Genomic DNA, 101637 nt, shown 5'->3' with positions numbered 1-101637 from the left:
AGGTGGCGACATCGACATCGTGGCCCGGACGGTCAGCATTCTCGCTGCACAGCAGAGCAGCCGCACCGTGACCGAGGACAAGTTCCGCCAGCAGGGGGTAACGGTGGCGGTGACCAGTCCGGTGTTGTCGGCGGTGCAGACGGTGCAGCAGATGGCCGAAGCAGCCAGCAAGACAAGGGACCGGCGCACGCAAGCCCTGGCCGCAGCGACGGCAGGATTGGCGGCATCCAATGCCGCGGATGCCGTCATCGCGGGCCAGGGCAAGACCATCAATGACAAGCCCAACCAGATTGCAACCGGCCCGACGGACCCTGCTACCGGGAAGACCCCAACCCGCGATGCCAATGCCGCCGACAAGGCCGGCGGCATCAACCTGGCTTTCAGCCTGGGCGCAAGCAGCAGCCAAGGCAGATCGGAGCAGACCAACAAGACGGTGCGCGGTTCAAGCGTGTCGGCAGGCGGAAGCGTCGCTATCACTGCCAACGGCGAAGGCGGCGACGGCGACGGCAACATCCTCGTCCAGGGCAGTGACATCAAGGCGGGAGTGGACGCTACGCTCAAGGCCGCCAATGAGGTCCGACTGATCGCAGCGCAGGAGACCTCGGAGCAACGCAGTCGCAACAGCGGCGCCTCGGGATCGGTCGGTTTCTCCATTGGCACGGACGGCTTGCTCTTCACGGCAAGCGCCTCCGGCAATCGTGGCAAGGGCGGTGGCGAAGAGGTCAAGCAGGTCAATTCTCACGTCGATGCAGGTAACAAGCTCAGTGTCGTCTCGGGCAGCGATACGACCATCAGTGGTGCAGTCCTGCGCGGCCGACAGGTGGAGCTCGACGTGGGCACCAGCGGCCAGGGCAACCTGAATATCGCCAGCCAGCAGGACACCAGCACTTACCAGAGCCGCCAGCAAAGCTTGGGCGGCAGTGTCTCGGTGGGTATGGGGAAGATGGGCGGCAGCGCCAGCTACAGCCAGTCGAAGGTCAACAGCGACTATGCCAGCGTCATCGAGCAGTCAGGCATCAAAGCAGGTGATGGTGGCTTCCAGGTCAATGTGCGCGGCAATACGGACCTGAAGGGTGGCGTGATTGCCAGCAGCGAACAGGCCGTTGCGGAGAACAAGAACCGCGTGACCACCAGGACCCTGACCCAGAGTGATATCGAGAATCGCGCGAGTTATGAAGCGCAGAGCGTCGGCATCAGTGGCGGCTACAGCACGGGCAAGGATGGCGGCTTGTCAGCGCTGCCACCGCTGGTCGTTGGTGCCAGTGAAAGTACATCAAGCACGACCCGCAGCGGAATCAGCGGCGGCGTCATCAAGATCACCGATGAGAAGCAGCAGCAGGTGCTGACAGGCAAGACGGCAGAGCAGACGGTGGCCTCGGTGAATCGGGAGGTGAGCATCAGCAAGGAGGGAAGCAATGCGCTCAAGCCGATCTTTGACAAGGAGGAGATCGAGAATCGGACGGCCATTGCGGCGGCCTTTACGCGGGAGTTGGGGAGCTTCCTGAACAACCGGGCGAAGGAGGCGGATGAGGCCAAGCGCAAGTTGGACGATGCGATCACGGAGGAGCGGAGCAAGCCGCTTGAACAACGTGACGAAGCCAGGCTGCGGGGCCTGACGGAGCAGTATCTCGATGCCGAAAAGTGGTCTTCGGGCGGTACGTATCGTCGGTATGCGACGGCCATTGCAGGTGCGGTGACAGGCAATCTGAGTGCTTCTTCATCGCAGTTCATCCAGGCGGCGGCAGTCAACTATCTGCAAGGGCTGGGCGCAGAACAGGTCAAGAGGATCGCTGACGACCTGCAGAGTGAGGCCGCTCGCTCCGCCTTGCAGGGCATCCTGGGATGCGCCGGTGCCATGGCCAAGGAGGCAGCGTGTGGCGCAGGTGCGCTGGGCGCATCGGCCGGCACCGTCATCAATGCGCTGCTGCAGTCTGCGGACCGGCCGGGCAGTCAGGAGAAGGAGTCGCGCACGAATCTGGTGACCAGCATCGTGGCCGGGATTGCGACCGCTGCCGGAAGCACAGCGAATCCGACGGCCACGCTCGCCGCCCAGCTGGAGGCAGAAAACAATGCCCTGGGGGTGAGCTACTCCAAACAATTCCTGAACAAGATGAGGGCTTGCGACGCATCGCAGGGGGCGTGCTTTGCCGAGCTGAAGGAAGACGCTGCGAAGCAAAGAAAATTGTTTACGGAGCAGTTGGAGAAGGGGTGCAGCGGAGCCGCGGCGACTCCCTATGCCTGTGAGGCGGTGATGAGCTCGGGGCAGGCTGCGCTCAGTGATCTTGCTCATGCGCTGTACTTCGCGAAGACGGGGGATCAAAAAGCGTACGTCAAGGCGCTGATTGTCGAACAGACCTTGGATATGGACCGGCAATATCCCAATCTGGCGGCGTTGGGGGAGAGGGCTGGTTTTCTGGATCAGCTGGCTTTGCAATTGCAGCAGATGTGGACGGATGTCGGGCCTGCGGGGGCAAGTTCAGGACTGATCAGTTCGGGGAATGTGGCGATAAGTCACGCGAGGGAAAAATATGTTCCTAATGCGGGAGCAGTGGCGAATATGAAAGAGTTTTTTAAAGGCTCTGATTTTGGCGAACAGGTACGGGCTAATACCGAAAAGTCGACAACTATTATTGATGGGCAAAGTGTGTATGTTGCGAAGAGGGACATAGGAAATACCATTCGGAAAGGTGATCGGCTATATCTGGATGGGCGACATAAAGATCATCTTGAAGTATTTGATAAACGCGGAGATTTCTCTGTCGTACTAAATCTAGATGGAACATTTAACGAAACTAAAACAAAAGCAGCATCAACCCAAGGAAGAAAATTGAAATGAAATTCTTAATCAATTTGGACATTGTCCAGACTATATTTTTGTCACTAGTTCAATCCGTAGGTTTGACTAAAGACGAGATCATGTCAGAGAGAGAGGAGGACGGACAATATTGCTGGTTCATTGACCAGGATGTATCTATGAATTCAACTTTCAATCAGGACTTGCGAGCGCTAGTCTCTCTGGTTGAATTTTTCAACAGATCAAGGCCGTCCGGTGATGATGTGACTGCCTGTTGTGCACTGATGCGGGCCGCGTCGAGCGCGCAATTGTTGTCAAATCTCTTCAAAGATATATGGGGCGATGTTGATAAGGTTTTATGCAGAGATAAAAGATTTTCATGGCCATCGATCCCCACGGGATACCAGATACCTCAGCATTTTTTGACTGCCGGGGCTGACGCAATGAAGCGTGTGAATGGTCCTGATGACATTGCTGGTCGCGACGGACTGATGCTCTGGAAAAGTGCAACAAGAGAAATAGAGGTGATGGAAAAGGATCGCATCGATGCAATCAGGAAGACGCTTATCAAAATAGCTGAAAGCATAGGGGTCACGCGAGAAGAAATGGATAAAGCGAAGGATGAAAATGATCATTTCGAATGGCGTATTGACTACGACTCCTCCCTGGGTGATCGGCTGGAGAGATATCTTGACCAGCTCTTGCTCAGCGTAGAGGTCCACCGTATTGCTACTCACAGGAGTGACCAGCTGGCCGCTTACCAAGCCCTCAAAGATGTCGGAACTCATGCCCGGTCGATATCGGAGTTATTCGGAGATATCAAGGCTGATGCGCATAAGGTCAGCATTTTCGATGAAAGATTTGCTTGGCCAGATATCCCTGATGACTACAGATTTCCAGAACATCTGGTGATGAGAGGCGGCTGTTGATCAACGAGGCCTCATCGACGTCAGTCCCTTAGTCCTTTAGTAAATATTTGACTGAAGGTAGAGAGCGCATTGCAGGTAGAGATGTAGCTTCATTTTCGTCTTTCAGAATCCTTATTGATACGGTCGCGACGTGAAAGTGAAATGATGGAATGGGAAAACTTGGTTGACCTAAAAAGCGAAGCAATTTCAAACGGCGCGATATTCAGGGCTGAAGCGAAATGGCCGTATGAGGAAAAGGTCGATTTCATGTTGGTCGACTTGCCTGTGGCCGAAAGGAATTACGCCATTCTCGTGGCGACAGGACTGAAAGCAGGGCTTGTTTTGGTTCGACTTCCGGAGGATGCAAGCTATGAACATGGTAGAGGGATTTCCAGACAATGGTTAGTACAAAATTGGCCCAAGTGGATATATCCAGAGTGTCCGGTTGAGAAGGTACTGTACCTGCCACGTTACAAGGCTCCAGATCTTGCGTGAATTTTTAGCCATTTGAAAATTAAGTGAGAGCTCTGCTTAAAGATCGCTGGTGTGTTGCATTGGAGCGGGCGGCTATCAGGAACTTGGATTTTGCCGAGCTGAAAAACTGGGAGATAAATGATGTTGGCTGGCAATTCTATAAGTTTTGCGTTCTGGTAGTACGTACAGGAAGGCAATGACAGTTTTTGTTTTGGTCCTTTCAATATCTTTGTAAATTCACAGTGACTACTCTGCAATAGCGAAGATAACTTTAGGTTAAATATCATTGCCTCCGATTTGCGACGCTCATTCGAGAGACTGGATCGTCTGGATGAATTGGAGCCGGGTTTCGATGCGGATGAGATTTTTGAAAAGGCGATGCACACGCATGGATATCAGACGAAATCAGATCCGGTATTTCCGCCCAGCTGGTGGGCGCACAGTGATGACAGGACATCCAAGTTACTTGATTTATTTATCGAGATCGAAACCGAGCGCCGAACTGATCCACCATTTGGCGTAGAGTTTTCGATGTATGTCGAAATAATCGATAAGGGATGGCAGTTTTTCTTGTTTAAATGCGGTGACGAGTGACGGGTGAGAAAAGATAGGATTGCCTCACGATCCAATAAGGTGACGGAAAAAATGATCATTGGCGACACAGCGACTTTTGCGTTTTGGTATGACATCCATTCAGAATCGAATGGGTTCTGCTTTGGTCCATTCAACATCTTTGTCAATGGAAAGACCGTCCTCAGGAGCACTGAAGATAGTTTTACCTTGAACATGATTGCCGCAGATTTGGATCGATCTTTGGACGGGCAGCAAACGGTTGCGGAGGTCGCGAGTGACTATGATGCAAGAGAACTATTCGTTGCCGCCATGGAGAGCCGGGGCTATTTTCCGGCCACCGATCCAGAATTTCCGAGCGTTTGGTGGAGAGATGATGGTGGAAAAATGGGGCAACTGACGGACCTCTATATCGACATCGTTGACGAAAGAAGAAGAAGTCCTCCTTTCGGATTGGAGCTTTCGATGTACTCAGATATTGGCGACGCTGGATGGCACTTCTTCCTTTTTCAGAGCCAAGGTGCGGAAATACTGATTTACTCAAAGGACCGCGGCAGAAGTGTTTTCAGCTCGGTGCTGAACCATGGCAAAGTGGAAGGTGTTATTCGAGATTATTGTAAGGCGATGAAGCAATTTTTCTCTTGAAAATGCACAAAGTCTAGTGATTGGTCGAAACGTTCAAGACTCATTCGGTCGAGCGCATGAATACCTAAAATTTAGATTTCTGAATAACGAGGAATTCGGATGTTGGCAGGAAATTCTCGACATTTTGCTTTTTGGTACGACGTTATAAGATGGACCCCGGAGAATATCTATGGGCCGTTTAATATTTTCGTGGCCGGGACGTCATTGTTGGACGACGTTGACGCGGAATCCGAGCTTATGTCTATTGCCTCGGGCTTAAAAAAGACGCTTGGTGAAATTCACGCGCTGATGGAAATTCCTAAATCCGCAGACGCAAAGAATCTGTTTCTTCGCTCGCTGCATGAGCATGGATATCTTAGTTTTGAAGACCCGGTGATTCCTGCCCAATGGCAGGAAGATGGCGGCGGAAAAATCGGGGAATTTTTACGGACCTTGAACGACTTGATAGAGGAACGTCGAGCTAATCCACCATTCGGTCATGAAATTCTCATGGGACAGAAGCTCCGCGAGAACGGCTGGAGATTTTTTCTTTATTCGCGTGGGAAAAAGGAAATCATGCTCTTGTCTGGTGATCACGGACGAAAGGTGGTAAAGCTTGCCCTACCAAAAGGAAGCCTCAAGTCTGCAATCGAAGCGTTTTTAGATTCTGAAGAAATTTCATTACGTCTCGGCGAATAGCGTTCTTACATCACGAGTAACGAGTTGATTCTGGACAGCTAGACCTTGGAGCGAGATGGCAACCGAGTTCAATTGATCTGGGTATCAAGCCCATTCGTTTCGCGAAAGGTAAGCCAATGAATTGGTTGAAACTGGTAGACGTTGCGTGGGAAGCGATCGGAAGTGGCACTGTCTTCAGGATGAATTCCGTCTCACCCTACGAGTCCTTGGTGGACTTCATGGTAGTCGACATTCCTGGCGATGAGCGGCCCTTTGCCTTGGTGGTGTCAACGGGACGAAAAGCTGGACGAATACTGGTCAAGCTGCCCCCCGATGCATTATGGAGCGAAGGGCACGGCCTCTCTGCCTTGGATCGTAGAAAATTGGGCGAAATGGATCTATCCCGAATGCCCCGTCGAGGAAGTACTCATCTTGCCGAACTACGAAATAGACGATGTCGAGGAATTTCCTCTCATCGTCTAAGTGAGTGATCGCGCTACCCTGCGTAAGCAGGCATCCCTTCCTCCCACACCATCTCGCCCCCGCACCAACCCTCACCCCACCCGCTTAGCCGCCAACGCATTCCCCACCCTGCTCACCGACTTGCGTCCCAGCTGCTGCGAGATGAACTGCCCCGCCTCGGCCACCGCATCCAGGTCAATCCCGGTCTCGATCCCGAGCCCGTTCATCATGTACAGCACATCCTCGGTCGCCACATTGCCGGTCGCGCCCTTGGCATACGGACATCCCCCCAGCCCCGCCACCGACGCGTGATAGATGCTGATCCCCGTCTGCAGACTGGCATAGATATTGGCCAGCGCCTGCCCATAAGTATCGTGGAAGTGACCCGACAAACCTTCGATATGGAATTCACGAATCGCCGTCTCCATCACCGGCCGCACCTTGCCCGGCGTGGCCACGCCGATGGTGTCGGCAATATCGATCTCGTCACAGCCCAGTTCGCGGAAACGCCGCACCACGTCGGCCACCGCCTCCAGTGGGACTTCCCCCTGGTACGGACAACCGAACGCACAACTCACCGCCGCACGCAGGCGCTTGCGGTGGTCCTTGGCGGCTTTGGCCACTTCGGCAAAACGTTCGATGGACTCGGCAATGGAGCAATTGATGTTTTTCTGCGAGAACGCCTCCGAGGCTGCCCCGAAAATCACCACCTCATCCACCCCCGCTTCCAGCGCCGCCTCGAAGCCCTTCATGTTGGGCACCAGCGCGGAATACACCACGCCCGACCTGCGCGTGATGCCGTGCATGACCTCGCTGGAGGTCGCCATCTGCGGCACCCACTTGGGCGAGACGAAAGAAGCCGCCTCCACATTCGGAAAACCCGCCGCCGAAAGCCGGTTCACCAGCTCGATCTTGACCTCGGCGGAAATGGTTTCCTTCTCGTTCTGCAAACCGTCGCGCGGTCCGACTTCAACGATCTTCACTTTCTTGGGCAGGCTCATCATGCGGGTCTCCGTTGGGGTTGTTGTGATGCGTGGCTGGCTGTCAACGCATTCAGTTTGCTACTGGCGCGGCATCGAGCCGCACATCGGCCACCGTGCCGCCGGTCATCTTCTCCAGCTGCGCGGCCGTGAGGTTGAAGACGGCATGCGGATGGCCGGCCGCCGCCCAGACACTGTCAAAGTTGAACAGGTCACGGTCGATCAGCATCACCGGCTTGACCACGTGGCCAATGGGGCAGACGCCACCGATGGCATAACCGGTGGTGTCGCGCACGAACTTGGCATCGGCCTTGCCCAGCGGGCCGGTCAGCGCGGTGACCTTGGCTTCGTCCACCCGGTTGGCACCGCTGGCAATGACCAGCACCGGCGCACCGTCAGCCACGCGCCGGAAGATGATGGACTTGGCAATCTCGGCCACGCTGCAACCCACGGCCGCAGCGGCTTCGGCCGAGGTGCGGCCGGTCGAGGGCAGCATCGTGACCGGTTTGTCATGGCCCATCGCGGCCAGCAGGTCGGCAACGCGTTGGGCGGAAGAGGGCAGGGCGGCGGTATCGTTCATGGTGGTTTAAAGTGGGCACAAGGCCCGCAGCAGGACAAGCCGGAAATGATAACAGCACCCCCACCCCCTCTGCCGCGCAGGCCCGTATTCAGCGATCCAGCAGGAAGACCCCATCGCTGGCCGCCGCTCCCGCCTTCTGCAGTTGCGCCACGCACCAGTCGGCCAGGGCGGCATCCTCCATCTGCAGGAAGCGCGCATTGGTGATGCGCAACAAGGGGATCTCTCGCATCATCGTCGGCAAGTCCGCCAGTGCAATCCGGCCACGTTCCAGCAACAGAAACTTCACCAGGACCTTGACGCCATTGTGCGCATTGCGCAGCGGCTCGGCCTGCAGATAATTCAGGCGCGAGAAGGCCTTCTCCAGCGCATCGTCCACCTCGGTGAAGGGCGCGCCATGGCCGGGAATCACGGTGCGCACATCGAGGCTGCGGATCAGCTCCAGCGTGGCGCGCGCCTCCTCGAAACCGGATTCGCCATCGAGCTCCGGAAAGATGATCCCGAAGCCGTTGCGCCACAAGGCATCGGCCGAGATCAGCACACCCTCCTGCGCGCAATACAGCAGCAGCGCATGCGGATCATGGCCCGGTGCAGCCAGGGCAGTCCAGTCGAGATCACCCAGGCGCAGCACATCGCCGCTGCGGATTAGCTGGTCATGCGCAAAGCGCGGGCAGCGTTGGCCGGTGGCGCGATAGCTCAGGGCGTCTTCGTCCCAGCGGCGCACCTTGTCATCTTCGGCGGCGGGGATGGCGATGCGGCAGTCATACGTCGCGTGCAGCGCGGCATTGCCGCCGCAGTGGTCCGAATGCAGATGGGTATTGAGCAGCACATCGAGTCGCTTACGCCCGCGCTGGTGCAGCACGTGGCGCACCAGCGTCTGCGTCTGTTCGGCATGCGTGACGTAGCCGCTGTCGATCATGACGACTTCATCGCGGCCAAACAGCAGCACGTTGTTGGACGACAGCCAGCCCCGCTCCAGCACGTGCAGCGAGGGTGGCAGGCGCAGTGCGGACGTGTTCACGGTGCGTTGCTCACGCGGCCTTGAAGTCCAGCAGCTGCGCACCTTCGGCCACCTGATCGCCGACGGCATAGCGCAGCGCTTCCACGGTGCCGGCCGAGGGCGCGGCGATGGTGTGCTCCATCTTCATGGCTTCCATGATGAGCAGCGGCGTGCCTTGCGCCACGCTCGCGCCCTGCTCCACCAGCAGCGCGACGATCTTGCCGGGCATGGGCGCGGTCAGGCGGCCGCCCTCGGCCTCGGCGTGGCCGGCGTGGGCCATCGGGTCGAGGTAGCGCAGGCTGTGCTGGCTGCGGCCATCGAAGAGGTGCAGCCATTGGCCCTCGCGCGCGACATGGGCGCGCAGGGTGCGGCCATCCAGGTTGATGAGCAGGCTCTCCGTGTCACTCTCATGCAGCGCGAGGGTATGCGTGCTGCCATCGACCTGCAACTGCCAGTGCTGGCCGTCTCCTGCATAGTCAATCGTCACGCTGCTGTGGCCCGATTCATCCTCGAAGGACAGCGTGCGGCGCAGCGGCATATTGAGACGCCAGCCGCTGGTCTGCGCCCACGGATCGTTGTTGGCCTGACCGCGCTTTTCCTGTTGCAGCAGCGCGGCGCTGGCCAGCGCCAGCGTCTCGGTCGTGGGCCGGGCCGGGGTCGGGAAGAGGGTCTCGCGGTGACGTTCGATCAGGCCGGTATCGAGATCGGCTGTCGCAAATGCCTGGCCTGCGATCAAGCGCTGCAGAAAGCCGATGTTGGTCGCCAGCCCGACCACCTGGTATTGCGCCAGCGCCCGCGCCATGTTGCGCAGGGCCGCGTCGCGATCCTCGCCCCAGACGATGAGCTTGGCGATCATCGGATCATAGAAGGGCGAGATGGCATCGCCTTCGCGTACACCCGCATCGATGCGCACGGCTGCGGGTTGCGTGGCGCCGGGCGCGGCCAGCGTGAATTCCACGGCGGGCGCGCTGCGCATGCGGGTGAGGGTTCCGATGGAGGGCAGGAAGCCCTTCTCGGGATTCTCGGCATAGATGCGCGCCTCGATGGCGTGACCATGGAGGCGCAACTGCTCCTGCTTCAGTGGCAGGGTTTCGCCGGCGGCGACACGCAATTGCCACTCCACCAGATCGAGTCCGGTAATCATTTCCGTGACGGGGTGCTCGACCTGCAGGCGGGTGTTCATCTCCATGAAGTAGAAACTGCCATCCTGGTTGGCGATGAATTCCACCGTGCCTGCACCGACGTAGCCGACCGCGCGGGCGGCAGCGACGGCAGCCTCGCCCATGGCCGCGCGACGATCAGGGTGCATGCCGGGCGCGGGCGCTTCTTCCAGCACCTTCTGATGGCGGCGCTGCACCGAGCAGTCGCGCTCGAAGAGATAGACGCAATGGCCATGGCCATCGGCAAAGACCTGGATCTCGATATGGCGCGGACGGGTCAGGTATTTCTCCACCAGCACGCGGTCATCGCCGAAACTGGAAATTGCTTCGCGCTTGCAGGAGGCCAGTGCCGCTTCAAAATCTTCACTGCGTTCGACCACGCGCATGCCCTTGCCACCGCCACCGGCACTGGCCTTGAGCAGCACCGGGTAACCGATGCGGTCAGCTTCGGCGCGCAGGAAATCGCTCTCCTGGCGTTCACCGTGGTAGCCCGGCACCAGGGGGACGGCAGCCTTCTCCATCAGCGCCTTGGCGGCGGATTTGGAGCCCATGGCATCGATGGCCGAGGCCGGCGGGCCGATGAAGACCAGGCCGGCATCGGCACAAGCCTGGGCGAAACCGGCGTTCTCCGACAGGAAGCCGTAGCCGGGGTGGATCGCCTGCGCGCCCGTGGCGAGGGCGGCGGCGATGATCTTGTCGGCACAGAGATAGCTTTCCTTGGCCGGTGCCGGGCCGATATGCACGCTCTCATCGCAGGCGGCCACATGCTTGGCGTGCGCGTCGGCATCGGAATACACGGCCACGGTGGCAATGCCCATGCGGCGGGCGGTGGCGGCCACGCGGCAAGCGATTTCGCCACGATTGGCGATCAGGATCTTGGTGAACATGGTCTCTCCTCGGTGGCGCGCGTCAGATGCGGAAGACACCGAACCGGGTCTCTTCGATGGGGGCGTTCAGGGCGGCGGACAATCCCAACGCCAATACCTGGCGGGTATCGGCGGGATCGATCACGCCGTCGTCCCACAGCCGGGCCGAGGCGTAATACGGATGGCCCTGGGTTTCATACTGGGCGCGGATGGGCTCCTTGAAGGCGGCCTCCTCTTCTGCACTCCAGCTGCCGCCGCGCGCCTCGATGCCGTCGCGCTTGACGGTGGCCAGCACGCTGGCGGCCTGCTCGCCGCCCATCACCGAGATGCGCGCATTGGGCCACATCCACAGGAAGCGCGGCGAGAAGGCGCGGCCGCACATGCCATAGTTGCCCGCACCGAAGCTGCCGCCGATGATGACGGTGAGCTTGGGCACCTTGGCGGTGGAGACGGCCGTGACCATTTTTGCACCATGGCGTGCGATGCCCTCGTTCTCTGCCTTCTTGCCGACCATGAAGCCGGTGATGTTCTGCAGGAAGATCAGCGGGATCTTGCGCTGGCAGCACAGTTCGATGAAGTGGGTGCCCTTTTCTGCCGCTTCCGAAAACAGGATGCCATTGTTGGCGATGATGCCCACCGGCATGCCGTGCAGGTGCGCGAAGCCACACACCAGCGTGGTGCCGTAGCGCGCCTTGAATTCATCGAACTCGCTGCCATCGACGATGCGGGCGATGACCTCGCGCACGTCGAAGGGCTTGCGCGTATCGGTGGGGATCACGCCATACAGTTCCTGCGCCGGATACTTCGGTTCCACGCTCTCGCGTACGGCCAGCTGCTGGGGTTTGCGGCGGTTCAGGTGGCTGACGATGTTGCGCGCGATGGCCAGGGCATGGGTGTCATCCTGTGCCAGATGATCGGCCACGCCCGAGAGGCGCGTGTGGACGTCGCCGCCGCCCAGCTCTTCAGCCGTCACCACCTCACCGGTGGCCGCTTTGACCAGCGGCGGCCCGGCCAGGAAGATGGTGGCCTGCTCCTTGACGATGATGGATTCATCGCTCATGGCCGGTACATACGCGCCGCCTGCGGTGCAGGAGCCCATCACCACGGCGATCTGCGGGATGCCCCTGGCCGAGAGGTTGGCCTGGTTGTAGAAGATGCGGCCGAAGTGGTCGCGGTCGGGGAAGACCTCATCCTGATTGGGCAGGTTGGCCCCGCCGCTGTCGACCAGATAGATGCAGGGCAGGTGATTGAATTCGGCGATCTCTTGCGCGCGCAGGTGCTTCTTGGCCGTCATCGGGTAATAGGTGCCGCCCTTGACGGTGGCATCATTGCAGACGATCACGCATTCCTGCCCGGCCACGCGGCCGATGCCGGTGATGATGCCGGCCGAGGGCGCGGCGTCCTTGAGGTTGCCGTCGCGGTCCTTCTCGCGGTACATGCCGTAGGCGGCCAGTTGCGAGAACTCCAGGAAGGGCGTGCCGGGGTCCAGCAACATCTGCACGCGCTCGCGCGGCAGCAGCTTGCCGCGTGCCACGTGCTTGTCACGCGCGGCCTGGCCGCCGCCTTCGGCAATGGCGGCCACCTTCTGCCGCAGATCGTCGACGATGCGCTGCATGGCATCGCGGTTGTGCTGGAATTCCTCGCTGCGCGGGTTGAGCTTGCTTTCAATCTGCGGCATGGTTTTTCGTCTCTCTGTTCAGTTTCTTGTTGTGCTCTCGGGCGCTCAGGCGCACGGCAGGCGGGGCATGGTGCAGAAAACGTCACCCGTCCGGAAAGCGCCCATCCACGTAGTACCAGCGCGCCTGCCCGCTCTCATCGGGCTGGCGCACGAAGTTGCTGATCTCGTGCAGGCGGTGCGCCTTGCCGCCGACCTTGAAGCGCGCCACGAATTCGACGGTGGCCTCATCGCTGCCGCTGGCGTGCTGGTGTTTCTTGATGTCCAGGCCGATCCACTTGACGTCGGTTTCGCTGGTCAGTTCTTCTTCCGGCAGCGTGTCCGGGAACCAGGTCGCGCGCAGGTAGGCTTCATCGCGCAGGGCGAAGGCGCTGTAGCGCGAGCGCATCAGCAGCTCGGCCGTGGCCGGTACCTGGCCGCCGGTGATGAAGCGGCCACAGCATGTCTCGAAGCCGGGCTGGCCGCAGGGGCAGGGGCCGGACTTGTCCTTCTTGGTGCTCATCAGATCTTTCCGTTCTTGAGGAAGGCTTCCAGCTGGGTGAAGCGGTCGAAGCCCCAGAATTGTTCGCCATCGACGATCATGAAGGGCGAGCCGAAGACGCCGGCGCGGCCAGCGGCGTCGGTGCTCGCGCGTAGTTGCTCCTTCAGTTCCGGCGAGCCCAGCGCCGCTTCCAGCGCGGCGCGGTCGATGCCATTGTCGGCGGCGATGCGCAGCACGTTTTCGGGCACGCTGATGTCGATGTCTTCGGTGAAGTAGGCGCTGTACAAGGTCTTGATCAGGTCCACCGCCTTGGCCGGCTGGGTCTGCTGCACCCACAGCGTGGCGCGCGCAGCGACCTGCGTGCCGATGGGGAACTGGCTCGGGGCCTTGTAGAAGATGTTGTGGAAGCGCGCAGTACGCTCCATGTCGTGGCGCGAGTAGTCGCCCTTGACCGGGATGTTGACCAGCGAATTGGTCCCCAGCGCCTTGAAGATGGGGCCCAGCAGGATAGGATGCCAGTTGACGCCGCGACCGTATTTCGCGGCCAGCTTGTCGATCTCGACGGCAGCGAAGTAGCCATAGGGCGAGCTGAAGTCGAAGTAGAAATCGATGGGTGTACTCATGATGTCCGTCGTGTCTGAAGTTTGAAAAGAGGCGAGGGCGCTTACAGCGTATCGGCAAACAGTTCGCGGCCAATCAGCATGCGGCGGATCTCGCTGGTGCCGGCACCGATCTCGTAGAGCTTGGCATCGCGCCACAGGCGGCCCACGGGATACTCGTTGATGTAGCCATTGCCGCCCAGCGACTGGATCGCTTCTCCGGCCATCCAGGTGGCCTTCTCGGCCGAATACAGGATGGCACCGGCAGCATCCTTGCGCAGGGCGCGCACCTTGTCGGCGCTGTCGGCGCGATCACAGGCCTGGCCCACCGCATAGACGTAGGCCTTGCAGGCCATCATGGTGGAATACATGTCGGCCAGCTTGCCCTGCATCAGCTGGAATTCGCCGATGGCCTGGCCGAACTGCTTGCGGTCATGCACGTAGGGGACCACCACATCCATGCAGGCCTGCATGATGCCCAGCGGCCCGCCCGAGAGCACGCTGCGCTCGAAGTCCAGGCCCGACATCAGGACGTTGACGCCACGGCCAATGCCGCCCAGGATGTTTTCCTCGGGCACCTCGCAATCCTGGAACACCAGTTCGCCAGTGTGGGAGCCGCGCATGCCGAGCTTGTCCAGTTTCTGCGCGACGGAAAATCCTTTGTATCCTTTTTCCACCAGGAAGGCGGTCATGCCGCGCGCGCCGGCCTCCACATCGGTCTTGGCATAGACCACCAGCACGTCCGCATCGGGGCCATTGGTGATCCACATCTTGCTGCCGTTGAGCACGTAGCGGTCGCCCTTCTTGTCGGCACGCAGTTTCATGCTCACCACGTCGGAGCCGGCATTGGGTTCGGACATGGCCAGTGCACCGATGAAGTCGCCCGAGATCAGCTTGGGCAGGTACTTGCGCTTTTGCTCTTCGTTGCCGTTGCGCTTGATCTGGTTCACGCACAGGTTGGAATGCGCCCCGTAGGACAGCCCCACCGAGGCTGAGGCGCGCGAGATTTCTTCCATGGCGATGATGTGGGCCAGATAGCCCAGCCCTGCGCCGCCATATTCCTCGCCCACGGTGATGCCCAGCACGCCCAGCTCGCCCAGCTTCTTCCACAGGTCCATGGGGAACTGGTCGCTGCGGTCGATCTCGGCTGCGCGCGGGGCAATCTCGGTGTGCGCGAAGGCGGCGACCGCTTCACGCAGGGCGGCGATGTCCTCGCCGTGGTCGAAGGTGAGGCCGGGCAGGTGGATCATGGGTGTCTCCTCGTTGGGTAGTGGGAAATTATTGTTCTGATCATGGGATGCTGTTGCTTGACGTTAACGTCAATGGTGATGGCGTGAGGGCCTCTGTTTTCCGTATAGGTCAGGCGGCCACCGCCTTGCGTCTGGTTTTCGGTTTGGCCTCGACCAGCAGTTGCCGGCATTCTTCTTCGTGCGCGGCGATTTCGGAAAGGGTCAGTTCCAGGTCCTCGCGTTGCTGTTCCAGTTTCTCGCGATGCTGCTGCAACAGGCCCAGGAAGCGTTGCAATTGTGGCTGCGTATCCTTGGGCGACTCGTACATGTCGATCAGGTCCTTGATCTCGGCGAGCGTAAAGCCCAGACGCTTGCCGCGCAGCGTGAGCTTCAGGCGCGTACGTTCGCGCGCCGGATAGACCCGATGCCGCCCGCCCACGCCCTCGCGCTTGGGATTGAGGATGCCGTGGTCTTCGTAGAACCGGATCGCACGGGGCGTGATCGCAAATTCTTCGGCCAGTTCGGTGATGGTGTAGGTAGGCATGGGACGAATCGATGGGTTGGTCTGGCACTTTACGTTAACGTAAAGTATATTGTGCCCTGTCGTCCAGCAAAAAATGCAGGGCTGGCACGACAGCGCATGACTTCCCTTCTCGATGATCGCCAGGCTTACTGATGAATGCTCTTGAATCCCAGCTCGACTACGCCTTCGGCGACACCTTGCCCGACACCGGCCACACCATGGAGGTGGCGCCGGGTGTGCGCTGGCTGCGCATGGGGCTGCCCTTTGCCCTGAATCACATCAATCTCTGGTTGCTGGAGGACGAGGTAGAAACGCCGCAGGGCCGCCAGCGTGGCTGGACCGTGATCGATTGCGGCATCGCCACCGACGACACCCGCGCGGCCTGGGAGCGCATCTTCGCCGAGGAGCTCGACGGACTGCCCATCCTGCGCGTGCTGGTCACGCATTGCCATCCGGATCATGTGGGCCTGGCCGACTGGCTGTGCCGACGCTGGCAGGCGCCGCTGTGGATGAGCACCGGCGATTACGCCTTTGCGCGCGTGATGTCGGCGGCCTTGCCGGGGGCCGAGGGCACGGCGGCCACACCGCATTTCCGGCGCCACGGGCTGGCCGACCCCGAGACGATAGCCACACTGCAGGGGCGCAATTCCTATTACCAGGATCTGGTGCCGGCGGTGCCGCATGCGTATCACCGCATGCAGGACGGTCACGCAGTGCGCATCGGTGGAAGGGATTGGGACATCATCACCGGTTTCGGGCATTCACCGGAGCACGTGTCGCTGTACTGCGCAGCGCTCAATGTGCTGATTTCGGGGGATATGGTGTTGCCGCGCATCTCCACCAATGTCTCGGTGTTTGCCATCGAGCCGGAGAGCAATCCCGTGCAGCAGTATCTGGATTCCCTGAAGAAGTATGGCCACCTGCCGGCTGAGGTGCTGGTGCTGCCTTCGCATGGCAAGCCCTTCCGTGGCCTGCATACGCGTATCGCGCAGTTGAACGATCATCACCGCGAGCGTCTGGCCGAAGTGTTGCACGCCTGCGCCACGCCGCAGACGGGCGTGGATATCCTGCCGGTGATGTTCAAGCGGCCGCTGGATACGCACCAGCTCTCCTTTGCGCTGGGCGAGGCGGTGGCCCACTTGCACAAGCTCTGGGTTGACGGTGCGGTCAGGCGGATGCTGGGAGAGGATGGGGTGTATCGCTTCGTGGCGGTGTAAGTCTTTCTGCATCAATCGATGGCATTGATGCAGATGACGCATCAATGAAAAACGCCGGCGGGGATGACCCGGCCGGCGTTATTTTTCATCTCGGATGGGGCAGGCGCTTCAGCCCGCCTTCTTCTTCATCTCGCGCTCTTCCTTCTGCAGCTTGGTCTTGATGCGGTTGCGCTTCAATGGCGAGAGATATTCGACGAAGACCTTGCCCTTCAGGTGATCCATCTCGTGCTGGATGCACACGGCCAGCAGATCATCGGCATCGACCTCGAAGGCCTTGCCGTCGGCATCAAAGGCGCGCACCTTCACGCGGGCCGGACGCTCCACGCCATCGTAGATGCCGGGCACCGACAGGCAGCCCTCGTCGTAGACGCGCTTCTCTTCACTGGCCCAGAGGATCTCGGGATTGATGAAGACCTGCAGGTTCTTGCCCTCGTCGGAGACGTCGATGACCACCACCTGCTCATGCACGTCCACCTGGGACGCGGCCAGGCCCACGCCGGGCGCGGCATACATGGTCTCGGCCATGTCAGCCACCAGTTTCTTGATGCGCTCGTCGAAGACGGTTACGGGGGCGGCGATCTTGTGCAGGCGCGGATCGGGGTAACGGAGGATGTTCAGCAGGGCCATACGTGGGTTCTCGGTAAGCTTGGGATTCGGTCTCGGGGGACCTGGTTCAGGCCGGATCTCGTCATTTTGCGAGCGTCCAGGGAATTCATTTCGGGATTTATCGTGTAAATGTGGCCGGAGCGCGACGCTTCAAGCGCGGCGGCAGCACAATTGCCCTCTTTGGCTGGCGTGTGCTGCATGGCCCGGCGGCCAAGGGTTTCCCGATCAATTGGAAAAGTGTATCACAGCCAGCCCCCGGCTCGCCCGGAGAGCCGCGCTGCGCGGCCTTGAGCGGGCATCTGATGCACAAAACTTCATTTCCTGTCATGCAAGAGCATTTCCATCAAGAGTCTGCCGATCTGGCGTCCTGGCTGCGCCTGGCGATGACCGACGGTGTCGGTCCGGTGCTGGCGCGCCGGCTGTTGTCGGTGTTCGGTTTGCCGGGCAATCTCTGGCAGGCTGATGCGCAGGCCATTCGCGAGGTGGTGCCGGCGCCGGTGGCGGCCAGCTTGTTGCGGGCACCCACGGCGCAGCAATGTGAACGCATCGCGGCCACGCTGGCGTGGGTGCAGGTGCCGGGGCAGTCCATCGTCACGCTGGCCGATGCAGCCTATCCGCCGGGCCTGTTGCAGATTGCCGATCCGCCCTTGCTGCTGTATCTGCGCGGCAATCCGGCACTGCTGGCGCGTACGGCCCTGGCCGTGGTCGGCAGCCGCAATGCCACGACCCAGGGCGTGCTGCATGCGGCGCGTTTTTCCGAGGAACTGAGCCGGGCCGGCATCACCATCGTCTCCGGGCTGGCCTTGGGCATCGATGCGGCGGCCCATGCGGGTGGGCTCAGCGGGACCGGTTCGACGGTGGCGGTGATCGGCACCGGCATCGATCTGGATTATCCCCAGCGTAACCGGGCGCTGGCACAACGCATTGCCGAGGGCGGCTGCATCGTCAGTGAATATGCGCTGGGTACGCCGCCGCTGGCGGCCAACTTTCCGCGCCGCAACCGGATCATCTCGGGCTTGTCGCGCGCCGTGCTGGTGGTGGAGGCGGCAGCCCAGTCGGGCTCGCTCATCACCGCGCGCATGGCGGCCGAGCAGGGGCGAGATGTGTTTGCCATTCCCGGCTCCATTCATGCCCCGCTGTCCAAGGGCTGTCATCAGCTCATCCGCCAGGGCGCCAAGCTGGTGGAGACCACGCAAGACATCCTCGATGAATTGCCCGCATGGTCCGTGTTGTCTTCGCAGCAAGCTGTCGTGCAGGAACCTTCACCTGCCGCCGTGGAAGATGTCGATCCGGCAAGCCGACGCGTACTGCAGAGTCTGGGTCATGATCCTGTGGATGCCGATACCCTCGCCCAGCGCTGCGGCCTTGATGCAGCGGCCCTGGCAGGGAGTTTGCTAACGCTGGAACTGCAGGGTTGGGTGGAGTTGCTGCCGGGTGCACGTTATCGTCGACTCGTGTGAAGAAATTATCCCCGCAGCGCCGCAAATCCTGCCATACTGGACTTGGCTGACTTGTACATTCATAACCTTCGCGATAGAGTACGAACATGTTTGATGTCCTCGTTTACCTGTACGAAACCTACTATCGCCCTGATGCCTGCCCCGAACCCGAGGCGCTCGTCAAGAAGCTGTCCGCGATTGGTTTCGAAGAAGATGAAATCTCCCAGGCACTCGGATGGCTGACGGATCTTGAAGTCGCCAATCATGAGTTCGCCGACAACTATCCCCGACAGACCGCCTTCTCCTTCGGTACGCGCATCTATGCGACCCAGGAAAGCGATGTTCTGGGCGTGGAAGCCATCGGTTTCATCCAGTTCCTCGAATCGGCCAAGATGCTGGACCCGATCCAGCGCGAGATCGTCATCGAGCGCGCCCTGGCCGCCGGTGAAGCGCCGGTCGGCCTGGAAAAGCTCAAGGTCATCGTCCTGATGGTGCTGTGGAGCCAGGGCAAGGAACCGGACGGTCTGATGTTCGAGGAGCTGTTCCTCGACGAGGACGACACCGAACCTCGCCTGCTGCACTGAAAGCACCGGCCTGGCACGAGCGACAGGGCTGGGAGGGAGCCTTGCTGACATCGTGCTGACGCCGCATCCTGGCGTTGTTGCTTCATTTCAAGCCATTTCGACATGAATGAGCAGGAATGAACATGAAAGCCCGGAAAAGCGCATGATTCATTGAAACGGCAAGCCCTTGTGCTTGCCGTTTCATTTGCATCACGCTTATCATTCCCCCGCATTGGCCCGATATTGGCTACTATATAAAAATTCCGTTGTCCACAGGCAATGAAACGCCGGCCACTTGCCCAGCTCGCCGCCGCGCATCGTTTCCCGCCTGGGATGGCATGGCGTTGTTTCGGGACATTCCGGCCCCATGTGAGGCTGATCGCATTTCCGCAACACGCCAGCAACTGACCTCTCACCACCGAGATCCATACTTATGAGCAAGACCCTCATCATTGCCGAGAAGCCCTCTGTCGCGAACGACATCGCGAAGACGCTCGGCGGCTTCACCAAGCACGATGAGTATTTCGAATCCGACGAGTACATCCTGTCCTCGGCTGTCGGTCACCTGCTGGAAATCGCAGTCCCCGAGGAATACGACGTCAAGCGCGGCAAGTGGAGTTTCACCCACCTGCCGATGATTCCGCCGCACTTTGCGCTCAATCCGATCGCCAAGACCGAGTCGCGCCTGAAGGTGCTCTCCAAGCTCATCAAGCGCAAGGATGTGACCACCCTCATCAACGCCTGTGACGCGGGCCGCGAAGGTGAACTGATCTTCCGCCTGATCGCGCAATACACCAAGGCCAAGCAGCCGGTGAAGCGCCTGTGGCTGCAATCGATGACCCCCGGCGCCATCCGCGAGGGCTTTGCCCATCTGCGCGATGATGAAGAAATGCTCCCGCTGGCCAATGCCGCGCGTTGCCGCAGCGAAGCCGACTGGCTGATCGGCATCAACGGCACCCGCGCCATGACCGCCTTCAATTCCAAGGAAGGCGGCTTCTACCTGACCACCGTGGGCCGCGTGCAGACGCCTACGCTGTCCATCGTGGTGGAGCGTGAAGAGAAGATCAAGAAGTTCGTCCCGCGCGACTACTGGGAAGTGCATGCCGAGTTCGTCTGCGCTGCCGGCATCTACAAGGGCCGCTGGCTGGACAAGGGCCACAAGAAGGACGAAGCCGATCCCGAGAAGCGCCCCGAGCGCCTGTGGAGCAAAGCCGCAGCCGACTCCATCGTGGCCGCCTGCCGCGACAAGCCGGGCAATGTCACCGAGGAATCCAAGCCGACCACGCAGATGTCGCCGGGCCTGTTCGACCTGACCAGCTTGCAGCGCGAAGCCAACTCGCGCTTTGGCTTCTCGGCCAAGAACACCCTGGGCCTGGCCCAGGCGCTGTATGAAAAGCACAAGGTGCTGACCTATCCGCGTACCGATTCGCGCCACCTGCCCGAGGACTACATCAACACGGTCAAGGACACCATGGAGGCGCTGGCGGAGAACAACAACTACCACCAGTTCTCCAAGCAGATCTTGAAGCAAGGCTGGGTCAAGCCGAACAAGCGCATCTTCGACAACACCAAGATCAGCGACCACTTCGCCATCATCCCGACCACCCAGGTGCCCAAGAACCTGTCGGAGCCGGAACAGAAGCTCTACGACCTGGTGACGCGCCGCTTCATGGCGGTATTCTTCCCGCCGGCCGAGTTCCAGGTGACCACCCGCTTCACGGAAGTGTCGGGCCACCAGTTCAAGAGCGAAGGTAAAGTCATGATCAACCCCGGCTGGCTGGCCATCTACGGCAAGCAGGTCGAGGAAGACGACAAGGACAAGGAAGGCGGCGGCAACCTGGTCGCCGTGGCTCCGGGCGAGAAGGTCAAGACCGACAAGGTCACCGCCAACGGCCTGGTCACCAAACCGCCCGCCCGCTACACCGAAGCGACGCTGCTGTCGGCCATGGAAGGCGCGGGCAAGCTGGTGGATTCGGATGAGCTGCGCGAAGCCATGGCCGGCAAGGGCCTGGGCACGCCGGCCACGCGTGCGGCCATCATCGAAGGTCTGCTCAACGAAAAGTACCTGCTGCGCGAAGGCCGCGAAATGATGCCCACCGCCAAGGCCTTCCAGCTGATGACGCTGCTGCACGGCCTGGGCGTGGACGAACTGACCGAACCCGAACTGACCGGCGAGTGGGAACACAAGCTGGCCCAGATGGAACGCGGCAAGATCAGCCGTGACGAGTTCATGCGCGAAATCGCGCAGATGACCCAGATCATCGTCAAGCGCGCCAAGGAATACGACAACGACACCATCCCCGGCGACTACGCGACGCTGCACACGCCTTGCCCCAACTGCGGTGGCGTGGTGAAGGAAAATTACCGTCGCTTCGCTTGCACCAAGTGTGAATTCTCGATGAGCAAGGTGCCCGGTGGCCGTCAGTTCGAGATCGCCGAGGTGGAAGAGCTGCTGCAGAACCGCACTATCGGCCCGCTGCAGGGCTTCCGTTCCAAGATGGGCCGTCCGTTTGCGGCCATCCTGAAGATTTCGCGCGACGAAGAGATCAAGAACTTCAAGCTGGAATTCGACTTCGGCCAGGACCAGGCGGACGGCGAAGGCGGCGAGCCGGTCGACTTCAGCGAGCAGACCCCGCTGGGCGCCTGCCCCAAGTGCGGCAGCGGCGTCTACGAAATGGGCCTGGCCTATGTGTGCGAGAAGACCGTGGCCAAGCCCAAGGCCTGCGACTTCCGCAGCAGCCGCATCATCTTGCAGCAGGAGATCCTGCCGGAGCAGATGAGCAAGCTTCTGAACGACGGCAAGACCGACCTGCTGCCGGGCTTCATCTCGCAGCGCACGCGCCGGCCTTTCAAGGCTTTCCTGGTGCGTGGCAAGGATGGCAAGATCAGCTTCGAGTTCGAGGAACGCAAGGCCAAGGCGCCCGCCAAGGGCAAGGCGGCGGACGCTGATGATGGTGCCGACGAGGCAGCCGCCAAGAAGACGGCGACCAAAACGGCAGCCAAGACCACTGCCACCAAGACCAAGGCGGCAGCGGCCAAGAAGCCGGCCCTGCGCAAGGCGACGCCGAAGAAGGCAGCAGCTCCTGACGCCTGATTTCCGGCCGGCCGGAAACGACAAAGCCCTCGCACTTCACGGTGCGAGGGCTTTTTGTTGGCGAGCTCAGTGTGGCTTAGTCGCCGTACACCACCGTCAGCGGCGCATGATCCGAAAAGCGCTGTTCCTTGTAGATCGCCGCACTGACCGCCCTGGCCGCAATGCCCGGCGTGGACACATGGTAATCGATACGCCACCCCACGTTGTTGGCCCAGGCCTGGCCGCGATTGCTCCACCAGGTATAGGCTTCGCCGGTGGTCTCCGGATGCAGGCGGCGGTAGACGTCCACCAGGCCCAGTTGGTCAAAGATGCGCGTCATCCAGGCGCGTTCTTCCGGCAAAAAGCCGGAATTCTTCTGGTTGCTCTTCCAGTTCTTCAGGTCGATTTCCTTGTGGGCGATGTTCCAGTCACCGCAGATGACCACTTCGCGGCCGCTCTTTTCCAACTCCATCAGGTGCGGCAGGAAGGCTTCCATGAAGCGGAACTTGGCTTCCTGGCGCTCCTCGCTGGAGGAACCCGAGGGCGCATAGAGCGAGATCACGGTCAGGTCGCCGTAGTCGCATTCGACATAGCGGCCTTCGTCATCGAATTCGGTATTGCCGAAGCCGACGCGCACCGAGTCCGGCTGGCGGCGGCTGTAGACGCCCACGCCCGAGTAGCCCTTCTTCTGGGCATAGTGGAAATGGCCGACATAGCCGGCCGGGGCCAGGAAGTCCTCGGTCATGTCGGCGGTCTGGGCCTTGAGTTCCTGCACGCAGACGAAGTCCGGCGCTTCCTTCTGCATCCACTCGAAGAAGCCCTTCTTGGCGGCCGAGCGGATTCCGTTGAGGTTGGCGGAGACGATTTTTGGCATGGATGTCCTGTTTGCTTGTTGTGCAAGCGTGTTCATTAAGGCCGGTAGCATAACCGATAGGATGAATCATTTAAAATGGCGGCCTGATGAAGGCTTTGCCACCGTGCTGCCTTGCCCTGCGGCAAGCGGGCGCGGTCCGCACCTTCCGTTTTGACTCTTCCCGGGAAATACATTGTGAGCAACTTGCGACAGGAATTCATCGAATTCGCGGTATCGGCCGGCGTGCTGCGCTTTGGCGAATTCGTCACCAAGGCAGGCCGTACCTCGCCTTACTTCTTCAACGCCGGCCTCTTCAGCGAGGGCGCGACCCTGGCCCAGGTGGCCCGCTTCTACGCCCAGACCCTGCAGGATTCGGGTGTGGAATATGACATGCTGTTCGGCCCCGCCTACAAGGGCATCACCCTGGCCTCGGCCACTGCCGTGGCGCTGGCCCGCATGGGCCGCAACGTGCCCTTCGCCTTCAACCGCAAGGAAGCCAAGGACCACGGCGAAGGCGGCACCATCGTCGGCGCCAAGCTGCAGGGCAAGGTCGTCATCATCGATGACGTCATCTCGGCCGGCACCTCGGTGCGCGAGTCGGTGGACATGATCCGCGCCGCCGGTGCCACCCCCTGCGCCGTGCTGATCGCACTGGACCGCATGGAGCGCTCGGGCAAGGACGGTGCGCTCTCCGAACTGTCGGCCGTGCAGGAAGTGGCGCGCGAGTACGACATGCCGGTCATTTCCATCGGCAACCTCAATGACCTCTTCGAGTACATCTCCAACGGCGGCGATGCCCGCCTGAGCCAGTACAAGGATGCGGTGGCAGCGTATCGGACCCGTTACGGCGTCTAAGTACCCTGGAAATGCCTCCAACAGGCATTAAATGAAGAAAAAGGCTGGATCCGCGAGGTTCCAGCCTTTTTTGCGTGGGCGTTGGAAGAATTACGCCAGATTCTGGGGCAGGGTAGTCACGCGCTGGCGCTGCAGGCGGTCATCGAGCTCGCCGACCTGGGCCGCGACGGCGTTTTCGGTCTGTTCCACGCGCTGGTGGATGTCACGCTGCAAGGCATCCAGGCGCTGCGCCAGCAGGGTTTGCTGCTCGTTCTGGCGCTGCTGCAACTGCTCCAGCTCGGTCTTCAGATAGCCGCGCAGGTCGTTGAAGCGCGAATGCTCGGCCTGGTCGGCCAGGGCGCGCTGCGCTTCCAGCTGCTTGGTCAGGCGCCGGCTTTCCAGCATCACGGTCGTCTGCAGCGCCAGGATGTAGAGCAGGAAGAAGGCCGTCAGCACCACCACCACGCCCAGCATCACCGCACCCAGCGGCGCCTGGAACTCGGTATAGATCAGCGACAGCGTGGTCGTGGCCGTAAAGGCCGTCCAATTGACCGCGGCGAAGATGGCGACCAGCGCCAGCAGCACAATCAGGAAAATGGTCCGGAATTTCATGTCAGCCTCCTTTGTTGTGAAGGTGTCGGCAGAGGCACGCAAGTGCTTGTCATGACAGCAATATGAATATCTTGGACTAGGTCAGGCGCAGGGATGTTCCTTGCAGTTGCCCGATTGCAATCGGAAATGAAAAAGCCGGCATCACAGCCGGCTTTTTTGGGGGGGGGAGAGAGGGTGGCGCAGGGCTCAGGCGGCCGCCAGGGCCTTTTCCAGCAGCTGATGCAGTTCGGCGAACTGCGGCTCACCCACGTAGCGTTTGATGATATTGCCATCCTTGCCGATGACGAAGGTGGTCGGGGTCAGCTTGACGTCGCCGAAGGCCTTGGCCAGCGTGTCTTGCGGGTCCAGCGCGACCTTGAAGGGCAGCTTGCGGGTTTCGGTGTAGTTCAGCACGTAGTTGGGCGGGTCATAGCTCATGGCCACGGCAACGAAGTCCAGGCCACGGTCCTTGAACTTGTTGTAGGTCTCGATCATCTGCGGCATCTCGCCCACGCAGGTGGTGCAGCTGGTGGCCCAGAAATTGACCATGACCACCTTGCCGCGCAGATCCTTCAAGGCGACCTGCTGGCCATCGAGCTTGGTGAAGGTGACGTCGGGTGCGGCATTGCCGGCATTGACCTTGAAATAGGCGAAGGCGGCCACGGCAGCCACCACGAGGACGGCGGCCAGCTTGATCATGAAACCGTTCTTGGAAGCGTTTGCCTGTGCTTGCATGGAAAACTCCGGATTCGGAATGCGGGAAGGGGCTGCACAGGGCAACCCCATTGAAGTGAAGCATTATAGACCGCCGCGCGGGATCCTGCGGGCCGGGCCTGTACGTGAAAACCGCCGGACGGGCCGGCGGTTTGACCTGCATCAGGGGGGGCCTGCGCTCAGCTGGTGGACTTGTTCTCGTCGGCCGGCTTGCGCTGGTAATCCTTCAGTTCGTCCTCGGTGATGTATTCGAACAGGGTCACGACCTTGTTCACGCCCGAGACGCCGCTGGCGATCTGCGCCGCGCGCTGGCCTTCACGCTGGGTCACGCGGCCCATCATGTAGACGATGCCGCGCTCGGTGGTGATCTTGAAGGCGCTGGAATACAGCGTCTTGTCATCCACCAGACTGGCCAGGACCTTGCTGGTGATGAGCGCGTCACTGGAGCGCGAACCGAAGCTCGACGACGGGCCCACTTCCAGTTCGTTGTACACCGTCTCGACGTTCTGGATGGCCTTGGTTTCACGTTCGGCGGCGGCCTTGGAGGCTTCGTCGGGCACTTCGCCCGACAGCAGCACCTTGCGGTTGAAGGCGGTCACGTTGACATGGGAGCCGGCCGCCACCACGTCGGGAATGCGGGCTTCGCCCTTGACGACGATCGCTTTGTCTTCCGTCTGCGCACCCAGGGTGCGACGGTCGGTGGCGGCAAAGGTAGTGGCCAGCGCACCGCCGGCAAAGACTGCAAAACAGCCCTGCAGGCTCAGGGCCATCATGCCGCCCAGGGCCACGGCCGCCAGCGGGCGGCGCAGGCGGATCAACAAGGATCGTGCATCATTCATTCGCATCATCTCCAAAAAGCGCGACGTCGATACCGTCGCAAATGCAGTGCAGCGACACCAGATGCACTTCCTGGATGCGCGCGGTACGGTCATGCGGCACACAGAGATGCACATCGGCGTCGGTCAGGATCTTGCCGATCTTGCCGCCACCCTTGCCGGTCAGGGCCACCACGCGCATGTCGCGTTCGTGGGCCACTTCGATGGCCGCCAGGATGTTGCCCGAATTGCCCGAGGTCGAGAAGGCCAGCAGGATGTCGCCGGCCTGGCCGAAGGCCTGGACCTGCTTCGAAAAGATTTCCTGGTAGCTGTAATCGTTACCGACCGCCGTGAGGATGGAAGTATCGGTAGTCAGGGCCAGCGCCGGCAGCGGCAGGCGTTCGCGTTCGAAGCGACCGACCAGTTCGGCCGCGAAGTGCTGGCTGTCAGCGGCCGATCCGCCATTGCCACAGGCAAGAATCTTGTTGCCATTCGACAGTGCAGTGAACATAAGTTCAATCGCCTGTTCGATCGGTTGGGCCAACACGTTGGCAGCCTTCATCTTCAGGTCGGCGCTTTCCTGGAAATGGGCGAGGATGCGAGGATTTGTCATGGTGCCTGCGATTATAGAGGACTTGAACACGGCCAAGCCCGGGCAATTGGTAAAGAGAGGTTTCCGGAATCCGGTCGCACATGATACGCCATGCCCGGCGTGATGGCCCCATGCTGCCCGTTCAGGCAGGATCCGGGAGGATCAGGCGCTGATGGCGTTGCGCAGCCACTGCAGCTGGCCACCCTCGAGGGCGACCACGTCGAAGCGGCAGGGTGGCAGTCCGGACTGGCCTTGCAACCAGACCTGGGCTGCCAGCAGCAGGCGCCGCTGCTTGGCCGCCGTGACGCTGGCCACAGCGCCGCCAAAGGCGCTGCTTGCGCGGGCACGGACCTCCACGAAGACGATGGTGGCGTTCTCCCGCAGAATCAGGTCGATCTCGCCGCCCTTGCAGCGGAAATTGCGTTGGATCAGTTGCAGCCCCTGCGCCTGGAGGTAGGCCAGCGCCCGGTCCTCGGCATCGTCTCCGGTGCGCTGGCGCGCCGTGCGCCGCAGCAGGCTGCCTGGCGCCATGATGGCCTCAGTACTGGTCGGCCAGCGGCACCGGCCAGCCGTCCTGGTAGACGGCCTGGGTTTCCTGGCGCTGGAAGAAGGTGGTGCCGCCGCTGACCATGTTCACGTTCAGCCGTCCGGTGACACCGTCGATGTCGAAGCCGGATTGCTTCTGGGCGATGCCGTAGGCCACCCGGTAGGCATCGATGCCCAGGGCGTACAGGCGTGCCAGGTCAGCATTGGGACGCTCGTTGTCATTGACGGTCGGGCGCGGGTAGCGAGCCACGGCCACGTTGTCCGGCTGCAGCTGCCAGGGGATGTCGATCAGACGCACACCATCCAGTTCGGGCAGCTTGTCGTTGGGATTGTCGCGCTTCAAGGTGTAGGGATTGATCTGTGAGGTGCCGTACAGCGGCATGTCGTTGCCCACGGCATTGCGCAACTGCACGGTCTGCGCCGCATCCAGGGCCACGAAGATCAGGGCCGGCTTTTCCTGCTCTACGCGCCTGGCCAGTTGTGCCAGGCCGGGGGCAGAGAGGGCGTTGGCGGGCGTGCTCAGTTCCAGCGTGTCCACCTGCATGCCGAGCTGGCGCGCGCGTAGCTGGAAGGAGCGGGCCGCACGCTTCTGCCAGGCCGTGCCGGTGGAAATGGCGAAGATCTTGCCGGGAGCCTTTTCCTTCTCGACCCAGTTGGCGACCTGGCGCGCTTCCTCGTCGATGGACAGGCCCACGGCCAGCATCTGCGGCGGCAGCGGCAGATCGGCTTCGCCATTCATGTCGGGCTGCGCCAGGGCCACGGTGGGCTTGCTCACTCGTCCGCTCTGGGCCACGGCGGTGACGGCGCTGCGCGAGAGCGGGCCGACCAGGATGTCGTACTTGGCCGAGGCTTCGTCATAGGCGCGCTGCATGTCGGCGGCAGAGTCACCGGTTTCGACGATGGCCAGCTGGATGTTTTCCTTCTGGCGCGAATAGGCCGTCAGGAAACCCGTGCGCACCGCATCGGCAGCGGCACCGAAGGCACCGCTGCGGGAAGGCAGCAGCAAGGCCATGTGGATGATGGGGGGCGCGGGCGGGACGGCAGGGCCGCCTGCGGCGGCGGCTTGCATCTCGGGCGAAGTGCCCGGTGGCAGGGCCAGCGGGGCCGGGTCGGCGGCGGCCGCGGGGGCGCCTGGCGTGGCAGCCTGGGCCAGCAGAGGTACACTGTGGGTTGCGGCGGCGCTGGCCGTCACCATCCATGGTGCCAGCATGCCTGCCAGCAGGGCCGCGTGCGCGGTCATTTTCTTCCAACTTGTGAACATCCCGCCCCCTTCAATGAATCAGAATTCCAGCGTCGCCGCTTCCATCCTGCAGGATGCCGCCCAGCAAAGCTATCCGGTGTCGGCATTATATGTGCTGGCCACGCCCATCGGAAATGTCTGCGACATCACCCTGCGCGGCCTGCATGTACTGGCCATCGCCGATGCAGTGGCCTGCGAGGATACCCGCAATACCAGCCAGCTGCTGCAGCGCTATGGTCTCTCAAAGCAGCTGCTGGCCACCCACGAGCACAACGAACGCGAAGCCGCCGCCAGGATCGTCGAACGCCTGCAGGCCGGCCAGCGGGTCGCCCTGGTCTCGGACGCCGGCACTCCGGCCATCTCCGACCCCGGCGCCCGTGTGGTGGACGCCGTGCGCGCGGCAGGGTTCCAGGTCATCCCCCTGCCGGGCGCATCGGCGGCGGTGACAGCCTTGTCGGCCTCGGGGCTGACCGATGCGCGTTTCCACTTCGTAGGCTTCCTGCCGGCCAAGACCCGCCAGCGTGAAACCGCCCTGCAGGAACTGGTCGCCCTGCAGGCGGCGCTGGTGTTCTATGAAGCCCCGCACCGCATCGTCGAGACCGTGCAGTCGATGCTGCAGGTGTTCGGCCCCACGCGCCAGGTGGTGCTGGCACGCGAGCTGACCAAGCTCTTCGAGCACCTCCACCGCTGCCCGCTGGGCGAGGCGGTGGCCTGGCTGGAGCAGGATGGCAACCGCCAGCGCGGCGAATTCGTGGTCTTGCTGGAAGGCGCACAAGTGGTCGAGGGCGAGGATGCCGAGGGCGAGCGCGTGCTGCGCATCCTGCTGGAAGAGTTGCCCGTCAAGCAGGCGGCCGCATTGGCCGCGCAGATCACCGGTCAGAAAAAGAATGCCCTGTATGAACGCGCCTTGCAGATCCGGCAAGCTGCGCAAGACGATGGGGCCGACCACGCCTGAGGCCAGTCCGGCCCGCCAGGCCCCCGGTACAGCCGGTTCCGGCCGTGATATGCAGATGTGCGCGGGCCCCCCCGCCACGCCGCCCTGTGCGGCAAGTCCGCCGCAGGGCATGTGAAGACATTTCCCAAAAACCGGGGCCGGCTCAGCGCTCCACGATGAAGGGGGTGCCGGCACTGCGCTGGCGCACCAGCATGGCCGCATTCTGTGCCGCCGGGCGGGTCGGATAGGGGCCGGCGTAGAGCCGATAGAGACCATTGACCTGCACCGCCTGCATGCTGTCGACGATGCCGGTGAGGCTGGGCAGCAGCTTGTCGCGTGCCACCAGGGCGTTGGCTTCTTGCGAGTAGGCACCGAACTGCAGGTAATAGCCGGCCGTCAGCGGGACCGCCTGGGGCATGGCGGGGGAAGGTGCCGAACCGCTGGCCACGGCATTGATGATGCCACCGCCACCGGCCAGACCGGCCCCGCCGGCGGCACTGGTGGTGCTGGCATTGATGGGCTGCACGGCCGCCACGGTAGGCTGTGGCGGCAGGCCTTGCGCGCTGACCGTATTGATTTCTACCGCACCGGTGGAGACGCCCTGACCAGCGGCCCCGCTATCGGCCACCCGGTTGATCGGGTCGGCCGCCGCCAGCCTGGTGCCGCCGCCATTGCGGCGGGCATCGGCCATGCGCTGGGCTTCTTCGGGCAGGATGCGTTCGACCTCCAGTTCGCTGCTGCCGCTGCCGAGGTAGCCGAGCTTGAGCGCGGCCGTGTAGGAGAGATCGATGATGCGGTTGGAGTGGAACGGACCACGGTCATTGATGCGCACGATGACCTGCTTGCCAGTCTTCAGGTTGGTCACCCGGGCATAGGAGGGAATGGGCAGCGTGGGGTGCGCGGCCGTCATCTTGTACATGTCGTAGAGCTCACCCGAGGACGTCTTCTGGCCGTGGAATTTCTTGCCGTACCAGCTGCCGATGCCGCGCTGGATGAAGGGCTGGTTCTCGTCCGTGATGGGTACATAGGTCTTGCCGAACACCTTGTAGGGCCGGCTGGCCGCCTTGGAGACCGGTTCCACCTGCGGTTCGGCATCGGCCACGTCCAGCAGTCCGTCGGGGATGTGGTCGCCCGGACCGTCATCCTTGTAGTAGCCGCCGCGACCGGAGCCCGCCGCCGGTAGCGCCGGCACATTGGCCGGCCGCGATCCGGCCGATTTGCTCGTGGTGGCCGGCGCCTGTGCAGTCTGGCGCGAGGCCTGCTGGGTGGTGCCGCAGGCGGCCAGCAGCAGGGGCAGCAGCAGCGCGCCCCAACGCAGGAGGCGGTCCCCGGGGGCGCGCCGGTGGTGATGTTCTGGAGTGTGTGTTCCCATGGCCTGTCCTTGGTCAGCAGTCGATGCGCCGGAACGGAAAAAAGCCCGTCCCGGCCGGAATGTTCGCAACGATACCAGAGTGCAATGCAGCGAAGCTGACAACAGGTCCGTGCAGCGAGTTCACGAATCGTCGTGAACTTGTCGGAGGGGCAACAATGCAGCTGCGCTGCCTGGTCAGCTCTGGACCAGCTTGCGATGGCGCTGGATGCTCATCAGGATGCCCGCGCCCAGCCCCAGCGTGACCAGGGCGGTACCGCCATAGCTCATGAAGGGCAGGGGCACGCCCACCACTGGCAGGATACCGCTGACCATGCCCATGTTCACGAAGGCATAGGTGAAGAAGATCATGGTGATGGCCCCGGCCAGCAGGCGCGTGAACAGCGTGGGCGCATTGGCCGTGATCATCAGGCCGCGCCCGATCAGCAGCAGGTACAGCACCAGCAGCACGATGTTGCCGATCAACCCGAATTCTTCCGAGTAGACCGAGAAGATGAAGTCGGTGGTGCGTTCGGGGATGAATTCCAGGTGGGTCTGCGTGCCCATCAGCCAGCCCTTGCCGGTGATCCCGCCGGAGCCGATGGCAATGGTCGACTGGATGATGTGGAAGCCCTTGCCCAGCGGATCGGAGGTCGGGTCGATGAGCATCATGACGCGCTGGCGCTGGTAGTCGTGCATGAAGGACCACACCACGGGCAGACTGGCCGCCCCCGCCACGAAGAGCGCCAACAGGATCTTCCACGGCAGTCCGGCAAAGAAGATGACGTAGAAACCGGCGGCCAGCACCAGCAGGCCCGTGCCCAGGTCGGGCTGGCGGATGATCAGGAAGCCCGGGATCAACAGCAGGATCGCCGCCACCAGGAAGGCATCCCAGCGCAGCATGCCCTCGCGCTTCTGGAAGTACCAGGCCAGCATCAGCGGCATGGCGATCTTCATGATCTCCGAAGGCTGCACCACCATGCCGATGTTGAGCCAGCGGCGCGAACCTTTCTTGATGATGCCGAACAGGGCCACCGCAATCAACAGCGTCACCCCCACCGTATAGACCGGCACGGCCAGGCGCAGCAGCAGCTGCGGGGAGACGTTGGCGGCGATCCACATGATGACGAAAGCCACCAGGATGTTGCGCAGCTGGTCTTCCACCCGGCCCGGAAAGTTCATCCCGGCCGAGTACAGCGTGACGATGCCCACCGAGACGATCAGGAACACGATCAGCGACAGCGCGCCGTCGAACACCGTCAGGTGCGGCTTGATGGTTTGCCACAGGGGCGGACGTTGCAGGCTCATGCCGGCTCCTCGTGCGTACAGCTTGTTGCGATGTCTGGCCCGGCACAGGGCGATGGCGCCGCGCCAGCGTTCATGTCAGCGGCCAGGGGCCAAACGTCATGGGCTTTCATTCCTGCACATCCGGTTGGACCGTCGGCGTGGTGCCGCCGTCCTCGGTGGTGGGGCCTTCGACCGGGGTGTCGGCGCCTGCCGCATCGGGGGCGACAGCCTTGATCGGCTCGTTGGGACGCTTGCCCAGCATGAAGTAGTCCATGGCCTTGCGCACCAGCGGCGCGGCCACGCCGGCACCCCAGCCCCCGTTCTCGACCACGGCCGCGATGGCGATGCGCGGTGCATCGGCCGGCGCGAAGCCGATGTAGAGGCCGTTATCGTGGTAGATACGGGCCAGCTTTTTGGAATCATACTTCTGGTTCTTGGCAATGTTGACCACCTGTGCGGTACCGGTCTTGCCGCCGGACTCATAGGGTGCGCCCCGGAAGGCCGCCGCGGCCGTGCCTTCCTTGACCACGCCCACCATGGCGCGCTTGATGAAGTCGATGTTTTCCTGCTTGAGCGGAATGCGATAGCTTTCCTTGGGCACGGTCTCGGTGCGCTCATGGGTGACGCCATCCTCGATGATCTTGACCAGGTGCGGCTTCATCACCACGCCATTGTTGGCCAGGATGGCCGTGGCCTGCGCCAGTTGCAGCGGGGTGAAGCTGTTGTAGCCCTGGCCGATGCCCAGCGAGACGGTATCGCCGGCGATCCAGCGCTTCTGTTCGGGTTTGCGGAAGGCGGTGCGCTTCCACTCGGTAGAGGGAAGGATGCCGTGCTTCTCGTGCTCCAGGTCGATGCCGGTGATCTGGCCGAAGCCGAAGGGCTTCATGAAGTCATGAATGGCATTGACCCCCATGTCGTTGGCCAGCATGTAGTAGTAGGTATCGCACGACACCACGATGGAGCGGTACATGTCGACGATGCCGTGGCCGCCTTCCTTGTCATCGCGGAAGCGGTGGTTGCCCAGCACGAAGTAGCCGGGATCGCGGATGGCATCCTGCGGGCGGCGCTTGCCCAGTTCCAGGGCGGCCAGCGCCATGAAGGGCTTGTAGGTCGATCCGGGCGAATACACGCCTGACAGAGGCCGGTTCAGCAGCGGCCGGTCGGGCGACTTGTTGAGCTCATCCCAGCTCTGCTGGTCGATGCCTTCGACGAACAGGTTGGGATCGTAGGAGGGTTGCGAGACATAGGCCAGGATGTCGCCCGTGGCCGGGTTGATCGCCACCAGCGCGCCCTTCTGGTCGCCGAAGGCTTCTTCCACCACCTTCTGCAGCTCGATGTCGATGGACAGGATCAGGTTCTTGCCGGGCGTGGCCGGGGTGCGCGAGAGCGAGCGCACCGCGCGCCCACTGGCCGAGATTTCCACTTCCTCGTAGCCGGTGGTGCCGTGCAGCTGGGTCTCGTAGCTCTTTTCCAGACCTTCCTTGCCGATGTAGTCGGTGCCGTTGTAGTTGGCTTCATCGTCGGAATCGGAGATGCGCTCGGCATCGCGCTGGCTGATCCGGCCGATGTAGCCGATCACGTGCGCGGCCGTCTTGCCGTAGGGGTACTGGCGGAACAGACGGGCCTGCACTTCCACGCCGGGGAAGCGATAGCGCTGGGCGGTGAACTTGGCCACTTCCTCGTCGGTCAGGCGGGTGCGGATGGGCACGCTTTCGAAGTTCTTGGATTCATCCTGCAGGCGGCGGAAGCGGTGGCGGTCGCGCGGCTGGATTTCCACGATCTTGCTCAACTCGTCGATGAGGTCATCGATGTTGGTCTTGATCTTGGAAGGCGTGATTTCCAGCGTATAGGCCGAATAGTTGCGTGCCAGCACCACACCGTTGCGGTCCAGGATCAGACCGCGGTTGGGCACGATGGGCACCACCGAGATGCGGTTTTCCTCGGCTTGGGCGGCGTAGGCGTCGTGACGCACCACCTGCAGCCACAGGAACCGCGCCAGCAGCAGGCTGAAGCACACCAGTACCAGGATGCTGGCAGCCAACAGGCGCATCCGGAACAGCCTCAGTTCTTGCGCGGTATTCTTGAATTCAGTCATGCTGCTTGCACCTGGCCCTTCAGATGGGGCGGTTCTCGTCGCGGTCCACGGCGCGGCGCTGGGGCGCCAGCAGCAGGATGCTCACCAGCGGCCACAGCAGTGCCGAGACCACGCTTTCGCTGAAGTAGAACCAGTCCGGCGACTTGCCCGTCACCAGCAGCTGGATCACCAGCTGCACCGCCTGGGCCAGCAGCATCAGCGGCAGCACATGCAGCGCCTGGGTACGCAACGGAAACCACAGCACGCGGCGGTGGATCATGATGGCGAAATACGACAGCAGGGTATAGGCCAGCGCGTTCTCGCCCAGGAGCGTGGCTTCGTTGACGTCCATCAGCAGGCCCATCATGAAGGCGATGCTGATGCCGACCTTGCGCGGCTGGTGGATGTTCCAGAACACCAGCGCCAGTGCCACGAAGTCCGGCACGCCGACCATCTGGCCCCAGGGCATCAGGTTCAGCACGAAGGCCACGATGAGGCTGAAGGCGATGAACAGCGGACTGGCCGGCAGGAGGATGGTTTGATTGTTCATCGTGCGGATTCCTTGGCCGCCGGTTTGGCGGCACCAGTGGCAGCGGTGGCAGCCTTGGCACCGGTGGCCGGGGTAGTGGTCGCCGCCGCAGCGCCGGCCGGCTTGGCCGGCGTGGTCACGCTGGCTGAGCCCTTGCGCTCCTCGGCCGGCTTGTCCTTGGGTGCGGGGGTGGTTTCCTCGCCGCCGTTGTCACGGGTGCTGTCACGCAGGCGGCGCTTGAAGAGCTTGGCCGATTTTTCATCGATCACGTCCGGTTCGGGACGCGGCGGCAGGTTCTGGTCCACCAGCAGGATCAGCAGCTGGCGATGACGGTCGATGCCGGCCAGCGGGCGGCAGACGATGCGGGCGAAGGCGTCCGCCGAGCGGGTTTCCACCAGCGCCACGCTGGCCACCGACAGACCGGGAGGATAGACGCCGTCGATGCCCGAGGTCACCAGCACGTCACCCTTCTGGATATCGGCGTTGGAGGGCATGAAGCGCAGGTCCAGTGCGCCGGTCTGGCCACGGCCATAGGCCACGCTGCGCAGGCCGTTGCGCAGCACCTGCACGGGAATGGCCTGGTCCTTGTCGGTCAGCAGCGTGACTTCGGAAGAAAACGGGAACACCCGCGTCACCTGGCCCACGATGCCGACATCGTCGATCACCGGCTGCCCCGGCATGACGCCCTGTTGCGAGCCGCGATTGAGGATGATCTTGCGGGTGAAGGGATCGCGCGCATCGTAGAGGATCTCGCCGACGATGGACTTGACCGGCACCTTCTGCTGCATGTCCAGCAGCTTGCGCAGTTGCGCGTTTTCGGCTGCCAGCAGGCTTTCCTGCTGCATCAGCTGGGCATTGACGATCTGTTGCTGACGCAGCTCGCGGTTTTCCTTCTGCAGCGAGGCCAGCGAAGAAAAGTACTCGGACGAATTGGTAAAGGCGTCGCGCGGAATCATCGCTACCGTCTGGAACGGATAGAGGGCCGTGCCCAGCGCCTGGCGCAGCGTGCCCAGCACGTGCATGCGGGCGTCGACCACCAGCATCACGACCGAGATCAATGCGAAGACGGTCACGCGCACCCGGGCCGAGGCGCCCTGCTTGAAGAGTGGTGGGATTTCCATGGCGTCAGGCCGACTGCAGGGTCACGTCAGGTGACCGGCTGCAGGCGGATAACTCACTTCCTGCGTCGAAAACGGTAACAAAAAGGGGAGCCGAAGCGTTCCTGCGACGGTCCACCAGCCGGCCCTGCCCCCCTGTGCGCAAGCGGTGTGCGCATCCTGTGGCTGGTCGGCGTGAACGGCGTCATATCGAACGGATCGGTTCCCCACTCATCCGGCGGTACATTGCCGCCGGTTCATGCTGTACTGCCTGCGCCTGCAGTCCGGCAGGCGCATCGTGCTGCTCGGACTTGCTGCCCGGCTTATTCGGCCGAGAAGATCGAGCCCAGCTTGTCCATGCGGTCCAGTGCCATGCCCGAGCCGCGCACCACGCAGGTCAGCGGGTCTTCGGCCACGATCACCGGCAGGCCCGTTTCTTCCATCAGCAGGCGGTCCAGGTCGCGCAGCAGGGCGCCGCCACCGGTCAACATCATGCCCTTTTCGGCGATGTCGGCACCCAGTTCCGGCGGGGTCTGTTCCAGCGCGTTCTTGACGGCCGAGACGATGTTGTTCAGCGGATCGGTCAGGGCTTCCAGGATTTCATTGCTGGAGATGGTGAAGGAACGCGGGATGCCTTCGGACAGGTTGCGGCCCTTGACTTCCATTTCCTTGACTTCCGAGCCCGGGAAGGCCGAGCCGATTTCCTTCTTGATGGCTTCGGCGGTCTGCTCACCGATCAGCATGCCGTAGTTGCGGCGGATGTAGTTGACGATGGCTTCATCGAACTTGTCGCCGCCCACGCGCACCGAACCCTTGTAGACCATGCCGCCCAGCGAGATGATGCCCACTTCGGTGGTGCCGCCGCCGATGTCGACCACCATCGAGCCGGTGGCGTCCGAGACCGGCAGGCCCGAGCCGATGGCAGCGGCCATCGGTTCCTCGATCAGGTAGACCTGGGAGGCACCGGCGCCCAGGGCCGATTCGCGGATGGCGCGACGTTCCACCTGGGTCGAGCCGCAGGGCACGCAGATGATGATGCGCGGGGAGGGGCGGAACAGCTTGGAGTCATGCACCATGCGGATGAACTGCTTCAACATCTGCTCGGTGACGGTGAAATCGGCGATCACGCCGTCCTTCATCGGGCGGATCGCCTCGATGTTGCCGGGCACCTTGCCCAGCATCTGCTTTGCTTCCTTGCCGACCGCCTGGATGGTCTTCTTGCCGTTGGGGCCGCCTTGCTGGCGGATCGCCACCACCGACGGCTCGTCCAGCACGATGCCGTGGCCGCGCGCGTAGATCAGCGTGTTCGCGGTGCCGAGGTCGATCGCCAGATCGTTCGAGAAGTAACTGCGGAGAAATCCAAACATGAGTTGTCCTGATGCGCCCGCGAGGGGGCGCTAGCTTTTTGATAGGGGGAGGTGTCCGTTCATGCTGCGGCGACGCGAAAATCAGGCGCCTGCAAGGCATTAATCCGACATTCTACCTTATAATTCCCGAGAAACCAGCAAGCCGGCTTGCCAAAAGTATCAGCACCCCGTGCCCTTCCGGCCGCCATCTGGCGCGGGTTTGCCGTTTCTTGTGCGAACCACGCCCTGACTTGGTCAAGCCGCCGCGCAAGCGAACTGGCCGCGGGCAGCCAAGGCTGCAGAATTCGTCTACCGGCCGCAGCGGCTACGGGTCTTCCAATTTCAACATCACGCGGCGCGCCCTGCGCGTCCTTTCGACCATGTCTCTAGCCCTTTCCGACGTCAAACGCATCGCCAACCTGTCCCGACTGGAGCTGACCGACGCCCAGGCCGGTGCCACGCTGGACAAGCTCAATGGCATCTTCGCCCTGGTGGAACAGATGAAGGCCATCGACACCTCCGGCGTGGAACCGCTGTCGCACCCGATCGCCGCCATTGAGCCGGCGCTGGCGCTGCGCCTGCGCGAAGATGTCGTGACCGAATCCAATCGCCGCGACGACTACCAGCAACCGGCCCCGGCCACCCAGGATGGTCTGTACCTGGTGCCCAAGGTCATCGAATGAACCCGGCGCCTGGCCCCAGCCACCGTCCGCTTCCGGCCCAGCCGGCCCGCAAGACCGCAGCGTAACCAATTCCATGCACAAGCTCACCCTCAAAGAACTGTCCGCGCAACTGCAAGCGCGCAAGATTTCCGCCACCGAACTGGCCACCCTGTTCCTGGACCGCATCGCGGCCAGCGACCTCAACGCCTTCCTGCACGTGGACCGCGATCTGACCCTGGCCCAGGCCAAGGCCGCCGATGTGCGCCTGGCAGGCAATGATGCCGGAGCTCTGACCGGTGTGCCCATTGCCCATAAGGACATTTTCGTCACCCGCGACTGGCGCACCACGGCCGGCTCACGCATGCTGCAGAACTATGTGAGCCCCTTCGATGCAGCCGTGGTGGAACAGTTCAACGCAGCCGGTACGGTGACCCTGGGCAAGCTCAACTGTGACGAGTTCGCCATGGGCTCCAGCAACGAGAATTCCTTCTATGGCGCGGTCAGGAACCCCTGGGACAAGACCGCCATCCCGGGCGGCTCCTCCGGCGGCTCGGCGGCCGCCGTGGCCGCCCGCCTGGCGCCGGCGGCCACCGCCACCGACACCGGCGGCTCGATCCGCCAGCCGGCTTCGCTGTGCGGCGTGACCGGCATCAAGCCGACCTATGGCAGCGTGTCGCGCTACGGCATGATCGCCTTTGCCTCCTCGCTGGACCAGGGCGGCCCGATTGCCAAGACGGCCGAAGATTGTGGCCTCTTGCTCAATGCCATGACCGGTTTCGATGAACGCGACTCCACCAGCCTGCAGCGTCCCAAGGAAGATTTCACCCGCTCGCTGAACCAGAGCCTGCAAGGCCTGCGCATCGGCGTGCCCAAGGAATTCTTCGGCGCCGGCCTGGCCGCCGACGTGGAAGCCGCCGTGCGCGGCGCCCTGGCCGAGTTCGAGAAGCTGGGCGCGACCCTGGTCGAGATCTCGCTGCCCAAGACCGAGCTGTCCATTCCCGTGTATTACGTGATCGCCCCGGCTGAAGCCTCGTCGAACCTGTCGCGCTTCGATGGCGTGCGCTACGGCCACCGCGCCGCCGACTACAAGGACCTGGCCGACATGTACAAGAAGTCGCGCGCAGAGGGCTTTGGCGAAGAGGTCAAGCGCCGCATCCTGGTCGGTTCCTACGTGCTCTCGCACGGCTACTATGACGCCTACTACCTGCAGGCCCAGAAGATCCGCCGCCTGATCGCCGAGGACTTCCAGCGCGCCCTGGCCGGGGCCGACCGCCTGTGCGACGTCATCATGGGACCGGTCTCGCCGACCGTGGCCTGGGACCTGGGCGACAAGACCGATGACCCGGTGGCCAACTACCTGGCCGACATCTTCACGCTCTCCACCAGCCTGGCCGGTTTGCCCGGCATGTCCATTCCTTGCGGATTCGGACAGGGCGAGAAGAACGGCAAGCGTCCGGTCGGCCTGCAGATCATCGGCAATTATTTCGACGAAGCGCGCCTCTTGAACGTGGCGCACCAGTTCCAGCAGGCCACCGACTGGCACCTGCGCGAACCGGCCTGATCGCTGGCCCTCGTCACCAACAACAGCATTCGCAAGGACAACATCATGCAGTGGGAAGTCGTCATCGGCCTCGAAACGCACACGCAGCTTTCGACCCAATCCAAGATCTTCAGCGGCAGTTCGACCCGCTTCGGCGCCGAGCCCAACACCCAGGCCAGCCCGGTGGACCTGGCCTTGCCGGGCGTACTGCCGGTCCTGAACAAGGGCGCGGTGGAACGTGCGATCCAGTTCGGCCTGGCCATTGGTGCCACCATCGCACCGCGCTCGGTGTTCGCGCGCAAGAATTACTTTTATCCTGACCTGCCCAAGGGCTACCAGATCAGCCAGTTCGAGATCCCGGTGGTGCAAGGCGGCACCATGTCCTTCGCCGTGGAGAAGGATGGCAAGACCGAGATCAAGACCATCAACCTGACCCGCGCGCACCTCGAAGAAGACGCCGGCAAGTCCCTGCACGAAGACTACCAGGGCATGACCGGCATCGACCTGAACCGCGCCGGCACGCCCTTGCTGGAAATCGTCACCGAACCCGAGATGCGCAGCGCCGCCGAAGCCGTGGGGTATGCCAAGGCCCTGCATTCGCTGGTGGTATGGCTGGGCATCTGCGACGGCAACATGCAGGAAGGTTCCTTCCGCTGTGACGCCAACGTCTCCGTGCGTCCGGTCGGCCAGGAGAAGTTCGGCACCCGCTGCGAGATCAAGAACCTGAACTCCTTCCGCTTCCTGGAAGAGGCCATCAACTACGAAGTGCGTCGCCAGATCGAGCTGATCGAAGACGGCGGCACCGTGGTGCAGGAAACCCGCCTCTATGATCCGGACAAGAAGGAAACCCGCTCCATGCGCAGCAAGGAAGACGCGCAGGATTACCGTTACTTCCCCGACCCCGACCTGCCGCCGCTGACCATCTCGCAGGAGTGGATCGATCGCGTCAAGACCACCATGCCCGAGCTGCCCGCTGCCATGCGTACACGTTTCGTGACCGACTATGCGCTGCCTGAATACGATGCCATGGTGCTGACCCAATCCAAGGGCATGGCCTCCTACTTCGAAGCCGTGGTGGCTGCGGCCGGCAAGGAACAAGCCAAGCCTGCCGCCAACTGGCTGATGGGTGACGTGGCCTCCACCTTGAATCGCGAAGACACCGACATCGCCGATGCGCCCGTGAAGGCTGCGCAACTGGCGCTGCTGTTGAAGCGCATTGCTGACGGCACCATCTCCAACAAGATCGCCAAGGAAGTCTTTGCGGGCATGTGGGAAGCCAAGTCCGACAAGGAGACCCTGGCCGATGACATCATCGAGGCCAAGGGCCTGAAGCAGATCTCGGACAGCGGTGCGCTGGAAGCCATCGTGGATCAGGTGCTGGCGGCCAATGAAAAGTCGGTGGCCGAATTCCGCGCCGGCAAGGAGCAGGCCATCAACGCCCTGATCGGCCAGGCCATGAAGGCCACGCGCGGCAAGGCCAATCCGGCGCAATTGACTGAACTGCTGCGCAAGAAGCTGGCGGGCTGACGACACCCTCTGCATCGTACAGTAGTACAGCAGTAGGGCAATGAACCCCGCGTCTGACCAAGGACGCGGGGTTTTTCTTCAGGCAAACAGAACCAATGGCCGCCCCCGCGCCCAGCGATTGCTCGACAGCGAGAACGTCAACGAACTGACCTGGTGATACCACCCCGCGGGGATATACAGCATCTCTCCCGGCTGCACTTCGCAGCACACCAGTGCCGCCTGGCGCGCCAGCGGGAAGCGTTCCAGGTCCGGGTGATCCGGATCGAAGGGCGAGCCGAACAGGATGGCATTGGCCTGCTTCGGATAGAGATACTGGTCATGATGCGGCGGCGCCAGCCAGACCCGCTTCTTGCCCCACAGCTGGGCAAAGACATTGTCGTCATAGTCGCAATGCAGCGGCGTGATACAGCCTGCCGGACCGATCCAGAACCGCGGCGGTCCCATCTTCTCGAAGAAGTTGGGCCAGTGGCACAGGCGATTCAAATTCCGCAGTTCCAGATTGCCCAGATACGGCGGCAGCCCGCTCTCGTCGGCCATTGCCCGTTCCAGATAAGCGACCAGTGTCATGTCCTGCATGGCCCGGTCCGGCGCAAAGGCGGTGTTGATGTAATCCCCCACGCGCGCCCGCACCGGCAACTGGCCGAAGTGTTCGCGCAAGGTCTCCACGGACATCGCCGACAGCGGCCAGCGGTTGGCCATGCCGGTCATGATGAAGGGCAAGCCCGCCCGTGCGCGTGCGCGGAAGGCGGCCGTCTTCTGCGGACCCAGACGCGGGATCTCATGTACCGCCGGTAGCACGGCACTGGCCTGGCGAATGGCCTGGCGCATCTCCTGCACCGACGCCACCCCCCGCACTTGGGCATCGCGCCGGTCACGCGCAGCCTCGCGCGCGGCGGCTTCTTCAGGGCTCATCGGCAAGAGGTCGGGGCGCGGCGGCAGCGCGCGGGCAGCTGTGCGGGCGCTTGGGGCGGGAAGTGAAGAAACGGGATCAGGCTGGCTCATGCGGGCTATTGTAGCGCCGGGCCTGGCGCGCATTGCGCCGGGGGAGATGAATTCTTCTTACCGATTCCGTGCGCGCGGGGGATGCGTCGCGGCATCCGGCACGATGCCGCGTTCGTCCCGCTGCTGCCGCGTGAGGCGCTATCGCACCACCGTCACAGGCAACGTGCCACGCTGACTTTCGTCCGGTGGCGTTGCTGCCGCACCGGCATCAAGACGAAACACGCTGACCGCCTCAGTCAGCGAGACTGCCTGATCCTGCATCGAGCGCGCCGCCGCTGCGGCTTCTTCCACCAGCGCGGCATTCTGTTGCGTGGCTTCATCGATATGGGTAATGGCCAGGTTGACCTGCTCGATGCCATCGCTCTGCTCCTGGCTGGCCAGCGAGATCTCGCGCACGATCTCGGTCACGCGCGAAACGCTCTGCACCACTTCCTGCATGGTGTCACCGGCCTGGGCCACCAGCCGGCTGCCATCGCCGACCTTCTCCACCGACTCATCGATGAGCTGCTTGATCTCCTTGGCCGCCGAGGCCGAGCGCTGCGCCAGCGAGCGCACTTCGGAAGCCACCACGGCGAAGCCGCGTCCCTGTTCGCCCGCCCGTGCCGCTTCCACGGCGGCATTCAAGGCCAGGATGTTGGTCTGGAAGGCGATGCCGTCGATCACGCCAATGATGTCGGCCATCTTCTGCGACGAGGCGTGGATTTCCCCCATGGTCGAGACCACCTGCTCCACCACGGCACCCCCCTGGCTGGCCACCTGCGAGGCCGATGCGGCCAGTGCATTGGCCTGGCGCGCGTTGTCGGCATTTTGCTTGACGGTGGAGGTGAGCTGTTCCATGGCCGAGGCAGTCTCTTCGAGCGACCCGGCCTGCTGCTCGGTGCGCGCCGACAGGTCGAGGTTGCCGGTGGCGATCTCGCGCGATGCGGTGTTGATGGTATCGGTGCCGGAGCGCACACGGCCCACGATGTCCTGCAGGTTGCCATTCATGGATTTCAGCGCGGCCAGCAATTGCCCGGTCTCGTCGCGGCGGTCGGCGTCGATGCGGGAAGTCAGGTCGCCCGCCGCCACCGTCTCGGCAATGGCCACCGCCTGGTTCAGCGGACGCGTGATGCTGCGCGTGAGCAGCCAGGCCAGCATGGCGCCCAGCATGATCTCGAGGGCACCCAGCATCAGCAGCATGCTGCGGCCGGAACGATAGTCACCGTTGATCGCGCTGGCAGTCTGGTCGATCACTTTCTTCTGGTAGTCGGCGTAGCGCAGCACGCTGTTGGCGTAGTCATCCATCATCTTCACCAGTACCGTATCGGTCATCTCGCGGGCGCGGGCATCATCGCCGGCGGCCTTGATGTCGAAGATCTTCTGGCGTGTGTCGCGATAGGCGACACGCAATTTGCCGACCTCCACGAACAGATGTTTCTCCTCGGGATCGGCGATGGCCGCTTCCACCCGCTTCTGCAACTGGCTGATCTGGGCTGACTGGGCGTCGATCTGTTTCTGGAAATATTGCCGGAAGGCATGGTCGTCACTCTTCATGACGGCAAAGGTCCGCACTCCGTTTTCCTTGATGGCCGCATGCCACTGGACGGCATCGCGTTCCTTCTTCAAGGCGATCTGGGTCATCTCGTCGGTGGCTTCGCCGATGTTGCCCAGGCGCCAGATCCCCAGGCCCACCATCACCGCCATCAACATCAGCAAGGCAATGAAACCGATGGCCAGGCGTACGCCGATCTTGAGGTTTTTCATCCCGTGTCCCCTTGGGTGAGGCGACCGGCGGCTGGTTTTTTGTCGTGATCTTGGGCCGGGCGCTGGTTGCAATGATGAACCGACTATCCTTCTTGCTTTTGCAGGCTACCACAGGCCCCGGCCTGTACGGCACAACTCGGGAAAGTCCCGACGTCACGGTGTTGTATTACGGCCAAGCACCGTGCCGCAAGTCAGGGCCTGCGCGGCTTACCAGTCCATGCCCGCATCCAGCGGATAGATCGGTCGACGGACTTTCTTGATCGGGAACAGCCGGAAATTGGCACTGGTCGGGCCGCCGCTGTCCGAATCGCATTCCACCAGTGCACGACTGATGGGGACGAAGACCGGTCGGCAATACATGCGCGACTTCAGGATCAGGAAATCCTGCTGCGCCGGATCCAGCCCCAGGCTGGTGAACACGCCCAGGTCATAGGGTTCGACCCGCTCCTCGGTGAGGACGATGCGCGCCGCGCCGATATCGAACAGCACGCTGCGTCCCATCTGCAAGGTCGACCCCGTATAGATCGGCCCGGTCACGGCAAAGCGGCCATCGCTGATGGCCAATACCTTGCCGGTATAAACCGGGGGCGTCTTGCTGATGCCCTGCGCGGCGAGCTCCACCTTGTTGCCGACGGCCAGCGTGAGCGTTGCGCCCACACCAGCCTGCACCAGTTGCGCTACCGCCTCGGGATCACTCACCGGTCCCACGGCAATCCCGCGCAGACCCGCCTGCAAGGCCGCTTCCAGCACATCCATGGTATTGCAGGTGCCCCCCGACATGACGTTGTCGCTGTGATCCAGCAGCAGCACCGGTCCTTGCCCCGGAGCTTGGCTCAACTGGCGCGCCTGCGCCAGCGATTCGGCCAGCGGCAGGCTGTCGTAGACGAAATCAGCGCGCTCTTCCCAGATCTGGCGCGCGATGCGCTCGGCCACCGCATCGGCGAGCGTCACATCATTTTCCGTCACCACCACCACCGACATGCCCGCATCGCGGAAATCCGACAAGGGGAATCCCGCCAGCACCGAGACCGCCAGTACCCCCGCTTCCTGCTCGGCGGCCTTGGCCGCTTCGACTGCGCGCTGCATGGCCGATGCCGACGTATTGCTGGTCAGCGTGGCCGACAGCACAGGCACCTGGCGCCAGGCCATCTGCGGTTGCGACTTGCCCTGCAGCCGCGCCAGCAGCAGGCGCCCTGCATGTTCGCCGGTCTCGAACATGTCGATGTGCGGATAGGTCTTGAAGCTGACGATGACGTCGGCATGCGTGACCATCTTCTGCGTGACATTGCCATGCAGGTCCAATGCCACCGCCATGGGCGTGTCGGGAGCGATGCGGCGGATGCGCTCAAGCAGCGTGCCTTCGCCATCCTCGGCGTTCTCGGCCACCATGGCGCCGTGCAGGTCCAGCAGGATGGCGTCACATCCTCCCTCGATGGCGCGCACGATGGCGTCGCACATCACGGTATAGGCGTCGGCCGCTACCGCCGCGCTGGGATTGGCCCAGGCCGCCAGGGGCGTGACGATCTCGGCACCGATCCGTTCGGCCAGTTCGAGGAAAGCACCCATGGCGGTACGCGCTCCCTTCTGGTCGCGACAGGCCGCGTCGTCCCATTGCGGGGCAAAGGCTTCAAGGGGTGTGGGAATCGGCGAGAAGGTATTGGTCTCGTGATTCATGCGTGCAATGACGATTTTCGGCTTCATATTCAGTTTTTTGCATCAATCCAACATCAGACAACGATCATTGCGTGACCACGCCCGCACTGGCCAGCATGGCCTGCAACAGCACGTTGCAACCGGCTTCCAGGTGCTCGGGGCGGGCATCTTCGATCTCGTTGTGGGAGACCCCGTCCTTGCAGGGCACGAAGATCATGCCTGCCGGCGCCAGGCGCGCGGCATAGATGGCGTCATGTCCCGCGCCGGAGACCACATCCATGGTTTTGTAGCCCAATGCCGCCGAGGCGGCGCGCACATTGTCCACGCAATCCGGATGGAAGGGGCAGGGCGGGAAATAGGACACCCGCTCCAGTTCGATGGAGAGCCCGGTCTTCTTGCGCATGGCCTCCAGATAGGCCAGCAGGTCCTCGTGCATGCGGGTGAGCGACTCTTCGCTGACATTGCGCAGATCGATGGAAAACTTCACCTGCCCCGGAATCACGTTGCGACTGTTGGGCATCACCTGCACCTGGCCTACCGTGCCGCGGCCATACGGGGCATAGCGGTGAGCGATGGCCACCACTTCCTGCATGATGAACGTCGACACTTGCAGCGCATCCTTGCGAATTTCCATGGGCGTCGGTCCGGCATGGGATTCGAAACCGGTCACCGTGCAGTCGTACCACGACAGCCCCAGCACCGCCGGTACCACGCCGATGACGGTATCGGCATTTTCCAGCACCGGCCCTTGCTCGATGTGGGCCTCGTAATACGCACCGATGGGATGGTCGCCGCAGACCTGGTCGCCGATGTAGCCGATGCGTTCCAGTTCGTCGCGCACTTTCTTGCCCTCGATGTCGGTGGCGTTATAGGCATGTTCCAGCGTGAAGGCGCCGCAGAAGACCCCCGAACCCATCATCACCGGTACGAAGCGCGAGCCCTCTTCATTGGTCCACACCGCCACCTCGATGGGCGCCTCGGTCTGGATATCGTGCTGGTTCAGCGTACGGATCACCTCGATGCCGGCGAGCACGCCGTAATTGCCGTCGAACTTGCCGCCGGTGGGTTGCGTGTCGATGTGAGAGCCCGTCATCACCGGTGGCAGTGCATTGTTGCGACCGGGGCGGCGCATGAAGATGTTGCCGATCTGGTCTACCACCACGCTCATGCCTTCGGCGCGCGCCCAGGAGGTGACCAGATCCCGGCCCTGCTTGTCCAGGTCGGTGAGGGCCAGGCGACAGACGCCACCTTTGGCCGTGCCGCCGATGCGGGCCAGTTCCATCAGCGAATTCCACAGGCGCGTGCCGTCAATGCGCAGGGTGGAGGTTTGTGTTTTCATGTCCATATCGATTCCTTGTTCGGGTTGGCGGGCAGAGGTCCTCACGCCGCCAGATTCACGCCCAGATAACGGTCCTTGACGCCCTCATCGGCCAGGAACGCGGCATTGCTGCCGCTGTAGACGATGCGTCCCTGCTCGACGATGTAATGCCGGTCCGCCAGTTGGGTACAGACTTCCAGGTTCTGCTCCACCAGGATGATGGACATCCCGGTGCGCTTGATCTGCTTGATCTGCGCCACGATCTCGTCGACGATCACCGGTGCCAGTCCTTCCACCGGTTCATCCAGCATCAGCACGCGCGGATGGGTCATCAGCGCGCGCGCAATGGCCAGCATCTGCTGCTCACCACCCGAGAGCTGGCCGCCGCCATTTCTGCGGCGCTCCTTCAGGCGCGGGAAGATGGTGTAGACCTCCTCGAGCCCCCACGCCGACTCCTTGCGCGCGGCCATGGTCAGGTTTTCCTCCACGGTCAGCAGCTTGAAGATGCCGCGATGCTCCGGCACCAGGCATACGCCGCGCGCAGCGATCTTGTAGGAAGGCAGTGCGCTGATGACCTGCCCCTCGAAGAGCACCCGACCCTGTGCCGGCGGCACCACGCCGACAATACTCTTCAAGGTCGTGGTCTTGCCCGCGCCATTGCGTCCCAGCAGCGTGACCACCTCGCCCGCATCGACCTGCAGCGATACGCCCTGCAGGATGTGGCTCTTGCCATAGTAGCCGTGAACGTCTTCAACTTGCAGGATCATGCTTTGCCTCCGGTGATCATGCTGCCGAGATAGGCCCGGCGCACGCGTTCATCGTTGCGGATCTCGGCCGGCTTGCCCTGCGCCAGGATCTGGCCCAGCTGCATCACCGTGACGCGGTCCGAGATATCCATGACGATATCCATGTTGTGTTCGATCAGCACCACCGTGTAATCCTTCCGCAGCCCGTGGATGAGCTGCTTCATGTCGGCAATGTCGTCGATGCCCATGCCCGAGGTCGGCTCGTCCAGGAAGATCACCTTGGGCCGTCCGGCCATGGCCATGCCCACTTCCAGCCTGCGTTGCTGGCCATGTGAAAGTTCTGCACAGGCCCGCTCGGCAACGCCCTGCAGGGACAGGCGCGCCACCAGTTCATCGGCCAGTGCGCAGGCCGCAGTGAATTGTTCGGCACGTTTCCAGGGATTGAGGGCTGCCAGCGGCGCGCGGCCCTGCGCAGCCAGCCGCAGGTTCTCGCGCACGCTCAGGTTGGGAAACAGGCTGGTCACCTGGAAGGAGCGCGCCAGTCCCTTCTGCACCCGGCGATTGCCCGGCAGATGCGCCACTTCCTCACCCTCGACCAGGATGCTGCCCTCGGTGATGGGCGTGGTACCGGTCAGGGTATGGAACAGCGTGGTCTTGCCCGCGCCATTGGGACCGATCACCGAATGCACGGTACCGGCCTCGACCTCCAGCGTGATGCCGTTGACGGCGGTGAACTTGCCGTAGCGCTTGGTCACGTTGAGCGCTTGCAGGATGGGGCGGCTCATGAATGCTTCTCCTTGGTCGCAGTCGTGCTGGCGGCCTGCACCGGTTCTTTCTTGTGACCGCGCACGGCATCGATGATCTTCACGGCCAGTCCGAACAGGCCCTTCTGCATGTACAGGCTGACCGTGATCAGCAGCAGCCCCAGCAGCATCAGCCAGCGCGGCCACAGCGTGGAGAGCCAGTTGCCCACCAGCACATAGAAGCTCGCCCCCAGCACCGAGGCGAACAGGTTGCCGGTGCCGCCGATGACGGTCATCACCAGGATCGCTTCGCTGGTGTGGTACTCGATGTTGGACAGCGGTGCCACACCCGTCATCATGGCGTGCAGGCCACCGGCCAGACCGGTGACGGCGCCGGAGATGACGAAGGCGGCCAGTTTGAGCAGGCGTACGTCATAGCCCAGGGCGGAAGCACGCGCCTCGTTCTCGCGCACTGCCAGCAGCGTCTTGCCCAGTACCGAATCGACCACCCGCTGCAGCAGCCAGAACACCAGCACGAACAGGATGGCCACCACCGTGTAGTACTGCCAGGACGAGGTGGTCGGCAGCAGCGTCATCCCCAACAGCGACAGCGGCGGACGCGGGATGTCCAGCAGGCCGTTGTCTCCGCCCGTGACGTCCTTCATCGTATAGGCGAGGAAGTAAAACATCTGGGCAAAGGCCAGCGTGAGCATGACGAAGTAGGTGCCGCGCTGGCGGATCGAGAACCAGCCCACCAGCAGCGCCACCAGCGCGCCACCGAGCGCGGCCAGCGCCAGGGCCGGCAGCAGGGCCAGCTTCAACTGCAGCAGTACCACGCCAGCGGTATAGCTGCCCACGCCAAAGAAGATGCCCTGGCCGAAGGACATCAGGCCGGTATAACCCAGCAGCAGGTTGCAGCCCAGCGCGGCCAGCGCGAACACCAGCACTTCGGTGGCCAGTGTGCCGGAGGGCAGCAGCATGGGCAGCAGCAGCGCCACAGCGGCTGCCAGCAGGGTGTAACGGAAATGCGCAATCTGTTTCATGGAAGCCTCGGTGCAGAAAACGTCAAGTGGCATGAACCGCGTCAGGCCGCGCCGGGCCGGCCCAGCAGGCCATTCGGACGCAGCAGCATCACGGCCGCCATGGCCACGTAAATCATCAGGTGCGCACCCTCGGACCAGACCGTGCTCATCACGCTTTGCACGATGCCGACCAGGATGCCGCCGATGAGGGCCCCCCAGAAGCTGCCCAGCCCGCCGATGACCACCACCACGAAGGCGATGCCCAGCGCTTCCACGCCCATGAAGGGATCGGCTCCGCGGATCGGTGCGGCCAGCGCCCCGGCAAGACCGGCCGTGGCCGCGCCCAGGGCGAAGACCAGGCTGAAGATGCGTTGAATGTTCAAGCCGAGCAGGCTGACCATTTCGGTCGATTCCGAACCGGCGCGCACGATCGAGCCCAGGCGCGTGCCTTCCAGCACCCACCATAGCAGCAGCGCCATGACGGCGGTCAGGCCGATGACGAAGAGCCGGTACTTGGGATAGACGAAGCCGCCCCACATCACCACCCCTTGCAGCAGATCGGGCGGCGAGACGTTGTTGCCCAGCGGCCCCCATATCGAGATCACCGCTTCCTGGATCACCAGCGCCATGCCGACCGTGAAGAGAATGTGGAAGTGATGCGGCAGCGCATAGACATGGCGCAGCACGAAGCGCTCCACCACCCACGCGAACAGACCCACGAGCAGCGGTGCAATGAGCAGCGACCACCAGAAATCGAGGCCCAGGCTGGTGACCTGATAGCAGAGATAGGCGCCCAGCAGGAAGAAGGCGCCATGCGAGAAATTGACGAAGCGCAGCAGGCCGAAGACGATCGACAGGCCCACCGCCAGCAGGAAGTAGAGCATGCCGATGCCTACGCCATTGGCGATCTGCAGCAGATAGATGTTCATGGAACCTCGTGACGAAGATGCAGCAAATGCGGCCTGTTCGCCCAGGCAGGCGAACAGGCCCTGAAACTCAAGGCATGGACATCACAGCTTGCACTGCGTCTTCTCGAGCGCCAGGAAGGACTGGCCGGAGGAAACGATGTCCGCATAGTCATTCTTGTTGGCCATCTTCGCCTTGGCCTTGCCCTTGAGCAGGTAGTAGTTCTTGATGACCTGGTGATCGCCCTTGCGGATTTCCTCGGTACCGGTCAGCCCTTCGTACTTCATGCCTTCCATGGCCGCGATCACCGCCTTGGGATCGGTACTGTTGGCCTTGATGATGGCGTCCAGAATGATCTTGGTACAGATGTAGGAACCGGCCAGGCTGTAGTTGGGATCCATCTTGAGCTTGTCGTTGACCAGCTTGACGAATTCCTTGTTGAAGGGCGAATCGATGGCATGCCAGTACTGCGCGCCGAAGTAGACGCCATCGCAGATATCCGCGCCCAGGGTCTCGAACTGTTCCAGCCCCGACGCCCAGGCCATGAGGATGGTGCAGTTGTTCTTCATGCCGAAGCTGACGGCCTGGCGCAAGGTATCGGAGGACTGCGAGCCGAAGTTGAGCAACAGCAGCACGTCGGGTTTGGCGGCAATGGCATTGGTGAGATAGCCGGAGAATTCCTTCTCGCTCAGCGAGTGGTAGCTGTTGCCCACATGCTCGATGCCCTTTTCCTTGAAGATGTTCTTGGCCGCCGACAGCAAGCCTTCACCGAACACGTATTGCGGCGTGATGGTGTACCAGCGCTTGGCATTGGGCATCTTCTCCAGCAGCGGGCGCACGGTCTGTTCAATCGCACCGAAGGTCGGCACCGACCAGCGGAAGGTGGCGTGGTTGCAGTCGCTGCCGGTGATCTCGTCGGCCCCGGCGGTGGTGATGAAGACCGCGCCGGCCTTGTCGGCTTCCTTGCCCATGGCCAGCGCCTCGCCGGAGAGGATGCCGCCGGCGAAGAAGCGCGTGCCCTTCTCGATGGTCTCCTGCATCTTGCGTACGGCGGTGGCGGGTTTGCCTTCGGTGTCGAGGTTGACGTAGCTGGTGCTCTTGCCCAGTACCTTGCCGTATTTCTGCAGGGCCAGCTTCATGCCCATGTCGGCGAACTTGCCGTTGGCGGCGAAGGGTCCGGACATCGGCACCGGACAGCCGAAGGCAATGCTCTCGGCCTGGGCAAAGACATCGTGGTAGCTCAGTGCGCCGGGTGCGGCCAGTGCAGACAGTTTCAGGAAATTGCGACGGCTGATCATGCTTGTTTCTCCCTCAAGGCTAACGATTGACAGATGACATCCACGGAATTGCGCAATGCTGCAGTACTGCCCGTCAACGCAAGTTCCATGCCCGTTCCTCCCAAAAAACTTAGGAAGATCGCGCAGGCTTGATTTGCATGGACGTGAGAAATCCTCCGCCGCGAACGGGCGGAAAGGCGTCGGTCAACAGGGTCGCGCCGCCTGGCGACAGAGCCGCAAGACAGTACGTGACGACGAATGAAACGCTGCTGCGGCGCGTCTTTGCGCCGCGTGGCGTGAGCCGGCATGAGGCTCCTCCTGCCGCTCCTAAGAGCGTGTCTCCAGTTGTGGTTTGCCGTTCTCCCGTGCTGTCGGTGTGTCTCCACCGATCATCCACGACGGTCTGGTTTTCTAAGTTTTCCTGCTTTGGTGCAAGCCCGGACGTGACTTCCTGCGGGCTGAGGATGGCTGATGCTTCCTGCACCGTGCCTGACGTTTTCTGCACCAACAAGGCCGACGGCCATCGGTGGCGCCGGACCTTCATCATACGCATCCGCCAAAGAAAAACGGCATGAAAATTTCATGCCGTTGATCCTGTTTATTTCATCTGCGGGAAAGCGAATTCCGCACCTGCACTGGCGGTATTGGGCCAGCGCTGCATCACTGCCTTGGCCCGGGTGTAGAAGCGCACTCCCTCCGGTCCGTACATGTGATGGTCGCCGAAGAGACTGCGCTTCCAGCCGCCGAAGCTGCTGAAGGCCATCGGCACCGGCAGCGGCACATTGACCCCCACCATGCCCACTTCGATCTGGCGCACGAACTCGCGCGCCACGCCGCCGTCACGGGTGTAGACCGCCACGCCATTGCCGTACTCGTGCGCATTGATCAGTTCGACTGCACTGGCGATATCCGGGCAGCGCAGCACGCACAGCACCGGCCCGAAGATCTCTTCCTTGTACACCGTCATCTCCGGGGTCACATGGTCGAGCAGGGTGCCACCGACAAAGAAGCCTTTCTCGAAACCCGGTACCTGGTAGCCACGGCCATCCACCACCAGGGTCGCGCCTTCTTCCACGCCACGGCCGATGAGGTTTTCGATGCGTTCCTTGGCGGCCGCGGTCACCACCGGACCCATCTCGGCACCGGCCGCCATGCCTTCGTTGATCTTCAGCTTGCGCGCGCGCTCGGCCAGGGCTGCCACCAGTTCATCACCGGCGCTGCCCACGGCCACCGCCACCGAGATCGCCATGCAGCGCTCGCCGGCCGATCCGTAAGCCGCGCCCATCAGGGCGTCCACGGCCAGCTGCATGTCGGCGTCGGGCATCACCACCATGTGGTTCTTGGCGCCGCCCAGGGCCTGCACGCGCTTGCCCTTGGCCGAGCCACGGGCGTAGATGTATTCCGCAATCGGGGTCGAGCCGACGAAGCTGATGGCCTTGACCTGCGGATGATCGAGCAGGGCATCGACGGTGACCTTGTCGCCCTGGATGACGTTGAAGACGCCATCGGGCAGGCCGGCCTCCTTCAACAGATCGGCGATCAGCAGCGCGGCCGAGGGATCGCGTTCGGAAGGTTTCAGCACGAAGCAGTTGCCGCAGGCAATGGCGATGGGGAACATCCACATCGGCACCATCGCCGGGAAGTTGAACGGCGTGATGCCGGCCACCACGCCCAGCGCCTGGCGCATCGACCAGGCGTCGATGCCGCGGGCGATCTGGTCGGTGTATTCCCCCTTGAGCATCTGCGGGATACCGGCGGCAAACTCGACGATCTCGATGCCGCGCGCCACTTCGCCCTGGGCATCCGAGAAGGTCTTGCCGTGCTCGCGCACGATGATGCGGGCGAAGTCGTCGGCGCGCTGCTGGATCAGGTGCAGGAAGCGGAACAGGACCCGCGCGCGCGTCAGCGGCGGCGTGTTGGACCAGGCCGGAAAGGCGGCCACACCGGCCTTCACTGCCGCATCGACCTCGTCGGCCGTACCCAGCGCGACCTGCGCCACCGGCACACCCTGGGCCGGGTTGAAGACATCGGCATAGCGCCCGCTGGTGGTATCGACGCGCGCGCCGCCGATGTAGTGTGCAATCTTTTCCATGACTCTTTCTTGCGTATTTTTTCGTGAAGGGGGATCAGGCCAGGGTCTTGAGGATGGCCGCCAGCTTGCCGAACAGTTCGTCGATCTGCTGCTTGTTGATGATCAGCGGCGGCGACAGGGCGATGATGTCGCCGGTGACGCGGATCAGGATGCCGTCATTGAAGGCACGCACGAAGGCGTCATAGGCGCGGGCACCCACGCGGCCCTGGATGGAGGCCAGCTCGATGCCGGCGATCAGGCCAATGGTGCGCACATCGATCACGTTCGGCAGGCCGCGCAGGGAGTGCGCCGCTTCCTGGAAGTAGTCGGAGACCGCTTGCGCATTCTCCAGCACGCCTTCGGTCTGGAACACCTCCAGCGAGGCCAGGCCGGCCGCGCAGGCCAGCGGGTGCCCCGAATAGGTATAGCCGTGGAACAGTTCGATGCCATCCGGACCGTTCATGAAGGCATCATGGATCTCTTTCTTGACGAACACCGCACCCATCGGCACCACGCCATTGGTGAGACCCTTGGCGGTGGTGAAGATATCCGGTTCCACATCGAAGTAGTCGGACGCAAAGGGTGTCCCCAGGCGGCCGAAGCCGGTGATGACTTCATCGAAGATCAACAGGATGCCGTGCTTGGTGCAGATTTCGCGCAGGCGTTTCAAGTAGCCCTTGGGCGGGATCAGCACGCCCGTGGAGCCGGCCACCGGCTCCACGATCACGGCGGCGATATTGGTGGCGTCGTGCAGGGTGACCAGGCGTTCGAGCTCATCGGCCAGGTGCGCGCCGTACTCTGGCTCGCCCTTGGTGAAGGCATTCTTTTCCAGGTTGTGGGTATGCGGCAGGTGGTCCACGCCCGGCAGCAGCGCGGTGCTGAAGGTCTTGCGATTGCCGCCGATGCCGCCCACCGACATGCCGCCGAAGCCCACACCGTGATAGCCGCGTTCGCGACCGATCAGGCGGGTGCGGGTGGCGTTGCCCTTGGCGCGGTGATAGGCCAGGGCGATCTTGAGCGCCGTATCCACTGCTTCCGAGCCGGAACCGGTGTAGAACACGTTGGCGAAGCGGTTGCCGGTGTAGGCCTTGAGGCGCTCGGCCAGTTCGAAGGCGCTCGGGTGGCCGAGCTGGAAGGAGGGCGCATAGTCCAGCGTAGCCACGGACTTCTGCACGGCCGACACGATCTTGGGATGGGCGTGGCCCAGCGGTACGCACCACAGGCCGGCGGTACCGTCCAGGATGGCGTTGCCGGCGTCGTCGCGGTAGTGCATGCCTTCAGCCGACACCAGCATGCGTGGCGCGGACTTGAAGTTGCGGTTGGCAGTGAAGGGCATCCAGTAGGCCGACAGGCTGGAGGGATGCGTTTGGTCTTGGCTGGACATGGCAGGCACCGTGAAAAAGGGAGAATTCGGGGAAATCAAAGACAGTGCCTGATTATTGCCAGACAGCGCCCGCATTGTTAGCTACACTTTTGATTTTCGCTGGAAACTGTATTGGTCTGCAGGGAAAACTGTATTGCTCCATCTGGCGGGAGAGCGCTGCCTGCCTGCGCATGGTCAGCCTGTCGTCATTCCCGTATTCAAAGGGGATGCGGCCTGATTTGCGTGTATCGGGAGCCACGCCACCGGGACCAATACAGTTCTGCATTTTCGCCTACACTTTGGCCTGCGGGAGCAATGCAGTCTCCCGCCAGCCGCCACACACTGTCAGAAAGGATGCCATGGCCAAGCCCGCCAGCGCACCGTTGCAACTGGATTTGAGACGCAAGACGGCTGAGCGCCTGGTGGAGCAGGTGACGGCTGGTCTGGCCGGCCTGATCGAATCGGGCGAATTGCGTTCCGGCGAGCGCCTGCCCTCGGTACGCCAGTTCGCGCAGCATCATGACATCGGCTCCTCCACCGTGGTGGAAGCCTACGAGCAGCTGGTGGCGCGCGGCATGCTGCAGGCCCGGCGCGGTGCCGGTTTCTTTGTCGCCGCGCGGGCCGGGCAATCCGGGGCGCGTGCCGTTTTCGTGCCGCCCGAGCCGGTGATTGACTCGGCCTGGCTGCTCTCGGAAATGTTTGCCGACGAGCGCGTGCCCATCAAGGCCGGTTGCGGCTGGCTGCCCGGCAAGTGGCTCAACGATGAGGGCCTGCACCAGGCCGAGCGCCGCATCATCCGTTCGCCCGGCGCCCAGCAGGTCGGCTATGGCCACCCTTACGGATATGCGCCGCTGCGTCAGCTGATCGCGCAGTTCCTCGGTCATTGGGCGCTGGAACTGGGCATCGAGCAGGTGCTGACCACGCATGGCGCCACGCAGGCGCTGGACCTGATCATCCGCACCATGACCCAGCCGGGCGATACGGTGCTCATCGATGATCCCGGTTACTGCAACCTGATTGCGATGCTGCGCCTGGCCGGCCTGAACGTGATCGGCGTACCGCGTACGCCCGGTGGCGTGGACACCGACATGCTGGACACGCTGGCGCGCACGCATCATCCCAGGATGTTCTTCACGACCAGCGTGCTGCAGAACCCGACGGGGACGTCCTACACGCCGGCCTGCGCCATGCGCGTATTGCAGGCGGCCGAGCGCTATGGTTTCTGGGTGGTGGAGGACGACATCTTCCGCGAACTCGGACAGGCCACCGATCCCATGCTGGCTGCGCTCGATGGCCTGCAACGGGTGATCTACGTGGGCAGTTATTCCAAGACCATCGCGCCGTCGCTGCGGGTCGGCTACATCGCCTGCCAGCGTGAACTGGCGCGGCAGATCGTGCATACCAAGATGGTGCTGACGCTGACCAATTCGGAGATCAACGAGCGCCTGGTGCACAACGTCCTCACCGAAGGCCATCACCGGCGTCATGTGCAGACGCTCAATGCGACGCTGCTCAATGCCCAGTCCACGCTCAACGCCAAGTTGACCGAAGTCGGCTTGACGCCCTTCACGGCGGCGCGCGGCGGCATGTTCAGCTGGGCCACCATCGAGGGCTGTGAATTGTCAGCACGCGAGATCGCGGACCGGGCGCGACAGAAGGGCATCTGGCTGGCACCGGGGGATTTCTTCCATCTGTCGGCGCCGCACAAGACCAGCTTCCGCTTCAATGTGGGGTATGCGGATGTGCCGGCGTTGTTTGATTTTTTGCGGGGGTTGTAGGCCGGGTTAGGTCGAATGGTTACGCGGCCGCAGCACCCACCCCGTGGTCCCCACGATCAGCAAGCCCCCCATCCAGCCCTGCAGGGACAGGTGTTCCTGCATCCACACCACCGCGATGAGCGCGCCCCACAGCGGCTCGCTGCCCATCAGCAGGGCCACGCGTGACGCACTGGTGCGTGCGGCCGCATGGTTCTGTACGAAGAAGGCCACGATGGTACACAGCAAGACCAGGAACGCCATCGCCCACCAGAAGGAGGCGGTGGCCGGAAGGGGCATCCAGCGCTGACCCGGCAGCACCATCATGAGCACCAGCGATCCCGCCGTCATGACACCCATCTGCACCGCCGTCAGCGTGAGTGCGGGCAAGCCGAACCGCAGGCTTTGGCGGCGTGTCAGGCACACCATCACACCGCGCAGGAGTGCGGCCAGCACCATCAGCGCATCGCCCCAGCTCAGGTGCGAGAGCGTGATGCCGTCCTGGAATGCCAGCAAGGCAGCACCCACAAACGACAATGCGCACGCAATGAGTGCCGAACGCTCGGGACGCTGGCCCAGCAGCAGCCACTCGCACCAGGGCGTGAAGACCACGCACAGGCTGATCAGGAAGGCGGCATTGGAGGCCGTCGTCATCGATACGCCGACGGTTTCGCAGATGAAGATGGCCAGCAGGACCACGCCCAACACGAGCGCCCCTGCCAGCGATCTTTTCCACGTGGGGACGGAAGTGATGCTGCGCAAGGCGGGGGCCAGCAGGAGAAACGTCAGGCCAAACCGCAGCACCAGGAACTGCAGCACCGGCAACTGCTCAGTGGCAATTTTCGCGGCGCTGTAGCTGCCGCCCCAGATCACGGCCACCAGCAGCAGCGCCCATTCAACAGGATTGAGTCGCAGCAGGGTTGTAGGCCGGGCGGGGGCGTGCAGCAGGGAGGACTTGTTCATGAGGTCTCATCGTGGCGTTGGGTAGAGCTGGTGTATTGTCTTGGGACCGATGAGACCTGACTAGCCAGGGATGAAGAACAGGAGTTGTGCCGCATGAGAACAAATGAGTTGGCCGAGGTACTGCATGAGCTTGTCACGTTCGTGCGAGTGGTCGACGCCGGCAGCTTTTCAGCCGCTGCGCGTCAGCAGGGCATGACGCCTTCGGCCGTGAGCCGCCAGGTAGCCCGTCTGGAAAAGATGATGGGCGTGGCATTGTTCCAGCGCACCACGCGACAACTGCGCCTGACCGAAGCCGGACTGGATGTGCTGGAGCACGGACGCAAGATGGTGGCCGCCGCACGCGCCACCTTGCTGGCGGCCGAGGGCCATGCCGGCGCGCCCAAGGGACTGGTCAGGATGAGTGCGCCCAAGGCGTTTGCGCGGCACCTGCTGCAGCCGGTGCTGTTGGAATTCCTGACGAGCTATCCGGAGGTGGATGTGCATTTGATGGTAGTGGACCGGCTGGTTGATCCGCTGCGTGAAGGCGTGGATCTGGTCATCCGGCTGACGGACACGCCGCCGCCGGGTATGGTGGCGCGCGGCCTGCTGCCGGTGCGGCAACTGGTACTGGCCAGTCCGGCGTATCTCGCGGCCCATGGGCCGATCCATCATCCGGAAGACCTGATGAGCCATAGCTGCCTGACCCTGGGTGAACAGGAGCGGGACAATCGCTGGCGCTTCGTCTGCGAGACCGGATCGGCCGAGATCATCGTCGCCGGTCGCTGCGCGATCAATCACAGCGAGATGCGGCTGGCGGCCATCGAGGCGGGGCTGGGCGTAGGCTGCGTGCCCGATTTCGTGGCGCGGGAGGCTTTGGCTGCCGGTCGTGTCGTCCGGCTTCTGCGGGAATGGAATTTCGATATCAATTATTCCGGCATGGCTTATCTGCTGTTTCCATCGTCGCGCCATATTGCGCCCAAGATGCGGGTGCTCATTGACTATCTGGTGGAGGCGTTGCAGGCACAAGCGGATTGATGGGGGAGGCTGACCAGGCCGCAAGCACCTCTGCATCTTCAGCAGAGCAATGGACGAATTCGGCCCGGTTCTTCCGGATCTGCTATCGTCGCGACGCCAGCCTTATTTACTCCAGGATTTCACCCATGACGTTTTCTGCACCAAGCCCCATCCGCGCCGTCGTCTTCGATTTCGGCGGCGTGCTCTTCGACTGGAACCCGCAGTACCTTTACGAACAACTGATCGCCGACGAGCAGGAGCGCAATCACTTCCTCACCCACATCTGTTCGCCCGAATGGAATGTGCAGCAGGATGGCGGCCGCACCCTGGCCGAGGCCACTGCGCATCTGGTGGGGCAGTATCCCGAACGCGATGCGCTGATTCGCGCCTTCTACGATCGCTGGACCGAGATGCTGCGTGGTCCGTTGCCCGAAGGCGTGGCGCTCTTGCGTGAACTGCATGCGCAGCAGGTGCCGGTGTTCGGCCTCACCAACTGGTCCTCGGAAACCTATCCGCATGCGCGCGACCACCACGATTTCATGCAGCTGTTCCGCGATATCGTGGTCTCCGGCGAGGAGCGCTGCATCAAGCCCGAGCCGCGCATCTACCAGATCGCGCTGGAGCGCTATGCACGGCACCTGCCGGGCCTGAAGCCCGAAGAGCTGGTTTTCATCGATGATGCGTACAAGAATATCGAAGGCTGTCGTGCGCTGGGTTGGCACGGCATCCATCACGTCAATGCGGCGACCACGCGGGCGTCGCTGCGCGCACTGGGAGTGCCGTGCCGGGAGTGAAGACGTCCTGATGCCCCGGTCATCAGGCGATGGCAAACACCTCCACCACGTCGCTAAGCCGGCGCGCCTGCGCCTGCAGCGCCTGCGAGGCTGCCGCAGCCTGTTCCACCAGCGCGGCATTCTGTTGCGTGACCTGATCCATCTGCGAGATGGCATGGTTGATCTCAACGATCCCCTTGCTCTGCTCGGCACTGGAGTCACTGATGGCGCCGATCACCGACACTACCCGGTCCACGCTGGAGACCACATTGCTCATGGTCTCGCCCGCACGGTTGACCAGCGCGCTGCCGCTGGCGACCTTGTCCACGGAGTCGTCGATGAGCTCCTTGATCTCCTTGGCGGCCGAAGAACTGCGCTGCGCCAGGCTGCGTACCTCTGAAGCCACCACCGCGAAGCCGCGTCCCTGCTCACCTGCGCGCGCTGCTTCCACGGCGGCATTGAGGGCCAGGATGTTGGTCTGGAACGAGATGCCGTCGATCACGCTGATGATGTCCACGATCTTCCTGGACGAGTCCTCGATGGAAGCCATGGTCATCACCACTTCCTTGACCAGCTGGCCACTTTCGGCCGCGACCACCGAGGCTTCGGTGGCCAGCCGGTTGGCCTCGCCAGCGCTGTCGGCGTTCTGTTGCACGGTGGCCGTCAGCTGCTCCATGGCCGAGGCGGTCTCTTCCAGCGAGCTGGCCTGCTCCTCGGTACGCGAGGACAGATCAAGGTTGCCCGTAGCAATCTGGCTGCTGGCCGTCGCAATGGCGTCGGTACCGGAACGCACTTCACGTACGATCTCGCGCAGACCGCTGTTCATGCTCTTCATCGACATCATGAGACTGTTCGGATGGCGGGTATCAGCGTCGACCTCGCTGCGCAGGTCACCCTGCGCAATCCGCGCGGCCAGCGTCGAGGCCACGGCCGGTTCTCCGCCCAGCTGCCGCAGTACGCTCCTGGTGATGAGAGTGGCGGCGATCAGTCCGCTCGCCAGTGCCAGCATCCCCAGTGCGATGAGCAGTCTGCGCGCGGTCGCATAGACGGCAAGTGCCTCATTCTTTGCGGCGTCGTTGAGCTGATCCTCGAATGCGGAGAGCTCAGCCAGGGTATTGCGTCGTTGCGCCTGCATGGCGCCCACCGGACTGTTGACCCCGACCCTGAGCTCGTCGGTTTTTCCTGCTTTGGCGAGGTCAATCATCGTCGAGAGCAAAGGGGTGATTTCCCTTGTCTTTTGCTGGATGAGGCTCAGTGTCTTCTTCTCCGTCTCGGTGGTTTCCTCCACTTCTGCGAAGAGCTTGGCCAGTGCGCTTTCGGCCTCCGTGTAGATGACGATCTGTTTGTGCAGATTGTCGGCGTTCAGGTTCAGGTCTTGCGGTGTGCTTGCCAGCCCGATCCCGCGCGAGGACAGGGATTGTTCATAGGCTGCCGCACGCATGGTCGAGAGATGACGAATCTCCACATTGTTGACCTCGGTGATGGACAGCAATTGCTGGTTGACATCGGCGAGATCTTTCAGAGCGATGCCGATGATCAGCAGCATCAGAACGAGCACGGCACCAAAGCCGAACTTGAGGCGCGAAGAAACCGTCAGACGGGTGAAATCCATACACTCTCCATTGAGCATTTTTTAATCATAGGGTTGGGATTCAAGACGCCGCCTGAAAGTGACCGGGTGCGGATGATGTGGATGCTGATCCCACAGATGACGTCTGGAAGCGCGGATCCTGATTCAATAGGGGGCGATTGCTGTTCGAATGCCGTCCGCCATGAAAGAAGGATGAGGACAACGTGGTCTTGTCTTTCCCGATGCTGCGACCTGTCCCTCGGGAAAGCCGCTCAATGTAGAGCAAACGTGCGTGTTTGATTAGCGCTGAAAATTTAACGGCAGTATTCAAAAAAACCGTCCAATGGGCGGATGCTGCTCAGAGGGGAGGCCGCGAAAATGGACGGACTGACGCTGCAGGCGGGTCATGGCGCGGTTGCGCGATGGACGATCCTCACGGGGGCGGGGGCGAAGCCTGCGCAAGGAGCCTGCCGCGCAGCTTCGTGCGCGGCAGGCAGGGTGGATAAACGGTGTGGTCAGTGGCTTATTCGCAACGCCCACTCAGCAGGTCACATCGCACGGACCCGCCATCGGAGGCCGCTACGGACGCAGTCCCCCTCGCTTGCTCACCCAGATACGCCTTCCACTGCTCCGGCTGCCCCAGCCAGCGCCCGGTATCAAGCACTTCCAGGGTATTGCCCCGTTGCAGCACGAAGGTCGGGAAGCCGCGTCCGCCGACATGGTTCAATAATTCACGGCTGGCCTCGATGTGATTGGCCAGCTCTTCCTGTTCAACCCGCTGCAGTTCTGCGATGAAGGCAGCGGGCGCGATGCCCAGCGTCTGCGCCAGCTCGGTCAGCGTCGCTACTTCGGAGATGCGCCGCCCTTGCTGGTAATGCGCACGCTGGATCGCTGCCAGCATGTCCAGCCCGGCGGCCTCGTCCTTGAGCGCCCGCACCGCCAGCACGGCGGCGATTGGTGGTGCAGAGTCGAAGATCGCTTCGGTATCGCGCAGCAGGCCGTCGAAATAATTTTCGCCAAACGCTTGTCCGGTCATCTGCGCGATGCGGTGATCGTGCGGCATCACGTAATCACGCAGTTGCGCATCGACGCGGCGACGATTGCGACCGGCCATCATGCCGCCCCCATGCGCCTGCACAGACAGTACCTCGCGCGCCGCCGCCACCAGCGGCGCAGCGCCATAGCACCAGCCGCACAACGGATCGTGGATGTAGTGAAGCACGGTGTCGTGCGGGGCAGCGGGGGTGGTCATGATGCGATGTCCTCTTGAATGAATCGGCACAGGGCCTGACGTTTTCTGCACCGTCAGGCCCGTGATGCAATGATATGGAACGGGATCAGTAGCCTACCGTGAAGCGGGTACGCACGTGCTTCGGCTGTTCCAGTTCGTCCAGCAGGGCCACGGCGTAGTCCTCGTAGGAGATCCAGCTCTTGCCATCGGCACCGACCAGCAGTGCATCCTGGCCGAGGCGGAACTGGCCGGTGCGTTCACCGGCGATGAACATTGCCGAAGGCGACAGGAAGGTCCATTCCAGTTCGCTCTCTTCACGCAGGGCATTGAGAAAGTCCCGGCCACCGGACGCCTCGGGCATGTATTCGGCGGGGAATTCCGGGGTATCGATGAGCGCCTTGCCCGGTGCGATTTCCAGGCTGCCGGCACCGCCGACCACAGCCAGGCGCTTCACGCCTGCTGCCTTCACCGCCGGCAGCAGGTCGGCGGCACCAAAGGCGGTGAAGCGGCCACTGGAGATGACCACGTCGGCGCCCTTGATGGCGGCGGCCAGTGCGGCAGCGTCCTTGACGTCGGTCGCGACGGCGGTCACGCCGGTACGCTGGGCGATCTTGCCGGCGTCGCGGGCGATGGCGATGATGTTGTGGCCGCGGCGCAGGGCTTCGTCCACGATGCGGGTGCCGACGTTGCCGGAGGCGCCGATGAGTGCGATTTTCATGAGGTTTCCTTTCTGGAGTGGGTACGGACAACTGGGCAGAATCTGGCCTGGAGCAGTCACCCACGTGAACACGTGGTCTTCATGTGGGTATCAGGAGTGGCCATCATAGGATCGCTTTTGATTTCGAAAAACAGCATAATCGATCACAGTTTGTTTCTGAAATCGTTCAAATCATGAGGTGGCGGGATGGATCGCTTGATGGCCATGCAGGTCTTCGTGACGGTGGTGGATGGCGGCAGCCTGTCGGCGGCGGCCGAACAGCTGGACTTGTCGCGGCCGGTGGTGTCGCGCTACGTGGCCGAACTGGAAGACTGGGTCGGCGCACGGCTGCTGCACCGGACCACGCGGCGGCTCTCGCTCACGCCCGCCGGCAACGAACTGCTGCCGCGCTGCCGCCAGATGCTGGAGTATTCCGAGGACATGCGCCATGCCCTCGATGCGCCCGATGAAACCCCGCGCGGGCTCTTGCGCATCACCGCCAGTACCTCCTTTGCGCAGACCCAGCTGATTCAGGCCGTGGTCGACTATGGCCGCCGCTATCCGGGTGTGGCGGTGGACCTGCTGGCGCTGGACCGCACCGTGAACCTGGTGGAAGAACGCATCGACCTGGCCATCCGCATGACCAACCGGCTGGAGCCCAACCTGATTGCGCGTCCGCTCGGGGTGTGCCGCTCGGTGATTTGCGCCACCCCGGATTACGTGGCGCGTCACGGCTTGCCGCGCAGGGTGGAGGATCTTGCCTTGCACAATTGCCTGACGCATTCGTATGTAGGGCGCAGCCTGTGGCAGTTTGATCCAAAAAAGAAAAAAGCCAGGGCCGGCAAGGGAAGTCATGCAGTCAAGACGCAGACCCAGAGCGTGGCCGTCGGCGGCAGCATCAGTGCCAATGAAGTGACGGTGTTGTTGCAGGCGGTATTGGCGGGCGTGGGCATCGGTCACATGCCGGCCTACACGGTGGCACCGCTGGTGGCCAGCGGTCAGCTGCTGCAATTGCTGCCGGACTACGAACCCTTGCAACTGGGCATGTATGGCGTCTATGCCTCGCGCAAGCACATGCCGGCGACCTTGCGCACGATGCTCGATTTTCTCGCCCAGCGGTTTGCGGGCCAGCCGTTTTGATCAGGACGATCGGGTCGATCAGGACGACAAGAATGATCAGGGCGTGATGCTCAGCAGCTTGTGCACCAGCTCGGAGGAGGTGGAGGCAGCGAACTTGCGCATCAGCCGGGCGCGGTGCATTTCCACCGTACGCGGGCTCAGTTCGACCTGGCGGGCGATGAGCTTGCTGGTCTTGCCTTCCACCAGCAGCGCGGCGATCTCGCGTTCGCGCGGGGTCAGACCGGGCGCGATGGGGCGCTTGGCGCTGACATCCTCGAAGGTCCAGATACCGGCCGCATGCGGGTTGTCGCGATTGAGCGCGTGGCCGGTGACGTGGCACCAGAACATTTCATCGTTGGAGCGCTTCATGATGCGCTCGTCCGAATAAAAGCCCTTTTCGTTCAAGATGGGGACCAGGCGCAGGCCGGTGCGCTCGAATTCATCGGCAGTGGGATAGATCTCCTGGAAGGAGGTCTGGCGCAGGGCATCGACCTCGTAGCCGAACATCGCCGCCATGGCCAGGTTGGCCTGCTGGATGACGCGGTTGTGGGAGACGCACATGCCAATGGGCGCGTGCATGAAAACCTGTTCAAAGTCGATGGGAAGTGGCTGGATCATGTGCTGCTGCAATTTGGCTAGGCCCTATCAACTGGCGGGACCGTCCGGCGGACGGTACCATGCTGCATTGCGCCAGGTATTTTTACCGTATTGTATGGCTTATTTCAGCTGCCCTATGATAATTGGCGCTATTTGGAGCCGAATGGGGCCTGGCGACGTCCTCATGCGTTGCGCAAGAGAAGCCCCTGCATCCATCCCTGTTGAAGCCGGCAAGTCCGCCGGCCCGCTTGCAACCCTGCTCGCAAGACAAGAGCCGAAAGGAGACTCGTGAACAAAGTGTATCCAGACGCGGCCACCGCGTTGAAAGACATCGTCAAGGACGGTCAGACCATTGCGGTCGGCGGCTTTGGCCTGTGTGGCATCCCCGAGGCGTTGATCGCCGCCCTGCGTGATTCGGGCGTGCAGAACCTGACCGCCATTTCCAACAACGCCGGTGTCGATGGATTCGGCCTGGGCCAGTTGCTCTCCACCCGCCAGATCAAGAAGATGATCGCCTCCTACGTGGGCGAGAACAAGGAGTTCGAGCGCCAGTACCTGGCCGGTGAACTGGAACTGGAGTTCACTCCGCAAGGCACCCTGGCCGAGAAACTGCGCGCCGGTGGTGCCGGCATCCCCGCTTTCTTCACCAAGACCGGTGTGGGCACGCTGGTGGCCGAGGGCAAGGAGGTGCGCGAGTTTGACGGCGAGCGCTACGTGATGGAACGCTCGCTGGTGGCCGATGTGTCGCTGGTGAAGGCGCAGAAGGCCGACAAGGCCGGCAACCTGGTCTTCAACAAGACCGCGCGCAACTTCAATCCCAACGTCGCCATGGCCGGCAAGGTCACCGTGGTGGAGGTGGAAGAACTGGTGGAAGTGGGCCAGCTGGACCCGGACCAGATCCACACTCCCGGCATCTTCGTGCATCGCATCGTGGTCAACGCCACGCCCGAGAAGCGCATCGAACAACGCACCGTGCGCGCATAAGGAGACACAGAAAATGGCATGGACCAGAGATGAAATGGCTGCGCGCGCAGCCAAGGAACTGCAGGACGGCTTCTACGTGAACCTGGGTATCGGCTTGCCCACGCTGGTGGCCAACCACGTTCCGAGTGATATCGAAGTGTGGCTGCAATCGGAGAACGGCTTGCTGGGCATCGGCCCCTTCCCCACCGAAGACCAGGTCGATGCCGATCTGATCAACGCCGGCAAGCAGACCGTGACGACCATTCCCGGCTCGTCCTTCTTCAGCTCGGCGGACTCCTTCGGCATGATTCGCGGCGGCAAGATCAACATCGCCATTCTGGGGGCGATGCAGGTCTCGGCCAAGGGTGACCTGGCCAACTGGATGATTCCCGGCAAGATGGTCAAGGGCATGGGTGGCGCGATGGATCTGGTGGCCGGTGTGGGCCGCGTGGTGGTGCTGATGGAACATGTGGCCAAGGCCAAGGATGGCAGCACTTCCAGGAAGATCCTGAACGACTGCAACCTGCCGCTGACCGGCGTGGGCGTGGTCAACCGCATCATCACCGACCTGGGCGTGATCGATGTGACACCGGGTGGCCTGAAGCTCATCGAGCTGGCCACCGGGGTGACCAAGGAAGAAGTGATCGAGAAGACCGAAGCACCGCTGGATGTGAGCGAAGTCTGATTGTCATCCCGTCCTCAGCCGGCCGCTGCCGTTGCGGCCGTGTCGGGATGAACGAAGGGCGCCATGACAATGGCGCCCTTTTTGTTGGAGTCCGCATCCACGTGCATCACGCCACGCCGCTGATGCGCACCGCATTGCGCCCGTCCCGCTTGGCGCGATACAGGGCCGCATCGGCGGCATTGAGCACGTCCTCCACACGACGATGATGTTCGCGCTGCAGCGTCGCCACACCGACGCTGATGGTGAGCACGCGCAGCGGACTGGTGGCATGCACGATCAGGCGGCTGTAGACCGCGTCACACAGGCGCTGCGCCATCAGGCGGGCGCCCTGTTCATCGGTCAGTTCCAGCAGCACCACGAACTCCTCGCCGCCGTAGCGGCCGGCGCAGTCGGTGTTGCGCGGCAGGTTTTCAGCAATGGCCTGCGCCACCTCCTGCAGGACCTCGTCGCCCAGCTTGTGACCATAGGTGTCGTTGTAGAGCTTGAAATAGTCCACATCGATGAACAGCACCGAGAAGGTCGAATTCAGATTGCGCCGGCAGCGCTCCCAGGTGGCCTGCAGGGCATCGTCCAAAGCGCGGCGATTGAGCAGCCCGGTCAGGCCGTCGGTGAGGGCCAGTTCCTCCAGGCGCCTTTCGGTACTCACCCGGCGACGCAGCTCTTGCCGGATATGCGAGAGCAGATAGGCCGAGAGCAAGGCGAAGATGAACAGCGAGAGCAGCACTGCATACAGCGTCTTGCGCCAGCTCTTGAAGATCGTCTCTTGCGCATAGCCGACGAAGACGATCAGCGGCGAATCGGGAATGCGGCGGAACGTATAGAGCCGCTCCTGGCCATCACTGTTGGCGCGGGCGAAGAAACTGCCCTCCTCATGCTGCAGAGCGTTCTTGATATGCTGGAAATTGCCGCTGCCGCTGAGGTCGCGTCCTATCATGTCCTCGCGGTAAGGCACCCGCATGTAGGCCACGCCATCGTCCGAATACAGCGAGATGACGCCATTGGCGCCCAATGACAAGCCTTCGAACAGATCGCGGAAATAAGCCAGGTCCAGCGCCATGACGACGATGCCGCCAAAGCTGCCGTCTTCATTGAACAGCCGCTTGGACAGCACCACCACCTGCAGTTCATTGCCCAGCTTGGCCCGCATGGGACGGGAAACGTACAGGCCGACATTGGCCGAATCGCGGTGCGCGGTGAAGTAGGCACGGTCGGCATAATTGGGGGCGGCTTCGCCAGGACGGCGACGCGAACTGGCCAGCACCTCGCCGCGAGGGCCGATGACGGCCATCACCGTGATGTTGCTGACGCTGGGCGCGCTGCCGAACAGATAGGCATAGCGCTGCGCCTCGTTGAGCCGGTGGCCACCCAGCGGATGCTGGTAGCGGTAGGCCAGTGTGTCCAGCGACAGCGACAGTACTTCGAGGTTGCGCGAGATGGCGCGCTGGGAGATCAGCGTCACGTTGTTGGCGTTGGCTATTGCCGAAAGACGGGTCTGGCGGTAACTCTGATAGAGCGTGCTGGCACACATGGCCACCACCATCAGCATGGCAATGCCCAGGACGACGACCAGGTATTTCTTCAACTGCTTGATTTTTGTTCCCCCACGAATGCCCAGGCGCAATTAACGCATAAAGCAAAACGCGCTTCCATCTTGATCGGCGGCAACGTGATTGTCCTGCAACAAATGATGAACCGGTGTGCAGCACCGTCTGTCACATGGTTTCATTGGTCGCCCGCTTCATGGTCAAATGCGAGCGCCGCCAACCGAACTGGCGCCGTGCCGGAGGCATCCTGAACATCAAGAACACCATCAAGCGCGACCTGGTCATCCTGTGGGCATTCATTGCCCTGATCGCCCTCATCCTGGCCTTCCTGCTGCTGCAGCTGAGCCGCCAGGGCGCCTCCTCGCAGATCAGCCAGGCCACCGGCCAGGCCGCCGTGAGTTGTGCAACCATGAGCGCGGGCCTGGCGCACGCGCTCTCTTCCGGCAGTGGCGCGCCCCGCATTGCCGCCGACGGAGATGGCCTGCCCGGCAGTGCGATCATGCAGGCGGTGATCGACCTGTCCCTGCGCGATCAGGCCGGAGTGGAGGGGGGCTTCTGGCATCCGCAGCGCAATGTCGTGGCCTATGCCTTCCCGACCTATGACGGCAGCGGCATCAAGCGCGACCCGCCGGGCGCGGAAATGGAACGCATCGTCTCGATGGCGCAGCGCGCCCTGGATGGCGGGACTACCGTCACCGACGTGCGTCCCGGCCTGCGCGAGGCGGTGGTGTTTGCCGCCTGTCCGGTGCCGCTGGACAAGCTGCCCCTGGCCGCCTGGACCCTCAAGCGCGTCCCCGTGATGAGTGCCACGGTGCTCAATCAGTTGCTGGTAGCCAGCGCCCTGCTGCTGGCCTTCGTGATCATCAGCGGTGTATGGCTGGGCGCTACGCTCACGCGCTGGCGCAGCCAGTCCGAACGCCTGGCCAGCCAGCTCGCCCATGCCGAACGCCTGGCCACGCTGGGCCGGGTCGCTGCCGGCATGGCCCACGAGATCCGCAATCCCATTGGCGCCATGCGCATGAAGGCCGAGAATGCCCTGGCCGCACCCCCGCAGGTGCGCGAGAAACGCGTGACCGGCGCGCTGGAAATGGTGGTCAGCCAGACCGAGCGCCTGGATACGCTGGTGGCCAGCCTGCTGGCGCTGGCGCAGCCCTTCCAGGTGCAGCGCCAGGCCACCGATCTGTCGGCCTGGATCGATGCCCGTTGCCAGGCCCATGCCGAACTGGCCGAGCGACAACAGGTGCGCTTGCAAGCCGCCATCGACAGGGGCAGCTTTGCCGGGCGTCTCGTCACGAGTGCGCTGGATCCGGTGCAGATGGCGCGCGCCGTGGACAATCTGCTGCTCAATGCCCTGGCGCATGGCACTGCAGGTGGTCATATCGAACTTGGCGCCCGCCTGCGCGACGATGGCTGGCTGGTGCTGTGGGTGGCCGATGACGGACCGGGCGTGCCGGAGGCCTTGCGTGACAGTCTGTTCGACCCTTTCGTCAGCCAGCGCAGTGGTGGCACCGGCCTGGGCCTGGTGCTGGTGCGCGAGATCGTGCATGCGCATGGTGGCGTGATCAACCTGGCCGCCAGTGAACGCGGCGCCCGTTTCGAGATGGAGTTGCCATGGCGCGCATCCTGATCGTCGATGACGATGCTGCCTTTCGCGGCAGCCTGGCCGAGACCGTCGGCGACCTGGGTCACGAGGTGCTGGAAGCCGGCAGTACTGCCGCCGGCCTGAGACTGCTGGGCGCGCATGCGGTGGACGTGGCCATCGTCGACCTGCGCATGCCGGAGGAAGATGGCCTGGTCTTCCTGCAGCGTGCCCCGGCCATCGCGGCCATCCCTTGCATCATGCTGACCGCTTACGCCAGCGGCGACAACACCATCGAAGCCATCCGCCTGGGGGCCTTCGATCATCTGACCAAGCCGGTGCCGCGCGCGGCCCTGGTGGAAACGCTGGAGCGCGCCCTGCGCCAGAGCGCGGCCCGCGCCGATACGGCAATGACGCCAGACACATCAGCCAGCAGCGAACGCAATGCCCTGGTCGGCGACAGCGAGGCCATGCGCCAGGTGTTCAAGCAGATCGGGCGTGCTGCCACCAGCGACGCCACCGTGCTGATCCTGGGCGAGACCGGCACCGGCAAGGAGCTGGTGGCGCGCGCCCTGCATCGCAACGGCCTGCGCGCGGCGCGTCCCTTCGTGGCCGTCAATTGCGCTGCCATTCCCGCCGAGCTGATCGAGAGCGAACTGTTCGGCCACGTCAAAGGCGCCTTCAGCGGCGCTACCGCAGCGCGCCTGGGCCGCTTCCAGGAAGCCCATGGCGGCACACTGTTCCTGGACGAGATCGGCGACATGGCCCTGCCGACCCAGGCCAAGATCCTGCGCGTGCTGCAGGAACGCGAACTCACGCCGGTCGGTGGCCAGCAGGCGGTGAAGGTGGATGTGCGGGTGATCGCCGCCACCCACCGTGACCTGCCGCAGGAAATCAGCGAAGGGCGCTTCCGCGAGGATCTCTGGTATCGCCTGCAAGTCCTGCCGATCAAGGTGCCGCCGCTGCGCGAGCGTCCCGGCGACATCCTCGCCATTGCCGAACATTTCCTGCGCCAGCAGGGTGGCGACACCCCCAAGCGCATCAGCCCGGCGGCAGCGCGACGCCTGTTGCAGCATTCCTGGCCGGGCAATGTGCGCGAGCTGCGCAACCTCATGGAGCGTGCGGCGGTGATGAGCCACGGTGCCAGCATCGAGGTGGAGCATATCGAACTGGACGAGCGCAGCGCGGCCGGCCAAGGCCGCGACATGGCCATCGACTGGGATGGCGAGCTGGCGGTGGCGGTGGCACAGGTTGAACGCGTGATGCTGCAACGGGCATTGGCGGCGTCCAACGGCAATCGTGCCGAAGCCGCCCGCCGACTGGGCATCTCGCGCCAGCAGTTGTATCGCAAGCTGGAAGAACAGGGCGGGGCAGAGGCTTGAGCCTGCTGCATGCGGTGTTCCGGCAGCAGCCCCGCCACGGCGTAGTGCGTGACGATCAGACGGGGATGGGATTGGCGACTGAAGTCGCGTTGACACCAGTCAGTTTCATGATTTTCCTTCACGTGGTCTGGGGTGGGGGGCCGCAATCGCCCGCCCGTAGCGGGCCGTCGCGGCAAGGTTCATATCGGGACAAAAAACGGTCTATCCGGGCTACTCAGTGCAGATCGGTGCCGGTGTAGCGTGGCGCCGGGGCATTGGCGGAGAGCTGGGTGGCCATGTGCTGGCGTGCGCTCTCGAAACGGGTCCAGGCGTCTTCGTCATGCAGCGAGGGGATGGTGACCAGCTCGCCGCGCTGGAATCCCACCAGGGCCGCATCTACATCGTCGCTGGCACCCAAGACCGACCGCATCCAGGATGCGCTCAACTATGCCCGCCGCCACATGCGTGAAGTCTTCCTGCGCGGATTTGGCGTGGCCCCGCAATCGATGCGGCGCGAAGTGCGCGCCTGAGGTGTGAACAGCCCCTAGTGCGCCGCACTGGCCGAAAACAGATTGATCACCATGACGCCGGCCACGATGAGCGCAATGCCTGCGATGGCCGGCCAGTCCAGCCGCTGATGGTGAACAAGCCATGCCGCCAGGGTGATGAGCACCAGACCCACCCCGGACCAGATCGCATAGGCCACGCTGGTGGGCAGGGTGCGCAGGGTCAGCGCCAGGCAATAGAAGGACACCCCGTAGCCCAGTACCACGATGATGCCCGGCAAGAGACGCGTGAATCCCTGTGAGGATTTGAGGGCGGTGGTGGCGATCACCTCGGCGACGATGGCGACCGCCAGGGTCAGGTAAGCGGACATGCGGGTTCTCCTGTGGATAAATCAAGTCGTTCAACGTGTGCCGGTGCGCGGCGCGGACAGTGTCCGGCAACGGACGCCAGGGTGTCACGAGAACGGACACCACTCGACGAGGAATAGTTTCAAGTCATTGATTTTCAAGGGATTCATGGCAGGCACGGGGTTTGCAAAAAAGAGAGCGTACCTCTCTCACCTCACAGCGCAAAGGAGTTGTCATGTCCCGTTCCACCTTGCTTCCTCGTTGGCCAGTTGCGTTCCCGGCCCTGGCCCTGGTCCTGTCCGGATCGATGATGGTGGCCCAGGCCCAGGCCCAGGCCCTGCCGCCGGTCCCGCCGCCGGGCGCCGCGCCGCTCGCTGCGCCCATGGCGCCCCCGCCTGCCACCTATGATGCCGCCATGACCTCCCAGGCGCCCATCACCGAAGGTCGCGTGAGTCGTCTGCTGATCAATCCCTATGGCGAAGTCGATGGCCTGATGGTGGGTGAGCGCACGGTCGTCAAGTTCCCTCCGCACCTGTCGCAGACCCTGCAGAACGCCGTCAGGCCGGGCCAGTCGGTGCGCGTGTTCGGCCAGGCGGAAGCGGCCGGGGTGATCAAGGCCGATGCCATCGTCAACCTGGCCAATGGCCAGACCGTGATCGACCGCCCGCCTGCCTTCGATGCCAATCCGCCGCTGCCGCCGCATCTGCGCGCAGCACAATTGCGCCAGCTCTCGGTGCGCGGCAAGATCGCCCTGGTGCTGACTGACCCGCGTGGCCAAGCCAATGGCGTGATCCTTGATGACGGCAGCATCGTGCGCTTCGCCCCCGACAGCCTGCGCACCCCGCTGGAACCCGGCGCGCCATTTGCTGCCAATGGCCTGGGAACCCGCAACAGTGTCGGCACCGCCATCGAGGCCATCGATGCCGGCGCCAGCGCCGATTCCTTGCAACCCTTGTACAGCCGCGTCCGATAAGGGTTTGCGGCACGGGCAGGCGGCCGCTCTGCCCGATGTCCTGCGTGTCATTTCATCCATCTGATCAAGAACAAGAACCATGTCGCCAAAAATCCTTCCCATCGTTTTCCTCATCATCTCCAACGTCTTCATGACCTTTGCCTGGTATGGCCACCTCAAGTTCGAGAACCGGCCGCTGTACCTGGTGATCCTGGTCAGCTGGTGCATCGCCCTGGCTGAATACTGCTTCGCGGTGCCCGCCAACCGCATCGGCCATACCGTCTACAACGCCGCCGAACTGAAGACCATGCAGGAGGTCATCACGCTGGTGGTGTTTTCGATCTTCTCGGTGCTGTACCTGGGCGAGCAGTTCACCATCAATCACCTGGTCGGCTTCGGCTGCATCTGCCTGGGCGCCTTCTTCATCTTCAAGGGGCCCCTTTGATGAATGCCAGCGCCGGCTCCATTGCCTGGCTGTCCAGGCTGAACTTCTTCCTGGCCGATGTGCGCGACGGACTCGGCCCTTTCCTGGGCGTCTTCCTGATGGGTCATGGCTGGGCCGCTGACGACATCGGCTATGTGATGACGTTGGGCGGTATCGCCGGCATGCTCGCCACCACCCCTGCCGGCGCACTCACCGATGCGGTGCGCGCCAAGCGGCTGGTAGTGGGAATCGGTTCGGTGCTGGTGGTGGCGGGCTCGCTGCTGTTGCTGATCTCGTCCAGCTTCACGGTCACGGCCCTCTCGCAGGTCGGCACCGGCATCGTCGGCGCCATCATCGGACCGGCCATTGCCGGCCTGACGCTGGGCATCGTCGGCCAGCAGGGCTTGCCTGCGCAGCTGGGAAACAATGAGGCCTGGAACCACGGCGGCAATGTCTTCTCGGCGGCGCTGGCCGGTGCACTCGGCTACTTCTGGGGCTTGCCGGCGGTGTTCGTGCTGATGGCGGTGATGGCGGTGGCGTCGCTGGTGTGCCTCTCGCGCATCCGGCCCGAGGACATCGACCATGATGTCGCCCGTGGCCTCGATCCTGAACGTGCCGCCGACCAGCCGCAGGCGTCCACCTGGCGTGTGCTGGCCGGTTCGCGTGCACTGATGCTGCTGGCGCTGGTGATGATGCTGTTCCACCTGGGCAATGCGGCCATGCTGCCCTTGCTGAGCCAGTCGGTGGTCTCGCGCGGCAATGCCGATCCGGCGCTCTATACGGCGCTGACCGTGATCGTGGCGCAACTGGTGATGATCCCCACGGCGCTCTTTGCGGGTCGGTTCGCCGACCGCAAGGGCTACTGGCTGTTGATCACCGTGGCTCTGCTGGCGTTGCCGGTGCGCGGCCTGGTAGCCGGGGTCTGGGATTCGGCCTGGGCGCTGTTGCCGGTGCAGATGCTCGATGGCGTCGGCGCGGGTTTGCTGGGGGTGGCCTTGCCGGGCTCGGTGGCGCGCATCCTGCAGGGTAGCGGCCACATCAACATCGGCCTGGGCGCGGTCACTACCATCCAGTCCATCGGTGCAGCCATGAGCCCGGCATTGGCCGGCGTGGTGGCCAGGCACTACGGTTATGGCGCGGCCTTTGCAGCCCTGACCGGGATCGCCTTGCTGGCGCTGGGGGTGTGGGGTGCGCTGGCGCAGCGGCGGGAACATGGGGCCGCACCGATGGCGGTTCAGCGCTAGAATCCCCGCATGCCCGCCAGGGTAGAACTTTCAAGAGTCGATCATGCGTTCCTGCCTGTTGTTTGTCCTTTGTCTTGCCAGCCTTCCGCTGGCGGCCCACGCGGCCGGCGACCCCGTCGCCGGCCGTGCCGCCTTCGCCAAATGCGCCAGCTGCCATGCGGTCGGCCCCTCGGCGCGCGGCGGCTTTGGTCCGCAGCTGACCAACGTGATCGGGCGCAAGGCCGGCTCGACCGTCGATTTCAAGTATTCCCCGGCGATGGCATCGGCCGGTTTCATCTGGAGCGAAGACAAGTTGCGCGCCTTCCTCAAGGCCCCTAGCGATGTGGTCCCCGGCAACAAGATGCGCTTCTGGGGCATCGGCAGCGACAAGCAGATCGACGACATCCTGGCCTACCTGCGCAGCTTCAATCCCTAGGGCGACATTGCCACCCTCTTCCTCAGGCCTGCGGCGGCAAGCCCATGCGTCTGCGGGCCAGATGAATGGAGCCGTTGCGCATGGCCCAGCGGACAGGCTGCGCAGCCAGCCATACCGAGCGGCGCAGCAGTTCGCGCCGCATCGGTCCGCGCGGCCTCACACCCAGCATCTCCTGCGCCCAAGGTGGCAGCAGGTCCACGCCGCCGCGCATCATCAATCTCGTCCAGGGCTGTGCTACCGGGTTGGGAGCAGGTGCATGCAGGACCAGCTGCAAGGTCGTGCGGGTACGGTCGTCACAACGCAATTGCGGTCGCATGCGGTCGATGTAATCGGCGATGGCCGCCCTTGAACGCGGCACCTCGCGTGCACCCAAGGCTTCGGCGACCAGTGCGATCTCCTCCAGATAGCGGTCTTGCCGTGCCGCCGGAAAATCCGGATGGCGATAACGCAGATAGCCCTGCAGGAAGCAATGTACTTCGGCCACATGAACCCAGGTCAGCAGATCCGGATCGCTGGCCGCATAAGGGCGTCCGTCGGGCGCAGTCCCGGTGACGCCAAGATGAATCTGCCTGACGCGCGCAATCAGCCGCTCGGCGTCGGCCCGGCTGCCGAAGGTGGTGCCGGCGACGAACTGCGCGGTGCGGCGCAGCCGGCCCAGCATGTCGGTCTGGAAGTTGGAGTGGTCCCAGACGCCTGCCAGCGGCAGCGGATGCAGCATCTGCAGCAGCAGCGCGGCCACGCCGCCGGTGAGCATGGCGGTGAAGTCACTGTGCACCTGCCAGGCCGCCGAGTCCGGGCCGAGCAGGCCGGGGTCGCCCGGCGGCTGCAGGAAGTCGGCACTGCCGGGGCCGCGACTGATGGCGAGGACGTTGGCTTCGATGCGCTGGCGCAGGAATTCCATGATGCAGAAATGGCGAGAAGGAAGGGCAGTGTGCCATAGCGACCGCATTCTTGCCGGGTCCTTCATGTGGACTTTTTTCCGGATGTGCTGGCAGCCGGCGAGAAGCGCTTCGCTGACATTTCTGTCAGAAAGCGATTTGTCGAAAAGCCTTCTGCACGCGGCTTGCGAGGCCGTTACAATAGCCACGCCGCGCGGTCCCAGAAGAACAACATCGGGGCGCAGGGCAGCGCATAACAAGCGCACATTCAGGCAACGCGGCCGGGACACCGGGGAAACACGCCAGGCCGCGCCAGAGGTCATGCAGCATCACGGGAGAGGACGGCCGACATCGCACGGGATGCCGGCTGCGGGCAGGGCTGAGCCACAGGGCAGCCGGTCCGGCCTGCCCGTTTCACAGGGATAGCAGTTCATGAACATGGTTGCGCTGGCCTTGCGCCGCCCGTACACCTTCATCGTGATGGCCTTGCTCATCGTGCTGGCCACGCCATTGACGCTGAAGAACATGGCCACCGACATCTTCCCCGAGATCAATATCCCGGTGGTCTCCATCATCTGGAACTACAACGGCCTGTCGGCCCAGGAGATGGGCCAGCGCATCGCTGCGCAAAACGAGCGTGGGCTGACCACGGTGGTGAGCGACATCGAGCACATCGAGTCGCAGTCGCTGGCCGGGGTGACGGTGATCAAGGTGTTCTTCCAGCCCAAGGCCAACATCCAGACCGCCATTGCCCAGGTCGTGGCCTCGGTGCAGACCCAGGTGCGGCAACTGCCACCGGGCATTACGCCGCCGCAGGTGATCAAGTACTCCGCCTCCAGCATCCCGGTGATGCAGCTGGCGCTGTCCTCGCCCACGCTGCCTGAGCAGAGCGTCTTCGATGCCGCCGTGCAGACCCTGCGTCCGCAACTGGTGACCATACCCGGCGTGGCCGTGCCTTATCCCTACGGCGGCAAGAGCCGGCTCATCTCGGTGGATCTCGATACCCAGGCCCTGCAGGCGCGCGGGCTGGCCCCCATCGATGTGGTCAATGCGATCAATACGCAGAACCTGATCCTGCCTTCCGGCACCGCCAAGTTCGGCGCAACCGAATACGCGGTCAGGATCAACGGTTCGCCCGAAGCGGTGGCGGGCCTCAATGAACTGCCGGTGCGCACCACCAATGGCGCCACCATCTATCTCAAGGACGTGGCCAACGTGCGCGATGGCTTCTCGCCCCAGACCAACGTGGTGCGCCAGGATGGCGCGCGCGGTGTGCTGCTGTCCATCCTCAAGAACGGTGGCGCTTCCACGCTGGACATCGTGGACAACCTGCGCAAGCTCCTGCCCACGGCCGCCCAGACCCTGCCGGAAGACCTCAAGATCACTCCGCTGTTCGACCAGTCGCTGTTCGTGAAGGCAGCCGTGACCGGCGTCATCAGCGAGGCGCTCATCGCCGCCGGCCTCACCGCGGCCATGGTGCTGCTGTTCCTGGGCAACTGGCGCAGCACGCTCATCATCGGGCTGACCATTCCACTGTCCATCATGGCGGCCATCCTGATGCTGGCGGCGCTGGGTGAGACGCTCAACCTCATGACCCTGGGCGGTCTGGCACTGTCGGTCGGCATCCTGGTGGACCAGGCCATCGTCACCATCGAGAACATCGAACGCCACCTGCACCTGGGCAAACCGCTGCACGATGCCATCATCGTCGGTGCCGGCGAGATCGGCGTGCCGGCCTTCGTGGCCACGCTGTGCATCTGCATCGTGTTCGTGCCGATGTTCTTCCTCTCGGGCGTGGCGCGCTTTTTGTTCGTGCCGCTGGCCGAGGCAGTGGTGTTTGCCATGGCCGCTTCCTACCTGCTTTCGCGCACCCTGGTGCCCACGCTGGTGATGCTGCTCATGGCCCACCATGGCCAGGTCGACAGCACCAGGCAGAGCCTGTTGCAGCGTCTCTATCGTGCCTTCGACAACCGTTTCGAGCGCGTGCGCCACGGTTACACGCTGGTGTTGTCCTCGCTGCTGGCGCACCGGCGCCGGTTCGCGCTGGGCTTCCTGGGCTTCTGCCTGCTGTCCTGCCTGCTCTATCCTTTGCTCGGGCGTGACTTTTTCCCCAATGTGGATGGCGGACAGATCCGCCTGCACATGCGCATGCCCACCGGCACCCGCATCGAGGAAACCGCACGCGCCGCCGATGAAGTCGAACGTGTCATCCGCACCCTGATCCCGGCTTCCGAACTGGAGACCATCCTCGACAATCTGGGCGTACCCAATTCCGGCATCAACCTGTCCTACAGCAATGCCGGCACCATCGGTACCCTGGATGGTGAAATCCTGATGGCCTTGAAGCAGGGCCATCGCCCCACCGAGGAACTGGTGTCGTTGCTGCGCGAGCAGTTGCCGCGCCGCTTCCCGGGCATCGAGTTCTTCTTCCAGCCGGCCGACATCGTCACCCAGATTCTCAACTTCGGCCTGCCGGCCGCCATCGACGTCCAGTTCACCGGTCCCAACATGCAGGCCAACGCGCTCCTGGCCGCCGAACTGACCAAGCGGATCCGCCAGATTCCGGGGGCGGTCGATGCCCACGTGCATCAGCGCCTGGATGCGCCCGCGCTGGACCTGCGCATGGATCGCACACGACTTCAGCAGTTCGGCCTGTCGGCGGCCAACGTCGGACAGAACCTGCTCATTGCCTTGTCGGGTAGCTCGCAGACGCAGCCGGCCTTCTGGCTCAATCCCAACAATGGCGTGGTCTACAGCATCGCGGTGCAGTCGCCGCAATACCAGGTCGATTCGCTCGATGCCCTGCTCAACATTCCGGTGGGCGCCGGCGCCAATGCCACCACACCGCCGCAGTTGCTGGGCAACCTGGTCGATGTGCATGCGGGACGCCAGATGGCGGTGGCCTCGCGCTACAACATCTCGCCGGCCATCGATGTCTACGTCAGCGTGCAGGGTACCGACCTGGCCAGCGTGGCCGACAAGGTCGCCACCCTGGTGGACGAGATCAAGCCCAGGCTGGCGCGCGGCAGTCAGGTGGTCATGCGCGGCCAGGTGGAGACCATGCAGTCCTCCTTCATCGGCCTGGGCGTGGGGCTGGCCATGGCCATCGTGCTGGTCTACCTGCTGGTGGTGGTGAACTTCCAGTCGTGGATCGATGCGGCCATCATCATCGCCGCCTTGCCCGCAGCCCTGGCGGGGATTGCCTGGATGCTCTTCATCACCGGCACCACGCTGTCGGTGCCGGCCTTGACCGGCGCCATCATGACCATGGGCGTGGCCACGGCCAACAGCATTCTGATCGTGGCTTTTGCGCGGCAGCGCAGGCAAGACGGTGCCACACCGCTGGCGGCCGCGCTGGAAGCGGGTTCCACCCGTATCCGTCCGGTGCTGATGACGGCACTGGCCATGATCATCGGCATGATCCCCATGGCCCTGGGCCTGGGCGAGGGGGCCGAGCAGAACGCCCCGCTGGGGCGTGCCGTGATCGGAGGTCTGTTGCTGGCCACCGTATCGACCTTGTTCTTCGTGCCGGTGGTGTTTGCCGGCGTGCATCAGCGACTGGCCCGCCGCGCCGAGAGACGTCGCATTCAGGCGGGCGGGCCCGCGCATCAGGAGTCTTGAACCATGTCGCATGATCGTCATTCCGAACTCGGCATCCACCCGCTTGGCGAGGGCGAGCCGCAACAGCGCCAGCAGATGATGAGGCGCGCCAAACTGGTGCTGGTCGTGGTCCTGCTGCTGCTGGCTGCGGGGGCCGCGCGCACCTTGGTCAGCCGTGCCGCCAATGCCCGCGCACTGGAGGCTGGCACGGCCGAGCGTGCCAAAGTCTTCGTCAGGGTGGCACCCGCCCGCAGCAGCAGCGAAGGCCAGACGCTGACCTTGCCGGGCAGCCTGCAGGGCTACGTGCAGTCGCCCATCTCGGCGCGCGCCGGAGGCTATCTCAAGCGCTGGGCCAAGGATATCGGCGCCGAAGTGAAGAAGGGCGAACTGCTGGCCGAACTGGATACCCCCGAGATCGACCAGCAGCTTTCGCAAGCCCTGGCTGCACGCCAGCAGGCCGCCTCCAGCATGGAACTGGCCAAGAGCTCGATGGTGCGCTGGGAAGCCCTGCGCAAGAAGGACGCCGTCTCGCAGCAGGAACTCGATGAACGCCGCAGCGCCTTCGCCCAGGCCAGTTCCAACCTGGCGGCGGCAGACGCCAATGTCGCGCGCCTGCGCCAGGTGGAGAGTTTCAAGCGTATCGTGGCGCCGTTCTCGGGCATCATCACGCGCCGCAACGTGGACGTGGGCGATCTCATCGATCCGGGTGCCGGGCGGGCGCTCTTCGTGCTGTCGCAGACCGATCCGCTGCGCGTGTACGTGAACGTACCGCAGGCCTACGCCAATCTGGTCAAGCCCGGCCAGCCGGTGACGGTGACCCAGTCCGAATTGCGCGCACGCAAGTTCGAAGGCAAGGTGGCGCGCACCGCCGGTGCCATCGATGCGACCACGCGCTCGATGCAGATCGAGGTCACGCTCGCCAATGCCGACAAGGCGCTGCTGCCGGGGGCCTTCGTGCAGGTGGCCCTGCCGTTGAAGCCCAGTGGCACACTGCTGGTGGCGGCCGATACGCTGATGTTCCGGCGTGATGGTTCGCTGGTGGCGGCGGTGGATGGACAGAACAGGGTGCAGCTGAAGAAGGTTCGTCTGGGGCGCAATTTCGGTGCGACCGTGGAAGTGCTGGACGGCTTGAGGGGCGACGAAAAGCTGATCCTCAATCCCCCCGATTCGCTGGCCGAAGGCGATCAGGTTGAACCTGCACCGGTTCAGCCCAAGGACAGGCAGGACAAATCCGCCGACAGGAAGGCTGCCTCATGAACCTGCCGCGCCGCCACAGTCTTGTGCTTGCCTTGGCCAGTGCGTTGCTGCTGGTTGCCTGCGCCAGCGGTCCGGATTACGCGAGGCCGCAGGTGGACATGCCCGCCGCCTGGACCCCGGAAGCCCCGTGGCGCACCATGCAGCCGCAGGATGCTGCCCCGCGTGGCCCGTGGTGGGAACGTTTCAACGATGCGCAGCTGAACGCCCTGCAACAGCAGGCACTGGCCGGCAACCAGACCCTGGCCATTGCTGCGGCCCGACTGGCGCAGGCACGCGCACAGCTGGAGGTGGCCGGGGCGGCGCAAGTGCCGCAGGTCGGCATCAACACACGGGCCGCGCGCGGGCGCATTTCGGCCAACCGGCCCCTGACCAACTACAACTCGCCCAACTACGCCACCGTACAGAATGATTTCGCACTGGGCCTGAACGTCAGTTATGAGCTGGATTTCTTCGGACGGGCAAGACGTTCGGTGCAGGCGGCCAGTGCCTCGGCCCAGCAATCGGCGGCTGACCTGGAAAACACGCGCCTGTTGCTCACGGCCGAACTGGCCAGCAACTACTTCAACCTGCGCGAGCTGGACATCGAGCTCGACGTCGTCCGGCGCGCCATTGCGCTGCAGCGCAAGGTGCTGGAACTGGCGACCTCCCGCCACGACCTGGGCGCCACCTCGGGACTGGACGTCGCCCAGCAGCAAGCCCTGCTGGACAACACGCTGACCCAGGTGGATCTGCTCGGCCGCCAGCGTGCGCAATACGAACACGCCATCGCCACCCTGATCGGTACCCCAGCGCCGGTGTTCCGCCTGGCGCCCTCGCTGGCCCCCGTCGCGCTGCCGGACATTCCCTTGGGCGTGCCCTCGGACGTGCTGGAGCGCCGTCCCGATGTGGCTGCCGCCGAGCGCGCCATGGCCGCGGCCAATGCCCAGATCGGTGTGGCCAGTGCCGCCTTCTATCCCAGCTTCATGCTGCAACCCGGGTACGGAGTCGACAGCCGCAACTGGGCTACGCTCTTCAATGCGCCCAGCCTGCTGTGGTCGCTGGGGGTGTCGGCCTCGCAAAGCCTGTTCGATGGCGGTCGCCTGCGGGCGGGGGTGGATTTGAGCCAGGCCGGCTACAACGCCGCCGTGGCCAGCTATCGACGTACCGTACTGACGGCCATGCAGGAAGTGGAAGACGGCATTACCGGTATCGCCGCACTGGACCGGGCTTGTCGGCAGGCACAATCGGCCATCACCAGTGCGCGTCGGGTACTGGAGATTGCCAGCAGCCGCTATGAGGGTGGGGCCACGCCCTATCTGGATGTGATCACCGCGCAACAGGCCTTGCTCAACAGCGAGCGCCAGGCGGCACAGTTGCAGGGGCAACGCCTGCTGGTGTCGGTGTTTCTCATCAAGGCGCTGGGCGGCGACTGGCATGAGCGCCGAGACGGGGCGCCGCTTGTGCAATCGCAAACTTTATCGCCGGCAGAGAAGTAGTGATCTGGTGGCCTGACCAGTTTCGGGGGAGTGGGAGGACATTTCTGACGGTCTTGTCAGCGCCGTGTCACAAGCGCTGCAATTGCCCCGTAAACGCCCGTGTAATCGACGATATGGCCGCTTCCCGACCTGCCTAGAATCGCCAGTGATATTCCCACGAGCAAGAACAACGAGGCAGACATGAACTGGTTCAACAATCTGAAGATTGCCAAGAAGCTCATCCTTTCCTTTGCGGCCGTCATCGTCCTGACGGTCATCCTGGGGATCTTCGCCATCAGCGAGTTGAAGGCGGTCAACCAGGCTTCTACCGACATGGCCACCAACTGGCTGCCTTCGATCAAGGCGGCGCAGTCGATCCAGGCCTCGCTGCCGCGCATGCGCATTTCGGAATTGCAGATGATCACCGCGGTCACGCCCGTCGAACGCGAGGATGCCATCAAGGCCATCCATACGCGACTGGCCATTCTGGCCAAGCAGCGCGCCACCTATGAAGCCCAGTTGTCGGAGCCGGACGAGAAACAGGCGTATGAGAAGTTCTCCCGAAGCTTCGCCGCCTATCTGGAGATCGACAAGAAGCTCGCCGACATTTCCGGTGCCGGCAAGGAAGAAGAAGCCCGCGCGATGTTCAAGGGAGAATCCAACAAGACCTTCCGCAGCATGCTGGAGAACATGGATGAGATCATCAAGATCAACGATGCCGGCAGCACGCGTTCCGACCAGAGCGCCACCGATGTCTTCAGGTCGGCACGTGCGTGGATCTTCGGTTTGCTGGCGGCCATCGTGGTCATCGCCCTCGCCTTGGCCATCGCCGTGGCGCGTGCGGTTTCGCGCCCGCTCAACGAAGCGGTGAGCGTGGCCGAACGGGTGGCGCAGGGTGACCTGACGGTCGATATCCGTTCCGACAGCAAGGATGAAACCGGCATGCTGATGCACTCGCTGCGTGCCATGAATGACAGCCTGCACAAGATCGTCAGTGAAGTGCGTCATGGCACCGATGCCATCACCACGGCTTCGCAGGAAATCGCCACCGGCAACCTCGACTTGTCCTCGCGCACCGAGGAGCAGGCCGGTTCGCTGGAAGAGACCGCCTCTGCCATGGAAGAGCTGACGGCCACCGTCAAGCAGAATGCCGACAATGCCCGCCAGGCCAACCAGCTCGCGGCCTCGGCCTCGGACGTGGCCAGCCAGGGGGGCGAAGTGGTGGGACAGGTGGTACAGACCATGGAAGGTATCACCGAGAGTTCGAATCGCATTGCCGACATCATCACGGTCATCGATGGCATCGCCTTCCAGACCAATATCCTGGCCCTGAATGCGGCCGTGGAAGCGGCGCGGGCCGGCGAGCAGGGCCGCGGCTTTGCGGTGGTGGCCTCGGAAGTGCGTTCGCTGGCACAGCGCTCGGCTTCCGCCGCCAAGGAGATCAAGCAGTTGATCGATGACTCGGTGCAGAAGGTCGGCGCCGGCAGCCAGCTGGTCGAACGTGCAGGCGCGACCATGAGTGAAGTGGTGGCCAGCGTCAAGCGCGTCACCGATGTCGTGGCCGAGATCAGCGCGGCCAGCAACGAGCAGAGTACCGGCATCGAGGAAATCAATCGCGCCATCACCCAGATGGATGAAGTGACCCAGCAGAATGCGGCACTGGTGGAAGAGGCGGCCGCTGCTGCGCAGTCCTTGCAGGATCAGGCTGGTCGCTTGTCGCAGGTGGTGAGCGTGTTCAAGATCCAGCGTTGATGCAGTGCCGGTGGATCTGACAGATCGCTGAACATGATGGTTTTACGTAATCGTTAATTACGTAAAGCCATCGTTCATGAATCCTGATCGAAAGTGACTTTCAGATTGCGTTCAATGAACTGCCGCTGATTCAGCATCGCCAGGCAATGCCGCCCGTTTCAATCCGGCGGCAACGCAAAGCAATACCCGACGCCGTACACCGCCTGAATCGCATTGTGTCCCGGAAAGCAGGGTTCCAGCTTGCGGCGCAGGTTCTTGATATGGGTATCGATGGCCCGATCGGTCACGGAGCGATCATCATCATGCAGATGATTGAGCAGTTGTTCCCGCGAAAAGACCTGTCCCGGTGCCGCCGCAAAGGTCTTGAGCAGCCGCAGCTCCAGCGGCGTCAGGTTGAGCGGTTCGCCACGTACGCTGGCCTGGTGGCGGAGTTCATCGATGACCAGCGGGGCGGCCATCTGCGCTGCCGACCCGACCTGCACCGAACGCTGTACCAGCGCATTGCGCCTGAGCATGGACTTGACCCGGGCCACGATTTCGCGCGGCGAAAACGGCGTCTTGCCGATATAGTCGTCCGCCCCCAGTTCCAGCCCGCGCAAGCGATCGTCTTCCTCTGCGCGCGCAGTGAGCATCAATACCGGTACATCCGAGAAGGTCCGTAGCTGGCGGCAGATCTCCCAGCCATCCATGCCCGGCAACATGATGTCGAGCAGGATCAGGTCCGGGCGCTGCGCGCGCACCGCATCCAGTGCCGCATCCCCGCGTGCTACATGACGCGAGGTGTAGCCGGCCAGTGCCAGGTATTTCTGCAGCAACTCGGCCAGCTTGGGCTCGTCCTCGACGATGAGGATATCGGCGCTGGCGGGGGCGGCAAAGCGGAATTCTTCGGAGCCATCACTCATGCGGCATTCCCTTCATCCTCCAGGCGGGCCGGCAACACGACCGAGATCCGCAGCCCGCCCAGGGGCGAGGCAGTGGCACCGATGGTCCCCTGATGGGCATCGACGATGCGCCGGCAGATCGCCAGGCCCAGCCCGGCCCCGCCGCTGGCGCGGTTGCGCGAAGCCTCGACCCGGAAGAAGCGTTCGAACAGGCGCGCCATCACCTCGGGCGGTACGCCCGGCGCGCTGTCGTCGAAGACCAGATGCCAGTGCTGTTGCTGCAGTTGGGCATGCACTTGCAGGCGACCTCCGCTGTCGGTGTAACGCAGGCTGTTCTCGAAGAGATTGTTGAGCAACTGCTGCAGGCGTGCCGCGTCGGCGTGCACGGGCATGGTAGCGGGCAGGCTGCAGGTCAGCGTCATGCCGCACTGGCTGAAGCGTTCGGCATAGACGGCTGCGCTCTCGCGCAGCAACGGTACCAGGTCGATGTCGCTGCGACGATAGGTGAGCGCACCGGCATCGGCCAGGGAGAGATCATAAAGGTCTCCTACCAGTTTGTTCAGATGCGCCACCTCGCTCTTGAGGGAGTGCAGCGTCTGCGCATCGGGTTGCAGCACGCCATCTTCCAGCGCCTCCAGCTGGCCGTTGAGAATGCCCAGGGGAGTGCGCAATTCATGCGAGACATCGGCCATGAATTCGCGCCGCAGTTTTTCATTGCGCTCCAGGGTCATGGCCAGCCGGTTGAAGTCCTGCGCCAGCATCCCGACTTCATCACCCGATTCCACCTCCACCCGGATCGCATAATCGCCACCGGCCAGCCGGTGCGTGGCCCGCGCCACGCGCGTGAGCGGGCGCGTGAGCACGCCCGAGATGCGCACCACCAGGAAGGCCGCCAGCATCACCGCCACCACGGCAATGATGAGCTGGGCCAGGAACTGGCTTTGCTGGAAGCGCAGGTCGAGGGCACCGATCACGCTTTCAAAGGGCGTCTGCGCCACCCAGCCGACGATCACGTCATCCTGGAGCAGGGGCCGCAGGCGCGCATCGGGACCGACCTTGGGATAGCCGATCACCAGTTGTCGTCGGGCATCCAGCAAGGAAAAGCGCAGCGTCGCGCCGGTCAGGTCGGAGGCCGTCATGGGTGGCCCCGGCGTGGTGACCACCCCATTGTGTTCGACGATGGCCGGCTTCATCAGCTCGAACCAGACGCGCGGCTTGCCGCGAATGAAGTCCCAGTTGCCATGTTCGCGATAGGCCTGCTCCAGGCGCGGCACCATGTCTTCCATGCGCTGCTGGGCCTGCTCGTTGAGATAACCGAGGAAGTCGCGGTTGAAGATGTAATGCCCGGCACCATTGATGGCCGCGATCACCACCACGATCAGCGCCAGCATCGCATAGAAGAGTTTCAGGCGGATGTTGGCGCGATAGAAGAGGCGGTCGGTCAGCTCGACAATCGAGTGGGCGATGGACATGGGGATGCAGCAGGCGGTCGGTGGAATCAGGCCAGAGCTTATCAAGAACCCGGCGTCCGGTGGCGCACAAGTTGCCGCTGCGCCCCGTCCTGTTGCAGGACGGACATACCGCCGCGCCTGCTCATTTTTCCCTCACATTTGTTATCCATAATCGCAGGTCCGATAGCTCATTGCGCCCGGAACCCGCGCCCATGGCGGACCGCGGACGGGCAGAAAGCCTCCCGATCATGCACGACACTGCAACACTCCCGCGCCGCCAGGGGCGCCGCTCTTCCACCGCAGCCCGTCTGGCGCTGTCTCTGATGCTGGTGGCCGTCCTCGGCGCCTGCTCGCGCTCCGGCGACCAGCCCAAGCCCGCCGCCCAGTCCGAAGTCGGCTACGTGGTCGTCAAGGCCCAGCGCCAGGCACTGACCACCGAGTTGCCGGGCCGTACCACGGCCTACCTGACGGCCGACATCCGTCCGCAGGTCGGCGGCATCATCCAGAAACGCCTGTTCAAGGAAGGCAGCAAGGTCAAGGCCGGCCAGCCGCTCTACCAGATCGATCCGGCCAGCTATCAGGCTGCCTATGACAGCGCCAAGGCTTCCCTGCTCAAGGCGCAGGCAACGCTGGCCTCATCGAAGCTGAAGGCTGATCGTTATGCCGAACTGAACAAGATCGATGCCGTCTCCAAGCAGGACAACGACGACGCCCAGAGCACCCTGCGCCAGAACCAGGCCGATGTGGAAGTGCAGAAGGCCGCCGTGCAGACCGCCGCCATCAACCTGCAATACACCAGGATCCTCTCGCCCATCTCCGGCCGCATCGAGCAATCCAGCGTCACTCCCGGTGCTCTGGTGACGGCCAGCCAGACCACGGCACTGACGACGGTGCAGCAGATCGACCCGATCTATGTCGATGTGACGCAATCCACCGTGGATCTGCTGCGCCTGCGGCGCGAACTGGCCAGCGGTCAGATCAGGAAGAGCGGTGACAATGCCGCCCAGGTCAAGATCCTGCTGGAAGACGGCTCCACCTATGAGCGCGCCGGCAAGCTCGAATTCACCGGCCTCTCGGTCGATACCGGCACCGGCATGATCACCTTGCGCGCGGTGGTCCCCAATCCGGACGGCGTGCTGCTGCCGGGTGCTTACGTGCGTGCCGTGCTGGAAGAAGGTGTGGATGAACACGCACTGCTGGTGCCGCAGAAGGCGGTCAGTCGCGACCAGACCGGTGCTGCGACCGCGCTGGTGCTGGGTGCCGACGGCAAGGTACAGCAGCGCCTGGTGACCGTGGCGCGTGCGGTGGGCAACAACTGGTGGATCAGCAAGGGTCTCAAGGAGGGCGACAAGCTCATCGTCGACGGATTGCAGAAGGTGCGTACCGGTGATACGCCACGTGCCATCGACATCACCGACAGTCTGCAGAAGGATCTGGCCCGTGAAGCCGCCGCTGCCGCTGCCGATCCGTCGCTGGGCGGGGACGCCGACCGGGCAGCCGGTGCGACTGCTGCCCCGGCCACTGCCGCCATCGGCGCCCGGTCGAAGTAAGCGAGGCACACATGGCACGTTTCTTTATCGACCGGCCCATCTTTGCGTGGGTCATCGCCATCATCATCATGCTGGGGGGCATGATGGCTGTCCGCTCGCTGTCGCTGGAGCAGTATCCCGACATTGCCCCGCCCAAGGTCAACATCAAGGCCACCTATACCGGTGCCTCGGCCAAGACCCTGGAAGATTCGGTGACCCAGGTCATCGAGCAGCAGATGAAGGGGCTGGACAATCTGCAATACATGTCGGCCAGCTCCAGCTCGGCCGGTAGCGCCACCGTCTCGCTGACCTTTACCGCCGGTACCAATCCCGACGTGGCGCAGATGCAGGTGCAGAACAAGCTGCAGCAGGTCACGGCGCGCCTGCCGCAGGCGGTGCAGAACAATGGCGTGACGGTGACCAAGGCCTCGACCGACATCCTCATGGTGCTGTCGCTGACCTCGGATGATCCGCGCATCACCAGCATCGACATCGGTGACTTCATCAGCAGTACGCTGACCGACCAGATCAGCCGCGTGGAGGGCGTGGGCGACGTGACCGCCTTCGGCACCAACTATGCGATGCGCATCTGGATCGATCCGGCCAAGTTGCAGAAATATGCGCTGATGCCCTCCGACATCACCAGCGCGCTGGAAGCGCAGAACACCGAGGTATCGGCCGGCGAGATCGGTGCGCTGCCGGCGCAACCGGGCCAGCAGATCAACGCCACCATCACGGCGCGCAGCAAGCTGACCACGCCGGATGAATTCCGCAACATCATCGTCAAGTCCTCTTCCGATGGTTCGGTGGTGAAGCTCGCTGATGTCGCGCGGGTGGAGCTGGGCGGCGAGAGCTACCAGGTCGCTTCGCAGCAGAACGGCAAGCCGTCCTCGGCGCTGGCGATCCAGCTGGCCACCGGCGCCAACGCGCTGGCCACGGCGGACGCGGTCAAGAAGAAGATGGCCGAGCTGGAGCCGTACTTCCCGGCCTCGATGAAACTCAAGAGCAACATCGCCTATGACACCACGCCCTTCGTGCGCGTGTCGCTGGAAGAAGTGGTCAAGACCCTGATCGAAGCCATCGTGCTGGTGGTGCTGATCATGTACCTGTTCCTGCAGAACATCCGTGCCACCTTCATTCCGGCCATCACGGTGCCGGTGGTGCTGCTGGGGACCTTCGGCATCCTGGCCATGTTCGGTTATTCGATCAATACGCTGACCATGTTCGGGATGGTGCTGGCCATCGGCTTGCTGGTGGACGACGCCATCGTGGTAGTGGAAAACGTCGAGCGCCTGATGAGCGAGGAGAAGCTCAGTCCCAAGGAAGCCACGCGCAAGTCCATGCGGGAGATCACCGGTGCGCTGGTCGGTATCGCCATGGTGCTCTCGGCCGTGTTCATCCCGATGGCATTCTTCGGTGGATCGACCGGGGTGATCTATCGCCAGTTCTCCATCACCATCGTCTCGGCCATGGCCTTGTCGGTGATGGTGGCGCTCACGCTCACACCGGCCCTGTGCGCCACCTTGCTCAAGCCGCATGCAGGCGGTCATGTGCAGCAGGGTAAATTCTTTACCTGGTTCAATCGTACCTTTGACCGCAGTGCCACGCGCTATCAAGGTGGTGTGGGCGGCCTGCTCAAGCGCGGCAAGCGCGGCCTGTTGATGTATGCCCTGATCGCCGTGGCGATGGCGGTGCTGTTCATGCGCCTGCCCACCTCCTTCCTGCCGGAAGAAGACCAGGGCGTGCTGATGGCGCAGATCCAGTTGCCTACCGGCGCCACGGCCGAACAGACCGCTACCGTGGTCAAGACGGTGCAGCAATACTTCATGAACAAGCCCGAATCCGTTGATTCGGTGCTGGCCATCGTCGGTGCGGGCGTGGGTGGCAACAGCCAGAACGGGGCACGCGCCTTCATCCGCCTCAAGGCTTGGGACCAGCGTACCGGTGCAGGGCAGTCGGCCGCCGAGCTGGTACGCCGGGCCAATGCCGACCTCTCCAAGATTCGCGGTGCCCGCGTGTTCCTGATGAACCCGCCGGCGGTGCGCGGCCTGGGCCAGAGTTCGGGCTTCGATCTGGAATTGAAGGATGTCGGTGGCGTCGGCCACGATGCCTTGCTCAAGGCGCGCGACCAGTTCCTGCAACTGGCGCGCAGCAATGCGCTGCTGGCCAACGTGCGTACCACCGGCCTGGATGATACGCCCCAGTTGCGCGTGGCCATCGATGACCGCAAGGCCGATGCCTTGTCGATTTCGACCTCCGACATCAACTCGACGCTCGCCACGGCCATGGGCGGTACCTACGTCAATGACTTCCTCAGCAATGGCCGCGTCAAGAAGGTCTATGTGCAGGGCGATGCCGCCTTCCGCATGCAGGCCGAAGACCTGAACCGCTGGTATGTGCGCAATTCGGCCAGCCAGATGGTGCCGTTCTCGGCCTTCATGAGCAGCAAGTGGACTTACGGTCCTTCCCTGCTGGAGCGCTACAACGGCGTGTCTTCCTTCGAGATCGTGGGTGAACCGGCAGCCGGCGTGAGCTCGGGCAGCGCCATGGCCGAAGTGGAGAAGCTGGTGGCGCAACTGCCGGCGGGCATCGGCTTCGAGTGGACCGGTTCGTCCTACCAGGAGCGGCTCTCGGGCAACCAGGCACCGATGTTGTATGCGATTTCCATCCTCTTCGTGTTCCTGTGCCTGGCCGCTTTGTACGAGAGCTGGTCGGTGCCCTTCGCGGTGATTCTTGCGGTGCCGCTGGGTATCGTCGGGACCGTGCTGCTCACGGGCATGTTCGGGATGTCCAATGACGTGTATTTCCAGGTGGGGCTGTTGACCACCGTGGGCCTGTCGGCCAAGAACGCAATCCTGATCGTGGAATTTGCCAAGCAACTGCATGAGTCCGGCAAGAGCCTGCGGGAGGCCACCCTGGAGGCGGTGCAGCTGCGCCTGCGTCCGATCCTGATGACTTCACTGGCCTTCATGTTCGGCGTGCTGCCTCTGGCCGTGGCCAGTGGCGCCGGATCGGCCAGCCGCCGCGCCATCGGCACCGGCGTGCTGGGCGGCATGCTCTCCGCGACTCTGCTGGGCATCTTCTTCGTGCCCTTGTTCTACTACCTGATCGGCACCTGGCTGGACCGCCGCGCGGCCAACAAGCCGCCCAAGGATGACGATCACGCCATGCAAAAGGAGGGCGTGTGATGACCCAGCCCATACAACAGAGCTCGATCCTGTGGACCCGTACGGCCATGGTGCTGGCGCTCACGACAGCGCTGGCGGGTTGCGCCAATCTCGCGCCCGACTACGCCCGGCCGTCGGCACCGGTGCCGGCCAGCTGGGCCCGGCCGGTCGATGGCAAGCCCGTCGGCACCCTTGCTGCCAAGGCCGCCGATGCAATCGATGCCGACCAGCTCGGCTGGCGTGAGTTCTTCCTCGATCCGCGCCTGCAGCAGGTGATCGCGGCCGCGCTGGAGAACAACCGCGACCTGCGCGTGGCCGCGCTCAATATCGAGAAGGCCCGGGCGCAATATCGCATCACCGATGCCGACCGCTATCCGGCCATTTCAGCCACCGGAACCAGCAGCGCCAGTCGCACGCCGGCGGAGTTGTCCACCAGTGGCCGCGCCACGGTATCAAGACAGCAGAGCGTGACGGTGGGCGTGAGCGCCTATGAACTGGATTTCTTCGGTCGTCTCAAGAATCTGTCGGATGCTGCCCTGGAAACCTATCAGTATCAGGTGGAGACCCGTCGCAGCACCCACATCAGTCTGGTGGCCGAAGTGGCCACGGCCTGGCTCACGCTGGCCTCGGACCGCGAGCTCTTGACACTGGCTCAGGACACCTATGCCAGCCAGTCACGTACCTATGCACTGAGCCAGCGCAGCCATGACATCGGCACCGTCTCCGGCGTCGATCTGGCCAGCCAGGAGGCCACGGTGCAAGCGGCGCGTGCGGATGTGGCCAGCTACACCAGCCAGGTCGCACAGGACATCAATGCCCTGCGCCTGCTGGTGGGCGCTGATGTCGATGCGGCGCTGTTGCCCACGGCGTTGCCCGAGACGGCCAGCGTGTTGCCGGCCACACCGGCGGACCTGCCTTCGCAGGTGCTGTTGCGACGGCCCGACGTGCTGGCGGCCGAACACACTCTCAAGTCCGCCAATGCCGACATCGGTGCGGCGCGTGCGGCCTTCTTCCCCAGCATCTCGCTGACCGCCGACGGCGGCACCGCCAGTCGTACCCTGGGCGGCTTGTTCAAGGCGGGCAGTGGCAGCTGGAGTTTCGTTCCGTCGATCAACCTGCCCATCTTCAATGCCGGCAGCCTGCGTGCCAGCCTGGACTCGGCCAAGATCACACGTGACATCGACGTGGCCAGTTATGAGAAGACCATCCAGACTGCCTTCCGCGAAGTGGCCGATGCCCTGGCCGTGCGCGCCACGCTGGATCAGCGACTGGATGCACAGGGCAAAGCCACGGCGGCCAGCGAGAAGGCTTTCCGTCTGTCCGAGGCGCGCTACAAGAACGGTATCGACAGCTATCTCACCACCCTGGTGGCGCAGCGCACGCTGTACTCTGCACAGCAGACGCTGATCTCCCTGCGGCTGACCGAGCAGAGCAATCGCATCACGCTCTACAAGGTGCTGGGCGGTGGCTGGAACGAAGACACTGCCCGGCCAACTGCCCGCCCGCAGGGCGCCGCATCGTCATCACCGGACCGCTCTTAGGCGCGGGACGCGGACATCGCGATCTGCTCCAGGCGCTGTGGTGCAGTCCTGCGCGGCTGCGGCAGGTCGGAAAGATGGCAGAAGATGGGTAAATTTTGAAGGTAAATCCGGGGGAAATGGCGGGTGATCCAAGTTGGCCGTGGCTGCGTCAACACCCCCGCTTCTGCCGTCCACCTGCCCCCAAATACGGTTGACAAGCCGAACCTCGCCGGGAATAATCCGCCAAGTGATACGACGACGTACAAGATGAGTCGGCCACACGCCCGGTACCGGGTGTGCGTGCATCACGGCCCTTGAATACAGCACCCCACCGACAACTACAACGATGAGCAACCATCAGGAGACCGCCCGCATGAGCGCAGAGACTGAACGCGATGCGTGGCAGAGCGCCCGATTTTCCCGCCTCTTGCTGACCGGCGCCGCCGGTGGCGTGGGACGGCAATTGCGGCCGCGCCTGGCGTCTTTCGCCGAGCGTGTGCGGGTAGCCGATCTGGCTGCGGCCATGCAGGGCGTGACGCCGGCAGGGGCGCATGAAGAGGTGCTGGGTTGCGACCTGGCCGACCGTGCGGCGGTCGATGCCATGGTGGCCGGCTGTGAGGCCATCATCCATCTGGGTGGCGTCTCGGTGGAGCGTCCTTTCGAGGAGATCCTGGAAGCCAACATCAAGGGTGTCTTCCACATCTACGAAGCCGCGCGCCGTCATGGCGTCAAGCGCGTCATCTTCGCCAGCTCCAATCACGTCACCGGTTTTTATCGTCAGGATGAGCGCATCGATGCGCATGATCTCAAGCGTCCCGATGGCTACTACGGCTTGTCCAAGTCCTATGGCGAAGACATGGCGCAGTTCTATTTCGACCGCTATGGCGTGGAAACGGTGAGCATCCGCATCGGCTCGATCTTCCCGGAAGCGACCAATCGCCGCATGCTGGCCAGCTGGATGAGCATGGACGACTTCGAGCAACTGCTGCGGCGCGCGCTGTTCATTGCGGGTGTGGGTCACACCATCGTCTACGGCATGTCGGCCAACGCCAAGACCTGGTGGGACAACCGTCATGCCGCGCACCTGGGCTATGCGCCCAAGGACAGTTCGGAGATCTTCCGCGCCAAGGTGGAAGCGCAACCGCAACCGGCTGCGGATGATCCCGTCGCGACCCTGCAAGGCGGCGCCTTCACGGCGGCGGGACCCTTTGATCCATTGGCGGACTAACTCAAATTTTCCACAGCGTTTTCGTTTCACCCGAGCAGTCACCTCGCATTTCGTCGTACTCCGCCGCGGCAGGACCTCTCCTGTCGCGCGGCATGGCAGCACCGCACGCAACCGCTTGACCTGAATCGCAGCAAGGCAGCACCCGGAACACCGGGCCGCTCGCACGCAGCAGGATCGCGCCCGCGCCGCACCGATGTCCGGTTTCCTGAAACCTTGATGGACCCGGCAGCCCATGAACTTCTCTCTCGACTTCACTCCGCTGGCGCCCTACTGGCCCGTGTTCCTGCACGGCGCCTGGCTGACGCTGAAGATGACCACGCTGGCGATCATCGTCGGCGTCGCCATCGGCATCTTCGTTGCCTTCGCCAAGAACAGTCCCAATCGTCTGTTGGCCCGCACCTGTAGTGCCTATATCGAGGTGGTGCGCAATACGCCCTTCCTGGTGCAGATCTTCCTGCTGTATTTCGGTCTGGCCAGTCTGGGTATCCGCATGCCGACCTTCGCGGCGGCGGTGCTGGCGATGATCATCAACATCGCCGCCTATGCCGCCGAGATCATCCGCGCCGGTATCGATTCGGTGCCGCGCGGGCAGATCGAGGCCGCCCAGTGCCTGGGCCTGTCGGTCTGGCGCATCCGCTGGCACGTGATGCTGCAACCGGCCATCGAGCGCGTCTATCCGGCGCTGACCAGCCAGTTTCTGCTGATGATGCAGGCCTCGGCGATGGCCTCGCAGATCTCCGCCGAAGAGTTGACCGCCATTGCCAATACCGTGCAGTCCGATACCTTCCGTTCGCTGGAGACCTATATCGTGGTCGCCGCCCTGTACCTGGTGCTGGCGGTACTGGTCAAGCTGGTGGCTTATTCCATTGGTGAAACTATCTTCAAGCGCCGCCGCACCTTGCGCCGTGCTGCTGCGCTGGGCCGGCGCAGTCCGGTGTCGCGGCTGCCTGCGACGGATCCTGCGGGGATGGCACCCCTGGCCCATGTGCCTTATGTGCATGGCGTATCGCGACCGGTGGCGGTCAATACGAGCGCCTCGCTGCGCATCGAAGGGAGCACATCATGATGGGCAACTTCAGCTGGACCTATTTCTTCTTCATGGTGCAGTCCATCGGCTGGACGCTGGTGCTCTCTGCGCTGGCTTTCGTGCTGGGCGGTCTCGGCGGGTTCCTGGTGATGCTGGCGCGCATCTCGCCGCGCGCCTGGTTGCGGCGGCCCGCCATCCTCTTCATCGAGTGCATACAGGGCATCCCCTTGCTGATCCTGCTCTTCATCGTCTATTTCGGTCTGTCGGTGTATGGGCTGGTGCTGCCGGCGCTGGTGGCGGCCGGGCTGGCGATGATGATCTATACCAGCGCCTACCTGGGCGACATCTGGCGCGGCTGCGTGGAGGCCATGCCGCGTCCGCAGTGGGAGGCCTCCGAATGTCTGTCGCTGACCCGCTGGCAGACGCTGCGCCTGGTCATCATCCCGCAGGCCACGCGATTGTCACTGCCGCCCACCATCGGCTTTCTGGTGCAGCTGATCAAGATGACCTCGCTGGCCTCCGTCATCGGATTCGTCGAACTGACGCGGGCCGGGCAGATCATCAACAACTCCATCTTCCAACCCTTCCTGGTGTTCCTGCTGGTGGGCACCTTCTATTTCCTGCTCTGCTATCCCTTGTCGCGGTGGAGCGCATCCATGGAGAGAAAGCTCAATGTCAGCCATCGCTAAATCCGAATCCGTGCCGCATCTGCGGCCCGTTGCATCGGCGCAGGAGCCGCAGCCCGTCATCGTCCGGCTGGATCAGGTCTACAAGAGCTTTGGTGACAACCAGGTCTTGAAGGGCGTGTCCTTCGAGGTGGCGCGCGGCGAGATGATTGCCATCATCGGTGCCTCCGGCTCCGGCAAGTCCACCGCGCTGCGCTGCATCGACCGCCTGGAGACCATCGATTCCGGCAGCATCGAGGTGGCGGGCATCCGCGTCGATGATCCGCAGGTCGACCTGCACAAGCTGCGGCGCGAAGTGGGCATCGTCTTCCAGAGCTACAACCTGTTCCCGCATCTGAACGTGCTGGAGAACGTCATGCTGGCCCTGCGCCACGTCAAGCAGCAGGACAAGGCCGAAGCGCGCCGCGTGGCCCTGGCCGCGCTGGCGCAGGTCGGGCTCGATGAGAAGGCCGGCGCGTATCCGGAACAGCTTTCAGGCGGCCAGCAGCAGCGCGTGGCCATCGCGCGGTCGCTGGCGATGTCGCCCAAGGTGATGCTGTTCGATGAAGTGACCTCGGCCCTGGATCCGCAACTGACCGGTGAAGTGCTGCGCGTGATGGAAGACCTGGCCGCCAATGGCATGACCATGCTGCTGGTAACCCACGAGATGAACTTTGCCAAGCGCGTGGCTGATCGCATCATCTACATGCACCAGGGGCGGGTCTGGGAAGTCGGTCCCGGCGACATGCTGGACCACCCGCACACCCCCGAATTACAGGCTTTTCTGGCCGCCGACCTGTAGCGCAAACGCTGTTCCCTGTACGACCTGTTCATAAAATAACGGAGACAAGTAATGAAAAACGCAAAATTGCGCACCCTCGCGCGCACCGCCCTTGCGGCCCTGATCCTGGGCCTGAGCGCCCACGCGGCGCTGGCCGACCAGCTGGACGATATCAGGAAGGCCGGCAAGATCCGCATCGCCACGACCTCCAGCACACCGTTGTTCGGCTACAGCGACGAGAAGCTGCAGCCGGCCGGTTCCGACGTCGAGGCCGCGCGGCTGCTGGCTCAGGACCTGGGGGTGCAGCTCGACCTGATCCCGGTGGCCAATGCGGCGCGCGTACCGACCTTGCAGGCCAATCGCGCCGATATCGTGGTGGGTTCGCTGTCGATTACGCCGGAACGGCTGAAGGTCATCGATTTCTCCATTCCCTATGCGGTCATCAGCCTCATTATCGGTGCCCCCAGGAACATGGCCATCAAGGATTATGCGGATCTGAACGGCAAGCGCATCGGCGTCACCCGCGCCACGCCCAACGATACCCTGACCACCCAGAACGCCAAGGGCGCGGAGATCATGCGCTATGAGGATGATGCGACCCTGATCACGTCGATGGTGACGGGTCAGGTGGACGTCTTCTCCAGTACGCCATCCAATCTGCAGGAGATGCAGAAGAAGTCGCCCGGCAAGAACCTGGAAATGAAGTTCGAACAGAAGGCCTTTGATCTGGGCATCGCCATCAACAAGAACCAGCCGCGCCTGAAGCAATGGATCGATGGCTGGGTCAAGACCAACATGAGCAATGGCAAGCTCAACGCCATCTACAAGAAGTATCACGGCCGCGATCTGCCGGCCAACGTGCAGCATCCCGCGTAATACCGGCATGTTCCAGCGACGCCGGGCGCAGCATGGCCCGGCGTCGTTGCGTCATGCGCAGCATTGAGTCGCCTTCAGCCGCCTTCGAAGATGCGCTGGCGGGCATGGCCGATGTGCGCGCGCATGGCTGCTTCGGCCTGCTCTGGCGAACCCAGCGCGATGGCATCGATGATGGCCTGGTGCTCGTCATCGATGACCTGGATGCGTTCGCCTTCCTGCGGTGAGCCCAGGTTCTGGGCCAGCTCCATGCACTGGCGGATCGGACCCAGCGCATGTTCGATGGTGGAGATGAAGAAGGGATTGCGGGTGGCCCGGGCAATGGCCATGTGCAGCGCCAGGTCCTCTTCCACGCCGGTCTGGCCCTGCAGTTGCGCGCGCCGCAGCGCCTCCAGGCAATGGCGCATCAGGGCGACATCCTCTTCCTTGCGGGCCGCGGCGGCGATGCCGGCCGCGCCCACCTCCACGCATTCGCGAAAGGCGTAATAGCGCTCCACATCATGGATGCTGGCAATCTGCGCCGGGGCACTGCTTTGCAGCACCGGCAGCCGCTGCACGTAATTGCCCGAGCCCCGGCGCGAGACCACGATGCCCTCCGAGCGCAGCCGCGAGAGCGCTTCCCGCACCGTGGTACGGGAAGCTTCATAGCGCTGCGCCAGCTCCACTTCGGTGGGCAGCTTGCGGTTCTCCCCCAGCTCCCCGCGCAGGATGGACGCGATGATCTGCTTGCAGATATGTTCGGAACGGCTGAGATTGCCGCGACGTGAAGGATCGGGGGAAGGCGGATTAAATGCTGACATGTACGATGACTGCTGCCGATGAGTTCGTCTGCGGACACTATGAAGGAGTCGACGCCAGGGTGCAAGCCTTCTCCTCGGGCGCTGCACGATGATTCATGCGGTCTTGCCAAAATCGCCTGCGAAAGCGCTTTGCGGGAAGAAAACTGCAGCGAATTCGGTTGACTTCCTGCCCACGGATCATTAGAGTTGTCCACCTGCATGAAGAATTAGTCCGACTAATCGCAGAATAACTTATACGACATCGTATAAATAAATGACAAAAAAGATAAAAAACCTTCCTTTGGAGACAGGCATGGACTCCCGACCTGCCTGACGCCAGGCGGCCCGGTGCCGCCCGGGGCTGACGGCTGTGCGCCATCCACCGCGAGAGCGGGCGTACAGCCGGGTCCGGGCGGCCACAGGTCGCGCCATGCCTGCCTGTTGAAGAACTATCCTTTTGGAGACGCCATGAAGTACGTAAGAGGAATCCGCTGGTACATGGTGACGCTGGTCACCCTGGCCCTGATCGTCAATTATCTGGCCCGCAACACCTTGTCGGTCGCCGCGCCGACCATGATGAAAGAGCTGAACATGAGTACGGAGCAGTACTCGTACATCGTGGTGTCATGGCAGATCTGTTATGCGCTGATGCAGCCGGTGGCCGGCTACATACTCGATGCCGTGGGGACCAAGATCGGCTTCGGCATCTTCGCCCTGGCCTGGTCGCTGGTTTGCGCCGGGGCGGCACTGGCCACGGGCTGGCAGGGGCTGGCCTTCTTCCGTGCCCTGCTGGGCATCACCGAAGCGGCCGGCATTCCGGGCGGCGTGAAGGCGTCCACCGAGTGGTTCCCGGCCAAGGAGCGCTCGGTGGCGATCGGCTGGTTCAACATCGGCTCCTCCATCGGCGCCCTGTGCGCACCGCCGCTGGTGGTGTGGACCATCCTGCATGGCGGCTGGAAAATGTCTTTCGTGGTGGTGGGGGCACTGGGCGTGCTGTGGTTCTTCCTGTGGATGCTGTTCTACAAGAGCCCGCGTGACCAGAAGCTGCTCTCGCCGCAAGAGCGCGACTACATCCTCGATGGCCAGGAGAAATCGCCCGAGAAAGTGGTCCGCGAAAGCTGGACCAAGATCGTGCGCAGCCAGAACTTCTGGTCAATCGCCATCCCGCGCTTCCTGTCGGAACCGGCCTGGCAGACCTTCAACGCGTGGATTCCGCTGTACATGGCCACCGAGCGCCACATGAACATCAAGGAAATCGCCATGTTCGCCTGGTTGCCGTTCCTGGCCGCGGACATTGGATGTGTTCTGGGCGGCTACCTGAGTCCCTTCTTCCACAAGCATCTGAAGGTCTCGCTGTTCACCTCGCGCAAGCTGGTCATGCTCACGGGCTGTCTGGCCATGATCGGGCCGGCCTGCGTGGGCTTCGTCGACAGTCCCTATGTGGCCGTGGCCTTGCTCTCCGTGGGCGGCTTTGCGCACCAGACGCTGTCGGGCGCGCTGTATTCGATCACCTCCGATGTGTTCACCAAGAACCAGGTCGCCACGGCCACCGGCCTGACCGGCATGAGCGGCTACCTGGGCGCGACACTGTTCACGCTGCTCTTCGGCGTCCTGGTCACGCAGATTGGTTACGGTCCTCTGTTCGTCCTGCTGGCAGTCTTCGACCTGTTGGCTGCGGCGGTGGTGTTCGCGATTGCCCGTCCGCGTCCGGACGCCATTGCCTGACGGTGCTCACACGGAGTTCGTCCTGCAAGGGGCGACGTCTGGCGACGTCGCCCCTTTTTCATGATCAGCGCGGATCAGCCATAGCGATGGTTACGTGACGGGTGTCGACAGAGGCGGGCGCTGCATTGCCACCCATTCCTGCACGGCGGGCCGTTGCCATTGTGTCCGTGCATAGTCGGCCAGGCGCGGCGGCACGGCGTCGTCGTGCATGGCAAGACGATTGATCATCAGCGCCAGGTCGGTATCGGCGGTGCACCACTCACCGAAGAGGCAGTGAGCACCTTCCGGCAGCAGGGCGTGCGCCACACTGAACAGCCGTTGCACGGCGGCCCGCGCCTGCGCTGACAAGGGCGGCTTGCGTGCACCGTAGAACAGCACTTGGGTATTGCGCTCTTCGCGCAGGGGCAGCAGGTCGCTGCGCAACCAGGCCTGCACCTGCCGGGCGCGAGCCCGCGCGACGGGGTCGGCCGGGTAGAGCGACGGGCCGCCGAAGACATCCGCCAGATATTCCGTAATGGCCGATGACTCGGACAGTGCCAGGCTGCCGTGCTCCAGGGTCGGCACGCGCGCGGTCAGGGATAGCGTGGCATAGGCCGCATCCTGATGGGCGGCGGCATCCAGATCGACCGTATGCAGCGTGAAGGGCAGGGCCTTGGCGCGCAGGGCGACGAAGACCGACATGGCGTAAGGACTGGCGTACTGGGCGTCGACGTGCAGCTGCAGAGCCTGTGGATGACGATCGTATTGCATGTGTACCTCGTGAAGAACGGTTGAAGAAAGCCGTTCCGCCGGTAGTACGCCGGGGCGAGGTCTGAAAGGGCAGCGCTGTTGCGATTCAGTCCCGCCAGGCGATCCGCCGGACGGGACGTGACATCCCCGTCAGCGGAGATGCCGTTTTTTGGTGTTCAGCCCGCGCATGCCAACGCCAGCGGCCACAAGGGCAGCGGGTGACTGGATGAGGGATCGCTTCAGCTGCATGGTGGGAGAAGTGATGGGCCGAGCGACGATAGTAAACCAGATTGCAGCATTTTTGCCATGCGTGTGCGCTTAAGCCACAGCGGGGTCGGTCCGCAGGATACAACGCCCGCCGATAGCTGAGCGTGAGTCAGCGAATCTCCGCGCTATACCTGAACTTGCTTGCCGCCCCGCGTGACTGTCGCCATTCCAGGGGAGTGCCGTCCGAGCCGAAGGCGATGCGTTCGATCACCACGACCGGCGTCTTCTCCGCCAGGGCCAGCAGCCGCGCCTGCGCAGCCGTGACGGTCTCCACCGTCAGGGTCTCGCGCGCAGAGGCGACGATGAGCCCGCATTCGCGCTCGTAGAGCGGATACAGAAGATCACCGAAGTCTTCCGGGGCCTTGTCGGCCAGGGCCTTGAAGCGCTGGGCGCACAGATAGATGTTCTCGGCCAGCACCGGTTGGCCGTCGACCTTGCGCAGACGCAGCAGTTCGATCACCCGCGCATGGCTCTTCAGGTGCAGGGCCTCGGATACCCGGCGCGGCGCTTCGATGAGCTTGCGGCTGACGATCACGCTGGTCGGTTGCAGCGCTCGACCATCGGCTGCTTCAAAGCGGAAGAAGCGGAACAGCGAGTTGTCGAAACGCGCCTTGCGCACAAAGGTGCCACGTCCATGAGTCCGTTCCACCAGACCTTCGCTCATCAGCGTTTCGACCGCCCGGCGTACCGTTCCGATGGCGACCTGATAGGTCTGGCTCAGTTCTGCCTCGGAGGGGATGGCCTGGCCTGGTTGCCATTTCTGGGCGCGGATCTGCGCCGCGAGCTGGTCGCGCAACTGGAGGTAGAGCGGCAGGCGCGCATCGGCGCCATTCTGGTCGAGCATGCTGAGACTTGCCTTGCAATGAGAAAGTGCTCAGTCTACCCGGGGGCGGGCGCACTCACAACGGGCCGGTGAAGTGCAGGTGGACAAACCAAGCGGCACAGCATCGCGCTGCTTGCCCGGGGCGTTCTGACGGACGATGATCTGCCCACATCCGACGGCTTGCAAAACGTATTGCTGGAGGTCGCAGCACCCCTGATCGAGAAGGATTGTTGCATCCTCCCGGCTGTGTTATCTTCCGTTAACTCATATAGATGACTATATGAGTAGTTGAGTAACTGAATAATTCATCCGATAAATCAATCCGCTACGCGCCGCCATCGGTCTGGCACCACGTTCCGTCACAGCATGGGCTGCCGGGCGGGGCAGCCCGAGGTCGCGCGCCTTCAGCATAGAGGACGAGACATGTTTTCATGGTATCGGCAGGTCACTGCCAAGGAACGCAAGACTTTCTGGGCCTGTTTCAGTGGTTGGGCACTGGACGCACTGGACGTGCAAATGTTCAGCCTGGCCATCCCCGCACTGATTGCAGCCTTTTCGCTCTCCAAGGCCGATGCCGGCATGATCAGCGGAGCCACCCTGGTGGCCTCTGCCATTGGCGGCTGGTTCGCCGGCACTCTGTCGGACCGCTACGGACGCGTCAA

At 63.1% G+C, this 101637-nt stretch carries 87 protein-coding genes and 2 pseudogenes (1 of these 89 only partly in view); 41 read left to right on the top strand and 48 right to left on the bottom strand.

Going from position 1 to position 101637, the window contains the following annotated elements; all coding sequences use genetic code 11:
* The 6 genes and pseudogenes from HNO82_RS11500 to imm45 (HNO82_RS22460) all read left to right on the top strand — a co-directional run.
* On the top strand, positions 1 to 2836 hold a 2836-nt coding region (locus tag HNO82_RS11500; RefSeq protein ID WP_175343806.1), incomplete at its 5' end, for a hemagglutinin repeat-containing protein.
* Positions 2833 to 3723 carry a hypothetical protein gene (locus tag HNO82_RS11495; RefSeq protein WP_175343805.1) on the top strand — a complete coding sequence of 297 codons (891 nt, stop codon included), beginning with the start codon at positions 2833 to 2835 and terminating at the stop codon, positions 3721 to 3723. The genes HNO82_RS11500 and HNO82_RS11495, both read left to right, overlap by 4 nt.
* Positions 3724 to 3864: 141 nt before the next feature.
* Complete coding sequence (gene imm45 / locus HNO82_RS11490; RefSeq protein WP_175343804.1) at positions 3865 to 4197, top strand: Imm45 family immunity protein; 333 nt, start codon at positions 3865 to 3867, stop codon at positions 4195 to 4197.
* Between the two features lie 624 nt (positions 4198 to 4821).
* Entirely contained in the window at positions 4822 to 5391 is a 570-nt protein-coding gene (locus tag HNO82_RS11485; protein ID WP_175343803.1) for an Imm42 family immunity protein, read from the top strand.
* Positions 5392 to 5490: 99 nt separating this feature from the next.
* Positions 5491 to 6069: an Imm42 family immunity protein gene (locus HNO82_RS11480; protein ID WP_175343802.1), complete on the top strand. Its 579-nt coding sequence runs from the start codon at positions 5491 to 5493 to the stop codon at positions 6067 to 6069.
* A gap of 116 nt (positions 6070 to 6185) precedes the next feature.
* Positions 6186 to 6531: pseudogene (gene imm45 / locus HNO82_RS22460) on the top strand (Imm45 family immunity protein).
* A gap of 71 nt (positions 6532 to 6602) precedes the next feature.
* On the opposite strand, the gene HNO82_RS11470 reads toward imm45 (HNO82_RS22460), so the two are convergent.
* The 9 genes from HNO82_RS11470 to HNO82_RS11430 form a co-directional block, all read right to left on the bottom strand.
* A complete protein-coding gene (locus tag HNO82_RS11470; RefSeq protein ID WP_175343814.1) occupies positions 6603 to 7511 on the bottom strand; it encodes a hydroxymethylglutaryl-CoA lyase in 909 nt (302 codons plus the stop codon).
* A gap of 52 nt (positions 7512 to 7563) precedes the next feature.
* Positions 7564 to 8070, bottom strand: coding sequence for a YbaK/EbsC family protein (locus HNO82_RS11465; protein WP_175343801.1), 507 nt, complete (start codon positions 8068 to 8070; stop codon positions 7564 to 7566).
* A gap of 88 nt (positions 8071 to 8158) precedes the next feature.
* Positions 8159 to 9088 carry an MBL fold metallo-hydrolase gene (locus HNO82_RS11460; RefSeq protein ID WP_175343800.1) on the bottom strand — a complete coding sequence of 310 codons (930 nt, stop codon included), beginning with the start codon at positions 9086 to 9088 and terminating at the stop codon, positions 8159 to 8161.
* Between the two features lie 10 nt (positions 9089 to 9098).
* Positions 9099 to 11114 (bottom strand): acetyl/propionyl/methylcrotonyl-CoA carboxylase subunit alpha, encoded by a 2016-nt coding sequence (locus tag HNO82_RS11455; RefSeq protein WP_175343799.1) that lies wholly within the window; start codon positions 11112 to 11114, stop codon positions 9099 to 9101.
* A gap of 22 nt (positions 11115 to 11136) precedes the next feature.
* The gene (locus tag HNO82_RS11450) at positions 11137 to 12771 is read right to left on the bottom strand and encodes a carboxyl transferase domain-containing protein (protein WP_175343798.1); all 1635 of its coding nucleotides are present in this window, start codon (positions 12769 to 12771) and stop codon (positions 11137 to 11139) included.
* Positions 12772 to 12853: 82 nt separating this feature from the next.
* The gene (locus tag HNO82_RS11445; RefSeq protein WP_175343797.1) at positions 12854 to 13270 is read right to left on the bottom strand and encodes a YchJ family protein; all 417 of its coding nucleotides are present in this window, start codon (positions 13268 to 13270) and stop codon (positions 12854 to 12856) included.
* Positions 13270 to 13872: a 2-hydroxychromene-2-carboxylate isomerase gene (locus tag HNO82_RS11440; protein WP_175343796.1), complete on the bottom strand. Its 603-nt coding sequence runs from the start codon at positions 13870 to 13872 to the stop codon at positions 13270 to 13272. The genes HNO82_RS11445 and HNO82_RS11440 overlap by 1 nt, the downstream gene beginning before the upstream one ends.
* Positions 13873 to 13913: 41 nt before the next feature.
* Positions 13914 to 15098: an isovaleryl-CoA dehydrogenase gene (locus tag HNO82_RS11435; protein WP_175343795.1), complete on the bottom strand. Its 1185-nt coding sequence runs from the start codon at positions 15096 to 15098 to the stop codon at positions 13914 to 13916.
* A 109-nt stretch (positions 15099 to 15207) separates the two neighbouring features.
* Positions 15208 to 15621, bottom strand: coding sequence for a MerR family transcriptional regulator (locus tag HNO82_RS11430; RefSeq protein WP_175343794.1), 414 nt, complete (start codon positions 15619 to 15621; stop codon positions 15208 to 15210).
* 131 nt (positions 15622 to 15752) lie between these two features.
* Here HNO82_RS11430 and HNO82_RS11425 point away from each other — a divergent pair, with 131 nt between their 5' ends.
* Positions 15753 to 16817, top strand: coding sequence for an MBL fold metallo-hydrolase (locus HNO82_RS11425; protein ID WP_175343793.1), 1065 nt, complete (start codon positions 15753 to 15755; stop codon positions 16815 to 16817).
* Positions 16818 to 16925: 108 nt separating this feature from the next.
* Here the strand turns inward: HNO82_RS11425 and def are convergent, their stop codons facing one another.
* Positions 16926 to 17444, bottom strand: a complete 519-nt coding sequence (def, locus tag HNO82_RS11420; protein ID WP_008333604.1) for a peptide deformylase — start codon at positions 17442 to 17444, stop codon at positions 16926 to 16928.
* Between the two features lie 305 nt (positions 17445 to 17749).
* Between def and dprA the strand changes: the two genes are divergently transcribed.
* The 3 genes from dprA to HNO82_RS11405 all read left to right on the top strand — a co-directional run bounded on the left by dprA (position 17750) and on the right by HNO82_RS11405 (position 22519).
* Complete coding sequence (dprA, locus tag HNO82_RS11415; RefSeq protein WP_175343792.1) at positions 17750 to 18883, top strand: DNA-processing protein DprA; 1134 nt, start codon at positions 17750 to 17752, stop codon at positions 18881 to 18883.
* 86 nt (positions 18884 to 18969) lie between these two features.
* Positions 18970 to 19446 carry a Smg family protein gene (locus HNO82_RS11410; protein WP_008333600.1) on the top strand — a complete coding sequence of 159 codons (477 nt, stop codon included), beginning with the start codon at positions 18970 to 18972 and terminating at the stop codon, positions 19444 to 19446.
* Between the two features lie 412 nt (positions 19447 to 19858).
* Positions 19859 to 22519 carry a DNA topoisomerase III gene (locus tag HNO82_RS11405; RefSeq protein ID WP_175343791.1) on the top strand — a complete coding sequence of 887 codons (2661 nt, stop codon included), beginning with the start codon at positions 19859 to 19861 and terminating at the stop codon, positions 22517 to 22519.
* 76 nt (positions 22520 to 22595) lie between these two features.
* Here the strand turns inward: HNO82_RS11405 and HNO82_RS11400 are convergent, their stop codons facing one another.
* The gene (locus tag HNO82_RS11400) at positions 22596 to 23372 is read right to left on the bottom strand and encodes an exodeoxyribonuclease III (RefSeq protein ID WP_175343790.1); all 777 of its coding nucleotides are present in this window, start codon (positions 23370 to 23372) and stop codon (positions 22596 to 22598) included.
* 174 nt (positions 23373 to 23546) lie between these two features.
* On the opposite strand from HNO82_RS11400, the gene pyrE reads away from it, so the two are divergent.
* Positions 23547 to 24206: an orotate phosphoribosyltransferase gene (pyrE, locus tag HNO82_RS11395; protein ID WP_175343789.1), complete on the top strand. Its 660-nt coding sequence runs from the start codon at positions 23547 to 23549 to the stop codon at positions 24204 to 24206.
* Between the two features lie 90 nt (positions 24207 to 24296).
* Here the strand turns inward: pyrE and HNO82_RS11390 are convergent, their stop codons facing one another.
* From HNO82_RS11390 to HNO82_RS11365, 6 genes are all read right to left on the bottom strand, one after another.
* A complete protein-coding gene (locus tag HNO82_RS11390) occupies positions 24297 to 24797 on the bottom strand; it encodes a LapA family protein (protein WP_175343788.1) in 501 nt (166 codons plus the stop codon).
* Between the two features lie 186 nt (positions 24798 to 24983).
* The gene (locus HNO82_RS11385) at positions 24984 to 25511 is read right to left on the bottom strand and encodes a peroxiredoxin family protein (protein WP_175343787.1); all 528 of its coding nucleotides are present in this window, start codon (positions 25509 to 25511) and stop codon (positions 24984 to 24986) included.
* 158 nt (positions 25512 to 25669) lie between these two features.
* Positions 25670 to 26329 (bottom strand): BON domain-containing protein, encoded by a 660-nt coding sequence (locus HNO82_RS11380; RefSeq protein ID WP_008333582.1) that lies wholly within the window; start codon positions 26327 to 26329, stop codon positions 25670 to 25672.
* On the bottom strand, positions 26322 to 26918 hold the full coding sequence (locus HNO82_RS11375; RefSeq protein ID WP_175343786.1) for a phosphoheptose isomerase: 597 nt from the start codon (positions 26916 to 26918) through the stop codon (positions 26322 to 26324). The genes HNO82_RS11380 and HNO82_RS11375 overlap by 8 nt, the downstream gene beginning before the upstream one ends.
* A 141-nt stretch (positions 26919 to 27059) precedes the next feature.
* Positions 27060 to 27428, bottom strand: coding sequence for a YraN family protein (locus tag HNO82_RS11370; RefSeq protein WP_175343785.1), 369 nt, complete (start codon positions 27426 to 27428; stop codon positions 27060 to 27062).
* Positions 27429 to 27435: 7 nt separating this feature from the next.
* Positions 27436 to 28704, bottom strand: a complete 1269-nt coding sequence (locus HNO82_RS11365) for a penicillin-binding protein activator (RefSeq protein ID WP_175343784.1) — start codon at positions 28702 to 28704, stop codon at positions 27436 to 27438.
* 13 nt (positions 28705 to 28717) lie between these two features.
* On the opposite strand from HNO82_RS11365, the gene rsmI reads away from it, so the two are divergent.
* The gene (gene rsmI, locus HNO82_RS11360) at positions 28718 to 29638 is read left to right on the top strand and encodes a 16S rRNA (cytidine(1402)-2'-O)-methyltransferase (RefSeq protein WP_175343783.1); all 921 of its coding nucleotides are present in this window, start codon (positions 28718 to 28720) and stop codon (positions 29636 to 29638) included.
* 142 nt (positions 29639 to 29780) lie between these two features.
* On the opposite strand, the gene HNO82_RS11355 is transcribed toward rsmI, so the two are convergent.
* From HNO82_RS11355 to HNO82_RS11330, 6 genes are all read right to left on the bottom strand, one after another.
* Positions 29781 to 30989: a septal ring lytic transglycosylase RlpA family protein gene (locus HNO82_RS11355; RefSeq protein ID WP_175343782.1), complete on the bottom strand. Its 1209-nt coding sequence runs from the start codon at positions 30987 to 30989 to the stop codon at positions 29781 to 29783.
* 174 nt (positions 30990 to 31163) lie between these two features.
* Entirely contained in the window at positions 31164 to 32273 is a 1110-nt protein-coding gene (gene rodA / locus HNO82_RS11350) for a rod shape-determining protein RodA (RefSeq protein ID WP_175343781.1), read from the bottom strand.
* A 106-nt stretch (positions 32274 to 32379) separates the two neighbouring features.
* Entirely contained in the window at positions 32380 to 34347 is a 1968-nt protein-coding gene (mrdA, locus tag HNO82_RS11345) for a penicillin-binding protein 2 (protein ID WP_175343780.1), read from the bottom strand.
* A gap of 19 nt (positions 34348 to 34366) precedes the next feature.
* Positions 34367 to 34876 (bottom strand): rod shape-determining protein MreD, encoded by a 510-nt coding sequence (mreD, locus tag HNO82_RS11340; protein ID WP_008333565.1) that lies wholly within the window; start codon positions 34874 to 34876, stop codon positions 34367 to 34369.
* Positions 34873 to 35976 (bottom strand): rod shape-determining protein MreC, encoded by a 1104-nt coding sequence (mreC, locus tag HNO82_RS11335; protein ID WP_175343779.1) that lies wholly within the window; start codon positions 35974 to 35976, stop codon positions 34873 to 34875. The genes mreD and mreC overlap by 4 nt, the downstream gene beginning before the upstream one ends.
* Positions 35977 to 36275: 299 nt before the next feature.
* Entirely contained in the window at positions 36276 to 37319 is a 1044-nt protein-coding gene (locus HNO82_RS11330) for a rod shape-determining protein (RefSeq protein WP_006465688.1), read from the bottom strand.
* A gap of 359 nt (positions 37320 to 37678) precedes the next feature.
* On the opposite strand from HNO82_RS11330, the gene gatC reads away from it, so the two are divergent.
* The 3 genes from gatC to gatB all read left to right on the top strand — a co-directional run bounded on the left by gatC (position 37679) and on the right by gatB (position 41027).
* A complete protein-coding gene (gatC, locus tag HNO82_RS11325) occupies positions 37679 to 37981 on the top strand; it encodes an Asp-tRNA(Asn)/Glu-tRNA(Gln) amidotransferase subunit GatC (RefSeq protein WP_008333559.1) in 303 nt (100 codons plus the stop codon).
* 73 nt (positions 37982 to 38054) lie between these two features.
* Complete coding sequence (gatA, locus tag HNO82_RS11320) at positions 38055 to 39521, top strand: Asp-tRNA(Asn)/Glu-tRNA(Gln) amidotransferase subunit GatA (protein ID WP_175343778.1); 1467 nt, start codon at positions 38055 to 38057, stop codon at positions 39519 to 39521.
* Between the two features lie 45 nt (positions 39522 to 39566).
* Positions 39567 to 41027 carry an Asp-tRNA(Asn)/Glu-tRNA(Gln) amidotransferase subunit GatB gene (gene gatB, locus HNO82_RS11315; protein ID WP_175343777.1) on the top strand — a complete coding sequence of 487 codons (1461 nt, stop codon included), beginning with the start codon at positions 39567 to 39569 and terminating at the stop codon, positions 41025 to 41027.
* Positions 41028 to 41105: 78 nt separating this feature from the next.
* Here the strand turns inward: gatB and HNO82_RS11310 are convergent, their stop codons facing one another.
* From HNO82_RS11310 to aptA, 11 genes are all read right to left on the bottom strand, one after another.
* Positions 41106 to 42029, bottom strand: a complete 924-nt coding sequence (locus tag HNO82_RS11310) for a cupin-like domain-containing protein (RefSeq protein ID WP_175343776.1) — start codon at positions 42027 to 42029, stop codon at positions 41106 to 41108.
* A gap of 138 nt (positions 42030 to 42167) precedes the next feature.
* Positions 42168 to 43772, bottom strand: a complete 1605-nt coding sequence (locus tag HNO82_RS11305) for a methyl-accepting chemotaxis protein (RefSeq protein WP_175343775.1) — start codon at positions 43770 to 43772, stop codon at positions 42168 to 42170.
* Between the two features lie 207 nt (positions 43773 to 43979).
* Positions 43980 to 45473, bottom strand: coding sequence for a M81 family metallopeptidase (locus HNO82_RS11300; RefSeq protein ID WP_175343774.1), 1494 nt, complete (start codon positions 45471 to 45473; stop codon positions 43980 to 43982).
* A 37-nt stretch (positions 45474 to 45510) separates the two neighbouring features.
* On the bottom strand, positions 45511 to 46770 hold the full coding sequence (locus tag HNO82_RS11295) for a Zn-dependent hydrolase (protein ID WP_175343773.1): 1260 nt from the start codon (positions 46768 to 46770) through the stop codon (positions 45511 to 45513).
* 35 nt (positions 46771 to 46805) lie between these two features.
* Complete coding sequence (locus tag HNO82_RS11290; RefSeq protein WP_175343772.1) at positions 46806 to 47510, bottom strand: ABC transporter ATP-binding protein; 705 nt, start codon at positions 47508 to 47510, stop codon at positions 46806 to 46808.
* A complete protein-coding gene (locus HNO82_RS11285) occupies positions 47507 to 48274 on the bottom strand; it encodes an ABC transporter ATP-binding protein (protein ID WP_175343771.1) in 768 nt (255 codons plus the stop codon). The genes HNO82_RS11290 and HNO82_RS11285 overlap by 4 nt, the downstream gene beginning before the upstream one ends.
* A complete protein-coding gene (locus tag HNO82_RS11280; RefSeq protein ID WP_008333537.1) occupies positions 48271 to 49275 on the bottom strand; it encodes a branched-chain amino acid ABC transporter permease in 1005 nt (334 codons plus the stop codon). The genes HNO82_RS11285 and HNO82_RS11280 overlap by 4 nt, the downstream gene beginning before the upstream one ends.
* A gap of 41 nt (positions 49276 to 49316) precedes the next feature.
* Positions 49317 to 50183: a branched-chain amino acid ABC transporter permease gene (locus HNO82_RS11275; RefSeq protein WP_175343770.1), complete on the bottom strand. Its 867-nt coding sequence runs from the start codon at positions 50181 to 50183 to the stop codon at positions 49317 to 49319.
* 81 nt (positions 50184 to 50264) lie between these two features.
* On the bottom strand, positions 50265 to 51458 hold the full coding sequence (locus tag HNO82_RS11270) for an ABC transporter substrate-binding protein (RefSeq protein WP_008333535.1): 1194 nt from the start codon (positions 51456 to 51458) through the stop codon (positions 50265 to 50267).
* A 577-nt stretch (positions 51459 to 52035) separates the two neighbouring features.
* Positions 52036 to 53529, bottom strand: a complete 1494-nt coding sequence (locus tag HNO82_RS11265; RefSeq protein WP_175343769.1) for a CoA-acylating methylmalonate-semialdehyde dehydrogenase — start codon at positions 53527 to 53529, stop codon at positions 52036 to 52038.
* Between the two features lie 34 nt (positions 53530 to 53563).
* Entirely contained in the window at positions 53564 to 54892 is a 1329-nt protein-coding gene (gene aptA, locus HNO82_RS11260) for an omega-aminotransferase AptA (protein WP_175343768.1), read from the bottom strand.
* A 338-nt stretch (positions 54893 to 55230) separates the two neighbouring features.
* On the opposite strand from aptA, the gene HNO82_RS11255 reads away from it, so the two are divergent.
* Positions 55231 to 56649, top strand: a complete 1419-nt coding sequence (locus HNO82_RS11255; protein ID WP_175343767.1) for an aminotransferase-like domain-containing protein — start codon at positions 55231 to 55233, stop codon at positions 56647 to 56649.
* Positions 56650 to 56655: 6 nt separating this feature from the next.
* Here HNO82_RS11255 and HNO82_RS11250 read toward each other — a convergent pair whose 3' ends face one another.
* Positions 56656 to 57588, bottom strand: a complete 933-nt coding sequence (locus tag HNO82_RS11250) for a DMT family transporter (RefSeq protein ID WP_175343766.1) — start codon at positions 57586 to 57588, stop codon at positions 56656 to 56658.
* A gap of 93 nt (positions 57589 to 57681) precedes the next feature.
* On the opposite strand from HNO82_RS11250, the gene HNO82_RS11245 reads away from it, so the two are divergent.
* On the top strand, positions 57682 to 58602 hold the full coding sequence (locus HNO82_RS11245) for a LysR family transcriptional regulator (protein ID WP_175343765.1): 921 nt from the start codon (positions 57682 to 57684) through the stop codon (positions 58600 to 58602).
* Between the two features lie 125 nt (positions 58603 to 58727).
* Positions 58728 to 59375: an HAD family hydrolase gene (locus tag HNO82_RS11240; protein WP_175343764.1), complete on the top strand. Its 648-nt coding sequence runs from the start codon at positions 58728 to 58730 to the stop codon at positions 59373 to 59375.
* 22 nt (positions 59376 to 59397) lie between these two features.
* Here the strand turns inward: HNO82_RS11240 and HNO82_RS11235 are convergent, their stop codons facing one another.
* The 3 genes from HNO82_RS11235 to HNO82_RS11225 all read right to left on the bottom strand — a co-directional run bounded on the left by HNO82_RS11235 (position 59398) and on the right by HNO82_RS11225 (position 62873).
* Positions 59398 to 60966, bottom strand: coding sequence for a methyl-accepting chemotaxis protein (locus HNO82_RS11235; protein ID WP_175343763.1), 1569 nt, complete (start codon positions 60964 to 60966; stop codon positions 59398 to 59400).
* A 481-nt stretch (positions 60967 to 61447) separates the two neighbouring features.
* A complete protein-coding gene (locus HNO82_RS11230; protein WP_034351688.1) occupies positions 61448 to 62176 on the bottom strand; it encodes a DsbA family protein in 729 nt (242 codons plus the stop codon).
* A gap of 85 nt (positions 62177 to 62261) precedes the next feature.
* Positions 62262 to 62873: an NAD(P)-dependent oxidoreductase gene (locus HNO82_RS11225; protein WP_175343762.1), complete on the bottom strand. Its 612-nt coding sequence runs from the start codon at positions 62871 to 62873 to the stop codon at positions 62262 to 62264.
* Between the two features lie 186 nt (positions 62874 to 63059).
* Between HNO82_RS11225 and HNO82_RS11220 the strand changes: the two genes are divergently transcribed.
* On the top strand, positions 63060 to 63992 hold the full coding sequence (locus HNO82_RS11220) for a LysR family transcriptional regulator (RefSeq protein ID WP_175343761.1): 933 nt from the start codon (positions 63060 to 63062) through the stop codon (positions 63990 to 63992).
* 36 nt (positions 63993 to 64028) lie between these two features.
* Here the strand turns inward: HNO82_RS11220 and HNO82_RS11215 are convergent, their stop codons facing one another.
* On the bottom strand, positions 64029 to 64589 hold the full coding sequence (locus HNO82_RS11215; RefSeq protein WP_008333510.1) for a PAS and helix-turn-helix domain-containing protein: 561 nt from the start codon (positions 64587 to 64589) through the stop codon (positions 64029 to 64031).
* Between the two features lie 267 nt (positions 64590 to 64856).
* Between HNO82_RS11215 and HNO82_RS11210 the strand changes: the two genes are divergently transcribed.
* Both HNO82_RS11210 and HNO82_RS11205 read left to right on the top strand, forming a co-directional pair.
* Positions 64857 to 65552, top strand: coding sequence for a CoA transferase subunit A (locus tag HNO82_RS11210; protein ID WP_008333508.1), 696 nt, complete (start codon positions 64857 to 64859; stop codon positions 65550 to 65552).
* A gap of 13 nt (positions 65553 to 65565) precedes the next feature.
* Positions 65566 to 66216 carry a 3-oxoacid CoA-transferase subunit B gene (locus HNO82_RS11205; RefSeq protein ID WP_175343760.1) on the top strand — a complete coding sequence of 217 codons (651 nt, stop codon included), beginning with the start codon at positions 65566 to 65568 and terminating at the stop codon, positions 66214 to 66216.
* A 106-nt stretch (positions 66217 to 66322) separates the two neighbouring features.
* Here HNO82_RS11205 and HNO82_RS11200 read toward each other — a convergent pair whose 3' ends face one another.
* On the bottom strand, positions 66323 to 67837 hold the full coding sequence (locus HNO82_RS11200) for a sensor domain-containing diguanylate cyclase (protein WP_175343759.1): 1515 nt from the start codon (positions 67835 to 67837) through the stop codon (positions 66323 to 66325).
* Positions 67838 to 67932: 95 nt separating this feature from the next.
* Between HNO82_RS11200 and HNO82_RS11195 the strand changes: the two genes are divergently transcribed.
* Positions 67933 to 69387, top strand: a complete 1455-nt coding sequence (locus tag HNO82_RS11195) for a sensor histidine kinase (protein ID WP_249776982.1) — start codon at positions 67933 to 67935, stop codon at positions 69385 to 69387.
* Positions 69372 to 70721, top strand: a complete 1350-nt coding sequence (locus tag HNO82_RS11190; RefSeq protein ID WP_175343758.1) for a sigma-54-dependent transcriptional regulator — start codon at positions 69372 to 69374, stop codon at positions 70719 to 70721. Before HNO82_RS11195 ends, HNO82_RS11190 begins: the two co-directional genes overlap by 16 nt.
* 214 nt (positions 70722 to 70935) lie before the next feature.
* Here HNO82_RS11190 and HNO82_RS11185 read toward each other — a convergent pair.
* Positions 70936 to 71121 (bottom strand): annotated as a pseudogene (locus HNO82_RS11185) (SDR family NAD(P)-dependent oxidoreductase); the annotation flags it as partial.
* A gap of 123 nt (positions 71122 to 71244) precedes the next feature.
* Positions 71245 to 71577 carry a DMT family transporter gene (locus HNO82_RS11180; RefSeq protein WP_008333487.1) on the bottom strand — a complete coding sequence of 111 codons (333 nt, stop codon included), beginning with the start codon at positions 71575 to 71577 and terminating at the stop codon, positions 71245 to 71247.
* 212 nt (positions 71578 to 71789) lie between these two features.
* Here HNO82_RS11180 and HNO82_RS11175 point away from each other — a divergent pair, with 212 nt between their 5' ends.
* The 4 genes from HNO82_RS11175 to HNO82_RS11160 all read left to right on the top strand — a co-directional run bounded on the left by HNO82_RS11175 (position 71790) and on the right by HNO82_RS11160 (position 74589).
* Positions 71790 to 72527 carry a hypothetical protein gene (locus HNO82_RS11175; protein WP_175343757.1) on the top strand — a complete coding sequence of 246 codons (738 nt, stop codon included), beginning with the start codon at positions 71790 to 71792 and terminating at the stop codon, positions 72525 to 72527.
* A 79-nt stretch (positions 72528 to 72606) separates the two neighbouring features.
* Positions 72607 to 72951, top strand: coding sequence for a DMT family protein (locus HNO82_RS11170; protein ID WP_008333485.1), 345 nt, complete (start codon positions 72607 to 72609; stop codon positions 72949 to 72951).
* Complete coding sequence (locus tag HNO82_RS11165) at positions 72951 to 74174, top strand: MFS transporter (RefSeq protein ID WP_175343756.1); 1224 nt, start codon at positions 72951 to 72953, stop codon at positions 74172 to 74174. Before HNO82_RS11170 ends, HNO82_RS11165 begins: the two co-directional genes overlap by 1 nt.
* A 43-nt stretch (positions 74175 to 74217) precedes the next feature.
* Entirely contained in the window at positions 74218 to 74589 is a 372-nt protein-coding gene (locus HNO82_RS11160; protein ID WP_175343755.1) for a c-type cytochrome, read from the top strand.
* 22 nt (positions 74590 to 74611) lie between these two features.
* Here the strand turns inward: HNO82_RS11160 and HNO82_RS11155 are convergent, their stop codons facing one another.
* Positions 74612 to 75490 carry an oxygenase MpaB family protein gene (locus HNO82_RS11155; protein ID WP_175343754.1) on the bottom strand — a complete coding sequence of 293 codons (879 nt, stop codon included), beginning with the start codon at positions 75488 to 75490 and terminating at the stop codon, positions 74612 to 74614.
* A 409-nt stretch (positions 75491 to 75899) separates the two neighbouring features.
* On the opposite strand from HNO82_RS11155, the gene HNO82_RS11150 reads away from it, so the two are divergent.
* The 4 genes from HNO82_RS11150 (at position 75900) to HNO82_RS11135 (ending at position 83530) form a co-directional block, all read left to right on the top strand.
* Positions 75900 to 79088 (top strand): efflux RND transporter permease subunit, encoded by a 3189-nt coding sequence (locus HNO82_RS11150; RefSeq protein ID WP_175343753.1) that lies wholly within the window; start codon positions 75900 to 75902, stop codon positions 79086 to 79088.
* Between the two features lie 3 nt (positions 79089 to 79091).
* Positions 79092 to 80324, top strand: a complete 1233-nt coding sequence (locus tag HNO82_RS11145) for an efflux RND transporter periplasmic adaptor subunit (protein WP_175343752.1) — start codon at positions 79092 to 79094, stop codon at positions 80322 to 80324.
* Positions 80321 to 81799, top strand: coding sequence for an efflux transporter outer membrane subunit (locus HNO82_RS11140; RefSeq protein ID WP_175343751.1), 1479 nt, complete (start codon positions 80321 to 80323; stop codon positions 81797 to 81799). The genes HNO82_RS11145 and HNO82_RS11140 overlap by 4 nt, the downstream gene beginning before the upstream one ends.
* Positions 81800 to 81979: 180 nt before the next feature.
* Entirely contained in the window at positions 81980 to 83530 is a 1551-nt protein-coding gene (locus HNO82_RS11135; protein ID WP_175343750.1) for a methyl-accepting chemotaxis protein, read from the top strand.
* Between the two features lie 158 nt (positions 83531 to 83688).
* Here the strand turns inward: HNO82_RS11135 and HNO82_RS11130 are convergent, their stop codons facing one another.
* Together HNO82_RS11130 and HNO82_RS11125 are read right to left on the bottom strand one after the other, a co-directional pair.
* A complete protein-coding gene (locus HNO82_RS11130) occupies positions 83689 to 84432 on the bottom strand; it encodes a response regulator (RefSeq protein ID WP_175343749.1) in 744 nt (247 codons plus the stop codon).
* Complete coding sequence (locus tag HNO82_RS11125) at positions 84429 to 85883, bottom strand: ATP-binding protein (protein ID WP_175343748.1); 1455 nt, start codon at positions 85881 to 85883, stop codon at positions 84429 to 84431. Before HNO82_RS11125 ends, HNO82_RS11130 begins: the two co-directional genes overlap by 4 nt.
* Before the next feature lie 227 nt (positions 85884 to 86110).
* On the opposite strand from HNO82_RS11125, the gene HNO82_RS11120 reads away from it, so the two are divergent.
* From HNO82_RS11120 to HNO82_RS11085, 8 genes are all read left to right on the top strand, one after another.
* Entirely contained in the window at positions 86111 to 87412 is a 1302-nt protein-coding gene (locus HNO82_RS11120; RefSeq protein WP_283810172.1) for an efflux RND transporter periplasmic adaptor subunit, read from the top strand.
* A gap of 11 nt (positions 87413 to 87423) precedes the next feature.
* The gene (locus HNO82_RS11115; RefSeq protein WP_175343747.1) at positions 87424 to 90579 is read left to right on the top strand and encodes an efflux RND transporter permease subunit; all 3156 of its coding nucleotides are present in this window, start codon (positions 87424 to 87426) and stop codon (positions 90577 to 90579) included.
* Complete coding sequence (locus HNO82_RS11110; protein ID WP_217509883.1) at positions 90579 to 92099, top strand: efflux transporter outer membrane subunit; 1521 nt, start codon at positions 90579 to 90581, stop codon at positions 92097 to 92099. The genes HNO82_RS11115 and HNO82_RS11110 overlap by 1 nt, the downstream gene beginning before the upstream one ends.
* Positions 92100 to 92451: 352 nt before the next feature.
* A complete protein-coding gene (locus HNO82_RS11105; RefSeq protein ID WP_175343746.1) occupies positions 92452 to 93306 on the top strand; it encodes an NAD-dependent epimerase/dehydratase family protein in 855 nt (284 codons plus the stop codon).
* A gap of 232 nt (positions 93307 to 93538) precedes the next feature.
* Positions 93539 to 94372 carry an amino acid ABC transporter permease gene (locus HNO82_RS11100; protein WP_175343745.1) on the top strand — a complete coding sequence of 278 codons (834 nt, stop codon included), beginning with the start codon at positions 93539 to 93541 and terminating at the stop codon, positions 94370 to 94372.
* Positions 94369 to 95022 (top strand): amino acid ABC transporter permease, encoded by a 654-nt coding sequence (locus HNO82_RS11095; protein ID WP_008333453.1) that lies wholly within the window; start codon positions 94369 to 94371, stop codon positions 95020 to 95022. The genes HNO82_RS11100 and HNO82_RS11095 overlap by 4 nt, the downstream gene beginning before the upstream one ends.
* Entirely contained in the window at positions 95006 to 95800 is a 795-nt protein-coding gene (locus HNO82_RS11090) for an amino acid ABC transporter ATP-binding protein (RefSeq protein WP_175343744.1), read from the top strand. The genes HNO82_RS11095 and HNO82_RS11090 overlap by 17 nt, the downstream gene beginning before the upstream one ends.
* A gap of 51 nt (positions 95801 to 95851) precedes the next feature.
* Complete coding sequence (locus tag HNO82_RS11085; RefSeq protein WP_008333450.1) at positions 95852 to 96655, top strand: transporter substrate-binding domain-containing protein; 804 nt, start codon at positions 95852 to 95854, stop codon at positions 96653 to 96655.
* A gap of 74 nt (positions 96656 to 96729) precedes the next feature.
* Here HNO82_RS11085 and HNO82_RS11080 read toward each other — a convergent pair whose 3' ends face one another.
* Positions 96730 to 97452, bottom strand: a complete 723-nt coding sequence (locus tag HNO82_RS11080) for a FadR/GntR family transcriptional regulator (protein ID WP_008333449.1) — start codon at positions 97450 to 97452, stop codon at positions 96730 to 96732.
* 447 nt (positions 97453 to 97899) lie between these two features.
* Here HNO82_RS11080 and HNO82_RS11075 point away from each other — a divergent pair, with 447 nt between their 5' ends.
* Positions 97900 to 99156 carry an MFS transporter gene (locus HNO82_RS11075; protein WP_175343743.1) on the top strand — a complete coding sequence of 419 codons (1257 nt, stop codon included), beginning with the start codon at positions 97900 to 97902 and terminating at the stop codon, positions 99154 to 99156.
* Positions 99157 to 99246: 90 nt separating this feature from the next.
* Here the strand turns inward: HNO82_RS11075 and yfcF are convergent, their stop codons facing one another.
* Together yfcF and HNO82_RS11065 are read right to left on the bottom strand one after the other, a co-directional pair.
* Positions 99247 to 99906 carry a glutathione transferase gene (gene yfcF / locus HNO82_RS11070; protein ID WP_175343742.1) on the bottom strand — a complete coding sequence of 220 codons (660 nt, stop codon included), beginning with the start codon at positions 99904 to 99906 and terminating at the stop codon, positions 99247 to 99249.
* A gap of 355 nt (positions 99907 to 100261) precedes the next feature.
* Complete coding sequence (locus tag HNO82_RS11065) at positions 100262 to 100996, bottom strand: GntR family transcriptional regulator (protein ID WP_175343741.1); 735 nt, start codon at positions 100994 to 100996, stop codon at positions 100262 to 100264.
* Between the two features lie 402 nt (positions 100997 to 101398).
* Here HNO82_RS11065 and HNO82_RS11060 point away from each other — a divergent pair, with 402 nt between their 5' ends.
* Positions 101399 to 101637, top strand: the start of a protein-coding gene (locus HNO82_RS11060) for an MFS transporter (protein ID WP_008333429.1). The gene runs 1003 nt beyond the window's last position; only the first 239 of its 1242 coding nucleotides appear in the window; the start codon lies at positions 101399 to 101401; the stop codon falls past the right edge of the window.

This window comes from Herbaspirillum sp. C9C3 (genome assembly GCF_013359625.1).
Lineage (GTDB): Bacteria > Pseudomonadota > Gammaproteobacteria > Burkholderiales > Burkholderiaceae_D > Herbaspirillum.
The sequence above is the reverse complement of the archived record's forward strand: the minus strand, read 5'-3'. Positions and strand labels throughout refer to the sequence as shown.

Bases quoted from the DNA above. Each gene is read 5' to 3' on its own strand.
- HNO82_RS11495 (WP_175343805.1), top strand. From the start codon at position 2,833: ATGAAATTCTTAATCAATTTGGACATTGTCCAGACTATATTTTTGTCA.
- imm45 (WP_175343804.1), top strand. From the start codon at position 3,865: ATGATGGAATGGGAAAACTTGGTTGACCTAAAAAGCGAAGCAATTTCA.
- HNO82_RS11485 (WP_175343803.1), top strand. From the start codon at position 4,822: ATGATCATTGGCGACACAGCGACTTTTGCGTTTTGGTATGACATCCAT.
- HNO82_RS11480 (WP_175343802.1), top strand. From the start codon at position 5,491: ATGTTGGCAGGAAATTCTCGACATTTTGCTTTTTGGTACGACGTTATA.
- HNO82_RS11470 (WP_175343814.1), bottom strand. From the start codon at position 7,511: ATGAGCCTGCCCAAGAAAGTGAAGATCGTTGAAGTCGGACCGCGCGAC.
- HNO82_RS11465 (WP_175343801.1), bottom strand. From the start codon at position 8,070: ATGAACGATACCGCCGCCCTGCCCTCTTCCGCCCAACGCGTTGCCGAC.
- HNO82_RS11455 (WP_175343799.1), bottom strand. From the start codon at position 11,114: ATGTTCACCAAGATCCTGATCGCCAATCGTGGCGAAATCGCTTGCCGC.
- HNO82_RS11450 (WP_175343798.1), bottom strand. From the start codon at position 12,771: ATGCCGCAGATTGAAAGCAAGCTCAACCCGCGCAGCGAGGAATTCCAG.
- HNO82_RS11445 (WP_175343797.1), bottom strand. From the start codon at position 13,270: ATGAGCACCAAGAAGGACAAGTCCGGCCCCTGCCCCTGCGGCCAGCCC.
- HNO82_RS11440 (WP_175343796.1), bottom strand. From the start codon at position 13,872: ATGAGTACACCCATCGATTTCTACTTCGACTTCAGCTCGCCCTATGGC.
- HNO82_RS11435 (WP_175343795.1), bottom strand. From the start codon at position 15,098: ATGATCCACCTGCCCGGCCTCACCTTCGACCACGGCGAGGACATCGCC.
- HNO82_RS11430 (WP_175343794.1), bottom strand. From the start codon at position 15,621: ATGCCTACCTACACCATCACCGAACTGGCCGAAGAATTTGCGATCACG.
- HNO82_RS11425 (WP_175343793.1), top strand. From the start codon at position 15,753: ATGAATGCTCTTGAATCCCAGCTCGACTACGCCTTCGGCGACACCTTG.
- def (WP_008333604.1), bottom strand. From the start codon at position 17,444: ATGGCCCTGCTGAACATCCTCCGTTACCCCGATCCGCGCCTGCACAAG.
- dprA (WP_175343792.1), top strand. From the start codon at position 17,750: ATGCAAGAGCATTTCCATCAAGAGTCTGCCGATCTGGCGTCCTGGCTG.
- HNO82_RS11410 (WP_008333600.1), top strand. From the start codon at position 18,970: ATGTTTGATGTCCTCGTTTACCTGTACGAAACCTACTATCGCCCTGAT.
- HNO82_RS11405 (WP_175343791.1), top strand. From the start codon at position 19,859: ATGAGCAAGACCCTCATCATTGCCGAGAAGCCCTCTGTCGCGAACGAC.
- HNO82_RS11400 (WP_175343790.1), bottom strand. From the start codon at position 23,372: ATGCCAAAAATCGTCTCCGCCAACCTCAACGGAATCCGCTCGGCCGCC.
- HNO82_RS11390 (WP_175343788.1), bottom strand. From the start codon at position 24,797: ATGAAATTCCGGACCATTTTCCTGATTGTGCTGCTGGCGCTGGTCGCC.
- HNO82_RS11385 (WP_175343787.1), bottom strand. From the start codon at position 25,511: ATGCAAGCACAGGCAAACGCTTCCAAGAACGGTTTCATGATCAAGCTG.
- HNO82_RS11380 (WP_008333582.1), bottom strand. From the start codon at position 26,329: ATGAATGATGCACGATCCTTGTTGATCCGCCTGCGCCGCCCGCTGGCG.
- HNO82_RS11375 (WP_175343786.1), bottom strand. From the start codon at position 26,918: ATGACAAATCCTCGCATCCTCGCCCATTTCCAGGAAAGCGCCGACCTG.
- HNO82_RS11370 (WP_175343785.1), bottom strand. From the start codon at position 27,428: ATGGCGCCAGGCAGCCTGCTGCGGCGCACGGCGCGCCAGCGCACCGGA.
- HNO82_RS11365 (WP_175343784.1), bottom strand. From the start codon at position 28,704: ATGTTCACAAGTTGGAAGAAAATGACCGCGCACGCGGCCCTGCTGGCA.
- rsmI (WP_175343783.1), top strand. From the start codon at position 28,718: ATGAATCAGAATTCCAGCGTCGCCGCTTCCATCCTGCAGGATGCCGCC.
- HNO82_RS11355 (WP_175343782.1), bottom strand. From the start codon at position 30,989: ATGGGAACACACACTCCAGAACATCACCACCGGCGCGCCCCCGGGGAC.
- rodA (WP_175343781.1), bottom strand. From the start codon at position 32,273: ATGAGCCTGCAACGTCCGCCCCTGTGGCAAACCATCAAGCCGCACCTG.
- mrdA (WP_175343780.1), bottom strand. From the start codon at position 34,347: ATGACTGAATTCAAGAATACCGCGCAAGAACTGAGGCTGTTCCGGATG.
- mreD (WP_008333565.1), bottom strand. From the start codon at position 34,876: ATGAACAATCAAACCATCCTCCTGCCGGCCAGTCCGCTGTTCATCGCC.
- mreC (WP_175343779.1), bottom strand. From the start codon at position 35,976: ATGGAAATCCCACCACTCTTCAAGCAGGGCGCCTCGGCCCGGGTGCGC.
- HNO82_RS11330 (WP_006465688.1), bottom strand. From the start codon at position 37,319: ATGTTTGGATTTCTCCGCAGTTACTTCTCGAACGATCTGGCGATCGAC.
- gatC (WP_008333559.1), top strand. From the start codon at position 37,679: ATGTCTCTAGCCCTTTCCGACGTCAAACGCATCGCCAACCTGTCCCGA.
- gatA (WP_175343778.1), top strand. From the start codon at position 38,055: ATGCACAAGCTCACCCTCAAAGAACTGTCCGCGCAACTGCAAGCGCGC.
- gatB (WP_175343777.1), top strand. From the start codon at position 39,567: ATGCAGTGGGAAGTCGTCATCGGCCTCGAAACGCACACGCAGCTTTCG.
- HNO82_RS11310 (WP_175343776.1), bottom strand. From the start codon at position 42,029: ATGAGCCAGCCTGATCCCGTTTCTTCACTTCCCGCCCCAAGCGCCCGC.
- HNO82_RS11305 (WP_175343775.1), bottom strand. From the start codon at position 43,772: ATGAAAAACCTCAAGATCGGCGTACGCCTGGCCATCGGTTTCATTGCC.
- HNO82_RS11300 (WP_175343774.1), bottom strand. From the start codon at position 45,473: ATGAAGCCGAAAATCGTCATTGCACGCATGAATCACGAGACCAATACC.
- HNO82_RS11295 (WP_175343773.1), bottom strand. From the start codon at position 46,770: ATGGACATGAAAACACAAACCTCCACCCTGCGCATTGACGGCACGCGC.
- HNO82_RS11290 (WP_175343772.1), bottom strand. From the start codon at position 47,510: ATGATCCTGCAAGTTGAAGACGTTCACGGCTACTATGGCAAGAGCCAC.
- HNO82_RS11285 (WP_175343771.1), bottom strand. From the start codon at position 48,274: ATGAGCCGCCCCATCCTGCAAGCGCTCAACGTGACCAAGCGCTACGGC.
- HNO82_RS11280 (WP_008333537.1), bottom strand. From the start codon at position 49,275: ATGAAACAGATTGCGCATTTCCGTTACACCCTGCTGGCAGCCGCTGTG.
- HNO82_RS11275 (WP_175343770.1), bottom strand. From the start codon at position 50,183: ATGAACATCTATCTGCTGCAGATCGCCAATGGCGTAGGCATCGGCATG.
- HNO82_RS11270 (WP_008333535.1), bottom strand. From the start codon at position 51,458: ATGATCAGCCGTCGCAATTTCCTGAAACTGTCTGCACTGGCCGCACCC.
- HNO82_RS11265 (WP_175343769.1), bottom strand. From the start codon at position 53,529: ATGGAAAAGATTGCACACTACATCGGCGGCGCGCGCGTCGATACCACC.
- aptA (WP_175343768.1), bottom strand. From the start codon at position 54,892: ATGTCCAGCCAAGACCAAACGCATCCCTCCAGCCTGTCGGCCTACTGG.
- HNO82_RS11255 (WP_175343767.1), top strand. From the start codon at position 55,231: ATGGCCAAGCCCGCCAGCGCACCGTTGCAACTGGATTTGAGACGCAAG.
- HNO82_RS11250 (WP_175343766.1), bottom strand. From the start codon at position 57,588: ATGAACAAGTCCTCCCTGCTGCACGCCCCCGCCCGGCCTACAACCCTG.
- HNO82_RS11245 (WP_175343765.1), top strand. From the start codon at position 57,682: ATGAGAACAAATGAGTTGGCCGAGGTACTGCATGAGCTTGTCACGTTC.
- HNO82_RS11240 (WP_175343764.1), top strand. From the start codon at position 58,728: ATGACGTTTTCTGCACCAAGCCCCATCCGCGCCGTCGTCTTCGATTTC.
- HNO82_RS11235 (WP_175343763.1), bottom strand. From the start codon at position 60,966: ATGGATTTCACCCGTCTGACGGTTTCTTCGCGCCTCAAGTTCGGCTTT.
- HNO82_RS11230 (WP_034351688.1), bottom strand. From the start codon at position 62,176: ATGACCACCCCCGCTGCCCCGCACGACACCGTGCTTCACTACATCCAC.
- HNO82_RS11225 (WP_175343762.1), bottom strand. From the start codon at position 62,873: ATGAAAATCGCACTCATCGGCGCCTCCGGCAACGTCGGCACCCGCATC.
- HNO82_RS11220 (WP_175343761.1), top strand. From the start codon at position 63,060: ATGGATCGCTTGATGGCCATGCAGGTCTTCGTGACGGTGGTGGATGGC.
- HNO82_RS11215 (WP_008333510.1), bottom strand. From the start codon at position 64,589: ATGATCCAGCCACTTCCCATCGACTTTGAACAGGTTTTCATGCACGCG.
- HNO82_RS11205 (WP_175343760.1), top strand. From the start codon at position 65,566: ATGGCATGGACCAGAGATGAAATGGCTGCGCGCGCAGCCAAGGAACTG.
- HNO82_RS11195 (WP_249776982.1), top strand. From the start codon at position 67,933: ATGGTTTCATTGGTCGCCCGCTTCATGGTCAAATGCGAGCGCCGCCAA.
- HNO82_RS11190 (WP_175343758.1), top strand. From the start codon at position 69,372: ATGGCGCGCATCCTGATCGTCGATGACGATGCTGCCTTTCGCGGCAGC.
- HNO82_RS11180 (WP_008333487.1), bottom strand. From the start codon at position 71,577: ATGTCCGCTTACCTGACCCTGGCGGTCGCCATCGTCGCCGAGGTGATC.
- HNO82_RS11175 (WP_175343757.1), top strand. From the start codon at position 71,790: ATGTCCCGTTCCACCTTGCTTCCTCGTTGGCCAGTTGCGTTCCCGGCC.
- HNO82_RS11170 (WP_008333485.1), top strand. From the start codon at position 72,607: ATGTCGCCAAAAATCCTTCCCATCGTTTTCCTCATCATCTCCAACGTC.
- HNO82_RS11165 (WP_175343756.1), top strand. From the start codon at position 72,951: ATGAATGCCAGCGCCGGCTCCATTGCCTGGCTGTCCAGGCTGAACTTC.
- HNO82_RS11160 (WP_175343755.1), top strand. From the start codon at position 74,218: ATGCGTTCCTGCCTGTTGTTTGTCCTTTGTCTTGCCAGCCTTCCGCTG.
- HNO82_RS11155 (WP_175343754.1), bottom strand. From the start codon at position 75,490: ATGGAATTCCTGCGCCAGCGCATCGAAGCCAACGTCCTCGCCATCAGT.
- HNO82_RS11150 (WP_175343753.1), top strand. From the start codon at position 75,900: ATGAACATGGTTGCGCTGGCCTTGCGCCGCCCGTACACCTTCATCGTG.
- HNO82_RS11145 (WP_175343752.1), top strand. From the start codon at position 79,092: ATGTCGCATGATCGTCATTCCGAACTCGGCATCCACCCGCTTGGCGAG.
- HNO82_RS11140 (WP_175343751.1), top strand. From the start codon at position 80,321: ATGAACCTGCCGCGCCGCCACAGTCTTGTGCTTGCCTTGGCCAGTGCG.
- HNO82_RS11135 (WP_175343750.1), top strand. From the start codon at position 81,980: ATGAACTGGTTCAACAATCTGAAGATTGCCAAGAAGCTCATCCTTTCC.
- HNO82_RS11130 (WP_175343749.1), bottom strand. From the start codon at position 84,432: ATGAGTGATGGCTCCGAAGAATTCCGCTTTGCCGCCCCCGCCAGCGCC.
- HNO82_RS11125 (WP_175343748.1), bottom strand. From the start codon at position 85,883: ATGTCCATCGCCCACTCGATTGTCGAGCTGACCGACCGCCTCTTCTAT.
- HNO82_RS11120 (WP_283810172.1), top strand. From the start codon at position 86,111: ATGCACGACACTGCAACACTCCCGCGCCGCCAGGGGCGCCGCTCTTCC.
- HNO82_RS11115 (WP_175343747.1), top strand. From the start codon at position 87,424: ATGGCACGTTTCTTTATCGACCGGCCCATCTTTGCGTGGGTCATCGCC.
- HNO82_RS11110 (WP_217509883.1), top strand. From the start codon at position 90,579: ATGACCCAGCCCATACAACAGAGCTCGATCCTGTGGACCCGTACGGCC.
- HNO82_RS11105 (WP_175343746.1), top strand. From the start codon at position 92,452: ATGAGCGCAGAGACTGAACGCGATGCGTGGCAGAGCGCCCGATTTTCC.
- HNO82_RS11100 (WP_175343745.1), top strand. From the start codon at position 93,539: ATGAACTTCTCTCTCGACTTCACTCCGCTGGCGCCCTACTGGCCCGTG.
- HNO82_RS11095 (WP_008333453.1), top strand. From the start codon at position 94,369: ATGATGGGCAACTTCAGCTGGACCTATTTCTTCTTCATGGTGCAGTCC.
- HNO82_RS11090 (WP_175343744.1), top strand. From the start codon at position 95,006: ATGTCAGCCATCGCTAAATCCGAATCCGTGCCGCATCTGCGGCCCGTT.
- HNO82_RS11085 (WP_008333450.1), top strand. From the start codon at position 95,852: ATGAAAAACGCAAAATTGCGCACCCTCGCGCGCACCGCCCTTGCGGCC.
- HNO82_RS11080 (WP_008333449.1), bottom strand. From the start codon at position 97,452: ATGTCAGCATTTAATCCGCCTTCCCCCGATCCTTCACGTCGCGGCAAT.
- HNO82_RS11075 (WP_175343743.1), top strand. From the start codon at position 97,900: ATGAAGTACGTAAGAGGAATCCGCTGGTACATGGTGACGCTGGTCACC.
- yfcF (WP_175343742.1), bottom strand. From the start codon at position 99,906: ATGCAATACGATCGTCATCCACAGGCTCTGCAGCTGCACGTCGACGCC.
- HNO82_RS11065 (WP_175343741.1), bottom strand. From the start codon at position 100,996: ATGCTCGACCAGAATGGCGCCGATGCGCGCCTGCCGCTCTACCTCCAG.